Origin of the sequence: Achromobacter sp. ACM03, assembly GCF_014851665.1 — a bacterium.
Taxonomy (GTDB): Bacteria; Pseudomonadota; Gammaproteobacteria; order Burkholderiales; family Burkholderiaceae_B; genus Achromobacter; species Achromobacter aegrifaciens.
The window spans coordinates 280,352-395,694 of record NZ_JACVAD010000005.1 but is presented as its reverse complement, the minus strand read 5'-3'; the positions used below and the strand labels follow the sequence as shown (position 1 = coordinate 395,694).

The 115,343-nt window shown below is 66.4% G+C and carries 99 protein-coding genes and 4 tRNA genes (2 of these 103 running past the window's edge); 56 read left to right on the top strand and 47 right to left on the bottom strand.

Annotated elements, in window-relative coordinates; translation table 11 throughout:
• Positions 1 to 410 carry the beginning of a magnesium and cobalt transport protein CorA gene (locus tag IB257_RS23525; RefSeq protein ID WP_054453040.1) on the bottom strand. Its footprint begins 595 nt before the window's first position, so 410 of the gene's 1,005 nt are visible here — the first part of the coding sequence; the start codon lies at positions 408 to 410; its stop codon lies off the left edge, out of view.
• 65 nt (positions 411 to 475) lie between these two features.
• Positions 476 to 2,581, bottom strand: a complete 2,106-nt coding sequence (locus tag IB257_RS23520) for an ATP-dependent helicase (RefSeq protein ID WP_192330956.1) — start codon at positions 2,579 to 2,581, stop codon at positions 476 to 478.
• Between the two features lie 119 nt (positions 2,582 to 2,700).
• On the opposite strand from IB257_RS23520, the gene IB257_RS23515 reads away from it, so the two are divergent.
• Positions 2,701 to 3,597: a DUF72 domain-containing protein gene (locus IB257_RS23515; protein WP_054453679.1), complete on the top strand. Its 897-nt coding sequence runs from the start codon at positions 2,701 to 2,703 to the stop codon at positions 3,595 to 3,597.
• On the opposite strand, the gene IB257_RS23510 is transcribed toward IB257_RS23515, so the two are convergent.
• A complete protein-coding gene (locus tag IB257_RS23510; protein ID WP_367648240.1) occupies positions 3,583 to 5,094 on the bottom strand; it encodes a PLP-dependent aminotransferase family protein in 1,512 nt (503 codons plus the stop codon). The two genes, IB257_RS23515 and IB257_RS23510, sit on opposite strands and share 15 nt — an antisense overlap.
• Before the next feature lie 96 nt (positions 5,095 to 5,190).
• Here IB257_RS23510 and IB257_RS23505 point away from each other — a divergent pair, with 96 nt between their 5' ends.
• From IB257_RS23505 to IB257_RS23495, 3 genes are all read left to right on the top strand, one after another.
• Positions 5,191 to 6,456: a 4-aminobutyrate--2-oxoglutarate transaminase gene (locus IB257_RS23505; protein WP_054453043.1), complete on the top strand. Its 1,266-nt coding sequence runs from the start codon at positions 5,191 to 5,193 to the stop codon at positions 6,454 to 6,456.
• Between the two features lie 123 nt (positions 6,457 to 6,579).
• A complete protein-coding gene (locus IB257_RS23500; RefSeq protein ID WP_054453045.1) occupies positions 6,580 to 8,049 on the top strand; it encodes an NAD-dependent succinate-semialdehyde dehydrogenase in 1,470 nt (489 codons plus the stop codon).
• Between the two features lie 148 nt (positions 8,050 to 8,197).
• Positions 8,198 to 9,052 carry an inositol monophosphatase family protein gene (locus IB257_RS23495; RefSeq protein WP_054453047.1) on the top strand — a complete coding sequence of 285 codons (855 nt, stop codon included), beginning with the start codon at positions 8,198 to 8,200 and terminating at the stop codon, positions 9,050 to 9,052.
• Positions 9,053 to 9,213: 161 nt separating this feature from the next.
• Here the strand turns inward: IB257_RS23495 and IB257_RS23490 are convergent, their stop codons facing one another.
• The 7 genes from IB257_RS23490 to IB257_RS23460 all read right to left on the bottom strand — a co-directional run bounded on the left by IB257_RS23490 (position 9,214) and on the right by IB257_RS23460 (position 18,871).
• Complete coding sequence (locus IB257_RS23490) at positions 9,214 to 10,032, bottom strand: NAD-dependent protein deacetylase (RefSeq protein ID WP_119450025.1); 819 nt, start codon at positions 10,030 to 10,032, stop codon at positions 9,214 to 9,216.
• A gap of 92 nt (positions 10,033 to 10,124) precedes the next feature.
• Positions 10,125 to 11,072 carry a serine O-acetyltransferase EpsC gene (epsC, locus tag IB257_RS23485; protein ID WP_054453050.1) on the bottom strand — a complete coding sequence of 316 codons (948 nt, stop codon included), beginning with the start codon at positions 11,070 to 11,072 and terminating at the stop codon, positions 10,125 to 10,127.
• Between the two features lie 175 nt (positions 11,073 to 11,247).
• Positions 11,248 to 12,297, bottom strand: a complete 1,050-nt coding sequence (gene galE, locus IB257_RS23480) for a UDP-glucose 4-epimerase GalE (RefSeq protein WP_119450026.1) — start codon at positions 12,295 to 12,297, stop codon at positions 11,248 to 11,250.
• 8 nt (positions 12,298 to 12,305) lie between these two features.
• The gene (gene pgi / locus IB257_RS23475; protein WP_054453056.1) at positions 12,306 to 13,973 is read right to left on the bottom strand and encodes a glucose-6-phosphate isomerase; all 1,668 of its coding nucleotides are present in this window, start codon (positions 13,971 to 13,973) and stop codon (positions 12,306 to 12,308) included.
• Between the two features lie 13 nt (positions 13,974 to 13,986).
• On the bottom strand, positions 13,987 to 15,390 hold the full coding sequence (locus IB257_RS23470) for a phosphomannomutase/phosphoglucomutase (RefSeq protein WP_054453058.1): 1,404 nt from the start codon (positions 15,388 to 15,390) through the stop codon (positions 13,987 to 13,989).
• A gap of 20 nt (positions 15,391 to 15,410) precedes the next feature.
• Positions 15,411 to 17,672, bottom strand: coding sequence for a GNVR domain-containing protein (locus tag IB257_RS23465; protein WP_054453060.1), 2,262 nt, complete (start codon positions 17,670 to 17,672; stop codon positions 15,411 to 15,413).
• Between the two features lie 62 nt (positions 17,673 to 17,734).
• Positions 17,735 to 18,871, bottom strand: a complete 1,137-nt coding sequence (locus IB257_RS23460) for a polysaccharide biosynthesis/export family protein (protein WP_054453063.1) — start codon at positions 18,869 to 18,871, stop codon at positions 17,735 to 17,737.
• A gap of 242 nt (positions 18,872 to 19,113) precedes the next feature.
• Here IB257_RS23460 and IB257_RS23455 point away from each other — a divergent pair, with 242 nt between their 5' ends.
• The 13 genes from IB257_RS23455 to IB257_RS23395 are packed head-to-tail and all read left to right on the top strand — an operon-like array spanning position 19,114 to position 32,370.
• Positions 19,114 to 20,523, top strand: coding sequence for an undecaprenyl-phosphate glucose phosphotransferase (locus IB257_RS23455; protein ID WP_125471884.1), 1,410 nt, complete (start codon positions 19,114 to 19,116; stop codon positions 20,521 to 20,523).
• A gap of 46 nt (positions 20,524 to 20,569) precedes the next feature.
• On the top strand, positions 20,570 to 21,022 hold the full coding sequence (locus tag IB257_RS23450; protein WP_054453683.1) for a GDP-mannose mannosyl hydrolase: 453 nt from the start codon (positions 20,570 to 20,572) through the stop codon (positions 21,020 to 21,022).
• A gap of 5 nt (positions 21,023 to 21,027) precedes the next feature.
• The gene (locus IB257_RS23445; RefSeq protein WP_054453067.1) at positions 21,028 to 22,458 is read left to right on the top strand and encodes a mannose-1-phosphate guanylyltransferase/mannose-6-phosphate isomerase; all 1,431 of its coding nucleotides are present in this window, start codon (positions 21,028 to 21,030) and stop codon (positions 22,456 to 22,458) included.
• A 34-nt stretch (positions 22,459 to 22,492) separates the two neighbouring features.
• Positions 22,493 to 22,855 (top strand): VanZ family protein, encoded by a 363-nt coding sequence (locus IB257_RS23440; RefSeq protein ID WP_054453684.1) that lies wholly within the window; start codon positions 22,493 to 22,495, stop codon positions 22,853 to 22,855.
• Between the two features lie 10 nt (positions 22,856 to 22,865).
• The gene (gene gmd / locus IB257_RS23435; RefSeq protein WP_054453069.1) at positions 22,866 to 23,975 is read left to right on the top strand and encodes a GDP-mannose 4,6-dehydratase; all 1,110 of its coding nucleotides are present in this window, start codon (positions 22,866 to 22,868) and stop codon (positions 23,973 to 23,975) included.
• Positions 23,976 to 23,981: 6 nt separating this feature from the next.
• Positions 23,982 to 24,935 (top strand): GDP-L-fucose synthase, encoded by a 954-nt coding sequence (locus IB257_RS23430; protein WP_054453071.1) that lies wholly within the window; start codon positions 23,982 to 23,984, stop codon positions 24,933 to 24,935.
• Between the two features lie 38 nt (positions 24,936 to 24,973).
• Positions 24,974 to 26,290 (top strand): oligosaccharide flippase family protein, encoded by a 1,317-nt coding sequence (locus IB257_RS23425; RefSeq protein WP_119450029.1) that lies wholly within the window; start codon positions 24,974 to 24,976, stop codon positions 26,288 to 26,290.
• A 20-nt stretch (positions 26,291 to 26,310) separates the two neighbouring features.
• Complete coding sequence (locus IB257_RS23420) at positions 26,311 to 27,213, top strand: glycosyltransferase family 2 protein (RefSeq protein WP_054453076.1); 903 nt, start codon at positions 26,311 to 26,313, stop codon at positions 27,211 to 27,213.
• Between the two features lie 27 nt (positions 27,214 to 27,240).
• A complete protein-coding gene (locus IB257_RS23415) occupies positions 27,241 to 28,536 on the top strand; it encodes an O-antigen ligase family protein (protein WP_192492894.1) in 1,296 nt (431 codons plus the stop codon).
• Complete coding sequence (locus IB257_RS23410) at positions 28,529 to 29,659, top strand: glycosyltransferase (protein ID WP_175163884.1); 1,131 nt, start codon at positions 28,529 to 28,531, stop codon at positions 29,657 to 29,659. Before IB257_RS23415 ends, IB257_RS23410 begins: the two co-directional genes overlap by 8 nt.
• Positions 29,660 to 29,672: 13 nt before the next feature.
• Complete coding sequence (locus IB257_RS23405) at positions 29,673 to 30,560, top strand: glycosyltransferase family 2 protein (protein ID WP_054453084.1); 888 nt, start codon at positions 29,673 to 29,675, stop codon at positions 30,558 to 30,560.
• Positions 30,557 to 31,117 carry a putative colanic acid biosynthesis acetyltransferase gene (locus tag IB257_RS23400; protein WP_054453087.1) on the top strand — a complete coding sequence of 187 codons (561 nt, stop codon included), beginning with the start codon at positions 30,557 to 30,559 and terminating at the stop codon, positions 31,115 to 31,117. Before IB257_RS23405 ends, IB257_RS23400 begins: the two co-directional genes overlap by 4 nt.
• On the top strand, positions 31,114 to 32,370 hold the full coding sequence (locus IB257_RS23395) for a glycosyltransferase WbuB (RefSeq protein WP_192492893.1): 1,257 nt from the start codon (positions 31,114 to 31,116) through the stop codon (positions 32,368 to 32,370). Before IB257_RS23400 ends, IB257_RS23395 begins: the two co-directional genes overlap by 4 nt.
• A 151-nt stretch (positions 32,371 to 32,521) precedes the next feature.
• Here the strand turns inward: IB257_RS23395 and IB257_RS23390 are convergent, their stop codons facing one another.
• The 3 genes from IB257_RS23390 to IB257_RS23380 form a co-directional block, all read right to left on the bottom strand.
• A complete protein-coding gene (locus IB257_RS23390) occupies positions 32,522 to 33,187 on the bottom strand; it encodes a response regulator transcription factor (RefSeq protein WP_054453089.1) in 666 nt (221 codons plus the stop codon).
• 360 nt (positions 33,188 to 33,547) lie between these two features.
• The gene (locus IB257_RS23385; protein WP_054453091.1) at positions 33,548 to 34,300 is read right to left on the bottom strand and encodes a response regulator transcription factor; all 753 of its coding nucleotides are present in this window, start codon (positions 34,298 to 34,300) and stop codon (positions 33,548 to 33,550) included.
• A 564-nt stretch (positions 34,301 to 34,864) separates the two neighbouring features.
• Positions 34,865 to 36,469, bottom strand: coding sequence for a hypothetical protein (locus IB257_RS23380; RefSeq protein WP_054453093.1), 1,605 nt, complete (start codon positions 36,467 to 36,469; stop codon positions 34,865 to 34,867).
• A gap of 387 nt (positions 36,470 to 36,856) precedes the next feature.
• Here IB257_RS23380 and IB257_RS23375 point away from each other — a divergent pair, with 387 nt between their 5' ends.
• From IB257_RS23375 to IB257_RS23330, 10 genes are all read left to right on the top strand, one after another.
• Positions 36,857 to 37,522 carry a TetR/AcrR family transcriptional regulator gene (locus IB257_RS23375; RefSeq protein ID WP_119450031.1) on the top strand — a complete coding sequence of 222 codons (666 nt, stop codon included), beginning with the start codon at positions 36,857 to 36,859 and terminating at the stop codon, positions 37,520 to 37,522.
• Between the two features lie 47 nt (positions 37,523 to 37,569).
• Positions 37,570 to 39,918 (top strand): acyl-CoA dehydrogenase, encoded by a 2,349-nt coding sequence (locus tag IB257_RS23370; RefSeq protein WP_192492892.1) that lies wholly within the window; start codon positions 37,570 to 37,572, stop codon positions 39,916 to 39,918.
• Between the two features lie 14 nt (positions 39,919 to 39,932).
• Positions 39,933 to 41,228, top strand: a complete 1,296-nt coding sequence (locus tag IB257_RS23365; protein ID WP_119450033.1) for an acetyl-CoA C-acetyltransferase — start codon at positions 39,933 to 39,935, stop codon at positions 41,226 to 41,228.
• Entirely contained in the window at positions 41,225 to 43,183 is a 1,959-nt protein-coding gene (locus IB257_RS23360) for a 3-hydroxyacyl-CoA dehydrogenase NAD-binding domain-containing protein (protein WP_192353388.1), read from the top strand. The genes IB257_RS23365 and IB257_RS23360 overlap by 4 nt, the downstream gene beginning before the upstream one ends.
• Before the next feature lie 76 nt (positions 43,184 to 43,259).
• Positions 43,260 to 44,582, top strand: coding sequence for an OmpP1/FadL family transporter (locus tag IB257_RS23355; RefSeq protein ID WP_054453102.1), 1,323 nt, complete (start codon positions 43,260 to 43,262; stop codon positions 44,580 to 44,582).
• A gap of 62 nt (positions 44,583 to 44,644) precedes the next feature.
• The gene (locus IB257_RS23350; RefSeq protein WP_192492891.1) at positions 44,645 to 47,035 is read left to right on the top strand and encodes a 3-hydroxyacyl-CoA dehydrogenase/enoyl-CoA hydratase family protein; all 2,391 of its coding nucleotides are present in this window, start codon (positions 44,645 to 44,647) and stop codon (positions 47,033 to 47,035) included.
• 1 nt (position 47,036) lies between these two features.
• Positions 47,037 to 48,236 (top strand): acetyl-CoA C-acyltransferase, encoded by a 1,200-nt coding sequence (locus IB257_RS23345; RefSeq protein WP_192492890.1) that lies wholly within the window; start codon positions 47,037 to 47,039, stop codon positions 48,234 to 48,236.
• Positions 48,237 to 48,253: 17 nt separating this feature from the next.
• Positions 48,254 to 48,799, top strand: a complete 546-nt coding sequence (locus IB257_RS23340; RefSeq protein WP_054453108.1) for a PaaI family thioesterase — start codon at positions 48,254 to 48,256, stop codon at positions 48,797 to 48,799.
• Entirely contained in the window at positions 48,763 to 49,353 is a 591-nt protein-coding gene (locus tag IB257_RS23335; RefSeq protein ID WP_175181881.1) for a chalcone isomerase family protein, read from the top strand. The genes IB257_RS23340 and IB257_RS23335 overlap by 37 nt, the downstream gene beginning before the upstream one ends.
• A gap of 47 nt (positions 49,354 to 49,400) precedes the next feature.
• On the top strand, positions 49,401 to 51,098 hold the full coding sequence (locus IB257_RS23330) for an AMP-binding protein (RefSeq protein ID WP_119450037.1): 1,698 nt from the start codon (positions 49,401 to 49,403) through the stop codon (positions 51,096 to 51,098).
• 57 nt (positions 51,099 to 51,155) lie between these two features.
• On the opposite strand, the gene IB257_RS23325 is transcribed toward IB257_RS23330, so the two are convergent.
• Together IB257_RS23325 and IB257_RS23320 are read right to left on the bottom strand one after the other, a co-directional pair.
• A complete protein-coding gene (locus tag IB257_RS23325) occupies positions 51,156 to 52,724 on the bottom strand; it encodes a sulfatase-like hydrolase/transferase (RefSeq protein WP_192330943.1) in 1,569 nt (522 codons plus the stop codon).
• Positions 52,725 to 52,734: 10 nt separating this feature from the next.
• Positions 52,735 to 53,709, bottom strand: a complete 975-nt coding sequence (locus IB257_RS23320) for a Bug family tripartite tricarboxylate transporter substrate binding protein (protein ID WP_054453116.1) — start codon at positions 53,707 to 53,709, stop codon at positions 52,735 to 52,737.
• Positions 53,710 to 53,875: 166 nt separating this feature from the next.
• Here IB257_RS23320 and IB257_RS23315 point away from each other — a divergent pair, with 166 nt between their 5' ends.
• The 6 genes from IB257_RS23315 (at position 53,876) to IB257_RS23290 (ending at position 61,099) form a co-directional block, all read left to right on the top strand.
• The gene (locus IB257_RS23315) at positions 53,876 to 54,400 is read left to right on the top strand and encodes a MarR family winged helix-turn-helix transcriptional regulator (protein WP_054453118.1); all 525 of its coding nucleotides are present in this window, start codon (positions 53,876 to 53,878) and stop codon (positions 54,398 to 54,400) included.
• A 321-nt stretch (positions 54,401 to 54,721) separates the two neighbouring features.
• Complete coding sequence (locus IB257_RS23310; RefSeq protein WP_225589118.1) at positions 54,722 to 56,767, top strand: TonB-dependent siderophore receptor; 2,046 nt, start codon at positions 54,722 to 54,724, stop codon at positions 56,765 to 56,767.
• Positions 56,768 to 56,914: 147 nt separating this feature from the next.
• Positions 56,915 to 57,940 (top strand): 2-keto-3-deoxygluconate permease, encoded by a 1,026-nt coding sequence (locus IB257_RS23305; protein WP_082400881.1) that lies wholly within the window; start codon positions 56,915 to 56,917, stop codon positions 57,938 to 57,940.
• On the top strand, positions 57,937 to 59,154 hold the full coding sequence (gene dtnK, locus IB257_RS23300) for a D-threonate kinase (RefSeq protein ID WP_192492889.1): 1,218 nt from the start codon (positions 57,937 to 57,939) through the stop codon (positions 59,152 to 59,154). Before IB257_RS23305 ends, dtnK begins: the two co-directional genes overlap by 4 nt.
• Positions 59,151 to 60,203, top strand: a complete 1,053-nt coding sequence (gene pdxA / locus IB257_RS23295; RefSeq protein WP_054453127.1) for a 4-hydroxythreonine-4-phosphate dehydrogenase PdxA — start codon at positions 59,151 to 59,153, stop codon at positions 60,201 to 60,203. Before dtnK ends, pdxA begins: the two co-directional genes overlap by 4 nt.
• 5 nt (positions 60,204 to 60,208) lie before the next feature.
• Entirely contained in the window at positions 60,209 to 61,099 is an 891-nt protein-coding gene (locus tag IB257_RS23290; protein ID WP_175164297.1) for a GntR family transcriptional regulator, read from the top strand.
• 86 nt (positions 61,100 to 61,185) lie between these two features.
• Here IB257_RS23290 and IB257_RS23285 read toward each other — a convergent pair whose 3' ends face one another.
• On the bottom strand, positions 61,186 to 61,854 hold the full coding sequence (locus tag IB257_RS23285) for a FadR/GntR family transcriptional regulator (protein WP_054453132.1): 669 nt from the start codon (positions 61,852 to 61,854) through the stop codon (positions 61,186 to 61,188).
• A gap of 187 nt (positions 61,855 to 62,041) precedes the next feature.
• Here IB257_RS23285 and IB257_RS23280 point away from each other — a divergent pair, with 187 nt between their 5' ends.
• Positions 62,042 to 62,911, top strand: a complete 870-nt coding sequence (locus IB257_RS23280; protein ID WP_054453133.1) for a fumarylacetoacetate hydrolase family protein — start codon at positions 62,042 to 62,044, stop codon at positions 62,909 to 62,911.
• Between the two features lie 59 nt (positions 62,912 to 62,970).
• A complete protein-coding gene (locus tag IB257_RS23275; RefSeq protein ID WP_192492888.1) occupies positions 62,971 to 63,942 on the top strand; it encodes a tripartite tricarboxylate transporter substrate binding protein in 972 nt (323 codons plus the stop codon).
• Between the two features lie 31 nt (positions 63,943 to 63,973).
• On the opposite strand, the gene IB257_RS23270 is transcribed toward IB257_RS23275, so the two are convergent.
• The 5 genes from IB257_RS23270 to IB257_RS23250 are packed head-to-tail and all read right to left on the bottom strand — an operon-like array spanning position 63,974 to position 68,960.
• The gene (locus IB257_RS23270; RefSeq protein ID WP_192492887.1) at positions 63,974 to 65,470 is read right to left on the bottom strand and encodes a class I adenylate-forming enzyme family protein; all 1,497 of its coding nucleotides are present in this window, start codon (positions 65,468 to 65,470) and stop codon (positions 63,974 to 63,976) included.
• A gap of 9 nt (positions 65,471 to 65,479) precedes the next feature.
• The gene (locus IB257_RS23265) at positions 65,480 to 66,214 is read right to left on the bottom strand and encodes a CoA-transferase subunit beta (RefSeq protein WP_054453138.1); all 735 of its coding nucleotides are present in this window, start codon (positions 66,212 to 66,214) and stop codon (positions 65,480 to 65,482) included.
• The gene (locus IB257_RS23260; protein ID WP_054453140.1) at positions 66,207 to 67,040 is read right to left on the bottom strand and encodes a CoA transferase subunit A; all 834 of its coding nucleotides are present in this window, start codon (positions 67,038 to 67,040) and stop codon (positions 66,207 to 66,209) included. Before IB257_RS23260 ends, IB257_RS23265 begins: the two co-directional genes overlap by 8 nt.
• Before the next feature lie 31 nt (positions 67,041 to 67,071).
• Positions 67,072 to 67,794: an enoyl-CoA hydratase/isomerase family protein gene (locus tag IB257_RS23255; RefSeq protein WP_054453143.1), complete on the bottom strand. Its 723-nt coding sequence runs from the start codon at positions 67,792 to 67,794 to the stop codon at positions 67,072 to 67,074.
• Positions 67,791 to 68,960, bottom strand: coding sequence for a CaiB/BaiF CoA-transferase family protein (locus IB257_RS23250; RefSeq protein WP_175164074.1), 1,170 nt, complete (start codon positions 68,958 to 68,960; stop codon positions 67,791 to 67,793). The genes IB257_RS23255 and IB257_RS23250 overlap by 4 nt, the downstream gene beginning before the upstream one ends.
• A gap of 284 nt (positions 68,961 to 69,244) precedes the next feature.
• Between IB257_RS23250 and IB257_RS23245 the strand changes: the two genes are divergently transcribed.
• Together IB257_RS23245 and IB257_RS23240 are read left to right on the top strand one after the other, a co-directional pair.
• On the top strand, positions 69,245 to 70,213 hold the full coding sequence (locus tag IB257_RS23245) for a tripartite tricarboxylate transporter substrate binding protein (RefSeq protein WP_054453146.1): 969 nt from the start codon (positions 69,245 to 69,247) through the stop codon (positions 70,211 to 70,213).
• Positions 70,210 to 71,850: an FAD/NAD(P)-binding protein gene (locus IB257_RS23240; RefSeq protein ID WP_192492886.1), complete on the top strand. Its 1,641-nt coding sequence runs from the start codon at positions 70,210 to 70,212 to the stop codon at positions 71,848 to 71,850. Before IB257_RS23245 ends, IB257_RS23240 begins: the two co-directional genes overlap by 4 nt.
• On the opposite strand, the gene IB257_RS23235 is transcribed toward IB257_RS23240, so the two are convergent.
• The 3 genes from IB257_RS23235 to IB257_RS23225 form a co-directional block, all read right to left on the bottom strand.
• Positions 71,759 to 72,523, bottom strand: a complete 765-nt coding sequence (locus IB257_RS23235) for an IclR family transcriptional regulator (protein ID WP_082400883.1) — start codon at positions 72,521 to 72,523, stop codon at positions 71,759 to 71,761. The genes IB257_RS23240 and IB257_RS23235 overlap by 92 nt on opposite strands.
• 61 nt (positions 72,524 to 72,584) lie before the next feature.
• Positions 72,585 to 73,211 (bottom strand): cysteine dioxygenase, encoded by a 627-nt coding sequence (locus IB257_RS23230; RefSeq protein WP_119450048.1) that lies wholly within the window; start codon positions 73,209 to 73,211, stop codon positions 72,585 to 72,587.
• Between the two features lie 238 nt (positions 73,212 to 73,449).
• Entirely contained in the window at positions 73,450 to 74,061 is a 612-nt protein-coding gene (locus IB257_RS23225; RefSeq protein WP_192492885.1) for a hypothetical protein, read from the bottom strand.
• Positions 74,062 to 74,247: 186 nt separating this feature from the next.
• Between IB257_RS23225 and IB257_RS23220 the strand changes: the two genes are divergently transcribed.
• From IB257_RS23220 to IB257_RS23210, 3 genes are all read left to right on the top strand, one after another.
• The gene (locus IB257_RS23220; protein WP_192492884.1) at positions 74,248 to 74,850 is read left to right on the top strand and encodes a helix-turn-helix domain-containing protein; all 603 of its coding nucleotides are present in this window, start codon (positions 74,248 to 74,250) and stop codon (positions 74,848 to 74,850) included.
• Between the two features lie 122 nt (positions 74,851 to 74,972).
• Positions 74,973 to 75,200 (top strand): hypothetical protein, encoded by a 228-nt coding sequence (locus IB257_RS23215; RefSeq protein ID WP_054453154.1) that lies wholly within the window; start codon positions 74,973 to 74,975, stop codon positions 75,198 to 75,200.
• A 215-nt stretch (positions 75,201 to 75,415) separates the two neighbouring features.
• The gene (locus tag IB257_RS23210) at positions 75,416 to 75,646 is read left to right on the top strand and encodes a DUF3079 domain-containing protein (protein ID WP_054453156.1); all 231 of its coding nucleotides are present in this window, start codon (positions 75,416 to 75,418) and stop codon (positions 75,644 to 75,646) included.
• An 89-nt stretch (positions 75,647 to 75,735) separates the two neighbouring features.
• On the opposite strand, the gene IB257_RS23205 is transcribed toward IB257_RS23210, so the two are convergent.
• A tRNA-Arg gene (locus IB257_RS23205) sits at positions 75,736 to 75,812 on the bottom strand.
• 336 nt (positions 75,813 to 76,148) lie between these two features.
• Here IB257_RS23205 and IB257_RS23200 point away from each other — a divergent pair.
• The 3 genes from IB257_RS23200 to IB257_RS23190 all read left to right on the top strand — a co-directional run bounded on the left by IB257_RS23200 (position 76,149) and on the right by IB257_RS23190 (position 79,237).
• Positions 76,149 to 76,838 carry a DUF3313 domain-containing protein gene (locus IB257_RS23200; protein WP_054453158.1) on the top strand — a complete coding sequence of 230 codons (690 nt, stop codon included), beginning with the start codon at positions 76,149 to 76,151 and terminating at the stop codon, positions 76,836 to 76,838.
• 81 nt (positions 76,839 to 76,919) lie between these two features.
• On the top strand, positions 76,920 to 78,362 hold the full coding sequence (locus IB257_RS23195; RefSeq protein ID WP_192492883.1) for a DUF1254 domain-containing protein: 1,443 nt from the start codon (positions 76,920 to 76,922) through the stop codon (positions 78,360 to 78,362).
• Positions 78,363 to 78,460: 98 nt separating this feature from the next.
• Entirely contained in the window at positions 78,461 to 79,237 is a 777-nt protein-coding gene (locus tag IB257_RS23190) for a hypothetical protein (protein ID WP_054453162.1), read from the top strand.
• 80 nt (positions 79,238 to 79,317) lie between these two features.
• Here IB257_RS23190 and IB257_RS23185 read toward each other — a convergent pair.
• The 9 genes from IB257_RS23185 to cysS all read right to left on the bottom strand — a co-directional run bounded on the left by IB257_RS23185 (position 79,318) and on the right by cysS (position 86,701).
• Positions 79,318 to 79,394 (bottom strand) — tRNA-Arg (locus IB257_RS23185).
• A 90-nt stretch (positions 79,395 to 79,484) separates the two neighbouring features.
• Positions 79,485 to 79,561 (bottom strand) — tRNA-Arg (locus tag IB257_RS23180).
• A gap of 100 nt (positions 79,562 to 79,661) precedes the next feature.
• Positions 79,662 to 80,726, bottom strand: a complete 1,065-nt coding sequence (gene mnmH, locus IB257_RS23175) for a tRNA 2-selenouridine(34) synthase MnmH (protein WP_054453163.1) — start codon at positions 80,724 to 80,726, stop codon at positions 79,662 to 79,664.
• Between the two features lie 140 nt (positions 80,727 to 80,866).
• A tRNA-Ser gene (locus IB257_RS23170) sits at positions 80,867 to 80,959 on the bottom strand.
• Positions 80,960 to 81,046: 87 nt separating this feature from the next.
• Positions 81,047 to 82,312 (bottom strand): aspartate kinase, encoded by a 1,266-nt coding sequence (locus IB257_RS23165; RefSeq protein ID WP_054453165.1) that lies wholly within the window; start codon positions 82,310 to 82,312, stop codon positions 81,047 to 81,049.
• A gap of 141 nt (positions 82,313 to 82,453) precedes the next feature.
• Complete coding sequence (tilS, locus tag IB257_RS23160) at positions 82,454 to 83,428, bottom strand: tRNA lysidine(34) synthetase TilS (RefSeq protein ID WP_370540121.1); 975 nt, start codon at positions 83,426 to 83,428, stop codon at positions 82,454 to 82,456.
• A 151-nt stretch (positions 83,429 to 83,579) separates the two neighbouring features.
• Positions 83,580 to 84,545: an acetyl-CoA carboxylase carboxyltransferase subunit alpha gene (locus tag IB257_RS23155; RefSeq protein ID WP_042794478.1), complete on the bottom strand. Its 966-nt coding sequence runs from the start codon at positions 84,543 to 84,545 to the stop codon at positions 83,580 to 83,582.
• Between the two features lie 36 nt (positions 84,546 to 84,581).
• The gene (locus tag IB257_RS23150; protein WP_054453697.1) at positions 84,582 to 85,226 is read right to left on the bottom strand and encodes a DNA-3-methyladenine glycosylase; all 645 of its coding nucleotides are present in this window, start codon (positions 85,224 to 85,226) and stop codon (positions 84,582 to 84,584) included.
• Between the two features lie 20 nt (positions 85,227 to 85,246).
• A complete protein-coding gene (gene cysS, locus IB257_RS23145; protein ID WP_175164063.1) occupies positions 85,247 to 86,701 on the bottom strand; it encodes a cysteine--tRNA ligase in 1,455 nt (484 codons plus the stop codon).
• Between the two features lie 351 nt (positions 86,702 to 87,052).
• On the opposite strand from cysS, the gene IB257_RS23140 reads away from it, so the two are divergent.
• The 3 genes from IB257_RS23140 (at position 87,053) to IB257_RS23130 (ending at position 89,146) form a co-directional block, all read left to right on the top strand.
• Entirely contained in the window at positions 87,053 to 87,736 is a 684-nt protein-coding gene (locus tag IB257_RS23140; protein ID WP_054453172.1) for a tetratricopeptide repeat protein, read from the top strand.
• A gap of 134 nt (positions 87,737 to 87,870) precedes the next feature.
• Entirely contained in the window at positions 87,871 to 88,380 is a 510-nt protein-coding gene (locus IB257_RS23135) for a peptidylprolyl isomerase (protein ID WP_042794482.1), read from the top strand.
• Complete coding sequence (locus IB257_RS23130) at positions 88,373 to 89,146, top strand: UDP-2,3-diacylglucosamine diphosphatase (RefSeq protein WP_088141681.1); 774 nt, start codon at positions 88,373 to 88,375, stop codon at positions 89,144 to 89,146. The genes IB257_RS23135 and IB257_RS23130 overlap by 8 nt, the downstream gene beginning before the upstream one ends.
• 87 nt (positions 89,147 to 89,233) lie before the next feature.
• Here IB257_RS23130 and IB257_RS23125 read toward each other — a convergent pair whose 3' ends face one another.
• The 3 genes from IB257_RS23125 to azu form a co-directional block, all read right to left on the bottom strand.
• Positions 89,234 to 90,097: an undecaprenyl-diphosphate phosphatase gene (locus IB257_RS23125; protein ID WP_054453176.1), complete on the bottom strand. Its 864-nt coding sequence runs from the start codon at positions 90,095 to 90,097 to the stop codon at positions 89,234 to 89,236.
• Positions 90,098 to 90,115: 18 nt separating this feature from the next.
• Positions 90,116 to 91,699, bottom strand: coding sequence for a TerC family protein (locus IB257_RS23120; protein WP_054453178.1), 1,584 nt, complete (start codon positions 91,697 to 91,699; stop codon positions 90,116 to 90,118).
• A gap of 195 nt (positions 91,700 to 91,894) precedes the next feature.
• A complete protein-coding gene (gene azu / locus IB257_RS23115) occupies positions 91,895 to 92,344 on the bottom strand; it encodes an azurin (RefSeq protein WP_192492882.1) in 450 nt (149 codons plus the stop codon).
• A 282-nt stretch (positions 92,345 to 92,626) separates the two neighbouring features.
• Here azu and IB257_RS23110 point away from each other — a divergent pair, with 282 nt between their 5' ends.
• From IB257_RS23110 to IB257_RS23080, 7 genes are read left to right on the top strand one after another with little or no spacing between them, the layout of a single operon-like run.
• Positions 92,627 to 94,891, top strand: a complete 2,265-nt coding sequence (locus IB257_RS23110) for a NosR/NirI family protein (RefSeq protein WP_225589091.1) — start codon at positions 92,627 to 92,629, stop codon at positions 94,889 to 94,891.
• 54 nt (positions 94,892 to 94,945) lie between these two features.
• On the top strand, positions 94,946 to 96,862 hold the full coding sequence (gene nosZ, locus IB257_RS23105) for a TAT-dependent nitrous-oxide reductase (protein ID WP_192492881.1): 1,917 nt from the start codon (positions 94,946 to 94,948) through the stop codon (positions 96,860 to 96,862).
• Positions 96,863 to 96,891: 29 nt separating this feature from the next.
• Positions 96,892 to 98,163, top strand: a complete 1,272-nt coding sequence (locus IB257_RS23100) for a nitrous oxide reductase family maturation protein NosD (RefSeq protein ID WP_225589090.1) — start codon at positions 96,892 to 96,894, stop codon at positions 98,161 to 98,163.
• Positions 98,160 to 99,062: an ABC transporter ATP-binding protein gene (locus IB257_RS23095; RefSeq protein ID WP_054453189.1), complete on the top strand. Its 903-nt coding sequence runs from the start codon at positions 98,160 to 98,162 to the stop codon at positions 99,060 to 99,062. The genes IB257_RS23100 and IB257_RS23095 overlap by 4 nt, the downstream gene beginning before the upstream one ends.
• Complete coding sequence (locus tag IB257_RS23090; protein WP_192492880.1) at positions 99,059 to 99,889, top strand: ABC transporter permease; 831 nt, start codon at positions 99,059 to 99,061, stop codon at positions 99,887 to 99,889. Before IB257_RS23095 ends, IB257_RS23090 begins: the two co-directional genes overlap by 4 nt.
• On the top strand, positions 99,886 to 100,386 hold the full coding sequence (locus IB257_RS23085) for a nitrous oxide reductase accessory protein NosL (RefSeq protein ID WP_119450062.1): 501 nt from the start codon (positions 99,886 to 99,888) through the stop codon (positions 100,384 to 100,386). The genes IB257_RS23090 and IB257_RS23085 overlap by 4 nt, the downstream gene beginning before the upstream one ends.
• A gap of 25 nt (positions 100,387 to 100,411) precedes the next feature.
• Entirely contained in the window at positions 100,412 to 101,410 is a 999-nt protein-coding gene (locus IB257_RS23080) for an FAD:protein FMN transferase (protein WP_192492879.1), read from the top strand.
• A 67-nt stretch (positions 101,411 to 101,477) separates the two neighbouring features.
• Here IB257_RS23080 and IB257_RS23075 read toward each other — a convergent pair whose 3' ends face one another.
• Complete coding sequence (locus IB257_RS23075; RefSeq protein ID WP_054453195.1) at positions 101,478 to 102,263, bottom strand: inositol monophosphatase family protein; 786 nt, start codon at positions 102,261 to 102,263, stop codon at positions 101,478 to 101,480.
• Positions 102,264 to 102,393: 130 nt separating this feature from the next.
• Between IB257_RS23075 and IB257_RS23070 the strand changes: the two genes are divergently transcribed.
• On the top strand, positions 102,394 to 103,185 hold the full coding sequence (locus IB257_RS23070; protein ID WP_119450064.1) for an RNA methyltransferase: 792 nt from the start codon (positions 102,394 to 102,396) through the stop codon (positions 103,183 to 103,185).
• Between the two features lie 66 nt (positions 103,186 to 103,251).
• Here the strand turns inward: IB257_RS23070 and IB257_RS23065 are convergent, their stop codons facing one another.
• Complete coding sequence (locus tag IB257_RS23065) at positions 103,252 to 104,241, bottom strand: tripartite tricarboxylate transporter substrate binding protein (RefSeq protein WP_054453198.1); 990 nt, start codon at positions 104,239 to 104,241, stop codon at positions 103,252 to 103,254.
• Positions 104,242 to 104,400: 159 nt separating this feature from the next.
• Here IB257_RS23065 and IB257_RS23060 point away from each other — a divergent pair, with 159 nt between their 5' ends.
• Complete coding sequence (locus IB257_RS23060) at positions 104,401 to 105,162, top strand: IclR family transcriptional regulator (RefSeq protein WP_054453200.1); 762 nt, start codon at positions 104,401 to 104,403, stop codon at positions 105,160 to 105,162.
• Between the two features lie 75 nt (positions 105,163 to 105,237).
• On the opposite strand, the gene IB257_RS23055 is transcribed toward IB257_RS23060, so the two are convergent.
• From IB257_RS23055 to IB257_RS23020, 8 genes are all read right to left on the bottom strand, one after another.
• The gene (locus IB257_RS23055) at positions 105,238 to 106,071 is read right to left on the bottom strand and encodes a mechanosensitive ion channel family protein (RefSeq protein ID WP_054453202.1); all 834 of its coding nucleotides are present in this window, start codon (positions 106,069 to 106,071) and stop codon (positions 105,238 to 105,240) included.
• A gap of 151 nt (positions 106,072 to 106,222) precedes the next feature.
• Positions 106,223 to 107,338, bottom strand: coding sequence for a DUF1513 domain-containing protein (locus IB257_RS23050; protein WP_054453204.1), 1,116 nt, complete (start codon positions 107,336 to 107,338; stop codon positions 106,223 to 106,225).
• Positions 107,328 to 108,416 (bottom strand): imelysin family protein, encoded by a 1,089-nt coding sequence (locus IB257_RS23045; RefSeq protein WP_175181866.1) that lies wholly within the window; start codon positions 108,414 to 108,416, stop codon positions 107,328 to 107,330. The genes IB257_RS23050 and IB257_RS23045 overlap by 11 nt, the downstream gene beginning before the upstream one ends.
• Entirely contained in the window at positions 108,416 to 109,924 is a 1,509-nt protein-coding gene (locus IB257_RS23040; RefSeq protein ID WP_119450067.1) for a di-heme oxidoredictase family protein, read from the bottom strand. Before IB257_RS23040 ends, IB257_RS23045 begins: the two co-directional genes overlap by 1 nt.
• A complete protein-coding gene (locus IB257_RS23035) occupies positions 109,921 to 111,219 on the bottom strand; it encodes an imelysin family protein (protein WP_175161752.1) in 1,299 nt (432 codons plus the stop codon). The genes IB257_RS23040 and IB257_RS23035 overlap by 4 nt, the downstream gene beginning before the upstream one ends.
• Positions 111,220 to 111,408: 189 nt before the next feature.
• On the bottom strand, positions 111,409 to 112,728 hold the full coding sequence (locus IB257_RS23030) for an MFS transporter (RefSeq protein WP_054453211.1): 1,320 nt from the start codon (positions 112,726 to 112,728) through the stop codon (positions 111,409 to 111,411).
• A 45-nt stretch (positions 112,729 to 112,773) separates the two neighbouring features.
• Positions 112,774 to 113,445: a DUF4286 family protein gene (locus IB257_RS23025; RefSeq protein ID WP_192354997.1), complete on the bottom strand. Its 672-nt coding sequence runs from the start codon at positions 113,443 to 113,445 to the stop codon at positions 112,774 to 112,776.
• A 126-nt stretch (positions 113,446 to 113,571) separates the two neighbouring features.
• Positions 113,572 to 114,483 (bottom strand): LysR family transcriptional regulator, encoded by a 912-nt coding sequence (locus tag IB257_RS23020; RefSeq protein ID WP_054453214.1) that lies wholly within the window; start codon positions 114,481 to 114,483, stop codon positions 113,572 to 113,574.
• A 292-nt stretch (positions 114,484 to 114,775) separates the two neighbouring features.
• Between IB257_RS23020 and IB257_RS23015 the strand changes: the two genes are divergently transcribed.
• Positions 114,776 to 115,343, top strand: the 5' portion of a protein-coding gene (locus tag IB257_RS23015; RefSeq protein ID WP_054453217.1) for an ABC transporter substrate-binding protein. It continues 440 nt past the right edge of the window; the window shows 568 of its 1,008 coding nt (coding positions 1–568); the start codon lies at positions 114,776 to 114,778; the stop codon falls past the right edge of the window.

Below are 115,343 nucleotides of genomic sequence, written 5' to 3'. Positions count from 1 at the left end.
AGCCGTTCGCGCAAGGGGCTATGGCCGGCGGTGGCGCCGCGCCGCACCGTGACCAAAAAGCCATCGCCGATCAGGAACTGGGTCTCGCCGAAGATGGGGCGCTCGGCCTCGACCTCGACCGTGATGGCGACGATGAGGATCATGTTGCCGTAGTCGATGATCTTCGGCCGCCGGTGGGATTCCAGCATTTCTTCCTGGTTCTTGTCGCAGGCGCCGAGTTCGCTGGCGACCTTCGCCAGCACTTCCGGGCGCGGATTGCGCAGGCCGATCCACAGCATGCCGTGGTCCTGGCTGACGTACTGGGCGACTTCGTCGATGGGAACCTCGCGTTCCCGCCGTCCGTTCACATAGGCGATCGATGCGACGACCTCTCGTTTCGAGTCGTCGGCGGTATGTTCTTCAGTAGACATAAACACCCTTTTGCAATGCGATCCCTGCCGGACAGCTTATGCGTATCGGCCGATGATAGCCCAGCCTACGAGAACAGGTTCCGCACCCGCTTGGCCACGTCCACGCTGGGCGCTTGAGGCTCCTTCGGCGCGGCGCGCCCGGCGGGCAGGTCCGGCAGCTTGGGCAGGTGGTCGAACAGCGGCAGCATCGCATTGGTGATGTAGCGCGTGCGCGATCCATAGACGTGCCGGTCGCCCATGCCGGTCTGCTGGTGCACGTAGAAGCGCTGCGGCACGATGAGCTGCAGGCGTTCCTTGGCGCGTGTCATCGCCACATACAGCAGGCGGCGCTCTTCCTCGATTTCCTCGGCCGTGCCGGTGCTCATGTCCGACGGGATGCAGCCGTCCACCACGTTCAGGACATAGACCGCCTTCCATTCCTGTCCCTTGGCGGAATGGATGGTGGACAGGATCATGTAGTCCTCGTCGCGATGCGGCGCCCCGGACTCGTCGCTGGTGGCGTCCGGCGGATCCAGCGTCAGTTCGGTCAGGAAGCGTTCGCGCGAGCCGTAGCCCGCGGCGATGCGCACCAACTGGTCCAGGTCGGCGCGGCGCACGCGCGCATCGTCATACAAGCGTTCCAGCTGCGCGCCATACCAGCGCAGGGCCAGGTCCACGTCGGCGGGCCATTTCAGCGCGGGGTCGCACAAGGCCGCATACGTATCGGCGAAAGCGCCCCACTCTTCCTGCGCCGCCGCGCCCGGCTTGAATTCGCGCAGCGCGCGCAGCGGTTCGGCGGAGGCGGACATGGCGTCCATCAGCTTGCCCGCCGTGGCCGGGCCGATGCCGGGCAGCAACTGCGCCACGCGAAAGCCCGCCATGCGGCCGCGCGGATTCTCCGCCCAGCGCAATAGCGACAACAGGTCCTTCACGTGCGCGGCCTCCAGGAAGCGCAGCCCGCCGAACTTCACGAAGGGAATGTTGCGGCGGGTCAGTTCAAGTTCCAGCGCGGCGCTGTGGCTGGCGGTGCGGAACAGCGCCGCCTGCGACTTGAGCGTGGCCCCGCCTTCGCGCTGCGCCAGCACCTGGTCGGCCACCCAGCGCGCCTGGCCGGCTTCGTCGCTGACCGTCACCAGTTCGGGCAGCTGGGACGACTGGCGATCGGTCCACAGGTCCTTGGCGTAACGTTCCGTGGCCAGGCCGATCACGGCATTGGACGCGTTCAGGATGGGCTGGGTGGAACGGTAGTTGCGGTCCAGCGTGATGACCCTGGCCGGGTTGGGAAACTGGTTCGGAAAGTCCAGGATGTTGCGCACCGTGGCCGCGCGGAACGAATAGATGGATTGGGCATCGTCGCCCACCACCGTCAGGCCGCGGCCGTCGGGCTTCATCGCCAGCAGGATGGCGGATTGCAAGCGGTTGGTGTCCTGGTATTCGTCCACCAGTACGTGGTCGAAGCGCGCGCCCACGTCGGCCGCGATGCCGGGGTCGCCCATCATCTCGGCCCAGTACAGCAGCAGGTCGTCGTAGTCCAGCACCTGCTGGTCCTGCTTGGCCGCGACGTAGGCGCGGAACAGGTTCTTGAGTTCGTCTTCCCATTGGGCGCACCAGGGGAAGGAGGTCTTCAGCACGTCGGCCACCGGGGTCTGGCTGTTGACCACGCGCGAATAGATGGCGAGGCAGGTGCCCTTGAGCGGAAAGCGCGACTTGGTGGACGACAGGCCCAGTTCGTGGCGCACCATGCCCATCAGGTCCTCGGCATCGCCGCGGTCGTGGATGGTGAAGGCCTCGGACAGGCCGATGCGTTGCGCGCAATCGCGCAGCAGGCGCGCGCCGATGGCGTGGAAGGTGCCGGCCCAGGGCAGCGACGGCGCCTGCTGCGTGGCGCGCAGCCTCATCACCCGCTGCAGCACCGAGCCCACGCGCCGCTCCATTTCCAGCGCCGCGCGGCGCGAGAAGGTCAACAGCAGCATGCGCTGGGGATCGGCGCCGTTCAGGATCAGGTGCGCGACCCGGTGGGCCAGCGTATTGGTCTTGCCCGAGCCTGCCCCGGCGATCACCAGCAGGGGGCCGTCGTCTCCCGGCGCGCCGGCCACGCCGAATTCGGCGGCCTCGCGTTGGGCGGGATTGAGATCGGCCAGGGGATCGGGGCGTTCGGCGGACGGGTTGGACGTATCGGTTTGGTCGGACATGGGGCGGGGCCGCAGCAAGGCAGCCGCTGAAAACGGCGAGCCCGGACATTGCCGGGCTTCGGATGAACACTGTATATTTATACAGAATTTTTTCAATAAAGTCTGATTCGCCTGTGGCCATGCGCCTCTTGACCGGCACCGCCTCCTGGACCGATCCCACCCTGCTGGCCTGCGGCCGCTTCTACCCGCCCGAGGTCCGCAGCGCCGAAGCGCGGCTGCGCTTCTATGCCTCGCGCTTTCCCATGGCCGAGGTCGATTCCAGCTATTACGCCATGCCCACGGCCGAAAACGCCTACTTGTGGGCGCAGCGCACGCCGGACGATTTCGTCTTCAACATCAAGGCCTTCCGGCTGTTCACCGGCCATCAGACGCCGCTATCCGCGCTGCCCGCGGACATCCGGCGCGAACTGCCCGATTGGCCGGAACCCGTCATTTACCACGACCGCATGCCCGCCGACCTGCGCGATGAACTCTGGCGCCGCTACCAGCTTGCGCTGGAACCCTTGCGCATGACGGGCAAGCTGGGCGCGGTGCATTTCCAGTTCCCGCCCTGGATCCGGCGCGACGCGCGCGGCCGGGCGCGGGTGGCCGACTGCGCGCGTCGCATGGAAGAACACCTGGTGTCGGTGGAATTCCGCCACCGCAGCTGGTTCGAGTCGCCCTCCGCCACCACGGACACCCTGGCCTTCGAACGCGATCTCGGCGTGGTCCATACGGTGGTCGATAGCCCCCAAGGCTTCGACAACACCGTGCCCGCGGTCTGGGAGTGCACCCATCCGGAGCTGACGCTGCTGCGCCTGCACGGACGCAATACGGCCGCCTGGAACGTGTCCGGCGCCGCGTCCTCGGGCCGCTTCCAATACGAATACTCGGAACAGGAGCTGGCCGAACTGGCCGAGCGCTTCGCGCGGCTGGCGGCGCAAAGCGCCCAGGCGCACGCGGTGTTCAACACCAACTTCGAAGACCAGGGCATGCGCAACGCCGCGGCCTTCGCGGCGGCGCTAGCGCCCGCCTGACGCCGCCAGCGCGACGGACGCGCGCGCCACTTCGTTCAGGCTGTCCAGCAGCACCTCGAATTTGCGCGCAATGTCGTGCTCCGGCACGCAGGCATAGCCCAGCAGCAGGCCCGGCCGGCGGCCCTCGTCGTTGACGTAGTAGCGCGACAGCGCGCGCGTAAGCACGCCCTTGCTGCGCGCCACATCCACCACGCGCAGATCGTCCATGTCCTCGGGCAGCGTCAGCACCAGATGCAGCCCCGCCATGCTGGCGTCGCGATGCAGCCAATCCGGCCCCAGCCTGCGTTCAATCAGATTGACCAGCATGGCGCGGCGGCGTCCGTACAGCATGCGCATGCGGCGGATGTGGGCGGCGTAGTGGCCTTCCGAGATGAACGTGGCCAGGGCCGCGTGCGTCATCAGGTGGCCCTCGCGGTAGAGCTCGGCGTGCGCTGCCTGGAACGCGGCGGTCAGGGTCTTGGGCAGCACCAGGTAGCCCACGCGCAGGCCCGGATACAAGGTCTTGCTGAAGGTTCCCATGTAGATCACGGGCGCGTCGGGTTCCAAGCCCAACAGCGAAGCGATGGGCCGGCCGGAGAAGCGGAATTCGCTGTCGTAGTCGTCTTCGATGATCCAGCTGCCGCTTTGCCGCGCCACCGCCAGCAACTGGCGCCGGCGCGTCAGCGACATGACCGGCCCCAGCGGATACTGGTGCGAGGGCGTGACGAAGATGAAACGCGGCGGCGTGCCCACGGTCTCCGGCAGGCGCATGCCCTCCTCGTCCACCGGCAGGTGCACGGTGTGCAGGCCGTTGGCCTGCAGCACGGTGCGCGCGCCCCAGTAGCCAGGATCCTCGACCCAGGCGGTCTCGCCGGCTTCGCCCAGGATGCGGGTGGTCAGGTCGATGGCCTGGTGCGAACCTTCGGTGATGATGATCTGCTCGGGATCGCAATCGATCGAGCGCGTCAGCGCCAGATGCTGCGCCAGCGCCTCGCGCAGGGCCGGCAGCCCGCCGCCGTAGGCGTAGGTCAGCAGGTCGGGCGAGGGATTGCGCCACAGGGCGCTGAAAATGCGGCCGAACTTCTTGTGCGGGAATTCGGTCAGGTCGGGCACGCCGGGCATGAAGGCGCCCCATTGGTAGGGCGAGGCCGAGACGCCGTCGACGATGGCGGCGCCGCGCGGCGACAGCGCCGGGCGCGGCTGCGCGGGCGGCGGCTGGCGCTTGCGCCGGCCGCTGGCCAGGTAGGAATCCGGCACCGAGGCGTTGACGAAGGTGCCGTTGCCCTGGCGACTGCGGGTGTAGCCTTCAGCCAGCAGTTGGCTATAGACGTGGACCACGGTGTTGCGGGCGATGCCGAGCTCTGCCGCCAGGTCGCGCGAGGCGGGCAGGCGCGAGTCCGCAGCAATGGCTCCATCCAGGATGGCTTCCCGGATGCCGCGGTACAGCCGCTTGTTCATGGGCTCGCTGGAGCCGTCCGCCAGCCGCAGCTGCAGCAAGTCACCGACTATGGACCGCAATTGGTTCTACCCGATTTATAAAAGTGGTTCCCACAAATGGGGCCATCGTAGCATTAAATAAGGTTTTCCCGCCCCATCATGCTCGCAGAGGCTGAGATGAAGAATCAGGACCTGAATACCCGCCGTTCCCTGGCCACGCCCCGCGGCGTCGGCGTCATGTGCGACTTCTACGCGGTGCGCGCCGAAAACGCCACCCTGTGGGACGCCAATGGCAAGGAATATATCGATTTCGCAGGCGGCATCGCCGTCCTGAACACGGGCCACCTGCACCCGAAGATCAAGGCCGCGGTCTCCGCGCAGCTGGACAACTTCACGCACACGGCCTACCAGATCGTGCCGTACGAAGGCTATGTCTCGCTGGCCGAGCGCATCAACCGCCTCGCCCCCATCGACGGCCTGAAGAAGAGCGCCTTCTTCACCACCGGCGTCGAAGCCGTCGAAAACGCCATCAAGATCGCGCGCTCGGCCACCGGCCGCTCGGGCGTCATCGCCTTCTCGGGTTCGTTCCACGGCCGCACCATGCTGGGCATGGCGCTGACCGGCAAGGTCGCCCCGTACAAGCTGTCGTTCGGTCCGATGCCGGGCGACATCTATCACGTGCCCTTCCCCAACGCCACCCAGTCCATCACCGTGGCGGACTCGCTCAAGGGGCTGGACCTGCTGTTCAAGTGCGACATCGATCCCAAGCGCGTCGCGGCCATCATTCTGGAACCTGTCCAGGGCGAAGGCGGCTTCAACATCACCCCGCCGGAACTGATGACGGCGCTGCGCAAGATCTGCGACGAACACGGCATCCTGCTGATCGCCGACGAAGTCCAGACCGGCTTCGGCCGCACCGGCAAGCTGTTCGCCATGGAACACCACTCGGTCCAGGCCGACCTGATCACCATGGCCAAGAGCCTGGGCGGCGGCTTCCCGATCTCGGGCGTGGTCGGCCGCGCCGACGTCATGGACGCGCCTGCGGCCGGCGGCCTGGGCGGCACCTACGCCGGCAACCCGCTGGCGGTCGCCGCGGCGCATGCCGTGCTGGACGTGATCGCCGAGGAAAAGCTGTGCGAACGCGCCGTCACCCTGGGCGACAAGCTGCGCGCGCACCTGGAAGGCCTGCGCGCCAAGGTGCCGGGCATCGCCGACGTGCGCGGCCTGGGCTCCATGGTCGCCCTGGAACTGAACGATCCCGCCACCGGCAAGCCGGACGCGGAAGCGGTCAAGCGTGTGCAAGCCCGCGCCATCGAAAAGGGCCTGATTTTGCTAAGCTGCGGTGTGTACGGCAACGTCCTGCGCTTCCTGTACCCCTTGACCATCCCCGACGCCCAGTTCGATCGCGCGCTGGCCATCCTGTCCGAGGCGCTCGCCGCCTGACGCACAGGACCTGAACTACCGGTATTCCGGCGGGCAGGCACAAGTTTTGCGGGCGTAGCGGATCTGCCGCCACGCCCGCAAGCGTTTCCTGGCCCACCGCTTCCCTTCAAGGAGACTCCAACAATGACCGCACTGACCCATCCCCTGGCGCGCCCCGATCTGCTGCGCGACGCCTGCTACATCGACGGCAAGTGGGTAGCCGCCGGCAATGGCCCGTCCATCCCCGTGGACAATCCCTCCACCGGCAAGACCATCGTGTCCGTGCCCAAGCTGGGCCGCAAGGAAGCCGAACAAGCCATCGCCAGCGCCGAGGCCGCCCTGCCCGCCTGGAGCGCCAAGACCGGCAAGGAACGCGCCGCGATCCTGCTGAAGTGGGCCCAGCTCATGATGCAGAACCAGCAGGACCTGGCCGCCATCATGACGTCCGAACAGGGCAAGCCCGTGACCGAAGCCGCCGGCGAAATCGCCTATGCCGCCTCGTTCCTGGAGTGGTTCGGCGAAGAAGCCAAGCGCATCGACGGCGACATCCTGCAAAGCCCCAAGGCCGGCCAGCGCCTGATGGCGCTCAAGCAGCCCATCGGCGTCACCGCCGCCATCACGCCGTGGAACTTCCCGGCCGCCATGATCACCCGCAAGGTCGGCCCGGCCCTGGCCGCCGGCTGCACCATGGTGGTCAAGCCCGCGCAACAGACCCCGCTAACCGCGCTGGCGCTGGCCGTGCTGGCTGAAGAAGCCGGCGTGCCCGCTGGCGTGTTCCATGTCATCACCGGCAGCTCGCGCGAAATCGGCGCGGCCCTGTGCGAAAGCGACGTGGTGCGCAAGCTGAGCTTCACCGGCTCCACCGAAGTCGGCCGCACGCTGATGGAGCAGTGCGCGCCCACCATCAAGAAGCTGTCGCTGGAGCTGGGCGGCAACGCGCCCTTCATCGTGTTCGACGACGCCGACCTGGACCGCGCGGTCGACGGCATCCTGGCTTCCAAGTACCGCAATGCCGGCCAGACCTGCGTCTGCGCCAACCGCATCTACGTGCAGGCCGGCGTGTACGAAGAAATCGCCAAGCGCCTGGTCGCCAAGGTCGAAGCCATGAAGGTCGGCGACGGCTTCGCCGACGGCGTGACCCAGGGTCCGCTGATCGACAGCAGCGCCGTGGAAAAGGTACAGGAGCACATCGCCGACGCGACCGCGCACGGCGCCAAGGTCATCGCCGGCGGCAAGCCCCACGCGCTGGGCGGCACCTTCTTCGAACCGACCGTGGTGCGCGACGTGACCCAGTCGATGCGCTTCGCGACCGAGGAAACCTTCGGCCCGGTGGCCCCGCTGTTCCGCTTCGAAACCGAAGCGGAAGTCATCGGCATGGCCAACGACACCATCTTCGGCCTGGCCGCCTACTTCTTCACCCGCGACTACGCCCGCATCTGGCGCGTGTCCGAAGCGCTGGAGTACGGCATCGTCGGCATCAACACCGGCATCATCTCCAATGAAGTCGGCCCGTTCGGCGGCGTCAAGCAATCCGGCCTGGGCCGCGAAGGCTCGAAGTACGGCATCGAAGAGTACCTGGAGATCAAGTACCTCTGCGTGGACCTGGGCGCCTGACGGCCCCTTGCGCGCCGCGGCCCCCGCCCGCTTCTGCCGGCGGGGGCCGCGCGCATTTGGCGCGCGGGTTTCCGGGAGTCCGATATGTGGCATCCCGCCCCGCGTCCGGCATGGTAGATTTGCGCGTTCCCTGACCGAACGAGTCCGTATGAGCAGAACCTTCACCCGCGAGGACACTCGCCGGCTTGCCGCCATCCTGGCCGAAACCGCGCAGACGGAAGTCATGCCGCGCTTTCGCAATCTGCCGGAAGGCGCTGTGCGCGGCAAAAGCTCCGCCCGCGACCTCGTGACCGACGCGGACGAAGCCGCCGAACGCCTGATCGCCGCGCGCCTGGCCAAGCTGCATCCGGGCGCCGTGCTGATCGGCGAAGAGGCCTCGGCCCGCAATCCCGCGCTGCTGAACATGCTGGTTGACGCCGACCTGGCCTTCCTGATCGACCCAATCGACGGCACCCGCAACTACGTCGCGGGCCTGCCTCTCTTCGGCATGATGATCGCCGCCTGCCATCGCGGCGACGTGATCGCGGGCGTCATCTACGACCCGGTCAGCCGCGACAGCGCGCTCGCCGTGCGCGGCGAAGGCGCCTGGATGGAATATGAAAACGGCAAGCAGGCCCAGCTCGCGGTGGCCAGCCCCGCGCCGCCCGAAGACATGGACGGCCTGATCTCGACCGGCGCCCTGCCCGAGCCGATGCGTACCACCGTCAACAGCAACCTGTCGCGCCTGGGCAGCACCGCCTCGCTGCGTTGCGCCGCGCATGAGTACCGCATGCTGGCCGCCGGGCACTGCCACATCGCGTTCTACAACCAATTGACGGCCTGGGACCACGCAGCCGGCTGGCTGCTGCACCGCGAAGCCGGCGGCTACGCGGCCCACTTCGACGGTTCGCCCTACAAGCCCACGCATCGCACCGGCGGCCTGCTATATGCGCCGGACGCCGGCAGCTGGCACGCGGCCCGCAAGGCGCTAATGGGGGACATGGCGGACGCCCCCGAGACTTGACAAACGCTGCTCTAAAAAGGTCGAAAACTCGGGGTTATCCCTAGGAGTTATCCCCAGTTCCTGTGGACAACCCTATGGAAAGGTCTGTAACAGCCGAAAAAAACCTTTGCAGGGCAAGTACTTGCTTAGACCGGTCAAAAACCGGCCGGCCCCGGGGTGTGTTACAGCGCGTCCAGCGCCACGGCGCAAGGCAGTTCCACTTTCAGCGTCAGCATGCTGTCGGCGCGGGTGCGCCCCAGGTTGATGGCAGCTACCGGCATGCCGTTGCGCGACGCGGCGCTGACGAAGCGGTAGCCGGAATACACCATCAACGATGACCCCACCACCAGCACCGCGTCGGCGTTCATGAGGCCGGCGTTGGCGCGGTCCACGCGTTCGCGCGGCACGGTTTCACCAAAAAAGACCACGTCCGGCTTGACGATGCCGCGGCAGCGCGGACAGGGCGGCACCTGAAATTGCGCAAAGTCCTCGCCTTCCAGGTCGGCGTCGCCGTCAGGCGCATCCGTGGCATCCAGCAGCGTCCATTCCGGGTTGCCGTCCTGCAACGCCTCTTGCCATGCCTGGCGGCCGCCGCGCCAGTCGCAGGCCATGCAACGCACCTCGTCCAGCCGGCCGTGCAAGTCGACGACGTCGCGGCTGCCGGCGGCCTCGTGCAGGCCGTCGACGTTCTGCGTCACCAGCACCGAGACGCGGCCGCGCGATTCCAGCCGCGCCAGCGCCCGGTGCGAGGCATTGGGCTGCACATGGCCGAAACGGCGCCAGCCCACCATGCTGCGCGCCCAATAGCGCGCCCGCGCCAGTTCGCCGCCCATGAAGGTCTGCAGCGTCATGGGCGGCTTGCGCTTCCATTCGCCTTCGGTGTCGCGGTAGTCGGGGATGCCGGAATCGGTGCTGACGCCCGCCCCCGTCAGCACGAATAGCCGCGGGTGGCGGTCGACAAAGCCGCGCAGCGCGGCCAGATCAGAGACTCGTGTATCCATCCAGGCTCCTCAGGGCCGGCCGTTACGCGGGCGCGCATCGGCGCCCGCGCGAAAAGGCGGCCGCTGCGCGAAAGGCTGCGGCCTCAAGCTGCTCAGCCGCCCAGGCCGCAGTCGGGCATGTCGCTGACCAGGCTGGCCTGGGTCACGTTGCTGCCCGGCGGCACGCTGCGGGTCAGCCAGACGTTGCCGCCGATGGTCGAACCCTTGCCGATGGTGACGCGGCCGAGAATCGTCGCGCCAGCGTAGATCACCACGTCGTCCTCGATCAAGGGGTGACGCGCCAGGCCCTTCTTGAGTTCGCCGTTTTCACCCGGCGGGAAGCGCTTGGCGCCCAGCGTGACCATCTGATAGAGGCGCACGCGGTCGCCGATGATGGCGGTCTCGCCGATCACGACGCCGGTGCCGTGGTCGATGAAGAAGCTGCGGCCAATGGTCGCGCCCGGGTGGATGTCTATGCCCGTATCCGCATGCGCGATTTCCGCCACGATGCGCGCCAGCATCGGCGCGCCCAGGCGGTACAGCACATTGGCCAGACGGTGGTGGATCATCGCCGCCACGCCCGGATAGCACAGCAGGACCTCGTCCACATTGTGCGCGGCCGGGTCGCCCTGATAGGCGGCGGTCACGTCCAGGTCCAGCGCGGCGCGCACGCGCGGCAGCTCCGCGCCGAACTGGCGCACGATCTCGATGGCGCGCTGGCGCGCATCCGCGGGCTCGGTCTGTTCGGGCCGGCCCACGTACTGCAATTCAAGACAGACCTGGTGCAGCAGCGCGTCCAGCGCCGCGCCGATGGTATGGCCGACGTAGAAGTCCTCGACCTCTTCGCGCAGGTCGATGGGACCCAGGCGCATCGGGAACAGCGCGCCACAGAGATCCTTGACGATCTGGCGCAGGCTTTCCTGCGACGGGAATTCGCGCAGGCCGGCGTCTTCGCGCAGGCGGCCGCGGGGACCGCGCCAGGCCACGCGCGCTTCGCGCAGGCCGGACACGATGCTGTCCAGGTTCCAGTGGGCCGGCGCGCTGTAGGTCGGCCCGCTCATGACTGCAGCTCCTGCAGGAGGCCGGTAGAGGGATTGAATTCAAACATGGGGTGCGCCTCGTTGACGGTGCACGGCCGCGGCGGCCAGGCCGCCGGGCAATGCTGCTTCGCAATATTTCCGTCAACTGTAACCGCTCGCGCCGGTTTCGAGGAATCCATCCGATATGGCGCAGGGGTTATGTCCCTGTGCCGAGGTCGTAGCCCTGAGGGTTGCCCTGCTGCCAGCGCCAGCCGTCCGCGCACATCGCATCCACGTCATGCGTGCTATGCCAGCCGAACAAGGAAGCCGCCAGCGTGGGATCGGTCCACATCTTTTCGACGTCGCCGGGACGCCTGGCCTGCGCCTGCACGGGAATGCGGCAGCCGTTGACCCGTTCGAACGCATGCACCAGCTCCAGCACGCTGGTGCCCTGCCCGGTACCCAGGTTGACCGCCACGAATCCGGGATGGCGCTCCGAATAGGCCAGCGCCTGCACATGCCCCTGCGCCAGGTCCATTACGTGCAGATAGTCGCGCACGCCGGTGCCGTCGGCCGTCTCGTAGTCGTCGCCGAACACCCGCAGGAAAGGCTGGCGACCTACCGCCACCTGGGTGATGTACGGGAACAGGTTGTTCGGAATGTCGCGCGGACTTTCCCCGATCTGGCCGCTCGGATGCGCGCCGATGGGATTGAAGTAGCGCAACGTCACCGCGCTGAACGCGGGATCGGCCGTGCAGACATCGCGCAGCGCTTCCTCCACCATCAGCTTGGTGCGGCCGTAGGGGTTGGTTGGCGCCAGCGGATGCGCCTCGGTCAGCGGCAGGTAGCGGGGCTCGCCGTAGACTGTGGCCGAAGAACTGAACACCATGCGCGTCACGCCCGCCTCGCGCATGGCGCGCAGTAGCGTCACCGAGCCGCCGACGTTGTTGTCGTAGTACTTGAGCGGATCGGCAACCGACTCGCCCACCGCTTTGCTGCCGGCCAGATGCAGCACCGCCTGCACCGGCGCGCCGCGCGCTGCCGTCTCGGCCAGCACCGATTCGACCAGTCCAGGGCTGCGGATGTCCCCTTCCACCAGAGGAATCTCCACGCCGCAGAGGCGCTCGACGCGGCGCACGGCCTCGCGGCTGCCGTTGCTGAAGTTATCCAGCACCAGCGGCCGCTGGCCCGCCGCCAACATCGCGACCAGCGTGTGCGTGCCGATATAGCCGGCGCCGCCCGTCACCAACACATGCAGATCCGGCATGGTCTCCCTCACAGATGCGCCGCCACGCCCGGCACCCAGGCATGGCGCGGCCGCGGCGCCTGTGCATGGCTGCGGTAGCGGTCGATCCAGTACGAGGTGGACGCGTCGTGGCCCCAGTCCACCACGCCGGCCGACACCGGCACCGCCAGCTCGCGCTCGATGCCGGTGGCCAGGCGTTTGCCCAGTTCCACGCCCCACTGGTCGAAGGGATTGATGCCCCAGACCACGCTCTGCACGAACACCTTGTGCTCGTACAACGCCAGCAGCGCGCCCAGGCCGCGCGGATCCAGCTGGCGCAACACGATCAGGGTCGAAGGGCGCCCGCCCGGATGGACCATGTGCTGCGCCAGGCTCAGCGCACGCTCCTGGTCGTCGATGTGCGCCACGTCCATCAGCGCCTGCTCCAGGCATTTGCCGCGCAGCAACGCCTGGCGCTGCGCCAGGCAGTTGGCCAGCAGCATGCGGTGCGCATCGGGACTATCCGCATGGCCTTGCAGACTGGCGATGAAGTCCACCGGCGCGCCCTCTTCGCTTTGATGCAGCCACTGGAAGAAGGTGTGCTGGCCATCGGTGCCCGGCATGCCCCAGATGATGGGAGCCGTCGGCACGCCGACCGCCGCGCCGTCGCCCGCGACCCGTTTGCCCAGCGATTCCATTTCCAGCTGCTGCAAATAGGTGACCAGGTGCAGCAGCCGCGCGCTGTAGGCCGCGATGTTCAGCGAGTTGTGGCCCAGCACGCTGCAGTTGACCAGGCCCGCCAGCGCCAGCTGGATCGGCGCATTCGAGGCGAACGGTGCTTGCTGGAAATGCTGGTCCATGGCCTCGGCGCCCGCCCGCATGCCGATCAGCACGTCGGCGCCGACCGTCAGCGCGATCGACAGGCCGGCGACCGACCAGACCGAATAGCGCCCGCCCACCCAGTCGCACATCTTGAAGATCTGGCTGGACGGCACGCCCAGCGCGCGTGCCGCCGACACGTTGGCGGTGACCGCGGCCAGATGTTCCGACACGTCGGCCACGCCGCCCTGCTTGAGCCAGGCGATGGCCGCGCGCGCGTTGTGCAGCGTCTCGGCGGTGGTGAAGGACTTGGAAGACACCACCACCAGGCAGCGGCGCGGGTCCAGCCCGGCCACCGCATCATGGAACGCGTGTCCGTCGATGTTGGACACGAAGCGGATCTGACGGCGCTGCTGCGCCCCGCCAAACGCCTGGACCGCCAGGCGCGGCCCCCAATCGCTGCCGCCGATGCCGATATGCAGCACCGTGTTGAAATCGGCCGTCTGGTCCACCCGCCGCACGAAGTCCGTCATGCGCGAATGCTCGCAGACGGAGTCAGCGTCCTGGCCGTCAGGCTGTTCCCGCGTGCGCCCGGCGCGCAGCGCCGTATGCCATGCCGGTTTGCCTTCGGTCCAGTTGACCGGCTCGCCCGCGAACAATGCCTGGCGCGCATCCGCCACGCCGCGCGCCTGCAGCAGCGACATGGCCGCCGCTTCCAGCGCCGGCGACTGCCGTTGCATGCTCAGGTCCACGCAAAGACCCGCCGCCTCGATGACCTTCAGCGCCGCGCCGTCCAATTCCGCGCCGTGCGCGGCCTGCGCGAACGCCTGCCACTCCGGGCTGTCCGCCAGGCCCGAATTCGCCCTTAGCGCCTCAATCGCATACTTGGCCTTTCCCATCGCGTGATGCTCCTTAAAACGGTAAACGAACATGAGGGGCAATGCGTCGGAACGCGTTGCGGAAATCCTCCTCGATACGGGCCAATGCGGCCACGGTGTCCCCTTCAAAACGCAATACCACCGTCGGCGTGGTGTTGGACGGACGCGCCAGGCCGAAGCCGTCGGCGTAATCCACCCTGATGCCGTCCAGGTCGTTGATGGACTGCGCGCCGGGAAACTGTCCCTGCGCACGCAGCGCTTCCACCAGGTCGAACTGCTCGCCTTCGGCGGTTTCCAGCTTGATTTCGGGCGTAGCGCAGGACTGCGGCAGGCTTTCCAGCAGGGCCGAGGGATCCGGCGCGCCGGACAGGATCTCCAGCAGCCGGGCGGCGGCGTAGATGCCGTCGTCAAAGCCGTACCAGCGCTCCTTGAAAAAGATGTGGCCGCTCATCTCGCCGGCCAGCAGCGCGCCGGTCTCGCGCATCTTGGCCTTGATCAGCGAGTGCCCCGTCTTCCACATGGTGGCCTTGCCGCCCGCCTCGGTGATGGCGCGCGCCACGTGGCGGCTGCACTTGACGTCATAGAGGATCTCGGCGCCCGGATTGCGCGACAGCACGTCGCGCGCGAACAGGATCAGCTGGCGATCGGGCCAGATGATCTGCCCCGTCTTGGTCACCACGCCGAGCCGGTCGCCGTCGCCGTCGAACGCCAGGCCGACCTCGCAGTCGGAATAGCGCAGGCAATAGATCAGGTCCTGCAGGTTCTGCGGATCGGCCGGATCCGGGTGATGGCCCGGGAACGAGCCGTCGACCTCGCAGAACAGCTCGACCACTTCGCAGCCCAGGGCGCGGAACAGCGCCGGCGCCGCGGCGCCCGCCACGCCGTTGCCGCAATCGATGGCGATCTTCATCGGACGCGCCATGCGGATATCGCCCATCAGGCGCGCCGTGTAGCACGGCATGATCTGCATCTGCGTGCGTCCGCCCGAGGCGCTGGCCGATTCGATGGGCAGGCGCATCGCATCGCGCAGCGCGGTGATGCCTTCGCCATATAGCGAGGCGCCGTCCAGCACGATCTTGAAGCCGTTGTGCGCGGGCGGGTTGTGGCTGCCCGTGACCGCGATGCCCGCGCCCGTGTCCATCAGGCGCGTCGCGAAGTACACCATCGGCGTGGTCGCCATGCCGATGTCGATGACGTGCATGCCCGCCGAGCGCAGGCCCGCCTGCAAGGCGGCCGCCAGCTCGACGCTGCTCAGCCTGCCGTCCCTCCCCACCACGATGGACCGCGCTCCCTGTTCGCGGGCCTGGGTTCCCGCCGCCATCCCCAGGCTGTGCGCGAACCTCGCATCGATTTCTTCCGGCACCGTGCCGCGTATGTCATAAGCCTTGAAAACCGCATCCAGAATTTGCGGCGTGTCCCAGCCAAAAGTTCCGTGCATGCCAGTTTCTCCGGGTGGCGTTATTTAGGGCCGTTCTGTTTGAAATCGCCGTAATACGCCGCACGGGAGTAGCGGTAACTGCCGTACTTGGACCGGAAGCCGAAGCGTTCCGGCAGGAGCTTGAGGCCGTTGAAGAGCACGCCGTCCACCGGCGCGCCCGCCTGGATCAGGCGCTTGGCCGTCTCGCGGATCTCGCCCACGGTGTTCATGCCCGAACGCACCACCACCATCACCGCCGCCGCATGCGTTCCGACCACGGCCGCGTCCGGAGACGACAGCACGGGCGCCGTGTCCAGGATCACCATGTCGTACTGCGAGGCCAGTTCGCGCAGGGTTTCGCCGAACACCGGCGAGGCCAGCAACTCGGACGGGTCGAAGGTGACCGCGCCGGTGGCGATGAAGTCCACGCCCTCGGACACGCTGTGCTTGCGGACCTGGGTCAGCGGTATCGTGCCCGACAGCACTTCGAACAGGCCGTCTTCCTTGGGCACGCCAAAGTAGCGGTTGAGCTGGCCCTTGCGGAAGTCAGCGTCGATCAGCAGCACGCGCTTGCCCACGCCGCCCTGGATGAAGGCGAAGTTGGCCGACAGGAAGGACTTCCCCACGCCTGCCACGGGGCCGGTGAACATGACCATGTTGTTGGCCGACTGGCGCAGCGACGCCTGCAGCACGTTGCGGAACGACCTCAGGCTTTCGATGGGCGGCGCGTTGCCCTGGCTCTGCGCCAGCAGCGCAGGCACGCTGGCGTTCTTGCGCCGGCTGCGCCGCCACAGCTTGTCCTGCATGTCGCTATAGGGAATGGCGGCCAACACCGGCAGGCCGGTATGGCGTTCGACGTCGTCGGGTTCCGACAGTCCGCCGAACAGCGCATTGCGCACGAACGCGCACAGCATGCCGAAGATCAGGCCGAAGGCGGTCGCCACGCCGATGATGATGGCGGCCTTGGGACGCACCGGCTTGTCCGGCTGCACCGCCGAGTCCAGGATGCGCACGTTGCCCACCTTGCCGGCGCGGATCAGGCGCAGCTGCTGGGCGTTGTTGAGCAATGCCGTGTAGAGCTCGGTGTTGACGCGCACGTCGCGTACCAGGCGCACCACGTCCTGCTCCAGGTCAGGCAGCTGGCGGATGTTGTTGCCGATGCGGTTGACGTCCCCGGTCAGCCCGGCGATCTGGCGGTCCAGCGCCACGATGCTGGGGTGGGTTGGCGCGAAGCGGGTGATCATCTCCTGGCGCTTGGAGCGCAGTTCCATCACCTTGGTCTGCGCATCCACCGATTGCGCAAGGATCAGCTTGGCTTCTTCGCTCAGGTCGATGGTGCCGCGCTTGTTGCGCAGGGAGTTGTACTTGGTCTCGGCCGCGTCCAGCTCGCCCTTGAGCACCGGCAGCTGCTGTTCAAGGAATACCAGCGACTTCTCGGCCTGCGCCGACTTGCGATTTACGTTCTGCTGCACGTACTCCTGGCCGATCTGGTTGAGCACGGCAGTCGTCAGCGCGGGATCATTGCCTTCCAGCGTGACGCCGATCACCCCCGACGTGCGGCCGCGCTCGAAGATCCCCAGGCGCGCCTGCACATCCTCGATGGCTGCCAGGCGCGAGCTGCGCGACACCGTGAACTCGGTCCCGGGGCGTCCCGTCAGCGCGTCGATATGCACGTCCATCGCGCCGCCGCCAGGCAGCCGGAAATGCTCGGGCTTGCCCACGGTGCCGTTGAAGGTCGCGCCCGTGAACTTGTCGCTCAGCGTGTAGCGCCCTTCGCCCAGCGTGGTCACGCGAAAGGGCTTGCCCAGCCATTCGTTGGGCACGTCCAGCTGCGAGATCGCGATGGCTTCTCCGCCCCATGCATAACCGCCGCGCGGCAGGCTAGACGGATACGGCAGGCTTTCGTAGCGCTGCGCCAGCCATTCGCCGATCACGGGGAAATAGCGCGGCTTGGCCTGGATGTACAGCAGGAACTTGTCGACTGCGGGTCCAACCACCATGCGCGAACGCAGCACTTCCATTTCGCCCGAGGTCTCCGCCTTGGTATCGAACATGGAGGACACATCGCCGAGCAGGCTGCGGCTCTGCCCCTGCGGCATTTCCTCTTCCACCTGCACGATGATGTCGGCCGAGTACACCTTGGGCGTGATCATCACATAGGTAAGCGCCCCCAGTAATGCAAGCAGAGTGATCGCGATGATCATCCACCGGTTGGAGAAGATGGCGTCCACATGGGACGACAACGGAGTTTCCTGCTGGCGAGCCGGCACGGACGGCTCGAACGATTCGATGGGCAACGACATGCAGCTCTCCAAGAGAAGACGCCGCCGCGGTCGCGGCGTCCCCAGGCGTGGTTTAAGGCGGACTAATCTATGGACTTCACGGTCTGTACGGTCTGGGCGCTCGGGAACAGATTGCTGATGAAGCGGTTCCACCGCACCAGGGCCGCCGTATCCACGAACACCACGTCTTTGGGTTGCAACTCGAACTTCTCCGCCACCGCAAGAGTCTGCGGCGATCCGGCGTTCAGGTGGAACACCAGCGGCGTCGCTTGCTCAGTGCTGCGCACAACGAATATTTGAGACGGATTCGAGGTCAGCTGGTTCGGTCCTCCGGCCAAGCCCAGCGCCTCGGTCAACGACATGCGTCCGTCACGCATCACTGCCGCGGTGGGCAAGGTCACCTCGCCCATCACGAACACCTTGCTGTCATCGCGCGGCGTGACCCTGACGATGTCGCCGGACTTCAGCAGCACCTGGTTCAGGTCTTGGCCACGCTCGATCAGCGCAGGCACGTTCACGCGAGTACGGCGTCCGTCACGGATCACGTAGACTGCGCTGCGATCGCCCGTGGGCAGAATGCCTCCGGCCCTGTTGATCGCTTCCAACAGGGTCATCGGGATATCGTTGATCGCGATTGCGCCCGGCGTCTTCACTTCGCCATCGACGTAAACACGCTTGCTGCGATATCCCAGAACGCGTACGGTGATCTGCGGATCCTGGATGTACTTGCTCGAACTATTCACTATGAGATTGCGCGCCTGAAGTTCCGTCAACCCGGCCACTTTCAGCAATCCCGCATAGGGAAATTGGATATATCCAGTGGATGAAACCGTATAGCCCGGAATGCCCGAGGCGGTGTCTCCAATGGCTAGTTCCGTTACCCCAGTCCCGATGGCGTAGGTTTGCGTCGGAAGGACGAGTTCAGGGTGGTCCCACACTACGATCGAGAGGATGTCTCCGGGCCCGATCAGGTACGGCCCGGACTTGCCGTAGAGCTTGTCGACGCCTTCGTTGTCGAGCAATGCCTGGCGCGCGCGCTGGTCTTCAAGCACCAGCGACGGCGTGATTTCCTTGATTACAGCCTTGGAGTTCGGATCCAGCGGATCCGCAAGTTGATTGGCGTCAAAGGTCATACCGGGAGACAAGGCGCAAGCGCCCAGCGAGGACACGAGCGCGATAGCTGCTATGCCTCGGCTCAACGTTCCGAAAAATGTCGTCATGGCAAATCCACTTGTGAATGACTTCGTTGCTTGGAGTGAGCCCGATGCGTAACGGGTTGCGACATTCCACTCTCTTTTCCTAGCCCCGCACATTCGACGGATGTCCTAAGCCTTCTCCTACATCGTTTGGAGGTTTCGGGTGCCTTGCGCACTCAATAAGATTTTGTCGGTAGCCACAAGCTTTGCGGCGGTGCACTGTCTTTGCCTTTCGCACGGCGGCTCCCCACGAACAGGAGTGCGCGATGGACCCGTCCCAAACGGACACGTCGTCTAGATTCAGCGGAGCAAGCTATCTCTATCGCTTGCTCGATGCCGCGATCGTGATCGCCTGCGGCCTGACTGCCACCGGCTTGAAATTCTCGGACGATGCCTTGGCGGATCCTCCGCAGATCCATCTGTTCCTTGTGTATCTGTGCGGCCTGGGCGTGGTCGCCATATTCCCGGCCTTCCGCCTCTATGTATCCTGGCGCGGCCGCCTGCTGACCGACCTGGTCGTGCGCAGCCTGGCGGCCTGGGCGCTGGTGTTCGCGCTGGGCATCTGCATCAGTTTTCTCATGCACCAGACCGCGGCGATATCGCGCATATGGGCGGCTACGTGGTTCGGCATGTCGGCGCTGACGCTGGCCGGCTTACGCATTGCGGTCTACGCGATCCTGGGCGCGGCGCGCGACCGCGGGCTGGACCGCAAGCGCGTACTGCTGGTGGGCTTTGGCGCGCTGGGCCATGACCTGTGGCGCCGCGTCGAGCAATACCGCGGCGCGGGCTACGAAGTGGCGGGCATCTATGCCGAGCCCCATGAGAACCTGCCGCCGCAAGTCCGCCGCCTGCATGACCTGGACGAGCTGCATGGCTTCGTGCATGAGCACAACGTCCGCGAGATCTGGATCGTGCTGCCGATGGAAGCGGGCCAGGAACTGCGCGAAGTCCTCTATCACCTGCGCAACGACCTGGTGGATATCCGCTGGATTCCCGATGTCATGTCGATCCAGCTGCTGGGGCACCGCATCGGCGAATTCCTGGGTCTGCCGGCCATACAGCTCAACAGCCTGCCGGCCGCCGGCGTGCGAGGCTGGGCCAAGGAACTCTTCGACCGCGGCTTCGCCTTCTGCGCGCTGGTCGGGCTGTCGCCCGTGATGCTGACGGTGGCGATCCTGGTGAAGGCGACTTCGCGCGGCCCGGTGTTCTTCACCCAGCCTCGGCTGGGCGTGGACGGCAAGGTCTTCCATGTCTACAAGTTCCGCACCATGACAGTGCATCAGGAGCATGGCGTGGTCACCCAGGCCACGCGCAACGATGCCCGCGTCACGCGCATTGGCGGCTTCCTCAGGCGCACCAGCCTGGACGAACTGCCGCAGTTCCTGAATGTGCTGATGGGCGACATGTCGGTGGTGGGTCCGCGTCCGCACGCGCTGGAACACAACGAAATGTACAAGGACCTGGTGCAGCGCTACATGATGCGCCACCGCGTCAAGCCGGGCATCACGGGCTGGGCGCAGGTCAACGGCCTGCGCGGGCAGACGGACACGCTGCGCAAGATGAGCGACCGGGTCGAGTACGACATCTACTACATCCAGCACTGGACGTTCAGGATGGACCTGCAGATCATCGCCCGCACGGCGTTGTCGGGATGGACGGGCCGCAATGTCTACTAAACCCTTGGGATGGCCCGAGCAACGCAAGGCCGCGGCCCGCGACGGCTTGCTGGCGCAGGCGGAGTTCCGCCAGGCGGTAGAGATGTTGCCGCTGGTTTCCATCGACCTGCTGCTGCGCGATGCCGCGGGCCGCTACCTGACTGGCCTGCGGGCCAATCCCCCGGCCCAGGGCGCCTGGTTCGTGCCGGGCGGACGGATCCGCAAGAACGAGACCCTGCACGCCGCGCTGCGCCGCATCGCCCGCGACGAACTGGGCATCCCGGTCAGCGAGCTGGCCTGGACCCCGCGCGGCGTGTACGAACACTTCTATGGCACCAATTTTGCGGGTGAAGCCGGACGCTCCACCCACTACGTCGTCCTCGCCTATGAGGCCGAGCTTTCTTTGGACATTTCCAGCCTGCCCCAGGCCCAGCACCGCAGCTACCGCTGGCTGCCCGCGAAGGCCCTCGCCGCCGATCCCGGCGTGCACCCCTACACCCAGGCCTACTTCAAGGAGTGAGCGCCATGACCAATCCCCCTCCCCCGTACCGGGCAGTCATACTCTGCGGCGGTTCAGGCTCGCGCCTGTGGCCGCTGTCGCGCGAGCTGCTGCCCAAGCAGTTCATCCGTTTGACCGATGACCGCAGCCTGCTGCAGAACACCCTGCTGCGGCTGGGTTCGGCGGATGCGCAGGCCCGGCCCACCCTGGTCTGCAACGACGCGCACCGCTATATCGCGGCGGAGCAGGCGCTGGAGCTGGGCATCAAGGACGTGGAAGTGATCCTGGAGCCTTTCGCGCGCAACACGGCGCCGGCAATCGCCGCGGCCACCCTGCGCGCCATGCGCGACGGCGAGGACCCGGTCATGCTGATCATGCCGTCGGACCACGTGCTGGAAGACGGTGAGGTACTGCGCGCCGCCTTCGCCGAAGCCTACAAGGCCGCCTTGCAAGGCGCCCTGGTGACCTTCGGCATCACGCCCACCGCGCCGCTCAGCGGCTACGGCTACATCCAGGCGGACGAGCCCGGCGTCATGGCCCCCGCCCGCCGCGTGCGCCGCTTCGTTGAAAAGCCCTCGCCCGAGGTGGCGCAGCGCTTCATCGATGATGGCGGCTATTACTGGAACAGCGGCATGTTCGCCTTCCAGGCCTCGGTATTCCTGTCGGAAATGGCGCGCCTGGCGCCCAAGATGCTGGAACAGGTGCAGGCGGCGGTGGCCATCGGACATGGCGAGAATTCGCTTTTCCACCTGGACGGCCCGTCCTTCGAGGCCTGCCCCAGCGATTCCATGGACTACGCCATCATGGAGCGCACCGACAGCGCCGTGGTCATCCCGCTGGCCGCCTCGTGGAGCGATGTGGGCGCCTGGGACGCGGTCTGGGGTATCGCCCAGAAGACGGTGGAAGGCAACTCCACCACCGGCGACGTCATGGTGGAGGATTCGCGCAACTGCCTGATCCACTCCACCAGCCGGCTGGTGGCCTCGGTGGGCCTGGACGACATCGTCGTGATCGAAACCGCCGACGCCGTGCTGGTGGCGCACAAATCGCGCTCGCAGGACGTCAAGCGGCTGGTCGAGATCTTCAAGACGCAGCACCGCTCGGAACTGAACCATCACCGCGAAGTGCAGCGGCCCTGGGGATCCTACGACTCGGTCGGCCAGGGGCCGCGCTACCAGGTCAAGCGCATCACGGTGAAGCCCGGCGCGCGCCTGTCCTCACAGATGCACCATCACCGGGCCGAGCATTGGATCGTGGTTTCGGGCACGGCGCGCATCTACAACGGCGACAAGCAATACCTGCTGACCGAGAACCAGTCAACCTACATCCCGCTGGGCGAGATCCACAGCCTGGAGAACCCGGGAAAGATCCCGCTGGAAATCATCGAGGTGCAATCGGGCGCCTACCTGGGTGAAGACGACATCGTCAGATTCCAGGACATGTATGGCCGGGTCTGAAAAAGAGGTGCCCCCGCCCTTCTTCAGACCGGGCATGGCCCGGATCTGCCTGCCGCTTGCCGGGCTGTTCTTCGCCGTACTGGTAACGATAGGCAACCTGCCGGGCCTGGCCGCCGAGATGTCGGACGCCTTTGGGGACAAGCGTCTGCATCTTGCGGCTTACGCCTTCCTGACCACGTTGATCTATTTCTCGGTCAACCGGCGCCCGGCGCTGACGGCCTTGGTGGCGATTGCCATGCTGGGTGCGCTGGATGAAGCAATCCAGTCCCTTTTTCCCTATCGACAGGCTGAATTATTAGACCTTTTGGCCGATATCTCAGCGGCTGGTGCAACAGTAATCTCATTGCACATTGGTACCGCAGCCTTCGGCTCCTTTCGTGCAGTCACTAAGTCTTAAGGATACAACCATGCCAAAACGGGCACTGATTACCGGCGTTACTGGCCAAGACGGGGCCTATCTGGCGGAGTTTCTGCTGGCCAAGGGCTATGAGGTCCACGGCATCAAGCGGCGTGCTTCGCTGTTCAATACCGCCCGGATCGACCATCTGTACCAGGATCCGCATGACCAGCCCCGCAATTTCGTGCTGCACCACGGCGATATGACCGACTCTTGCAGCCTGATCCGCATCGTGCAGTCGGTGCAGCCCGACGAGATCTACAACCTGGCCGCCCAAAGCCATGTCGGCGTCTCGTTCGAGGAACCCGAATACACGGCCAACGCCGACGGCCTGGGCACCCTGCGTCTCCTGGAAGCCATCCGCATCCTGAAACTGGAGAACAAGGCCCGCTTCTACCAGGCCTCCACCTCCGAGCTGTATGGCCTGGTGCAAGAGACGCCGCAAAAGGAAACCACGCCGTTCTATCCGCGCAGCCCGTATGCGGCGGCCAAGCTGTACGCCTACTGGATCAGCGTGAATTACCGCGAAGCCTATGGCATGTATGCCTGCAACGGCATCCTGTTCAACCACGAATCGCCCAAGCGCGGCGAGACCTTCGTCACGCGCAAGATCACCCGCGGCCTGGCCCGCATCGTGCTCGGCCTGCAGGAATGCCTGTACCTGGGCAACCTGTCCGCCCTGCGCGACTGGGGCCACGCCCGCGACTACGTCGAAATGCAATGGCTGATGCTGCAGCAGGACACGCCCGAGGACTACGTCATCGCGACCGGCATGCAATACAGCGTGCGCGAGTTCATCAATACCGCCGCGCGCGAGCTGGGCATCCTGCTGGCGTGGGAGGGCGAAGGACTGGAAGAGACCGCCACCGTGCTGTTCTCGCCGGTCCATGACGTCAAGCCCGGCCAGGTCATCGTCCGAGTGGATCCGCGCTACTTCCGCCCGACGGAAGTGGAGACCCTGCTGGGCGATCCGACCAAGGCGCGCGAAAAGCTGGGGTGGTCGCCCCGCACCTCCTTCGCGCAACTGGTCAAGGAAATGGTCGAGAGCGATCTGCGCGACGCCCGGCGCGATGCGCTGGTCGAGCAGAACGGCTACGAAATCTACGCCTACAAGGAGTAGCACGACATGACGAACCTGGAGCAACGCGTCTTCGTCGCCGGCCACCGCGGCATGGTGGGCGCCGCGATCACCCGCGAGCTGCAACGCCGCGGGTACCGCAACGTGCTGACCCGCGGCCGGGAAGAGCTGGATCTGGAAAACCAGAATCAGGTCAACCGCTTCTTCTCGACCACGCCGGTCGACGTGGTGTACCTGGCCGCGGCCAAGGTGGGCGGGATCCTCGCCAACCAGACGCATCCGGTGGAGTTCCTGTACAAGAACCTGATGATCCAGTGCAACGTGATCCGCGCCGCGTATGCGGCCGGCGTGCGCAAGCTGCTGTTTCTGGGTTCGTCATGCATCTATCCGCGCGAAGCTCCTCAGCCGATCCGCGAGGACGCCTTGCTGACGGGGCCGCTGGAGGCGACCAACGAGCCCTACGCCATCGCCAAGATCGCGGGCCTGAAGCTGTGCGAGGCCTATCAGCGCGAATTCGGCGCGCGCTTCATCTGCGCCATGCCGACCAATCTGTATGGCCAGCATGACAACTACGACCTGCAAAGCAGCCACGTGCTGCCCGCGCTGATCCGCAAATTCCACGAAGGGCGGGAATCTGGCCAGGAAAGCGTGAGCATCTGGGGCACCGGCGCGCCGCTGCGGGAGTTCCTGTACGTGGACGACCTGGCCCAGGCCTGCGTCATGCTGATGGAGCATCCGCAGGCGGAAGGCATCTACAACATCGGCGCCGGGCAGGACATCTCGATCGCCGACCTGGCCAGGCTGGTGGCCCGCGTGGTCGGCTACGAGGGCAACATCGTCTACGACAGCAGCAAGCCCGACGGCACGCCGCGCAAGCTGATGGACTCGGCCCGCATGCAGGCGCTGGGCTGGAAACCGGAGATCTCACTGACGCATGGCATCACGCTGGCCTACGGGCACTTCCTGCGTGAACGCACCCAGCATGCGCTGCCCGTGGCCTGACGGCCTCGCCAGAACCCCTATGCCCACAGGCCCCAGCCATGTTCGGATTCCTGAGGAAACACATCGCCGGCAATGCCTCCTTCTGGGGGCTGGTGGAGTATGGCATCGGCCCCGTCGCGGCGCTGGTGGCCTTGCCCATCCTGTTCCGGCAGCTGGGAACGGTGGGCTTCGGCCAGTACTCGATGATCATCGCCCTGGCCGGCTTCGGCAATGCCGCCAACCTGGGCGCGGCGGTGACGGCGACCAAGCTGGTTTCCGAGCGCATGCACGAACCGGGCGGCGCCTATCGCGCAGCCGGCGTAAGCATGTCGCTGATCGGCTGCGCGCTGGGGGTCGTGACCCTGGCCGCAGTGCTGCTGTGGGGAGTGGTGGGCCTGGGCTGGCCGGCGGCCACCTTCGGCGGCGTGGCGGTGACGATGCTTGCCATGCCCGCGCTGGCCATCTACCTGACGCAGCAATATGACCAACTGTTTTCCGGATGCCTGAAAGGGCGTGAAGACTTCCGCGCCACGGCGCTGTGCGAGGTCTTCAGCCGCACCGGCACGATGGGGCTGGCTTGCGCCACGGCCTGGCTGACGGCCTCCCCCACCTGGACCGGCCTGGCGCAGGCGCTGGGACTCCTGATCGCGGGCAGCGTGAAGATGCGCGTATTCGCGCGCACCTATGGACGCGTCCTGGTGCGCCCGGTGCGCGACCGCGCCGCCATGATGGACGCCTTCCGTTTCTCCCGCTGGTCCTGGCTGAACAGCCTGAGCGCCCTGGCCTTCGGTTCGGTGGACAGGGTGCTGGTCGGCAGTCTCATGGGCCCGGCGGCGCTGGCCATCTACACGGTCGGCGTGCAGGTCGGCCAGATCATCCATACCGCGTCGGTCGCGATCTTCCAGAAGGCCATGCCGCGCGTCACCCGCCTGTCGGTTTCGCCGCCCTATCCGGGCGCCGTCGAACGCGAGATCCGCCGCATGATGCTGTGGAACCTGGCGCTGTCGGCCAGCGCCACGCTGGCGGTGCTGGCGGTCAGTCATCCGCTTCTGAACCTGCTGCTGGGGGACAACGTCGCCAGCGGCCATCTGGGCACCTTCCAGTTGCTGATCGTGGCCTCCGGGCTGCTGTCCTTGAACGCCGCAGCGCACTTTTCCCTGCTGGGCCTGGGCAATTCGCGCGCCGTCGCCATCCTGAACGGCCTGGGCGGCCTGGCGATGCTGTGCGTCATGGCGGGACTGGTACACGCGGCGGGGGAACACGCCGCGGCATGGGGCCGCATGGCCTACGCGGCGATCACGCTGGCCGGCGTGGCCCTCGCCATCCGTCAATCCCGCCCAGAATTTCCGGGCGCCTTGCCTGCGGCCACCCGTTAACTCATATGCTGAGGTCCTACATGCGCAAGCGTCATAACGAGTATTCACGTCAGCTCATCGACTTCGTCCGCGAGTTGCGGCCGCCGGCGCCGATTGCCGGCAGCCTGTTGCCGAAAGTGACCATCGTTACCCCCTCGTTCAACCAGGCCCGCTTCCTGGAGCGCACCATCCTGTCCGTGCTGAACCAGGGCTATCCGCGGCTGGAGTACATCATCATCGACGGCGGCTCCACCGACGGCAGCGTGGACATCATCCGCAAGTATGAGCGCTACCTGACGTACTGGGAGAGCACGCCCGACCGCGGCCAGTCGCATGCCATCAACAAGGGCTTCGAACGCGCCACCGGCGACTATGTGGGCTGGCAAAACTCCGACGACCTGTACTTCCCCGGCGCCTTGCGCAAGCTGGGCGCGGCCGCCTCCAAGGGACGCGCGCCCATCGTCAGCGGCAACCTGTTCGTGGCGGACGCCGACAACAAGATCTTCCGCAAGATCCATTACACGCCGGTCAACCGCGGCACGCTGACGGTGGTGAAGGCGTCCATCCCGAACCAGTCCGCGATCTTCCGCCGCGACCTGCTGCAGAAGTACGGGCTCCTGCAGGAGAGCATGCGCTACTGCATGGACCTGGAGCTGTGGAGCCGGCTGCTGCGCGAAGGCAAGAACCTGATCGTCCCGGACGCAATGGGCGTGTACACCGCCCATGACGAAACCAAGACGGCGCTGATGCAGGACGTGCTGCTCGAAGAGCGCGAGCAGATCGTCTCGCGCATCCGTCGCACGGAGCCGGGCCTGGGCAAGCTGTTCGAACTGTCGTGCCGGGCGTCCAAGGTGGCCGCCCACGCACGGCAGGGCGACCTGTCCTATCTGTTCGAAAAGCTGACCACCAGGATTTTCGGACGAGACGACTGGGCTTCGCACTAGCGCCTGTCCATACCGGGAAGAGCCACAATGACCACGCACCGCCGCTTATCGACCCTGCATCTGCTGGGCATGTTCGCCTTCACGGCGCTGGCCCTGAACGACGATCACTTCGTCCTGGGCGTCGGCAGCTTCAAGCTGTCGCCCTTCGATTTCCTGTTCGTCGCCATGCTGGTGGTCAAGATGCTGCGGCTCGCGGATCCCGCGGCCTATGCGCTGCCCCGCGGCATGCTGGGCATGCTGCTGGGTATCCAGTGCGTGTCGGTGATCTATCTGCTTCTGGTGTCGCTGCATCATCCCGGCATCGAGACCGGCGATGTCGCGCGGGACCTGCGCATCGTGTTCTATTTTCTGTGCACGCCCTTTCTTTGCTACAAGGACATCGACAGCCCGGCCGCCTACGCGGTGCTGCAGAAATACATCGTGGCGGCCTGCCTGGCCGTGGCCACGCTGATGTTGGCCGAACAGCTGCAAGGCTTCAGCGTGGCGAATCCGCTGCGCAACGTGCGGCTGGGCGTATGGGCCATTCCGTTCGGCGTGGTGTCTCTGCTGTACTTCCGGCGCACGCTCAACGTTTCCGGACCCAAGGCTTACGCGCTGACGGTCTATATGCTGCTGGCCCTGGTGTTCTCGCTGAACCGCAGCCAATACCTGCAGCTGGCGATCTCGGTCTTCATCGCCGTGCTGTTGGGCGCGGGTCCCGAGATCCGGCGCCGCGCGGTGCTGGTCTTTGCGCCGGCGGCAGTCGCCGGGGTGCTGGTCTTCGCCGCGATCGGCTACCTGGACGTGCTCACCAATCGCATCTTCAGCGTCGAGCGCCTGGACGAGGACTCCAGCTACGGCGCGCGCGTCCAGGAAATGCAGGGGCAAATGGACTTCTTCGCGGAGAGTCCGGTGTTCGGCAAGGGCGCGGGCTTTCGCAGCTGGGTCATGGGCGAGAACGGCTTCGAGCTGAGCACCTTCGCCCACAACTCCTGGGCCTTCTACCTGATGAAATTCGGGGTGGTCGGCACCATCATGATCATGCTTCCGCCCGCGCTCATTCTGCTGCTCACGCTGTTGCGACGATATGCGCATCCGGGCCTGGAGCTGCACCGGCGATACCTGCTTGCCACCGCGCCTATCTATATCTTCATCGACTCGCTTTCCGGCGGCCTGGCCTATGCGCCCAAGACCGCCTTCACCGGGTTCCTGCTGTGCTATTGCCTGTCGCTCATGCGCAATGCCCAGATCATGCCCGTGCCAGAACAAAGAACGACATCCGCCCCCAGCCACCGCCCGGACGTTGCGCGCCGGACGCCAACTAGAGTGATCCCACATGCCTGATGTCTTGTTTGTCGCGCCAGACCTGCACGGCGGCGTAGGAAGATGTGTCGCCTTCATCGTGGATGCCTTGCCGGAACAAGGGGTGGATTCCGCCTTGTTCCTGCTGCGTTCGCGCATCCGCGAGTATCCCGTATCCAATCCGAAGGTGACCCGGGCGCTCCCTGTCAACGAATCCCCGACCGCGCTGCGGCTGATGCTGCCCGTGGCCTTTTTCAAGCTGCTCATGCAGATCCGGCGCGACCAGCCCGCCATCGTCTGCTCGCACGGCCTCTTGTGCAACATGCTGGTCGTGGCGGCCAAGAAGCTGCTGCGCGGCAAGTTCGCCACCGTCGCCTTCGAACACAGCAGCCCGGCCATCCACTACGGAGCCTCGCGCATGCGGCGCCTGAAATGCTGGCTGGTCAGCCAGACCTACCGGCGCCACGATGCGGTGGTGGGCGTGTCGCGCGGCGTCAAGGAAGACCTGGTCAGCATGTTTCCGCCGCTGCGCGGCAAGGTCCACACCATCTACAACGGCGTGCCGCTGGAAAATGTGCGCGCACAGGGCGGCCGCGGCGGCGACGACCCCGCGCAGCCCGCCCCCTACCATGTGGTGGCCGTGGGCCGGCTCGAAGCAGTGAAGGATTACGCGACGCTGATCGACGCGGCCGCATTGCTGGATGACCCCGGCATCCGCTTCACCATCCTGGGCGAAGGATCCGAGCATGCCGCCCTGCAAAAACGCATCGATGAGCGCGGCTCGCGCAGCCCGGTCACCCTGGCGGGCCATATCGACAACCCGTTCCCGGTGATTGCGGGCGCCGGCGCATTCGCCCTGACCTCCCTGCGCGAGAGCTTCGGCAATGTGCTGGTGGAAGCGCTGTGCCTGGGCGTGCCAGTCATTTCCACCGACTGTCCCCATGGCCCGGCTGAAATCCTGGATTCCGGCCGCTACGGCCTGCTGGTTCCGGTGGGCGACGCCGCGGCCCTGGCCGAGGCGGTGCGCCGCCTGGCCTATGACGCGGAGATGCGTGAACGGTTTGCCGAGCAAGGCCCGGAACGCGCCGACGCCTTTTCCCTGGAACGGCACTGCCGCAACGTCATCGCCCTCTTCCGCCCGCTGATGCAGCGCGGCACGCCCTGAACAGGACAGCATCATGCAGAAGATACCGGTATCGGTCGTCGTCATGACGAAGAACGAGGAACGCAACATCAACAAGTGCCTGAAGGCGCTGGTCGAATTCGACGAAGTATTCGTGGTGGACTCCAACAGCACCGACGCGACCTGCGCGATGGCGACGGCGCTGGGCGCCAAGGTCTCGAACTTCCAGTGGAACGGCAAGTATCCCAAGAAGAAGCAGTGGTGCCTGGAACAGCTGCCGTTTTCGCACCCCGTGGTGCTGTACGTGGACGCGGACGAAGAGATGACGCCCGGCCTGGCCGCGGAAATACGCGAAGCCCTGCCGCGCTTCGCGGCGGGCGCGGGCGGCGCCTTCGTGCCGTTCGATTACGTCTTCTGCGGCAAGAAGCTGGAACACGGCCACCGCGTGTACAAGCTGGCCCTGTTGGCGCGCGACCGCTCGCGCTTCCTGGACTACGACGATCTCGACGTGGCGCATATGTGGGAGGTCGAAGGCCATTACCAGCCGCAGGTCGAAGGCGAAACCTTCGCCCTGCGCCAGCGCATGGTGCACAACGACCATGATTCGCTGTTCCACTACTTCGACAAGCACAACCGCTATTCCGATTGGGAAGCGAACCTGCGCACCAAGGGCCTGATGAACGATCCGCGCGAGGCCAACGTGGGCGCGCGCGCCCTGCTCAAGCGCATCTTCCAGGCCATGCCGTTCAAGGCGCCCATCTCGTTCCTGCATTCCTACGTGTTCCGCCTGGGCTTCCTGGACGGCAAGGCGGGCTACGACTACGCGGTGGCGCGCGCCATGTACTACTGGCAGATCCGCATCAAGACCGAAGAGATCCAGAAGGCGCGGCAGGCCAGCGCCGCCGCGGCGCGTGACGACGCCGTGGCGGGAGCCGCCAAATGAGCGCCCTGCAACAGCTCGACCGTTTTGCGCTGGCGCCCGGCCAGCGCGGCCGCTCCGCCCTGACGGTGCAGCTCTGGTGGACGGTGCAGGCGACGCTGTTCCGCTGGTCGCCGCAAGTTGCCTATGGCTTTCGCCGCTGGCTGCTGCGGTGCTTTGGCGCACGGGTCGGCCGCAAGGTGCTGATCCGGCCCACCGCCACCGTGACTTATCCATGGAAGGTCGAAATCGGCGACTACGCCTGGATTGGGGACGACGCGGTCATCTACAGCCTGGGTCCCATCCACATCGGCGCCCACGCCGTGGTGTCGCAGCGCAGCTACCTCTGCGCTGCAGACCACGATGCGGCGCAACCCGACTTTCCCTTGCGCGAACGCGCCGTGCGCATCGAGGACGGTGCGTGGGTGGCGACCGACGTGTTCATCGGCCCCGGCGTGACCGTCGGGCGTGAAGCCGTGATCGGCGCACGCAGCTCGGTGTTCCGCAACATGCCGCCCGCCATGGTGTGCCACGGCAACCCATGCCGTCCGATCCGCCCGCGCCAGGCTGGCCCGGCATGAAGATCCTCATCTACGGCATCAACTACGCGCCCGAACTCACCGGCATCGGCAAATACAGCGCCGAACTGGCCGAATGGCTGGCCGCGCGCGGCCACGAAGTCAGCGTGGTGACGGCCCCGCCCTACTATCCGCAGTGGCAGGTGCACGAAGGCTATCGCGCCAGCCGTTACCGCAAGGAAACCCTGCGCGGCGTCACCGTACGCCGCGCGCCGCTCTGGGTTCCCGGACGGCCGGGCGGCCTCAAGCGCCTGATCCACCTGGCCAGCTTCGCCCTGTCCAGCCTGCCCTCGCTGTTGCGCGCGGCCGCCGGGCGGCCGGACATCATCCTGGTGGTGGAGCCCGCGCTCTTCTGCGCGCCCGCCGCCTGGCTGGCGGCGCGGCTTTGCGGCGCCCGCGCCTGGCTGCACATCCAGGACTATGAAGTGGACGCCGCGTTCGAGCTGGGGCTGCTCAAGGGCGCCGGCCTGCGCGCCATGGTGCTCAGGGCCGAACGCTGGCTGATGCGCCGCTTCGACCGCGTGTCGACCATATCCAGGCGCATGCTGGACCTGGCGCGGGCCAAGGGCGTGGACCCGGGCCGCGCGGTGCTGCTGCCCAACTGGATCGATGTCGATGCGATTGCGCCGCGCGCCGGCGGCGGCAACTACCGCGCCGAACTGGGCATTCCGCACGACGCGATCGTTGCGCTTTATTCAGGCAACATGGGCGGCAAGCAGGGCCTGCAGACCCTGGCCGACGTGGCCCGCAGGCTCAGCCGCGAGACGCGCCTGTGGTTCGTCTTCTGCGGCCAGGGTCCTGAACGCGCGCCGCTGCAGCAGCAATGCGAGGGCCTGGCCCGCGTCGTCTTCCTGGACCTGCAGCCTGCCGAACGCCTGGGCGAATTGCTCAATACCGCCGACATCCATCTGCTGCCCCAACGCGCCGGCGCCGCCGACCTGGTGATGCCGTCCAAGCTGACTGGCATGCTGGCCAGCGGCCGGCCCGTGGTGTGCGGCGCCTCGCCCGGCACCGAGCTGGCCGGCGTGGTCGCGCGCTGCGGCCTGCTGACGCCGCCGGAAGACGGAGCGGCCATGGCCGAGGCGGTGCGCAAGCTCAGCTACAACGCGCAGATCCGCGAAACCCTGGGCGCCGCGGCGCGCCAGTATGCGCAGACGCATCTGCATGTGGACAGCGTGCTGGCTGCCGCGGAACAGGAATTCGAAGCGCTGATAGCGGCCAAGGGCAAGCATGCGGCCCGCGGCGCGGGCGTTTGAACGTCCGCACGGCGCCGCACAAGCCTGCCGCATCTGCTGCGCGCAGGCCGTCAACGTTGCGATGAGTTCAATTTTCTCTTGGCGGTTGGCGACGGGTTACGCGCACTCGAGACCGATGCTCTTGCATCAAGTCTCTCGCGCTTGACCCATCCTACGCGTCTGGGTCGTGCTTGGCGGGCGCTGCGCCGTTGCCGCTTCTGACCAGTCCCATCTGCACCGCGATGTAGGCTGCCTCGGCCTGGTTACGCGCGTTCAGCTTCCAGTACAGCGTGCGCGCGTGGCTCTTCACGGTGGCCACCGAGATGCCGACCTGCTGGCCGATCTCCCGCATGGTCTTGCCCTGCACCAGCAATTGCAGGATCTCTTCCTGCCGTTGGGTCAGCTCCCTCAGCTCCTGGGTTGGCGGATGCGAGGCGCCCTGAGGTCGGGCCGCGGGCTGCGGATAGCATTCGCCGCCCGCCATGACGAGGCTGACCGCCGCCGCCAGCGCATCGGGGCTGGAGGCCTTGGGCATGTAGCCCGCGACGCCTGCCCGCGCACACGCCGCCATGACGCCCGGGTCCAGCACCGAATAAAGCACCAGCACCAGCCGCGGCATGAAGAACGCCATCGATTGGGACAGAAGTCCGACGTCCTGCTCGGCCAGGCCGCTGCAACCCATCACCAGCAACTCCACCGGGCGGTTGATCGAACTGGACATGGTGAGCAATTGGGCTGGCGAGATGGCCAGAATGTCGTCGGTGTTCCGCGCACGCTCCAGCACATGCTGGATCGCGACACGGAGCAGAGCGTAGTCTTCGATCAGTACGGTTGTCATCCCGGGGGGAACCTTGTGACGCATGGCCCATACACGGTTCCCATGACGCTGGCGCATCATTGCTGCAACGGCAGGCTGCTGGCGTCACCGACCTCACGGGAATCTCGTCCGCGGCACGGAATCGCGATGGCGAGGCGGAGTTGTTCGCCTTCTCGATCCAGTCTTGCGGACACAACCCATGCTATCAGCGGCTACGTTCGCTGAATCTCGTTCAGGAGGATGATTGGTGGAGGAATGCAGCAGCACTGCGACCGCGGATACTGCTGTGTATGAATTAGCCATGATGGCTATGCGCGCTCCCGGCAGCAACGGAACGCCTTTGTTCCAGGCTGCCGGGCAGGCTGCGCAAACCAATCCCGGCTACCCCAGCTTGCGCCCATAAAGCTGCCCGGCATCCACATCCCTGCCGTTCGGTTCATGCCATTCCAAGGTCGCGCCACGCTGCAGCGCCGCGTATACGGCTTCGCCCTTGTTCTTCACATGCAAGCGCTGGTAAAGCGTGCACGCATGCGTTTTGGCCGTGGCCACCGATATGTTCAACATCCTGCTGACCGTCTTGATCGGATAGCCGCGCGCCAGCAACACCAGCACTTCGTATTGCCGCGGCGTGATCTGCAGCAGCTGCGCGCCGGCGCTGACGGGCATGGAACCCTTGCTGGCAGCGGCATCGTCGGCATCCCTGGCCGGCAAGGCGCAGACCGTTTGCGCGGGAGCCTGCAATGCCTGTTCGCTGGGGAAGCACTGCCCTCCCGCCATGACCAGGCGGATGGCCGCTTCAAGGATTTCCACCGATGCCGTCTTCATGAGGCAACCGTAGACGCTTGCCCCGGGCAACCCTTGTACCGGCATGGGCAGGGGCATGACGTCCGTCAGCAGCAGGATCCGCTTGGGCGTGAGCACGCGCTGGATTTCATGCAGCGCGCTCCACGCTTCGTCGGTATCCACCGGCAATCCATAGATCAACAGGTCGGCGCCCGCGTGCACGCCGTCCGCCTTGGAGATGTCAGCCAAACCCATCCCCTCGATTTCCCACACATCATCCAACTTGCTCAGAATCTGCCACAACCCCAACCGCAGGAGCGGATGGGCTTCAATCAGGACCATCTTGGCCATGGTGTCCTCCCGGTTTTTCGACGGGCCTAGAAGGGATCTTCGCTGTGCTGAAGACTATTTTTTTTCCAACCCTGCGATGCGAGTCCGCAATATTCCGGAATATCTAATGAAGCTGAACCGGAGCATTTGGGCTGGGAGACTTTGGTAGCCAACATAACGGATGGCATGGACCCATCTTATGGTTCGAAATTGTCAAAATCAAGACGTTTCGGCTCGATATAATCCGACAAAAACAGAAATCATTCGTTAGCCTTAATCATCATCGTAAATCTGGACGAGACGCGCATCTCATCCATTCCGGCGCTAGGGTTTTCACCAGGAATTCCCCATGAGGAGCTTGCGCTTTCCCTATGGAAGATGCAGGTCCGGCGCGGGTCGCAGGCTAAGGCAGGCCGCTGTTACAGGCGTAAAAAAGCCGCGCCGCGGCATCCGCCGGGCGCGGCCTGGAAGTTCCGGAATCAGGACAATAACTGTCTATATGTTTCCGCGGACACATCAAGCCCGTGCGTCTTTCTCGTAATCGAAATATAGGTAACATTTTTATTTTTGCGTTTCCGGCACGATTTACTCCATATAGGCGAAGTCAAATACCGTATGCCCGCCCTGATGATGCCAATGGTGCATCGAAGCATGACGTTTTCTCAGGAAGCTCGCGTAGTGGATTTCGCCGTCCGTTTCCACATAGGTGGACGGCGTTAGTTCCTCTATCCGGTTCAACGACACGCCCTTGCCGTAGTGGCAGAAGCCCTGGTACTGGGCGCAGCGGATCACCTCTCCGCCAGGCGACACAACGATTCCGGCGTTGCGGGCCCGCATCGGGTTGCGCACGATGGGGTTGCAGGCATGCGGCGTCCACTCGGTCGAGCGCGGCGAATCCGAAAAGAAAGCGAATAATTCGTCGCAATGGCTTTGACCGTCGGTCCGATCGATATTAGTTAATAACCACCAATATTCGCCGTGTTTGAAAATAATGGTATCGACGGCGGATATATTAGTCATCAAATTTACATCAAGCTCCCATTTGAGCGGAAAATCGGTGCATTTCCAGAGCTCTATACTGCGATTGCCGCAGGTCTCCGGCACCATGTAGGTGACGCCTTCGTGCTCGAATATATATGGGAATGACAGATGGTAGGGCAGGTTCAGGGCCGTACCCAGCAGGCGGAAAGCCCCGTCGGAGTAGGTCGCAACCGAGATCGTGCCCTTGCGCGAGGTAAAATCGTAATCCTCGAAAAATATATACGGCTTTTTATCCTGGGTATATACAAACGGATCCGCGAAGAATCTGCCCTTGGGCGGCTGCAATACCATGGCCTCGGATACCACCGCCTGCTGCCGGGCAGAAGGAAACATGCCTATCCGCCAGCGCACATTGCGTTTCATGACGCGCCGCACAATCAAATCCGACATTAACCAGGCCTGACGCGCAATATATGCGGCGCTATCCCACTCCACCGGATCCTCGCGCCGCAAGCCGCTCATGATCTGCATGCCCGGCGGCGCAACGCCTTGCTTGACGCGGGCCAGCGCCTGCAGCGCGTCGTACACCATGAAATTGCCCAGGCTGAACGCGCGCGCCTGATTCTTCAACCAGAACACTTCGGTGTTGAAACTGCGCTGGTCCAGCAATTCGTCCTGGTCCTCCCGCGGCCCCACGCGCCAGAGCTTCACCGTGGTGTGATCTTCACGCTGATAGACCTCCCAGAAGCCGGCATAGCGGCTGGTCGCCACCGCAATATCCGAATAACTCAGCTGCCATACGCCCAGCCGCGCCCAGCCCGCCATTTGTTCGCGGGTGGCCGGCGATGCGCCCAGCGTGATGACCAGGTCCAGGCCCAGCGCCGCAACCTGGCTTTGCACCTCGGCCGCGGGCATGCCAGGCGTCAACGACAGGACGGCAGCCGTATCCGATGACACGCTTTCCCGCATGTCGCGGCACGCAAGCGCCTGCCGCTGCTTTGCCGGCAGCAGCCGCGCTTCCAGGCGCGACAAGGCGCCAAACAACGCGCGCGCACCCAACCGGGGCGCTTTCTCGCCGCCCTCCTCACTCATCACCAGCAAAGCAGCGACTTCAAAATCCTGGCTATGCGTGAGCCAATCCACCATCTCATGCATCCAGCCGGGTTGCTCGTACCCGTCGACCAGCAGTCCCACTCTGTAGGTTTTCATTTCTCCTGCTCCTGTGCCAGGGCTTGTCGGCCTTCCGTCCGTTACGGCGAACGGACTAGGGCCTGTCATTGCGTATTCAGGGGCGCGACAGATTCAACTCCTCGCGCTGATACTGCGGGGTTTTGCGCCTCCCTTCCAGACCACATTCATCCTAGGTCGGCAGTCCGAGGACGAAAGGCTCAAGGTCATGCGCAAACACTAGGAAATCGTTACTCCCTCCGCATGAGTTTCGTCATCCCTCTGGTGGAGATTGGCGAGAATCCGGCCGGTCCTGAACGCGGGACTTGCGGCCCGCTAGTGGTAAACCCTATTGGGGATAGCCGAGGCTCGCGTCTCAGCCATCTCTCACGCATAATTGTTTTTAAACGAACGTTTGAATTCAACCTTATGCAAGAAATCAGACCTTCCCTCACCCGTGAATCCATCCTGGACACCGCCGAGGCCTTGTTTGCCCAACAAGGACACGATGGCACCTCGATGCGCCAGATCACCGCGGCCGCCGGCGTCAATCTGGCGTCGGTGAACTATCACTTCGGCTCCAAGGAGTCACTCGTGCAGGCGGTGCTCAAACGTCGCCTTGAAGTGCTGAACCGCGAGCGCTTGCGACTTTTGGATGAGCTGGAGGCGCAAGCCGAAGGCAGGCCCCTGAAGCCGTCGCAGATCGTGGACGCCTTTTTCGGCACGCTGCTGCGCCTGGCGGCCGATCCCGCGCAGGCCGGCAGCACCTTCCTGCCGCTGCTCGAACGCACCATGACGGATCCCTCCGACTTCATCCGCGCGCTGTTCGCGGAGGAGTACGCGGATGTGCTGGAGCGCTACCGCAACGCGCTGTTCGCAGCCCTGCCCGACGTGCCCCGCGCGGAAATCATGTGGCGCTTCCAGTTCATGCTGGGCGCCACCTCGTACGCCATCATCGGCACCGACCTGTTGCGCTCGGTCACGGGCTGGACCATCGACGACGCCGAACAACCGGATAACCCCAACCTGCTGCTGCCGCGCCTGATGAGCTTTCTGCTCGGCGGCCTGCGCTCGCCCCTGCCGCACGTGCCCTGAACGCCAAGCGCCCGCAGACGGAACAGAACCTCCACGGAGACAAGAAAATGAACGCAGTCATCTACGCTCTGGTCATCGTCGCGCTCCTGGCGGCGGTCTTGCTGGGCGTACGTCCGATCCGCCGCGCCCTTTTGTCGGCGCCGATCTTCAACCTGTACCGCAAGGTGCTGCCGCAGATGTCGGACACCGAGCGCGATGCGCTGGAGGCCGGTACGGTGTGGTGGGAAGGCGAACTGTTCCGCGGCCGGCCCGACTGGAGCCGCCTGCTGGCCTATCCCCGCCCGCGCCTGAACGATGACGAGCAGCGTTTCCTCGACGTCCAGGCCGAAGAGGCCTGCCGCATGGTCAACGACTGGCATGTCACGCAGGAAAGCCACGACCTGCCGGCCGAGGTCTGGAGCTACCTGAAGACCCAGGGCTTCCTGGGCATGATCATTCCCAAGGAATACGGCGGCCTGGGGTTCTCGGCCTATGCCCATTCCGAAATCGTGACCAAGCTGTCCACGCGCTCGTCGGCGCTGGCGGTTTCGGTCATGGTGCCCAACTCGCTCGGCCCCGCCGAACTGTTGCTGCACTACGGCACCGACGACCAGAAGAACCACTACCTGCCGCGCCTGGCGCGCGGCGAGGAAGTGCCCGCCTTCGCGTTGACCAGCCCCTGGGCCGGCTCCGACGCCGCCGCCATCCCCGACAGCGGCATCGTCTGCAAGGGCGAATGGCAGGGCCGCGAAGTGATAGGCATGAGGGTCACCTGGGACAAGCGCTACATCACGCTGGCGCCTGTGTGCACCCTGTTGGGCCTGGCGTTCCGCCTGTACGATCCCGACGGCCTGCTGGGCGGCGCGAAAGACCTCGGCATCACTTGCGCGCTGGTGCCGCACGACCATCCGGGCGTGGACACCGGCCGCCGCCATTTCCCGCTGAACGCCATGTTCATGAACGGCCCCACGCGCGGCGCGGACGTCTTCATGCCGCTGGATTTCATCATCGGCGGTCCCGCCATGGCCGGCCAGGGCTGGCGCATGCTGATGGAATGCCTGGCGGCGGGACGCTCGATCTCGCTGCCCTCCTCCAACACCGGCATGTCCAAGCTGACGACCCGGGCGGTGGGCGGCTATGCGCGCGTGCGCAGCCAGTTCCGCACGCCCGTCGGCAAGTTCGAAGGCGTGGAGGAAGCGCTGGCGCGCATCGGCGGCAACACCTACATGATGGACGCCGCGCGCAGCATGACGGCAGGCGCGGTGGACCTGGGCGAAAAGCCATCGGTGGTGTCCGCCATCGTCAAGTACCACGTGACCGAACGCGCGCGCCAGGTCGTCAACGACGGCATGGACGTCATCGGCGGCAAGGGCATCTGCCTGGGCCCGTCCAACTTCCTGGGCCGCGCCTACCAGCAGATTCCGATCGGCATCACGGTGGAAGGGGCCAACATCCTCACGCGCAGCCTGATCATCTTCGGCCAGGGCGCGATCCGCTGCCATCCCTACGTGCTGGCTGAAATGCAGGCCGCGCAATCGTCCGACCGCAAGCAGGGCCTGGACGATTTCGACCGCGCCTTCTGGGGCCACGTGGGCTTCGTCGCGAAGAACAAGCTGCGCGCGCTGGGCACGGCGCTCACGGGCGCGCGCTGGATCGGCGTCAACGCCGATGTCGCTCCCGAGATGAAGCGCTACTACCAGCTGCTCAGCCGCTACAGTGCCGCCTTCGCGCTGCTGGCGGACACCTCGATGCTGGTGCTGGGCGGCAGCCTCAAGCGCCGCGAGCGCCTGTCGGCGCGCCTGGGCGATGTGCTGTCGCAGATGTACCTGATCAGCGCCACGCTCAAGCGCTTCGAAGACGAAGGCCGCCAGGCGGCCGACGCGCCGCTGGCGCACTGGTCCATCCAGGACGCGCTGTACAAGCTGCAGGAAGCCGTCGAAGGCGTGCTGGACAACTACCCCAACCGTTTCGTGGCCTGGAGCCTGCGCCGCCTGGTCTTCCCCTGGGGCCGCACGCAAGCCCTGCCCTCGGACCAGTTGGGCCAGGACGTGGCGCGATTGCTGATCAATCCCAGCGCGACGCGCGACCGCCTGACCGCCGGCTGCCACCTGCCCGCGACCGAGGCCGAGCCGGTGGGCGCGATCGAGCTGGCGCTGGCCGCCACACTGGATGCCGAGCCCATCGAAGCCAAGATCCGCGAACTCGAAAAGCGCGGCGCGCTTGACGGCAATCCACAGGCCAACGTACGCGATATCGCCGATGCCGCCTTCGCCATCGGCGGCATCACCGCCGAAGAATATGCAGTGGTGAAACGCCGCAACCGCTTGCGCGACACGGTGGTGAAAGTGGATGATTTCCCCTTTGATTTGCGCGCCGCGGACCAGGGCAGCCCCGCCGCCGAACGCAGGGCCGCCTGAACAGGAGGAATCGGATGGCATTCAAACCGGTTTACGTCGTCGACGGCGCCCGCACGCCTTTCCTGAAGGCGCGCACCGGCCCGGGCCCCTTCTCCGCCGGCGATCTCGCCGTGCAGGCGGGACGCGCCCTGCTGCTGCGCCAGCCCTATGCGCCCACCGACCTGGACGAGGTCATCGTGGGTTGCGCCGCGCCTTCGCCCGACGAAGTGAACATCGGCCGCGTGATCGCGCTGCGCCTGGGCTGCGGCAACAAGGTGCCAGGCTGGACCGTCATGCGTAATTGCGCCTCGGGCATGCAAGCGCTGGATTCGGCGGTGGCCAACATCCAGTCCGGCCGTTCGGAGCTGGTGCTGGCCGGCGGCACGGATGCGCTGTCGCGCGCGCCGGTGCTGTATTCGGACGAGATGGTACGTTGGCTGGCCAGCTGGTATGCCGCGCGCGGCGCGGGCGCCAAGCTCGCGGCGCTGGGCCGTTTCCGTCTGCGCAATCTTGCGCCCGTCATCGGTCTGCTCAAGGGTCTGACCGACCCGGTGGTCGGCCTGTCCATGGGGCAGACTGCCGAGAACGTCGCGACCCGCTTCGGCATCGACCGCGCCGCGATGGACGCCTACGCGGCGCAGAGCCATGCGCGCGCGCGGGCGGCCCGCGCGGCCGGCGCCCTTGGCGAGATCTCGCCGCTGATCGACACGCAGGGCAAGCTGTATCCCGATGACGACGGCGTGCGCGACGACTCCACTCCCGAGAAGCTCGCCAAGCTCAAACCCGTCTTCGACAAGCCCTGGGGCAACATCACCGCGGGCAACAGCTCGCAAGTCACCGACGGCGCCGCCATGCTGGTCCTCGCTTCAGAGGAAGCGGTGCGCAAATGGAACCTGCGGCCGCTGGGCCGCATCCTCGACAGCCAATGGGCCGGCCTCGATCCCGCGCAGATGGGCCTGGGGCCGGTGCATGCGGCCACGCCCATCCTGCAGCGCCACGGGCTGGGCCTCAATGACCTGGACTTGTGGGAAATCAACGAGGCCTTCGCCGCCCAGGTGTTAGGCTGCCTGGCGGCCTGGCGCGACGATGCCTATTGCCAGGAACACTTCGGCACGCCGGCCTGGGGCGACCTCGACCCGGCCCGGCTCAACGTCGATGGCGGCGCGATCGCCATCGGGCATCCCGTGGGCGCTTCCGGCGCCCGCATCGTGCTGCACCTGCTGGCGGCCCTCAAGCGCCGCGGCGCCAGGCGCGGCATGGCGGCCATCTGCATCGGCGGCGGCCAAGGCGGCGCGATGCTGGTCGAAACCCTGGACGAGGACCGCTCATGACGACTATCGACACGCTTGCGCACTGGCGCCTGGAGCGCGATGCCGACGGCCTGGCGTGGCTGACCTTCGACCGCGCCGGCAGCGCGGTCAATGCCTTGTCCGCCGACACCATGAGCGAACTTGCGGTGGTGCTGGACGCGCTGGACGCGGCCCCGCCCGCGGGCCTGGTGATCCGGTCTGGCAAATCCACGGGCTTTGTCGTGGGCGCTGACGTCAATGAATTCGCCAGCCTGGACACGCCCGAGCAGGCACGCGCGCTGGTGGCGCGCGGATGGGACCTGTTCAACCGACTGGCCGCGGTGCGCTATCCCACGCTGGCCCTGATCCAGGGCCACTGCCTGGGCGGCGGGCTCGAACTCGCGCTGGCCTGCCGCTACCGCCTGGTGGCGGACCAGCCGGGCACGTCGCTCGCCTTGCCCGAAGTCATGCTCGGCATCTTTCCCGGCTGGGGCGGCATGCTGCGCCTGCCGCGGCTGATCGGCGCACCGGCCGCGCTGGACATGATGCTGACCGGCCGAGGCGCCGACGCGCGCCGCGCTGCGGCGCTGGGCCTGGCGGACGCGCGCGTGCCGCCCCGTCTGCTGCTGGCCGCCGCGCGCCAGACCGTGCTGTCGCGCAAGGCGCCACGCCGCGCGCGCGGCTTCGGCGCCTGGGCCAACCGCTGGCCGCTCAAGGCCATCGTCGCCAACCGCGCCCGCAAGCAGATCGCGGCCAAGGATCCCCTGGGCCACTATCCGGCCGCGCCCGCCATCGTCGAGATCTGGGAAAAGCATGGCGGCAACGCCTTGCAGGCGCCTGCGCTGATCGAGCGCATCATTTCCTCCGACACCGCCCGCAACCTGCTGCGGGTGTTCCGCCTGCAGGAACGGCTGAAGGCCAACGGCAAGCAGGCCGGCATTGCCCCCGCGCGCCACGTGCACGTGGTCGGCGCCGGCGTGATGGGCGGCGACATCGCGGCCTGGTGCGCGCTCAAGGGCATGACGGTCACCTTGCAGGACCAGGACATGGCGCGCATCGCGCCCGCCATCAAGCGCGCCGCCCAGCTGTTCTCGCGCCGCCTGAAGGATCCGCGACTCGCGCGCGCGGCGTTCGACCGCCTGGTGCCGGATCCCGCAGGCGGCGGCGTGCCGCTGGCCGACATCGTCATCGAAGCCATCAGCGAACAGCCCGAAGCCAAGCGCGCGCTCTACCGCGCCCTGGAGCCGCGCATGAAGGCCGATGCGCTGCTCGCCACCAACACCTCCAGCCTGTCGCTGGAGACCTTGCGCGCGGATCTGGCGCAGCCCCAACGGCTGGTTGGCATCCACTTCTTCAATCCCGTGGCCAAGATGCCGCTGGTGGAGGTCGTGCACGCCGACGGCGACTCGGACGAGGCGCAAGCCCGCGCCTGCGCCTTCGTCGGTCAGATCGACAAGCTGGCGCTGCCGGTCAAGAGCGCGCCGGGCTTCCTGGTCAACGCCGTGCTGGCGCCCTACATGCTGCAGGCCATGCGCAGCGTGGACGAGGGCCTGGCGCCCGAAGCCGTGGACGCGGCCATGGTCGCATTCGGCATGCCGATGGGGCCGCTGGAGCTGGCCGATACCGTGGGGTTGGATATTGCCCGTGCGGCGGGCGCGGAACTTGCTGGCGGCGCCGAGCCGCCGCGCTGCCTGGCCGAGCGCCTGGCGCGCGGCGACCTGGGCAAGAAAAGCGGCCGCGGCTTCTACGCCTGGCGCGACGGCAAACCGGTCAAGGGCGCCAGCCAGTCCGGCGCGCCCGCCGGATTGGCGCAGCGCCTGATACAACCGCTGATCGACGCCACGCGCCAGCGCGTGGATGCGGGCATCGTCGCCGACGCCGACCTGGCCGACGCGGGCGTGATTTTCGGAACGGGGTTCGCGCCATTCACGGGCGGTCCCTTGCATTACCAAAGCAGCAACGCGGTGCGGAGTATAAGACCGGCTGAGGCCGATTAGGACCTGTACAACCTAAACCGGAACGACAAGACCGGCAGTGCCATAGAGACATCATCCATCACGAGGAGGCAGTACCATGAGCAGACGTTCATTGTCCCTGAGCACCTTGTCGGCCCTCGTGGTCGGCCTGGGCGCATCCACGGCAACGCACTCGGCCGGCTTTCAGCTCCTGGAGCAGAACGCCAGCGGCCTGGGCAACGCCTATGCAGGCTCTGCGGCGAATCCGGAGAACGCCAGCATCATCTATTACAACCCGGCCGGCATGACCTACCTGCCCGGCTTCAATGTGTCCGGCGGCGTCAACCTGATCAAGCCGTCATTCAAGTTTTCAGACAACGGCGACAGCCGCAACCCCAGCATTCCCGGCCTGCCGGGCACCGGACTGGGCGGATCGCGCCCGACCGGCGGCAACGGCGGCGACGCGGGCAACCTCGGCGTGGTGCCCAATATGTACGCCTCCTGGCAGTTGAACGAGCAATGGTTCATCGGCCTGGGCGTGGGCGCCCCGTTCGGGCTCATGACCGAGTACGACGACGGCTGGGTGGGCCAGTACCACTCCAACAAGTTCGAGATCAAGACGATCAACGTCAACCCCTCGATCGCCTACAAGGTCAACGAAAAGTTCTCCATGGGTTTTGGCGTGAACTGGCAGCACATCGACGCCAATTACAAGAAGAAGACCGTGCTGCCGGTTCCCGGCATGCCGCTGGGCACGACCGGCGACGCCGACCTGAATCTCAAGGGCGATGCCTGGGGCTGGAACGTGGGCTTCATGCTGCAACCCACCGAAGACACCCGCATCGGCCTGTCCTACCGCTCGAAGATCAAGCACACCGCGAAGGGCGACACCGACATCACCAGCATCTATCCGCGCGGCAACTCGGTGTCGTTCGACGCCAAGGCCACCGTGTCCCTGCCCGACACCCTGATCCTGAGCGCGGCGCACCAGCTGAACGAACGCTGGGAACTGCTGGGCGACGTCTCGTGGACCGGCTGGAGCAGCATTCCCAATCTGAAGATCCGCAACTCGGGGCCGGGTGCGCGCGACGACGACCTGCCGCTGAACTTCCGCGACAGCTGGCGCGTCGCGCTGGGCGCCAACTACAAGTTCGCGCCCAACTGGAAGTGGAAGGTCGGCGTCGCCTTCGACCAATCGCCGGTGTACAAGGAAGCCGACCGTCCGACCTCGCTGCCGGACAACGACCGCTACTGGCTTTCGACCGGTATTCAGTGGCAGGCCACCAAGGACACCACGCTGGACGTGGGCTATACCTATCTCTACCTGCGCAAGACGGACATCGACACCACGTCCGGCAACCAGCTGACCAAGGGCCGCGTGGCGGGCACCTATGACAGCAATGCCCACATCCTGGGCATACAGCTGTCGTCCCGCTTCTAACCCGCCCCGGATGGCGGTCCGGCCCGGTCCGGCCCGCCATTCGTTTTTTTCAGGAGACTGCCTTGAGCAAGTTCGTCGTCAAACACGTCGCCGTCCTGGGGGCCGGCGTCATGGGTGCGCAGATCGCCGCCCATCTGGCCAATGCCGGCGTGCCCGTCACGCTGTTCGACCTGGCCGCCCCCGAAGGCGACCGCAACGGCACGGTCAAGAAAGCGATCGCCGGCTTGAAGAAGCTGGAGCCCGCACCCCTGGCCGGCGCGGCGCGCCTGGCGTACATCACGCCCGCCAACTACGACGACGACCTCGAACGCCTGCGCGGCTGCGACCTGGTCATCGAGGCCATCGCCGAGCGCATGGACTGGAAGACCGCGCTGTACGAGCGCATCGCGCCGCACGTGGCCCCGGGCGCCATCATCGCCTCCAATACATCGGGCCTGTCGATCGACGCGCTGGCCAACGCCCTGCCCGTGGGCCTGCGCGACCGCTTCTGCGGCATCCACTTCTTCAATCCGCCCCGCTACATGCGGCTGGTGGAAATCATCGCCACTTCGCACACCCAGCCCGCCGTGCTGGATCAGCTCGAAACCTGGCTGACCTCGACCCTGGGCAAGGGCGTGATCCGCGCGCTGGACACGCCCAACTTCGTTGCCAACCGCATCGGCGTGTTCTCGATCCTGGCAGCCATGCACCACACGGCCCGCCTGGGCCTGGCGTTCGATGAGGTCGACGCCCTGACCGGCCCGAAGATCGGCCGCCCCAAGAGCGCCACCTACCGCACGGCCGACGTGGTCGGCCTGGACACGCTGGCCCACGTGGTCGGCACCATGGAAAAGAATCTGCCGGACGACCCCTGGCACCGCTATTTCAAGCTGCCCGAGTGGCTCTCCGCGCTGATCGCCAAGGGCGCATTGGGGCAAAAGACCGGCGCCGGCGTCTACCGCAAGCAGGGCCGCGAAATCCAGGTGCTGGACCTGAAGGCGCAGGACTATGTGCCCAGCGCCGGCAAGTTGGCCGACGAAGTCGCCGCCCTGCTCAAGGAACGCGACCCGGGCAAGCGCTTCGCCGCGCTGCGCGCGAGCAGCCATCCCCAGGCCCAGTTCCTCTGGAGCCTGTTCCGCGACATCTTCCACTACAGCGCCGTGCAACTCGAACACGTGGCCGACAATGCGCGCGACCTGGACCTGGCCATGCGCTGGGGCTTCGGCTGGGCCCAAGGTCCGTTCGAAACCTGGCAGGCCGCCGGCTGGCAGGCCATCGCCGCCGCGGTGGCCGAGGACATCGCCGCCGGCCAGGCCATGAGCGACGCGCCGCTGCCGGCCTGGGCGCTGGAACCCGGCCGCAATGGCGTGCATGCGCCCGAAGGCTCCTACTCCGCGCGTACCGGCCAGCTGAGCCCGCGTTCGACGCTGCCGGTGTACCGCCGCCAGTTGTTCCCCGAGCGTGTGTACGGCGAAGGCGCCAGCGAGCGCGGCGTCACGATCTGGGAAAACGAAGGCGTGCGCCTGTGGAACCTGCCGCAGGTCGACGCCGGCGTGGCCATCCTCTCGGTCACCTCCAAGAACCACACCCTGGGCGCGGAAGTGCTCGACGGCATCCTGCAGGCGGTGGCGCGCGCCGAACGCGAATACGACGGGCTGGTCATCTGGCATGACGCGCCCTTCGCCGTGGGCGCCAACCTGCAGCAGGTCTCCGAGGCCTGCGCCGCCGGGCTATGGGACATGCTGGAGGCCACGGTTGAAAAGTTCCAGCGCGCCTCGCAGTCGTTCAAGTACGCGCAGATTCCCACCGTGGCGGCCGTGCAGGGCATGGCGTTGGGCGGCGGCTGCGAATTCCTGATGCACGCCTCGCACCGGGTGCTGGCGCTGGAAAGCTATATCGGGCTGGTCGAGGCCGGCGTCGGGCTGATTCCGGCCGGCGGCGGCAGCAAGGAATTCGCCGGCCGCGCCGCGGCGCTGGCCGCCAAGACAGCCACGCCGGGCGAGGTCTTCCCCTATCTGCAACCGGTGTTCCAGACCATCGCCACGGCGCAGGTCGCCAAGAGCGCGCTGGAAGCCATCGCCACGGGCTTCGCCCGCGAGCATGACATCGTCGTGTTCCATCCGGACGAGCTGCTGTACGTCGCCATCGGCCAGGCCCGCGCCGCGGCCGAGGCCGGCTACACGCCGCCGCCCCGCTTGCGCGACATTCCGGTCGCGGGCCGCAATGGCATCGCCAACTTTGAAATGGTGCTGGTCAACATGCGCGAAGGCGGCATGATCAGCGCGCACGACTACCGCGTGGCGCGCAGCGCCGCCGTGGCCCTGTGCGGCGGCGAGGTCGACACCGGCGCCAAGGTGGACGAGGAATGGCTGCTGGCCGTGGAGCGCAAGGAATTCGTGGCGCTGCTGCGCACGCCTGAAACCCAGGCCCGCATCCGCCACACTCTCGACACCGGCAAGCCCCTGAGGAACTGACATGAGCAAGCAGATTCAAGACGCCTACATCGTCGCCGCCACGCGCCTGCCGGTGGGCAAGCGCAACGGCGCCTACATCACCACCCGTCCCGACGACATGCTGGCCGCCGCGCTCAATGGCGCGCTGGCGCAGGTCCCGGGCCTGGATGCCGCGCGCATCGATGACGTCATTGCCGGCTGCGCCATGCCGGAAGCCGAACAAGGCATGAACGTGGCCCGCATCGGCCTGTTGCTCGCCGGCCTGCCGCAAAGCGTGGCCGGCGTCACCGTGAACCGCTTCTGCGCATCAGGCCTGCAGGCGGTGGCCGATGCCGCGGCGCGCATCCGCACCGGCGAGGCCGACATCATGATCGGCGCAGGCACCGAATCCATGAGCGCCATGCCGCAGATCATGGGCAACAAGGTGTCGATGAACCCCGCCATCTTCGAACACCAGGAAAACATCGGCATGGCCTTCGGCATGGGCCTGACCGGCGAGAAGGTCGCCGAACGCTGGAAGGTCTCGCGCGAGGACCAGGACGCCTTCGCCCTGGCCTCGCACCAGAAGGCCTGCGCGGCCATCGCCGCCGGCCACTTCCGCGCCGAGATCACGCCTTATGAAACGGTGTCGCGCCAGCCCGGCGACGCCAGCGGCACGGTGCGCGTCGCGCGCCGCCTGGTCGAGACGGACGAAGGTCCCCGCCCGGACAGCAGCGCCGAGGCGCTGGCCCGCTTGAAGCCGGTGTTCGCCGCGCGCGGCAGCGTCACCGCCGGCAACAGCTCGCAGATGTCCGACGGCGCCGCAGCCGTAATCCTGGTGTCCGACCGCATCCTGCGCGAATTCAATCTGAGCCCGCTGGCGCGCTTTGCCGGCTTCGCCGTGGCCGGCGTACCGCCCGAAGTCATGGGCATCGGCCCGGTCGCCGCGATCCCCAAGGTGCTGCAACGCGCCGGCATCGGCCAGGACGCGCTGGACTGGATCGAACTGAACGAGGCCTTCGCCGCCCAATCGCTGGCGGTGATCCGCGAGCTGAAGCTGGATCCGGCCAAGGTGAATCCGCTGGGCGGGGCAATCGCGCTAGGCCACCCGTTGGGCGCCACGGGCGCGATCCGCACGGTCACCCTGACCCACGGCCTGCGCCGCACCGGCGGCAAGTACGGCCTGGTGACCATGTGCATCGGCACCGGCATGGGCGCGGCCGGCCTGTTCGAGGCGATGTAGGCGGAGCGGCGCGGAACATGAAGCCCTATTGGTTCAAGAACCTGTCGCCGACCTGGCGGGCGCGCCTGATGCGGGTGGGCTTCAACCTGCATCCCGCGTTCCGCGCCACCGGCGGCAAAGTGGTGCATGTATCCGCGGATTTCCATCACATCCGCATCAAGCTGCCGCTGCTGCGGCGCACCCGCAATATCGTCGGCTCGATGTACGGCGGTTCGCTGTTCGCGGTGACCGACGGCGCCCACCCCACGATGCTGATGTCCGCGCTGGGCGCGGACCACATCGTGTGGGACAAGGCGGCCACCATACGCTTCCGCAAGCCGGCGTACGCCACGCTGTATGTGGACTTCCGGCTCCCGCCTGACGAAATCGCGGAAATCCGCGCAATCCTCGCGCGCGACCATGAAACCACCCGGACCTATACGGTGGAACTCAAGGACCGAGACGGCGTGGTCTACGCCGTCGTGGAACGCACGATCTATATCGCAGACAAGAAGTTCTACAAGCAGAAGAACACTGGAGGAGAATCATGCGTCGCATCCCCGGAGGGCGAATCGCCGCCCTGAGCCTCATGCTTGCCGCCTGCCTGGCCGGCGCCCCCGCGCAGGCCGCCGACGTCGAAGTCGCCGGCCTGCGCGTTCCGGACAGCCTGTCGGAAGGCGGCCGCGCGCTGGTGCTGAACGGCGCCGGCGTACGCACCAAGTTCGTCGTCAAGGTCTACGTGGCGGCGCTGTACGCCACCGCGAAAAGCGGCGATGCGGCTGCGCTGGTCAACAGCGACGAGCCGCGCCGCATGCGCCTCTTGCTGCTGCGCGACGTCGACAGCAAAAGCCTGGACGAAGCCCTGCAGGACGGATTGCGCGACAATACATCAGCGCAAGAGCTGGCCGAGCTGAAGGCGCCGGCCGCCCGCCTGTCCGCCCTGATGGCGGAAATCGGCGCGGTGCGCGAAGGCGACGTGGTCGACCTGGATTTCGACGCCCGCGGCGTCGCGGTCACCGATAACGGCAAGCCGCAAGGCCGCATCGACAGCCCCGCGTTCGCGCGCGCCCTGCTGAGGGTCTGGCTGGGCGACAAACCCGCGCAAGCCTCCCTGAAAAAAGCCCTGCTGGGCGGCTAGGGCCAAAGGCTCTCTTGCTGTACAGGCCACACACGGAAATCCGGCATATGGAACGAATCTGGCAGAAAAGCTACCCCGCGGGCGTGCCTGCGGACATCGAAATGGACGGCGTGACGACGCTGGTGTCGGTCGTGCGCGAAAGTTGCCGGCGCTACGCCGACAAGACCTCGTACATCAGCATGGGCAAGTCCCTCAGCTACGCCGAGCTCGACCGGCTGACGCGCGACTTCGCGGCCTGGCTGCACGCCAACGGCCTGGGCCGCGGCGACCGTGTCGCGCTCATGATGCCCAACCTGCTGCAATACCCCGTATGCCTGTTCGGCGCATTGCGCGCCGGCTGCGTGGTGGTCAACTGCAACCCGCTCTATACCCCGCATGAGCTGCAGCACCAATTGGCCGATTCGGGCGCCCGCGTCATCGTGGTCGCCGACAACTTTGCCGCTACCGTGCAGAAGGCCCTGGACGGCACCGCGATAGAACGCGTGGTGGTGACGTCCATCGGCGAGCTGCTGGGACCGCTCAAGGGACGCCTGGTGGACTTCGTGGTCCGCCGCGTCAAGCGCATGGTGCCCGCGTGGTCGCTGCCCGGCGCCATCCGGCTGGGCGATGCGCTGCGCGCCGGCGCCGCCGCGCCCTTCACGGAAGTGGAACTGGACCAGCGCGACCTGGCCTGCCTGCAATACACCGGCGGCACCACCGGCGTGGCCAAGGCGGCCATGCTCACCCACGGCAATCTGGTGGCCAATCTGAGCCAGGCCTATGCCTGGGTCCGGCCGCTGGTGACCGAAGGCGAGGAGTGCATCGTGACCGCCTTGCCGCTGTATCACATCTTCGCGCTGACCGCGAACTGCCTGACCTTCATGAAGATGGGCGCCAGCAATTTGCTCATCATCAACCCGCGCGACATTCCCGGGCTGGTCAAGGAAATGCGCAAGGTGCCGTTCTCGGCCTTCACGGGCGTGAACACGCTGTTCAACGCCCTGCTCAACAACCCGGATTTCGCGCGCCTGGATTTCTCGCGGCTGCGCCTGACGATGGGCGGCGGCATGGCGGTGCAGCGCTCGGTGGCCGACCGCTGGCGCGCCGTCACCGGCCGCTCGCTGGCGCAGGCCTATGGCCTGACCGAGACCTCGCCCGCGGTCACGATCAATCCGCTGGACGTGCAGGAGTTCACCGGTTCCATCGGCCTGCCCGTGCCATCCACCGACATTTCCATCCGCGACGATGCGGGCCAAGAACTGGGCGTGGGCGAGACCGGCGAAATCTGCGTGCGCGGTCCCCAGGTCACACAGGGCTACTGGCAACGGCCCGACGAAACCGCGCTGGTCCTGTATGCCGACGGGTTCCTGCGTACCGGCGACGTGGGTTACGTGGACGAAAAGGGCTATGTGTTCCTGGTGGACCGCAAGAAGGACATGATCCTGGTGTCCGGCTTCAACGTCTATCCCAACGAGGTCGAGGACGTGGCCGCGCTGCATCCCGGCGTGCGCGAAGTGGCGGCGGTGGGCGTGCCCGACGAGCGCTCAGGCGAAGCCGTGAAGCTGTATGTGATCCGCAAGGATCCGGCGTTGGACGCCGAGACCCTGATCGCGCATTGCCGCAAGCAGCTGACGGGCTACAAGGTGCCCCGCTACATCGAGTTCCGCGATGACCTGCCCCGCACCAACGTCGGCAAGATCCTGCGCCGCGAACTGAAACCGGCGGCGCAGGAAGCCGTGCAGGCGCAAGTCCGGCAGCCGGGTTAAGACTGGACAGCCGCCGGCTCGCGCCGAACGCGGGCCGGCGGCGGGGGCCAGCCCGGCCTACCACTGCCCGAAAAACACTCCGGCCCGCTTGTGGGCGTTGGTCGCCTTTTCCACGGCCTCGTCGCTGATGGTGGTACGGCGCTTGCCGCGCAGCATCCATTCCAGCAGCCGCTGGCGCAGCTCCAGGCGCGTTTGCGCATGCGCGCTGCTCGCGCCCAGGTCCTGGAACTCGTCCGGATCGGCATGCAGGTCGAAAAGTTGTTCACGCTCGTCCAGCCAGTACACGTAGCGCCAGCGGTCCGTGCGCACCGACCAGGCGCGGGCGTTCTGCGGCGTCTTGCCGCACAACAGGCGGGCCTGCCGGAAGCTGTAGTCCAGCTCCGAATACACGCAATCGCGCCAAGGAGTCGCGCCATCGCGGCCGTGCAGCAAGGTCTGCAATTCGCGGCCTTCCAGCCGATGGCCGGGTCCGGGCTTGCCCAGCGCGCGCAGCACCGTGGGCACCAGGTCCACGCTTTCCACCATGTCGTCCAACGCGCGGCCGCGCGTGGCGTCGGCCGCAGCCGACGGGTCCATGACAATGAAGGGCACGCGCTGCACGGTGTCGTAGAACAACTCCTTTTCGCCCAGCCAATGGTCGCCGAGAAAATCGCCATGGTCCGCGGTGAACACGATGAGCGTGTTCTTCATCAGGCCCGCGCCTTCCATGTAGTCGAACAGCCGGCCCAGATGGTCGTCCAGCTGCCGGATCAGGCCCTGGTAGGCGGGACGCACCACGCGCACGCATTCGTCGGTCGAAAAGCTGACGCTCTCTTCCTGCTGCCGGTAGGCCGCGACCACCGGATGCGCGTTCTCCAGTTCTTCATGGTTGCGCCGCACTGGCAGGCATTGGTCCGGGGTGTAGCGCTTGTGGTAGGGATCCGGCGCCATGTAGGGCCAATGCGGTTTCACGTAGCTCAGGTGCAGCACCCAGGGCTGGCTGCCGCGCCGTTTCATGAAGTCCAGCGCCTGGTCCGTCATGTAGGCGGTCTCGGAATGCGGCTCGGCCACGCGCGCCGGCAGGTGTGCATTGCGCATGTTCCACCCGCTGACCACCTGTCCCGCGGCGTCGACCGCGGCGATCACGTAATCGGTCCAGGGGTCCGCGCTGTCGTAGCCGTGGCGCCGCAGAAAGGCGGGATAGCCGCTTTCGTCGCCCGGCGTGTGGTGGCCGTCGTAGCGGTCCAGTTCGGTGAAACCGCCGCGGCCAAGCAGCGCGCCCAGCTCCGAGGAACCATCGATCGACAGCCGCTCCATGCCGGCCTTGTCGGGGATGATGTGAGTCTTGCCGGCCAGAGCCAGTTCGCGGCCCTGCCCCGCCAGGTATTCGCCCAGCGTGATCTCGTTGACCGACAACGGCACGCGGTTCCAGGTGGCACCGTGGCGCGAGGGATAGCGGCCGGTGTAGTAGCTCATGCGCGAAGGCCCGCACACGCCCGAGTTCACGAAGGCGCGGTCAAAGCGCACCCCGCGCGCGGCCAGCGCATCCAGGCTGGGCGTCTGCAGATAAGGATGGCCATAACAGCTCAGGTGGTCGGCCCGCAGTTGGTCGGCCATGATGAACAGCACGTTCTGCACATCGCTCATCGTCGTCCTCCTATTGCGTGGCCGTGAAGCCGGATGCACGCACCACGGGCTCCCACTGCTCGCGGTACGCAGTCAAGGCGTCGGCTGTGCCGCGCGCATCCAGCGATACCGGCTCCAGGTAGGCTGCGCGCACGGCCTCCTGCATGGCGGGCTCACGCAACACCGCCGCGATGTCCGCGCCCAGCCTGTCCGCCTTGGCCTGCGGCATCGCTGCCGGTGCGAAGAAGGCATTCCAGCCGTTTGCCGCAAGGTTCACCCCGCTTTCCTTGAAGGTGGGCACGTCCTTGAGTTCGGCATCGCGCGCCTCGCCGGACACGGCGAGGATGCGGATCTTGCCGGCGCGGTGCTGCGGCAGCAAGGTGTCCAGCGTGTCTATGCCCTGCGGCAGGATGCCGCCTATCAATTCGGAAATCAGCGGCGCCGATCCGCGGTATCCGACCACTTCCGGCTCCTGGCCCAGTTCGCGTCCCAGCATCAGCGCAAAGAAGTGCGGCAGGCTGCCGGTGGCCGGCACGCCGACGGCGAACTGCTTGGGGTTCGCCTTCAGCCACTGCCGCAGGCCAGCCAGGTCCTGGATCGGCGAATTCGCCGCCACCGCCATCGCAAATTTATAGCTGCTGACCAGCGACACGGGCTTGAAGTCGCGCTGCGCGTCGTAGCCCGGTTGGGCATAGACCAGCGGCGCCACCACCATCACGGCCGGGTTCGCGAGCATCAGCACGTTCTGGCCGGCCGGCGCCGTGTGCAGGGCCTGCGCCGCGATGCGGCCGCCCGCCCCCGTCTTGTTCTCGACCACCACGGGCACGCCTACCCGATCCTTGAGCCGGTCCGCGACCAGCCGCGCAATGCGGTCCGAACTGCCGCCTGGCGGATAACCCACCACCACCGTCAGCGTCCCGTCCAGCGGGGCCTGCTGCGCGCCGGCCAACGGTGCGGCCCCCGCAAGTATTGCCGCCGCGGCAGCGCCCGATATCCATTTACGCATGGTCAACTCCTGGAGACAGCGGCCCGCTGTCGATTATGGTTGTCACTGCCTGGCCGATACTCAAATAGGAAAATTGACTTTAGCAACGCCCGTATTTGTTGATCTAATCCAGGACTTCCCATAACGATATGCAGCGCGAACTGCAACACCACAAGGAGGAGACGCCATGCCGACCGATTCCGCGTCCGGGCAGCGCCAGCTTTCGGACATGCTGATGTACCGGCTATACCAGGCATGGTCGCAATCGAATCCCGTATTCCTGCGCCTGTGCGAAGGACGCTTCGGCATCACGCGGCGCGAATGGCGGGTGCTGGCCTGTGCCGTCGAGGGCGGCATCATGAGTTCGGCTGAACTGGCGGCCGCTGCAAAACTGGATCTGGCGCGCACCTCGCGCACCCTGGGCGCGCTATGCGAAAAAGGCTGGCTGCGCCGCCTGCACGACAGCGCCGACCGCCGCGTGGTGCGTGTGGAAGCCACGGCCGAAGGCAGCACCCTGTACGACGCCTTGCTGCCCGAAGTCTCGCACCTGAACGACCTGCTGGTGCAGGACCTGAGCGCCGACGAGGTCGCCTTGCTGCGCGACCTTCTGGGCCGCATCGAACAGCGCGGCCGTCGCATGGCCGAGGGCAATATCGTCTCGGAAAAAGCCAGCCGGCGCGACGGCGGCACCCGCCGGCCGCGCCACGCCTGAGCCGTTCTGTCGCGCCTCGCCAACAGGCGAGCGGCTCCCTCGCGCCTTTCCCAGACCTCGCCAAGCTACTGATAGGACGGCGTTTTTCGTCGTCCACCTTACCGCCCGGCAAGCTTTGCACGGCTTTTTTACATCTGCGGACCGCGGATTTTCTGACATCCTTGATCTATTAAATTAATAATAGTTATCGTTGTCATTTGCATCCAAAATCGGCCGAACTCAGGCCGAAGGGGAAATCCATTGAAACGCCACCCTGATCCCGCCGCCCGGCGCGCGCGGCCGCTGGTCCTGTTGCCTGCTGCCGCCGCGCTTGCCGCCAGCATGGGCGCCGCAGCGCAGGCCCAGCCCGCCGCATCCGGCGAACCCGCCACCATCCTGCCCGCCGTGCAGGTCACCGGCACCGGCGAAACCGCGACCAGTCCGGTAGAAGGCTACGTCGCCACGCGCAGCGCCACCGCGACCAAGACCGACACGCCCTTGTCCGAAACGCCGCAGGCCATCACCGTGATCCCGCGTGAACAGATCGTGGACCAGGGCGCGCAGAACATCCAGGACACCATGAACTACGCGGCCGGCGTGCGCCCCAACGCGTATGGCGTGGACAACCGCGCCGACTACGTGCGCGTCCGGGGCGTGGAGCCGGTGCAGTACCTGGACGGCCTGCGCCAGTACTTCAGTTTCAACAACCCGCGCACCGAGGTCTATGCGATGGAGCGCGTGGAAGTGCTGCGCGGCCCCGCCTCGATGCTGTACGGACAGGGCAGCACGGGCGGCATCGTCAACCTGGTCAGCAAGCGCCCTCTGGAGGAAACGCAGCGCGAGATCGGCGTGGTGCTGGGCAACCACAACCGCCGCGAAATCCAGGCCGACCTAACGGGTCCGGCCAGCGAGGATGGCCAATGGCTGTACCGCGTGATCGCCGTGGGACGCGACAGCGATACCCAGGTCCAATACGCGCCGGACGACCGCCTGATGCTGGCGCCGTCCCTGACCTGGCGCCCCAGCGCAGCCACTTCGCTGACGCTGCAGGCCACCTGGCAGAAGGATCGCGCGGGCACCACGCAATCCTTCCTGCCTTGGAGCGGCTCGGTGCAGGAAAATCCCAACGGCCGCATCCCGACCCGGCGTTTCGCCAGCGAACCGGGCTTCGACGCCTACGACACTGAGCAGTTCAGCGTCGGCTGGCTGTTCGAGCATCAGTTCAACGACACCTGGAAAGTGCGGCAGAACTTCCGCAATACGGTCAGCAGCGTCGACTACAAGACGCTCTATCCCAACGTCTACGGCGCGCGCCGCGGCGATTCCTACATCGATCCGGAACAAACCACCGTCGACCGCATTTTCTATGTCAACAAGCCGCGCATGCGCACGTTGCTGGCGGACCAGAACGTGGAAGGCAAGCTGAATTGGGGCCGCACGGAGCACACGGTGATCTTCGGCATGGATTATTCGCGCTACCGCGAGACCAGCCAGACGGCCAGCGGCGCGGGCTCGCCGCTGAACCTGTACCACCCCGTGTACGGCAACGTGCCCGAGTACGAACTGTCGGACAACCCCAAGATCAATCAGCAGCAGATCGGCTTCTACGCGCAGGACCAGATCAAATTCGACAAGAACTGGATTTTCCTGGCCGGCATCCGCCGCGACCGCGCCGACAGCACCACCGAAGGCCAGGACCGGGAAACCGACATGGCCACCACCAAGCGTTTCGGCCTCATGTATGCCGCTGACAACGGCTGGTCGCCCTACCTCAGCTACAGCGAATCGTTCACGCCCATCGCCGGCGCCGACTTCTACAACCAGCGCTGGAAGCCCATGCGCGGCAAACAGGTGGAGGCTGGCATCAAGTACATGCCGAAGGACGCCGACATCGAATTCACCGCGGCCGCCTATGACCTGCGCGAGAAGAATCGCCAGACCAACGACCCGGACAATCCCAACAACCAGATCCAGGCCGGCAAGACCCGTACCCGCGGCGTGGAGCTGGAACTGCGCGGCCGCGTCACCAAGGAACTGGACGTGATCGCCAACTATATCTACACCGACCTGGACCCGCAGCTTGAGGCCCAGCCCAAGCACATCGCCTCCATGTGGGGCAAGTACCGCTTCGCGCTGGCCGGCCAGCCCGGCTTCGCGGTGGGCGCGGGCGTGCGCTACCTGTCGGCGTTCCGCGACGGTGGCGCCCCGGAAACCCCGGCGGTCACGCTGTTCGACGCCATGCTCAGCTACGACAATGGTCCCTGGCGCTATGCGCTGAACGTGAACAACATCGCGGACCGCACTTATGAGGTGGTCTGCCTGGATCGCGGCGACTGCTTCTACGGCGCGCGCCGCACCGTCATGCTGAGCGGCGCCTACCGCTTCTGAAATCGGAACTGCCTCCGGGCCTGGGAACCTGTACGTACATGCTGTACGTACAGGCGTACACTACGGTTTTTCATTCCTGTTCAACCGTCTGACAGACGCGCGCTCGAACGTCTGCAACCCAGAAAAACCGTCCTGGAGACTCCGATAGTGTCGACCGAAACTTCCCGCTCGCCCTTTTTTGGCACGATGCAGAAAATCCCCGGTGGATTGATGCTGGTGCCGCTGATCCTGGGTTCCCTGATCGGCACCTTCGCTCCCGACGCCCTGGCGATCGGCGGGTTCACCACGGCACTGTTCAAGAACAGCGCCCTGCCCCTGATCGCGCTGCTGATCTTCGCCACCGGCACCCAGGTCAATGCGCGCACCGGCGGCCCCATCCTGGCCACCGCCGGCACCATCCTGCTGATGAAGACGCTGGTGCCCGCCACCCTCATCATCATCCTGGGCAGCTACGTCGGCCTGGACGGCGTGCTGGGCGTCTCCATCCTGGCGCTGCTGGCCGCCTTCGACAACAGCAACGGCGGCTTGTGGCTGGCCTATACCGGCCAGTACGGAGATGCCCGCGACCGCGGCGCCTATGTGGCCAGCGCGGTCAACGACGGCCCCTTCTTCAGCCTGCTGTTCCTGGGCGCCTCGGGCCTGGCCGACATCCCCATGATCGCCCTGGTGGCGGCGCTGGTGCCGTTCCTGCTGGGCGTGGTGGTCGGCAACCTGGACCCCAAGTGGCGCGACGTGCTCAAGCCCGTGCCCAACATCGTCATCCCGTTCTTCGCCTTCGCGCTGGGCACCGGCATCAACCTGGGCGCCGTGGTTTCCGGCGGCGTCAGCGGCCTGATCCTGGGCCTGATCATCAGCCCCATCACCGGCGGCCTGGTCTACCTGGGCTATCGCTACATCCTGCGCCGCGGCGGCAAGAGCGGCCTGGGCTTCGCAGCCGGCACCACCGCCGGCAACGCCATCGCGACCCCGGCCGTGGTGGCGGCCGCAGACCCCAACTTCCAGCAGTACGTGTCGACCGCCACCGCGCAGGTCGCCGCCTGCGTGCTGATCAGTTCGATCCTGGCGCCGATGCTGGCCTCGTACTTCCTCAAGCGCGCCGGCGAACTCAAATCCGAGGACGCCGACCCCACGGTCGCGCCCGCCCTGCGTGAAGCGCGCGGAGAGGCGCTTTGAATCCCGCCATCGCCATCGTCGCCGATGACCTGACCGGGTCCGGCGACACGGCGGTGCAGTTCGTGCGCGCCGGCTGGAACACCCATCTGTCCATCGGCGGCGCCGACGAGGCGCTGTCCGGTCCTGGCGCCGCCGGCGTGGAAGTGCTGGCGGTCACCACCAACAGCCGCCCCCTGTCGACCGCCGACGCGGCCGAAGTCGTCTGGCACAACGTGCGCCGCCTGCGCGCGGCCGGCGTCACACGCCTGTACAAGAAGGTGGATTCCACCTTGCGTGGCGCCTTCAAGGCCGAGATCGATGCGGCGCGCGAGGCCTGGGGTCCGGACACCATTGCGGTGATATGCCCGGCTTTCCCGGCCACCGGCCGCACCGTCGAACAAGGCGTGCTCTACGTCAATGGCAAGCCGGTCACCGAGACCTCGGCGGCCACCGATCCGGTCACCCCCGTGACCGAAAGCCATATCCCCACCCTGCTGGGCTGCGCCCATGTGGCGGCGCAGGCAGGCGACACGCCGCAAACGCTGGCGGCGCGCATCCGCGCGGCCGGCAACACCGTGGTGGTTGACGCCGCCACCGAAGCCGACCTGGAACGCCTGGCGCGCGCCATCGGCTTGCTGGGCGTGCACGCCCTGCCCGTGGGCGCGGGCGGCCTTGCCGTACCGCTGGCCCGCGTTTGGGCCGGCGCCGACCAGACCGCGCCGGTCGTGGTGGTGGTGACCTCGCAGCACAGCGCGGCACGCGCACAAGCCGCGGCTCTGCAAGCCTCGGGCGCCGACACCTGGACGCCCTCGCTGGCCCAATTGGCCGACGACGCAGCATGGCAGGCCTGGAGCCAGCCGCTGCTGCAGGCGCATGCCCGGTCGCCCGTGCAAGCCGGCACGGTGCTGCTGCTGGCGCCCGAAGGCCAGTTGGACGGCCTGGATTCCGAGACCGTCGCCGAACGCCTGGGCGGCCTGGCCGCGCAATTGATCGCCAGCGCGAACGCGGCCGGCGTGGTCGCCACCGGCGGCGACGGCGCGCGCAGCGTGCTGGTGGCGCTGGGCGCCCGCGGCATCGCGCTGGTGGATGAAGTGATGGGCGGCGTGCCTTTGGGCACGCTGACCGGAGGCACGGCCGCCGGCCTGCCCGTGGTGACCAAGGCCGGCGGCTTTGGCACCGAAGATGTACTGGTTCGCGCGGTGCGCGCGATCCGCGACAGGAGATTCAAGCGATGACACAACCCCAACCGGGCAAACTGCCCCTGCTGGCCGTAACCCTGGGCGACGTGGCGGGCATCGGGCCGGAAATCACGGCCAAGATGCTGATGGGCCATGACGAACTGCGCCAGAAGGCCCGCCTGCTCGTGGTCGGCGACGTCGACGTGATGGCCAACGCCGTGCGCGGCCTGGGCGGCGACCCCGCCATCGTGCGCAAGCTGGACCGCGCGGCCGACTGCGCCAACACGCCCGGCACGATCGAAGTGCTGCAGGCCGGCCCGTCGCTGGCGCATGTAAAGCTGGGCGAGATCAGCGCGGACGCGGGCGACGGCTCGGTGCGCTTTGTCACCACGGCCTGCGCCCTGGCGCGCGCCGGCGAGGTCGACGGCATCGTCACCGCCCCGCTGAACAAGGCGGCCATGCACGCCGCCGGCCACAAGTGGCCCGGCCACACCGAACTGCTGGCGCACGAGTTCGGCGTCAAGACCTTCTCGCTGGTGCTGTCGGCCGGCGACCTCTACATTTTCCACGCCACCACTCACGTGTCGCTGCGCCAGGCCATCGAAGACCTGACCCCTGCGCGCATGCGCGCAGTGCTGCGCCTGGCCGGCTCGTTCGCCAAGGCGCTGGGCCGCGGCGACCAGCCGGTGGCAGTCTCAGGCCTGAATCCGCATGCCGGCGAAAACGGCATCTTCGGCACCGAAGACGCCGACATCCTGGCGCCCGCGGTGGCCGAAGCCAATGCCGCCGGCATCCTGGCCGCAGGCCCGATTCCGGCCGACGCGCTGTTCCCGCAAGCCGTGCGCGGCAAGTGGAAGTTCGTGATCGCCTGTTACCACGACCAGGGCCACGCGCCCTTCAAGGCGGTCTACGGCGACGACGGCGTCAACATCACGGTGGGCCTGCCCGTCGTGCGCGTGTCCGTCGACCACGGCACCGCCTTCGACATTGCCGGCCGCGGCATCGCCCGCGAGGACAGCCTGATCCTGGCCGCCGAGCGCGCCGCGCATCTGGCCCCGGGCTGGACGCATGTGTGGGAAACTGCGCGGGCACAAACCGGAGGTTGATTCCCATGGCGCCCGCCACGCACGACGCATTGCCCGTACTTGATCGCTCCGGCGATATCCCGCTGCACGCCCAGGTGGCGACCCTGCTGCGCGGATACATCCGCACGAACAAGCTCGCGGCCGGCGCCGTGCTGCCCAGCGAGGCGGCGCTGTGCGAACGCTTCGGCGTGGCGCGCAGCGTGGTGCGCCAGGCGCTGGCGGCCCTGGCCACCGAAGGCCTGATCCAGCGCGAAACCGGGCGTCCCGCCAGCGTGGCCGCGCCCCAGGAACACCGCCGGCTGGTACAGCGCTCCACCGGCCTGTACGAGCAGTTCGCGCAGTCCGGCGTGGCCCTGCAGACCCGCGTGCTCGCGTTCGCGCGCGCCGAGCCGCCCGCCGACGTAGCCGCCTTCTTCGGCACCACGCAATTGCTGATGCTGGAGCGTCTACGCCATGTGGCCGACGCGCCGCTGGCCTACGTACGCACCTGGCTGCCCGCCGACGCGGTACCGGGCCTGCGCGCCGAAGATCTCGCCGACGCGTCCCTGCATGGCGTGCTGACGCGCCGCTTCGGCCTGCGTCCAGGCGCCGGGCGCAATCAGATCCGGGCGGTTGCCGCCGACCAGACGCTGGCGGAACTGCTGGGCACGCAAGCCGGCACGCCGTTGCTGATGCTGCAAGGCCAGGGCATGGACCAGCATGGCCGCCCCCTGGAATGGTTCACCACCTGGCACCGCGCCGAACAACTGGTGTTCGACGTGGACGTCAGCATGGGTCATGAAAGCGTGCAGCCCCGGTTGCAGACGCCCGACACGCCCGCGGAGCCCTCGCCCGAGGGCCACGATCCGCTGGCGCGCGCCCAGGCCCTGGTGGCCGAGCTTTCCGCCGAACTGGCCAGGCTGCGCGCGCAGCCCTGAGGCGCGCATCCCGCGCCGGCCGCTCTTGCCTGCGGCCAAGACCCGGCCGCGCCGCAGTCCCCTGCGGCCTGCGGACGCTGCGACCCCTAGCCCAGCAGGTTGTCCCTCACGTGCAGCAGATGCCGCCGCACGGCCTCCATGGCCCGTTCGGCGTCCCGGTCATGCAGCGCATCGACGATCTCGCGATGCTCGACCTGATAGGCCTGGCGCCGCTCGGGCGTCAGGCTCCTGCGCTTCAAGGCGCCCCAGGTCGCCTGCGAGCGCGCCGCCGTCATCAGGGCGAACACTTTTTCGATGAAGAGATTGTGCGTGGCCGTGGCCATCAATTCGTGCAATTTGGCGTCCCAGATCTCGAACGCTTCGAAGCTGTCGGCGGCCTCGGCCCGCGCGCAGGCGTCCTGCATGGCGGCGAAATCGGCCGGGCTGCCATGCTGCACTACCAAGGCCGCAATCGCCGGTTCCAGCACCAAGCGCGCCGCCATCAGTTCGGCCGGGCTGGTGGACAGCACTTCGGTGCGCAGCAGCCCTTCGGCCTGCGCCAGGACCGAGGGCGGATTGGCGTAGGTGCCGCTACCCACGCGCTGCGAAATCAAGCCTTCGACCTTCAAGTCGGCCAGGGTGCGGCGCACCGTTGAACGGCTGATGCCGAATTGTTCGCTCAGGGCGCGTTCCGTGGGCAGGCGATGGCCGGCGGGCCAGGCGCCGGATTGCAGATTTTCAATGATGACCGCGCGCAAGGCGGAAGCTTTGTCCATGGACCGTCCCAGAATGGCTAGCGGCCAGATGATACCAAAACAGACCAATACACGCCTAAAAACTATTAATCCTGTTAGGAAAATTGGTTTATTTGGTATATCCTTCTCCGCAATTGGGCCTGACTATTCACTCAATTGGTACTTTTTGGTATTAAGCACGGGCGGCCGGACCGCCCAGGGAGCAAGCATGAAGATTGCAGTATTCCGGATCAACGGTGAACGCCGCATCGGCGTGGTTTCCGACGACGGCGGCAGCGTGACCGCCCTGGACTTCCCGCGCGAACTCGCAGCGGCCGGCGCGCTGACCGCCGTGGAGTGGCTGGCCGAAGGCCGCGCCCTGCCGGGCAAGATCGGCTCGTCCTACGGTTGGGACCAGGTGGAACATGAAGCGCCGCTGCCGGCGCAGCGGCGCAACCTGTTCTGCGTGGGCCGCAACTACCACGCCCACGCCAAGGAACTGCGCGACTCGGTTTTCAAGGACAACGACGCCAATCCCGAATCCTGGCCCATCGTGTTCACCAAGGTGCCGCAGACCGTGGTCGGCCCCTGGGCCGACGTGCAACTGCCCGTGGGCGTGTCCGACAAGATCGACTACGAAGCCGAACTGGCGGTGGTCATCGGCAAGGGCGGTCGCAACATTTCCCGCGCCGAGGCCATGAGCCACGTGATCGGCTACACGGTGGTCAACGACGTTACCGCGCGCGACGTGCAGATGCGCCACCAGCAATGGGATCTGGGCAAGTCCTTCGACACCTTCTGCCCCATGGGCCCCTGGCTGGTGACGGCCGATGAGCTGGACGGCCAGAAGACCCGCGTGCGCTGCTGGGTCAACGGCGAACTGCGCCAGGACGGCAATACCGAGGACCTGATCTTCGACATCCCCACGCTGATCGAAACCTGCTCGCGCGGCATCACGCTGTATCCGGGCGACGTCATCGCCACCGGCACGCCGGCCGGCGTGGGCCAGGGCCTGAACCCGCCTCGGTTCCTCAAGCACGGCGACGTGGTGCGCGTGGAAATCGACGGCATCGGACATATCGAAAACCGCTTCGTCTGAGTACAAGCCCCGGAATGAACACGGGGCGGCTCGGCAGCAGGAAGCACAAGGAGTGAGACATGAATCTGCGTTGCTACCGGGCGGCCGCGGCCGCCTTGCTATGGCTGGGAGCCGCGAATGCGCTGGCTGCCGGCTACCCTGAACGCCCCGTGACCATGGTGGTGCCCTTCCCGCCCGGCGGCGTCGCCGACACGATCGCGCGGCCGCTGGCCCAGGCCATGGGCGACAGGCTGGGCCAGGCCGTGGTCATCGAAAACAAGGGCGGCGCGGGCGGCGCCATCGGCATCGGCCAGGCCGGGCGCGCCAAGCCCGACGGCTATACGCTGCTGATGAGCCTGTCGTCGATTTCCATCCTGCCCGCAGCCGACCGCCTGCTGGAACGCAAGCCGGCCTATCAGCTGGACCAGTTCGTGCCGATTGCGCGCATCACCGCCGATCCCACCGTGCTGGTGGTGCGCGCGGACGCGCCGTACAAGACGCTGCAGGAATTCGTCGACGCGGCGAAGAAGCAGTCCGGCAAGTTCAGCTACGGCTCTTCCGGCATCTACGGCACCATGCACGTGCCGATGGAAATGCTGCAGAGCGCGGCCGGCATCAAGATGATGCATGTGCCCTTCACCGGCGCCGGCCCCGCAGTGCAGGCGCTGGTAGGCGGCCAGGTCGATGCCCTGGCCACCGGGCCGTCCAGCGTCATGCAGCTGATCCAGGCGGGGCGCGTCAAGGCGCTGGCGCATTGGGGCGACGGCAAGCTCGACAGCCTGCCGGACGTACCGTCCTTCAAATCGCAGGGCTACGACATCAGCTTCGTGCAGTGGTCAGGCGTATTCGCCCTGGCCGGCACGCCGCCGGCCGTCGTCGACAAGCTGCGCCAAGCCGTCAAGGACGTCGCCAGCAATCCCGAAGTCCAGGCGCGCATCGCCGGCACTGGGAGCCCCGTGCAGTACCTGGACGCGCCCGCGTTCGACGCATACTGGAAGCAGGACACGGCCTCGCTGGAGACAGCGGTCAACCGGATCGGCAAGGTCGAATAGCGTAACGGGACGCCCGAGGCGTCCCTACGCTTCATGGACGCAGGCTGGCGGGCGCGAGCTGCCGCGCCAGCGCCTTGCGGTCGACCTTGCCCACCGCGTTCTCGGGCAGGCGCTCGATCCACAACACCTCGCGCGGCACGTAGATGCGGCCCAGGCGCGCCAGCACCTCGGCCTGTATGCCGGGCGCATCCGGCGCGGCCTCGCCCGCGCGCTGCACGAAGATCACGGGCACTTCGCCCAGGTCCTCGTCGGGCGCGCCCACCACGCAGCAGGCGGCCACGCCCGGCAGGCCCGTCACTACCCCCTCGATCAGCGCCGGCGATATGTTCTCGCCGCCGCGGATGATCACGTCCTTGATGCGGCCGGTGATGCTCAGGTAGCCCTGCTCGTCGAAACGCCCCAAGTCTCCAGTGCGCAACAGCTGCGGCGCGCCCGCGTCGGCGCTGTCCACGCCCACATAGCCCAGCATCAGGCTGTCGCCCGCGATGCAGATCTCGCCTTCGCCGCCCGGCGCGGCCTCGCTGCCATCCGGCAGGCGCAAGGTCACGCTCTGGCCGGCCAGCACCGTGCCCACCGACCCCACGCGGCGCGCGGCGGGCGGGTTCATGGTCGAGGTGCAGGTGGCCTCCGAGAGGCCGTAGGACACCACCAGCGGGCAGCCCAGGAAGGCTTCGATGCGCCGGTGCAGCGCTTCGGTGATGGGCGCCGAACCGCAGCGCGCGAAGCGCAACGCGGCCAGGCTTGCGGGGTCGAACTCCAGTTCCAGCATGCGCGCATACATGGTGGGCACGCCGGTGATGAGGGTGGGCCGGAACGCGCGCAGCAAGCCCGGCATGTCTTCGGCCCGGAAGCGCCCCGCCAGCGCCACGCTGGCGCCCGCCAGCAACGGCGCGAAGATCTGGTTGTTGAGCGCGTTGGTGTGATGCAGCGGCATCACGTGCAGGAGCCGGTCTGCCGGCGTCAAGCCCGTGTGCGCCAGCACCCCGCGCGCGTTGTTCGCCAGCCCGCGGTGGCTCAACAGCACGCCCTTGGGATTGCCGGTGCTGCCGGAAGTGAAAAGCAGCAGGCCCGCGTCGCCGGGCTCGGCCTCGCCGCTGCCCGTCCAATCCAGCGGGCCTTGCGCCACGGCGGCGGCGTCCAGCAGGTGTTGCGGCGCCAGGCCGCTGGCCCGGGCCGTGGCCGCGTTGGCCGCGTCGTGCAGCATCCAGCCCAGACCCACCGCCGCCACGCGCCTGGCGGTCTCGGCGTCCGACAGGCGCGGCTCCAGGGGACACGGGCAGGCGCCCGCCGCCATCACGCCCAGGATCGCCAGCACCTGCGCCTGCGACCGCTCCATCGCGATCGCCACCTGGCTGCCGCGCGCCACGCCGGCGGCGCGCAAGCCGCCCGCGATGCGCCCGACCTCGCGCTGCAAGCCCGCATACGTCAAGGCGCCGTCCGCGGTCACGATGGCTGGCCGCCCGGCCCATTGCGGCTGACTCCACAGGCGCGCGAACGCGGCCACCAGCGTGGCATCGGCGATCGTCATGGCAGTCTCCTAGCGCAGCGCGACGGCCGCGTCGCGTTCGAACTGCCCGTCGGGATCCAGCTCGCGCAAGGCGCGCGCCTCGGCTGCGCTGGGCAGCGCGGACGGCTCGGCGCCCGTCGCATCGAATTCGAACCCCGTGCGCTCGCGCACTTCAGACAGGCTGGATTCCGGGTGCCAGGACTGCAAGGCCAGCCGGCCGTCGCGCTTGACAAACACGGCGATCGGCGTGACCACGCCGTGGAAGCCGCCCCAGGAAGTCATGAAGTCCAGCTTCGGCACGAAGGTGCGCCGCGAGTGCTCGGTGCGCCAGGTGCAGGCGCGCCTGGCCGTGGGCAGCATCACCGCGCCGCCACCGCCGCCCGGCAGGCGCACCTTGGGCTCATGCCAGTCGCCGATGCAGGAGTTGTTGGCGCAGCCCGCGCCGTCGATCTGCGCCGCGCCCAGAAAGGTCAGATCCATACGGCCGCGCGTGCACAGGTCGTAGAAGTCTTCGTTGGAGAAGATCGACGCGGTGTGCTCGGCCAGCACCGGGTCGGAACTGGAGATCGGCACATGCGAGGGCCGCGGGTTCACGCCGCCGGCCACGTTGATGTAGACGAAGTCCCAATCGTAGGCGCGCTTGGCCAGCAGGCAGGCCAGCATGGGCATGGTGGAATTCACGCCGCTGAAGGTGATCTCGTCCGGCCGGATGAAACGCGCCAGATTGGTGACGATGTAGGAAAAACCCGACCATTGCTCAGCCATGCTGCACCTCCCGCGCTTCGGGCGCCGCAGCCATGTGCGCCTGCAGATCGCTGTGTTTGTCCATGTATGCCTCCACTGCCGGATAGTCGATGGCGTAGTCAGGCCAGCAGGATCCCGGCCATGCGCCCTGCGGCGCCACGGCATAGGCCTGCACCATGAAGAACGGCACCAGCGTGGATTCCGGATTGGCCTCGAACACCGCGCTGTCGACCACCTTCTCGGCCACCACCAGCACGCTGCCCGCGGCGCGCGACATGATGCGATCCCAATGCGCCGTGCCATGCACCCGCACATTGCCCAGCGCGTCCACCTCGGACGCATGGATCACGGCGAAGTCCGGCCGGATCGCCGGCACCACCCAGGTCTTCTGACCGCTGCCGTAGGGATCGTCCAGGCATTTCCAGCCATTGAGTTCGGGCAGGCCGCTGCCATGCAGGCCGCCGCAAGGCTGGAACGGCACGCCGAAGGCCGCCGCACGCAAGCCGGCCGTTAGGCTGGCGCACGCGTGTTCCTCAAGTTCGATTTCGCGCCGCTCCACCGCCTTGCGGTACCAGGGCGCCAGGCCGAAGTTCCCTTCCATGGCGACGATGCCGGCGCGCACGCGGCGCAGCGCGCCCGCGCGGCACAGGATGTCCACGTCGTAGCCTGGCGACTGCTTGACCAGTTCCAGGTCGCGCCGGCCCTGCCGGATCAGTTCGCGCACGAAGGCGAACGGTCCGCGGTGCAGGAAGCTGCCGCCCAAGGCGATCGACGCGCCGTTGGGCACCAACGCCGCCAGCTCCGCCAGCGTGCACTGCTTGTTCTTCTGATTGAAACCCGATGCCATGATGTCTCCTTCCCTGCGTGTTCTTCTTAGGTCAACGCGCCTGCAGATAAGCCGCCACCCGCTCCTTCAATCCCGGCAGGGCGGCTGAGCGCACCAGGCGGGCGAGATCGGTATCCGGCGTTTCAGAGGACAGCGCCGCATACAGCTGGACACGGCTGGCGCAGCTCAGCGCTGACGCCGCGTCCAGCGCCTCGCGTTCGACGGCATGCCAATCCTGAGCGTCGGAAAGTCGGCTGGCGAAGCCGTCGCGCAAGGCTTCTTCCGCGCTGAACGTGGCCGCCTGCTCCAGCACCGCGCGCGCCCGCTCGGCGCCGACCAGGGCCGCGTAACGGCGCGTGCCCAGCACCAGGCCGAACTTCAGCCCAGGCATGCGGAACGTGGCATCGGGCGCGCTGACGCGCCACTTGCAAGCGCCGAACAAGTCCACGCCCGCGCCGAAGTTGCGGCCATGCGCCAACCCCAGCGTCAGGCACGGCGAAGCCGCCAGCCGCTGCAGCAGCATCTCGATGCGCACGAAGCGCAGCAGCAGGTCGCCTTCGCTCTGCTCCTGCCAACCTCCGAAGTCGAAGCCCGCGCTGAAATTCCTGCCCTCGCCCTTCAAGACGATGAGCTGGGCGCCGCCTGCCTCGGCCTCGTCCAATGCGGCGATCAGCGCCTCCACCAGCGGCGCCGACAGCGCATTCATCTTGTCGGGCCGCGCCAGCGTCAACACATGCGCCGCGCCCTGTTTGTCGATGCGCAGGACCTCACTCATGCCGCCGTCTCCTTTCTGGCGGCGCGCAGCGCGCCCAGCACTTCATCGTTGTGTTCGCCCAAGGCCGGCGGCCGGCGGCGCAAGGCCGTGGTCTGGCCGTCAAAGCGCACCGGCAGGCCGAAGGTGCGCGTGCGCACGCCGTTGGGCAGGTCCACGGGCTGCACCCAACCCATGTGCTCGACCTGCGGATCCGCCAGCACCTCGGAATAGGTGTTGATGGGCGCACAAGGCACGCCCGCCGCACGGAAACGCGCCAGCCAGGTCTGCGCGTCCTCGGCTTCGAAGATCGCCTCGAGGATCTCGCGCAACGCCGTCTGGTTGCGCGCACGGGCGCTGGTGTCCGTAAAGCGCGGATCGGCCAGCAGGTCCTCGCGGCCTACCGTTGCGCAGACGCCCTTCCACAAGGCCTGGTTGCCCGCCGCCATGCCGAAGTAGCCGCCCTTGCAGCGGAATGCCTGATACGGCGCGTTGCGCGGATGGGCCGACCCCAGCTTGACCGGATCCTTGCCGCTGCCGAAGAACTCCGAGGTCTGCAAGGCCGCGATGCCCAAGGTGGCGCCCAGCATGGGCACGTCGATATGCGTGCCCTGCCCGCTGGCCTGGGCCGCGCGCAAGGCAGACGCGATGGCGAAGGCGCCGTACAGGCCGGCCGAAAAGTCCGCCACGGGCACGCCGCACTTCACGGGTTCGCCGCCCGCTTCGCCGGTCACGCTCATGATGCCGCTCATGGCCTGGATGGTCAGGTCGAAGCCGCCTTCCTGCGAACGGGGCCCCGACTGGCCGTAGGCCGAGATCGAGCAATAGACCAGTTTGGGATTGGCCTCGCGCAGCTGCGCATAGCCCAGGCCCAGGCGGTCCATCACGCCCGGCCGGTTGTTCTCGATCAGCACGTCGGCGGCCAGCGCCAGATCGCGCGCCAAGGCCAGGTCGCCGGGATCCTTCAGGTTCAAGGTCACCGAACGCTTGTTGCGATTGAGGGACGCGAAGTTTTCGCTGTAGCCGTCGGAAATGGGCGGCCAGCTGCGCAGCGTGTCGCCGCCTTCGGGGTTTTCGATCTTGATCACGTCGGCGCCCATGTCCGCCAACAACATGCCGCAAAAAGGCCCCGCCGCGACATTGCAAATCTCCAGCACCGTGATGCCGGCCAGCGCCGAACTGGGTGTCATGTCTGACCTCTCGTTATGAAAATTCAATATTTGGGACAAAGAAAACATTATAAGAGCTGACCTTCAAGACTGGCATCATCCAGCCCATCTCTGGCGCATGCTTGCGTATTTTGGCGTCAATCCTAGTGCATTCCCTAGGTGATGTGCTTAATTGTTGACCAGCATAGCACCGTGTGGAATTCTAAGTAAATCATTTATTGATACTTGAATCCTATATTTTAGGATTTTAAAAAAGGGCCGAGACGCTGCATAGGACGGCCCGCACCGACACCAAGGAGACTTCCATGAAAAAAATGTGGCGCATTGCCCTGACGGGCATGGTGCTGGCTTTGGCAGGCGGCGCGGCCGCGGCCGACAACTGGCCGACGAAACCCGTGCGCATGGTGGTCCCTTTCCCGCCCGGCGGCGCGACGGACGCGGCCGCGCGCATCTATGCGCAGCACCTGGGCGACTACCTGGGACAGAGCGTGGTGGTGGAAAACAAGGCGGGCGCGGGCGGAGAGATCGGCGCCGAGTACGTGGCCAAATCGCCCGCCGACGGCTACACCCTGCTGATGGGCGCCGTGGGCAGCCACGCAATCCATGCCGCCATGCCCGACAAGCCCGGCTACGACTTCGGCACCGCCTTCGTCGGCGTGTCGATGGCCACCAGCATGCCCATGGCCGTGGCGGTGAACAGCAGCAAGATTTCCGCGAAGAACGTGCAGGAGCTGATCGCCCTGGCCAAGAGCAAGCCCGGCACCATCACCTTTGGTTCGGCCGGCCCCGGCACGTCCCAGCACATGGCAGGCGAACTCTTCCAGGTCGTCACCGGCACCCGGCTCATGCACGTGCCGTATCGCGGCAGCGGCCCCGCCATCACCGACCTGCTGGGCGGGCAGATCGACATGGTGATCGAAACGCTGCCGGCGCTGCTGCCCCAGGTCGCGACCGGCAAGATCCGCCTGCTGGGCGTCACCACCGCCACGCGCGCCACGGCGCTGCCGGACCTGCCCACGCTCGCCGAGCAGGGCGTAAAGGACTACTCGGTCGCGACCACCTACGCGCTGCTGGCTCCCGCGGGCACGCCGCCCGCCGTGGTGGAGAAGCTCTCGGCCGGCATGCAGAAGGCGGCGGCCATGGCTTCCGTGCAGCAGGCCGCACAGAAGCTGGGCGCCGACGCCGTGGCCACCACGCCCGCCGATACCAGCCGCGTGCTCAAGCAGGAAGTCGCCCGCTGGGCCGACGTGGTGCGCTTGTCGGCGGCCAAATGACGGCGCCCGACACGACACCGCAAGCGGCGGACCTGGCCATCGTCGGCGGCGGCTCGGTGGCGGTCAGCTTCCTCTATCAATTCCTGCTTTCGCTGGAACCTGCCGCTGGACGAGCGCTGACGATCGCGCTGTTCGAGCCGCAGGCCGAACCGGGCGCGGGCGAGGCCTACCAGGAGGATCTGCCCAGCAACCTGCTCAACATTCCCGCCGGCAACATGTCGGCGCGGGCCGATCACAGGATGGATTTCGTGGACTGGCTGCGCGCCCAGGATCCCGCCTGGCTGCGCGCGCAGGGCGCGGACTCGATAGCGCCAGCGGACTTCCTGCCGCGCCCGCTGTTCGGCGCCTACATGCGCGCAGTCTACGGACGGGCTTGCGGGCTAGCCCGCGCGCTGGGCATCACGCTCACGCACGTGCGCGGCCGGGTCCGCCGCGTGGCGCCGCTGCCTGGCGGAGGCGTGGGGGTCGAAGCGGAACCGGGTTCGCCCTTCCTGGCGCGTTACGCCGTGCTGTGCAACGGCAACCTGCCTTCGCAGGCGTTTCCGGAATTACGCGATGCGCCCGGCTACTTCAACAGCCCCTACCCGGTCCAGGCGCTGACCCGCGGCATCGCCGCCGACGCGCCGGTCTGCATCATCGGCACCAGCCTGAGCGCCGTGGACGCCATCGCCGCCTTGCAACAGACGGCCCATCGCGGCCCCATCCTGTGCGTATCGCGCAATGGCCGCCTGCCTTCCGTGCGCAGCCCCAGCAACCGCGCGCCGGACACGCTGCAACAACTGAGCCCGGAGGGCGTTCCGCGCCTGGCCGCCAGGCATGGAGGCGCACTGTCGCTGGACATCATCGTCACCGCGCTCCAGGAAGAAGTCCTGGCGCTGGGCGGCAGCCTGGAAACCGCGGACGTGTTCGGCATGGAGGGCGAGGCCCACGTCGCACTGGACGAGGAGATACGTCGGTCCGGCCAGGCCCCGCGCCCGTGGCAGGCGGTGGCGGCCGCCACCAATGCCGCCGTCGACCTGATCTGGCATCTCCTGCCGCAAGCCGAGCGCAGCCGCTTCCAGTCGCAATGGCGTTCGCTGTGGATGGCGCGGCGCGCCACCTTTCCGATGCGCAACGCATTGAAGCTGCAAGCCCTGTTCCAGAACGGCCAGCTGCAGGTCTGTGGCGGTTATCTGGACAGCCGCCACGATAGCGTCAGCGGCCTGTTCCACACGCGCTTGCGCGACGCGACGGGTGCCGTCTGCACTCATGCCAGCCGCTATCTGATCAATGCCACCAGCTTCTCGGTGGACACGCCGCGCACGCAGGACCCGCTGGTGTCCGCGCTATTGCGCGAGGGCCATGCGCAGCCCGATCCCCATGGCGGCCTGGCGCTGGACTATGCCACGGGATGCCTCAAGAACGCCGCAGGCGGGATCGAGCCGGATATCTCGGTGTTGGGTAGCCTCGCGGGCGGCACGTACTTCTGGACTACGTCCATGGATGTCAATGCGCGGCTGGCCCGCGATCAGGCGCAGCGCATCAGCGCGGTGCTGGCGCGGCCCGCTACTGGTCCAGATAGCCCCGGCGATAGCCCATCCCCTGCGAGATGGACTGGGCACAGGCAGCCACGTCCGGCGCCAGCTGCTTCATCCTAGCGGCGCTCAGGCGGTCCAGCGGACCGGAGATGCCGATGGCGGCCACGGGCTGGTCCAGGCTGTTGAACAAGGTCACGGCCAGCCCGCCCACGCCTTCGCGCCATTCGCCGCGATTGACCGCATAGCCGGTGCGGGCGATCTTGCGCAGTTCGTCCTTCAAGAGCGGCATGGACACGATGGTCGACGGCGTATGACGCACGAGCTTGTCGGCGTAGCGCTCGACATAGCCTTCCGGCTGGTAGGCCAGCAACGCCTTGCCCGTGGCGACGGCATAGGCGGGCGCGCGTCCGCCCACCATCGAATAGGCGCGTATCGGCTGGGGGCTGTCGATCTTGTCGACGTAGACCACGTCGAAACCGTCGAGCACGGAAAGGTGCACGGTTTCGCCGGTCTGGTCGGCCAGCGTGCGCATGTAGGGCGCGGCCAGCTTGCGCACGTCCAGTTGGGCAAGCTGACGCGCCGCCAGCTCGAACAGCCGGACCGCGCCGCGATAGCCGCCGCCGTCATCGTCCTTGGTCACATAGCCCGCATGTATCAGCGTCTGCAAGGTGCGGTGCGTGTTGCTGCGAGTCAGTCCGACCCGGGCGGCCAGCGCATCGATGGTGCGCGGCGGATTGTCCACGTCGGTCACCGCCTCCAGCACCATCAGACCTTTGAGCAGCGTCTTGTCCATTTTTTGTTTTCCTAATATTTAGGACAAGAAAATAGCATGGGACGCCGCGCGCGAACAGACCCTAGCGTGCGCCCCCGGCAATGGCGGCCCGCACAGCTTCCGAGCGGTCCCACAGGTTCGGCAAGCTGGCCGACGAATACCCCGACACGAAAGGCTTGGCCTGCCCGGTCGCGGGGTCATACACATGGCGCGACACGGCGCCGATGTTGCCGCCGTAGAGATGCACGCTGATCGATACGCGGTCCGCGTGGGCATTGGAGACCCGGTGGATGTCGCCTTCGGCGGGCGACAGGCGTTCTATGTCGCCCGGCTGCAAAGTGGTCGCGGCGCCCGCAGGCGCGACGCTGCCGTCCTTGCCGCGGACATAGCGTTGATTGACCTCGGCCCCGCGCAGCATGCCCACATAGCCCCAGACCTCGTGATCATGCACCGGCGTGAACTGGCCCGGCCCCCACACGAAACTCACCAGCGAAAAGCGCTCCAGGGGATCGCAGTGCAGCAGATACTGCTGGTAGTACTGCGGATGGGGCGCGGTACAGGCCTCGGGCAGCCAATCATCGTGGCGCACCAGATCGGCGAACGCGGCCTGCAGCTCCGGCGTCTGTGCCAGGCCCGTGGGCGTGGCCAACCGGGTCGCGGCGGCGATGAAGCGGCGCAGCCTGTCCAGGCCGCCTTGAGATTCGGGCATTGCGTCTCTCCATGAATTCTGGAAATCCCAGATTGAAAAAATAGTATCCACGATTCAGGACAGACGCGCATGCTTGCCCCTGCCGCTACCCAGGTAATCGCGCTTGGCTATTCTTGACAGGCCCCGGGCCGCGCGAGCAGCGTATCGGACTGGCGGCAAGATTGAAAATGAAAAGCACGCATCTCGATATTCCTCCAGCGCCGCCGCGGCGCGCGTGCAGGCAGCGAGGGCTTCGGCGTCACCACTTGCAGCCCCGATCCGTAACGGTATCCGCCAACAGAAGCGGCAAGGCCAGCAAGCCCATGTCCGCATGGGCGTTCTTGCATGGCGGCCGCGCGCTCTTGGCGATGCCGCGCGCGAGCTCGGATTGTTCGACCGGCGCTTTGGGTCCGAGTCGCACGACGGGCTCGCCACGTGCGCGCGGCATGCCCGCCGCTTGCGCATCTTCGGGGCGCCAACCGAAATCGCGCGAAAGATCCGCAGCGCCCGACGGTGGCACGGGTGTCCTGTCCAGCCTCGGCGCGGATGGCGCGGGTGTCCTGCGCGCGCCGGATCGTTGCCCTGCAGCCACGGCCGGCGACGGCGTGTCGACGCGGGCAGGCTGAGCAGGCGCCGATCCGGACGCAGGCTCGTCCTTCGCCGGCTGTTCCTGTGGCAGGGGCGGCGACCGGGCGGGCAACAGATCCACGTAGAACGGCAATTCCGGCGCGCGCGCTGCGGGCTCTATCCGGTCGCGCCACCACAGCCCCGCCACCATCGCATGCAGCGCGCACGACGCCAGCACGGCCCACCACGCCGCCCTGCTCGCGCGCGGTCGCGCATCCACGATTCCAGCCGCGGCCAGAGACATCGGCAACACTCGGACAGTACGCCCAAAACCCCAGGCAACGCGGCGATGATAGCCTCGCGCGGCGTGAAGATTTGTGAAGATGTTGAGGGCTGATGTGGCGCACAATCATCCGCTCAAGTCAGGCGAGGGGAAACCCCAAATCCCACCACCCGCACCCCGGGATACAGTGGCGGGATAGGTTTGGCCGTGGAGATTATCATTCCGTTTTCCTGGAGACTTCCCGACGTATTCGTGCGCTCGCCAGACGGTGTCTTGCACCGCGTGGTGCGCCACGCCACGACCGCGGAAACCATCGCCCAACTCGAGAGCATGCCCAGCAACTATCACCTGGACTGCGAGTGCATGCTCGACAACGGTGAAGCCCTGCATTGGATCGGCGACAACCAGTATCGCCAATTGAACGGCGGCGCCATTTTCACCGCCGAAATCGCTACCACCACGCCTCGCGGCGATTCCCGCAAGAGCGCTGCCGCCAAGAGCAGCCTGCGCGACGCCCGCAGAAAATCCGCCCCGCGCAAAACACCCGCGCAGGGGCAGAGTCATTTACCATTAGCTGTCGTCAATCTAAAAACCGGCAACGACTGGAGCCTGATACGCGCCTGGCGTGAGCATCTCAAAATCAGCACCGCTGATATGGCTGCACGACTGGGGGTGGACCACTCCATCTATATCGAACTGGAACGGCCGCGCCCGCGGCCCAGGCAGGTTATCCTGGACCGCGTATCCGAAGCCCTGGGCGTCACTCCCGACCAGCTCGACGATTCATCGTTTGGAGGGCACCTTCATTAGCGCCTGATGCGGGAACATCAAGCTTCCCGCCCTGGCATACTGAAGTGCCTGAACGACTTTGGCGCCGTATATCCAATGGCCCGCGCATGGAGGTATCGCATATGCTCGGCACCGCAAGACGATTGACCGACGTCCTCGCCACCGCGCCGGACGGCACGCTCTACCGCATTGAACGATTCGTCTCAGACCCCGACGCGTATTCCGCGCTGGGCACCTCGCGCTTCGATCCGAAGACGCATTGCGTATGCCGCACCAGCACGGGCGAAAAAGTCGCGTGGCTGGGCGGACAGACCTACCAGCTGCTCAAGAGCGGCACATCCTTGACGGCGGTGGACCGACGACGCCATTAGGCGCATGAGACCGGCGCCGCGCCTCACCGGGCGGCGCTTTCTCCACCCCAATTCCCCAGAACCGCGGCCCGACGCGCAATACTGCGCGCATCGGGCCGCAGGCTCTGCGCTTGAGCCAGATCAAGGAATTTCGGGCGCGCCCGGCAGTACGCTGGACATATATCCGGAAAGATCGGCGCCGCCATCGCGGCGCCCTCCGTCAACAGGCATTTCGCATGGCCAAGAAGTTTCCCTTGCACCCGAAGCACCCCGAACGCATATGCTGGGGCTGCGACCGCTATTGCGCCACCGACTCGATGGCCTGCGGCAACGGGTCCGGCCGCACCATGCATCCCGCAGAGACCCTGGGAGACGATTGGTACACGGTTGGAGACTGGGGATTCGACGACGAAGATGACAAGGCCCGAGACCAGGTCCGGGCCGCGGAACCAGCCTCCACGCACTGAAGCGCAATCCGCGCCGCAAAACAAAAAGGCCTTCGATCGAAGATCAAAGGCCTTTCCGTTTTCTTTCCATTTCATCCAAGCAAGAAGCTTGGCGCGCCCGGCAGGATTCGAACCTACGACCCCCTGGTTCGTAGCCAGGTACTCTATCCAGCTGAGCTACGGGCGCTCCGAAAGAGGCGTGTTTATACCATGAAAAATTAAGGGTGCGCAAATCGGACAGGCCGAAGCCTGTGTCCGCGCCGCGTCCGAATCACGCGCCCGCGATTCGTGGCCCGCCTCGGCCGCGCGATTCCTTCCACAAAACGCGCACAAAGGGAATAGTTCAGAAAGCCCGGTTCACTCGTCCGCGTTGCGAAATTTCACGCTTGGAAAAATAATTGGTTTCCTGTGCATATAGGACAAAAAATGCGCCCACGAGCGGAGAAGCAGCTTTTGCACAGGACCTCTCGCCGACGCCTGCAGTCGGGGCTCTCCTGCCCCCCATCTGTCAGAAGGAACTTGCATGGACACCAAGAATTCCTCGGGCGCGTTCGTTCTGGGCCTCGCTGCCGCGATCCTGGCCACAGGCTGTTCCACCGCTCCAAAAACAACGGAGTCCGGCTTCCTGTCGGATTACTCGCTTCTGCACCAGATGCCCGCCCCCGACGGCGGAACCCGCCTGGTCTACCTGAATCCTGATTTCAACGCGTCTCGCTATGCCGCGGTGTGGCTTGATCCGATCGAGTACTACCCGGAGCCTCAGCCATCCGCGGACGTTTCCATGGAAACCCTCACGGAGATACGCATGGCGGTCAACGAGACGCTGCGGCGCAAGGTCGGCGAACAGGTGAGGCTGGTCGATCGCGCCGGGCCCGGCGTCGCCCGTATCCGCATCGCCATCACCGCGGTGGGAACCTCGGAGCAGGCGCTGCGAGCCTATCAATACATTCCCGTCGCGTTGGTAATGACCGAGGCCCGCGCCGCCATGGAAGGAGGCATGGCGCGCAACGCCAGCGTCGCCATCGAGTCGCGGGTCACGGACAGTATGTCGGATGAATTGCTGTATGCGTCCGTGCGGGGTGGCACGGGCGAAAAGGTCGCCAACGCCACCCAGGGCGCGGGCGGCGTCCGCCTGTCCAAACTGCAGCCGCTGATCGATGAATGGACCTCGGGCGCAGCCCGGGAAATCGGCAAGTACGTACGACAACGCTAGAGCAAGGCATCTCGCGGCACAGCTTGGCCTGTGCCGCGGCACTTCGTGATTTTCAACCCATGAGTCCGTTGGAGTGATCCTATGAAGCTAACGCGCCGCACATTGAATGCAGGTGGTCTTGCTCTGCTCGCAACCAGCGCCCTGGGCGCCGCCGCCCGGGCCGCCGATGGCCTGATCGCGGATCTGCCCGAAGGCGACGAGCAGTTCGGACTGGCGACCGATGTCTACATCTACGCCTATCCCCTGGTGACCATGGAGATGACCAGAAGAGTCATCACCAACGTTGCGGAGCCCAAGGGCACGCGAGCGCCGATGGGGAATCTCATCAAGCTGCGCCAGTATCCCGACGCCAAGTTCCGCGACGTGACCGCGCCGAACGCCGACACGCTGTACACCACTTCCTTCTTTGACGTCGGCGACGAACCCTGGGTCGTCAGCCTTCCCGACATGAATGGACGCTATGCCCTGTTTCCGATGCTGGACGGTTGGACGACGGTGTTCGATGTGCCTGGCAAGCGCACCACGGGCACGGGTGCGCAAACCTTCGTGGTCAGCGGCCCCGGATGGGAGGGCTCGATTCCGCAAGGCATGGTCCAGTACAAATCTCCCACCAGCATCGTGTGGCTGCTGGGCCGCATCTACTGCACCGGCACGCCGGAAGACTATGCGCAAGTGCACAAGCTGCAGGACGAAGTGAAGCTCTGTCCCTTGAGCGCATGGGGCAAGGACTGGACTCCGCCCGCGGGCAAGGTCGACCCTGCGATAGACATGAAGACCTCGGTGCGCGAACAGGTCAACAACATGGACGCGGTCGAGTACTTCAGCTTGTTTGCGCAGCTGCTCAAGCGCAATCCGCCCAGTGCCGCCGACGCGCCCATCGTCGCGAAGATGGCTTCGATAGGCATCGTGCCAGGACAGGACTTCGACAAGAGCAAGCTCGACCCCGACATTGCGAAGCGCGTTCCGCAGGTGGGCTTCGGACGCATCATGACGCACTTCAAGTCCAGCGGCGGCGACATCCAGGACGTGGATGGCTGGGGCTTCACGACCAAGACGGGCATATACGGCACCAACTACCTCCAACGGGCGCTGGTCACCGCGATCGGCCTGGGCGCCAACCGCCCCCAGGACGCCGTTTATCCCACGTCCCTGAAGTCAGACACCGGCGCCATCAAGCGCACCTACAACGGCTCGGAGAAGTACGTGCTGACCTTCAAGAAGGGGCTTACGCCGCCAGTGTCGGGCTTCTGGTCGCTGACGATGTATGACGCGCGCTACTTTTTCGTCGACAACCCGCTGAACCGCTACTCGATCAGCGCGCGCCAGCCCCTGAAGGCCAAGCCCGACGGCTCGATCGACCTGCTCATACAGCATGAATCGCCCGGACCGGACATGGAGTCGAACTGGCTGCCTGCGCCCAAGGGCCCATTCATCCTGATGATGCGTCTTTACTGGCCCAATGAAAGCAACCCGTCGATCATCGACGGCTCCTGGACCATCCCTCCCGTAAGACGGGTCACCTGATACCTGGGTTACGCCGCACCGGCCCCTGGCCGGTTTTGCGCTCACCGCAGGCGTGATGGATGCGATTCATCACGCCTGCCGTTTGGGGAGGGTTTGCAATGAAAAAGAAAATCATGGGCTGCCTGATCTGCGGGCTGCTGCAAGCCGGGACTGCGCTGGGCGCCGAAGCGGAGCCCGCTTCCGCAGCGGGTACCGTGCCTTCGAACGAATGGCAATTCTCGGTCACGCCCTACTTCTGGGCTGCCGGCCTCTCCGGCAAGGTATCCCATTCGCGCTCGCCCGTCATCGACATCCACTCGGACTTCGACGAGCTGTTCGATAACCTCGACTTCGGCGCGATGCTCATCGGCGAGGCGCGCAAAGGACGCTACAGCGTATTCGGCGACCTGATCTACACCAAGATCGGCACACAGGGAGATACGCCGCGCGGCATCCTGGCCTCCAGTGCGGACGTAAAGGCATCCACGTTCGCGGGACTGCTCGGCGTCGGCTATTCCTTGCTGGAAAATTCACCGCATCAGCTGGACGTCGTCGCAGGCCTGCGCGTCTGGTCGGTCGACACCGACATCACGCTCAAGGGCTCGCACCTGAACGGCAGAACGCGCAGCGACGGCGCCACCTGGGTCGACGGCCTGGTGGGCGTGCGCGGAAACTACATGCTGAGCTCAAAGTACTACATCACCGGCTGGGGCCTGATCGGCGCGGGCGGCGCAGAAGCGGATTGGGATGTCGGCCTGGGTCTCGGCTACAACTTCAGCAAGAATGTCTCGGCGGCGATAGGCTATCGCGCAGTGGGCGTGGACTACAGCAGCGGCGGCTTCAAGTTCGACGCCGTGCTGCAAGGGCCGATGGCGGGCCTGACAATCCGCTTCTAGATGGCGGCGCAAAACAAAAAGGCCTTCGATACGAGATCAAAGGCCTTCCCATTTTCTTTGCTGTATTGGCCAAGTGAACTTGGCGCGCCCGGCAGGATTCGAACCTACGACCCCCTGGTTCGTAGCCAGGTACTCTATCCAGCTGAGCTACGGGCGCTCCGGCAAAGAGGCAAAATTATATCAGAAAATCTTGCCGTTTTTACTGCGTTTGTTTTTACTGCGTTTTCTACTGCACTTACTTCAAACTTGGCGCGCCCGGCAGGATTCGAACCTACGACCCCCTGGTTCGTAGCCAGGTACTCTATCCAGCTGAGCTACGGGCGCATTCGCGTTTGAAAGCAAGCCTTGAATAATAGCGTTATTTCGTGAAGCGCGCAAGTTGGGCACCGATTTATCCGACCACGGCGCCCGCGATGAACCGCAGTCAGGCGGCGTCCGCCCTTGCATCCATTCTTGCCAGCAACGCCCTCGCCTGCTCCACCACGTCGCCGTCATTGGGCCTGAATTCCAAGCGCAGCGCCTGCGGCAATTGCGTGAAGTGCGCATGGCAACTGCGCGCATAGGCCGGATCGTAGTGCCGGTCTATGAGTTCCTGCGCCAGCTCGGCGCGCGCGCCGCTGTCGACCAAGGCCAGCCAGCCGTTCACGCGCTCGCGGCTGTGCAGGCCGATCATGCGCTGAAGCTGCGCCTTGAACGTTGCAGGGTCGTCGAACAGATGGGCGTAGTCCTGCTGCAGAAAGGCCGCGCGATCCTCGCGGCTGGAACGGACCTCGATGCAGGGGCTCGCATGCACCGCCTTCAATAGCGCGGCGGGCAGCGCGACCGCGCCGATCTTGCGGCTCTCCGCTTCGACGAACACCGGCCGCGACGCATCGAACGCCCGCAAGCTCTGAGCAAGCCGCGTGTCGAAACCCTTTTGCGAGGGCTGCGCAACACCGGCCCAGGCGCCCAGCAGCGACCCGCGATGCGCGGCCAGGCGCTCCAGGTCCAGCGTCTGCGCGCCGGCCTCTCCCAATGCATTCAACAAGCGCGTCTTGCCGCTGCCAGTGGGCCCGGCCAGCACGATGTAGCGCAAGCCCGCGGGCAGGCTTTCCAGCGCGTCCAGCGTGGCCTGCCGATAGGTCTTGTAGCCGCCGTCCAGCTGCCGCGCGCGCCACCCGATCATGTTGAACATCGTCGTCATGGAGCCGGAACGCGTGCCCCCGCGCCAGCAATAGATCAACGGGCGCCAACCCTGGCGCCGATCGGCAAAGGTCGTATCCAGATGCGCGGCAATATTGCGCGCCACCAGCGCCGCACCGACGCGCGAGGCCTCGAAGGGCGAGACCTGCTTGTACAGCGTGCCCACCACCACGCGCTCTTCATTGCTCAGCACCGGCGCGTTGATCGCGCCGGGAATATGGTCATCGGCGAATTCGAGCGGCGTGCGCACATCGATGACTTCATCGAAATCGTTCAGCCGGTCTAGCGTGGCAAGCAGGTGTTTCAAGGGATCTGCGCCTGGAAGGGAATCAGCGATTTTCTCATGCGGCGCAGACCCGCCGCGAGCCCATGAAAAAACCCGCAATCACTTGCGCGATTGCGGGTTTTTTATCTCCGGTGCTGACCGAAGCCAGATCGGAGAGAATCTGGCGGAGATGGTGGGATTCGAACCCACGATGCAGTTTTTAGCCACATACTCCCTTAGCAGGGGAGCCCCTTCAGCCTCTCGGGCACATCTCCGAAGAGAACGAGATTCTAGCACGACTTTTTTCACTCTTGCCCGCTATCGGGCACTCATTGCAAAAAAAATCGTGCCGGAGTCTTGAATCAGGCCTTTTCGGCAGGCGCCTGGTCCAGGCCGAAGGCCTTGTGCAGCGCGCGCACGCCCAATTCCATGTACTTGTCGTCGATGATCACCGAGGTCTTGATCTCGCTGGTGCTGATCATCTGGATGTTGATGCCTTCTTGCGAAAGCGTCTGGAACATCAGGCTGGCCACGCCCACGTGCGAGCGCATGCCGATGCCGACGATGGAAACCTTGGCGACCTTCTCGTCGGTGGACAGTTCACGCGCGCCCACGGCGGGGATGACTTCGCGCTTGAGCAGATCAACGGCGCGGGCGAATTCGTTGCGGTTGACCGTGAACGAGAAGTCGGTCGTGCCAGCCACGGACTGGTTCTGCACGATCATGTCGACGTCGATGTTGGCGGCGGCGACCGGGCCCAGGATCGAGAAGGCGATGCCGGGCTTGTCCGGAACGGCCAGCAAGGTGATTTTGGCTTCGTCGCGGCTGAAGGCGATGCCGGAGACAACGGCGGCTTCCATTTTTTCGTCTTCCTCAAAAGTAATCAGCGTGCCCGAGACCATTTCTTCTGCGAGCGGGATAAGCGGGTCGGTCAGCGAGGACAGGACCCGGACCGGCACACGGTATTTGCCGGCGAATTCAACCGAACGGATTTGCAGGACCTTGGAGCCCAGCGATGCCATTTCCAGCATTTCCTCGAAGGAAACGACGGCCATGCGGCGCGCTTCGGGCACCACGCGCGGATCGGTCGTGTAGACGCCGTCCACGTCGGTGTAGATCAGGCATTCGTCGGCCTTGATGGCGGCCGCCACGGCCACGGCCGAGGTGTCGGAACCGCCGCGGCCCAGCGTGGTGATGTGGCCTTCCGGGTCAACGCCCTGGAAGCCCGTAACGATGACCACGCGGCCGGCGTCCAGATCGGCGCGGATGCGCTCGTCGTCGATCGACGAGATGCGCGCCTTGGTGAACGACGAATCGGTGCGCACAGGCACTTGCCAACCGGCATAGCTGCGCGCCGGCACGCCTTCGGCCTGCAGCGCGATGGCCAGCAGGCCGCTGCTGGCCTGTTCGCCGGTGGCGGCGATCATGTCGAGCTCGCGGCTGTCGGGCTGCGGCGTAATCTCGCGCGCCAAGCCGAGCAGGCGATTGGTCTCGCCCGCCATCGCCGACGGAACAACGACAACCTGGTGGCCGGCAGCGTGCCACTTCGCGACGCGACGCGCCACGTTCTTGATGCGCTCGACCGAGCCCATCGAAGTACCGCCATATTTGTGAACGATCAGGGACATCTCGTACTCTGGCTGGGAACCCGCCGCAAAAGGTTGACGGGCAAAGCCGTATATTCTAGCGCGGCGGTAAAAATTTGCGCAGCTTGTGCAAAATTCTGTCCACAGCGCGATTATTTGGGGACATTGGCGGCGCTGATCCGCTTATTCCCGGGGTTCGACCCAGACCCTGCCCCGGTGGCAGCGGATGACGTGGCCAGCCTGTTCCACCCGCAACTGGCGGTCATGGCCCAGGCTGTGCAACCCGCGCAGCTGACGCAGCAGATCGCGCATCCTGGCGTCGGTCGGCATGCGGGCGCCATTGCGTTCCAGCCAATGGCGCAACACGTGCGCCTGCCGCGCCTCGGACAGCCCGCGCCACGCCTGCAGCGAAAAGCTGGCGCCGTCATCAGAAGGATCGAGCGCGGCGAAATCCTCCCGCGCCACCTCGTCCAAGATCTCCGCCGCCTCGCCCATGTGGCGCGCGTGGCGCGCGACGATGGCGCGCCATCCGGGCCAGCGGGCATCGAGCGCCGGCGCCAGCAGCTCGCGCAGGGCAGCCCGGGTGTAGTGCGGATCGGTATTGGTGGGGTCCTGCACCGGACTCCAGCCGCTGGCTTGCGCCACCTCGTCCGCCGCATGCAGGATCGCCTCGCGGCCGATTTCCAGCCAGGGTCGCAGGTAGACCAGCCCATCGCGCCGGGACAGCGGCGCCATGGCTGCCATGCCGACCAGCCCGGTGCCGCGCAGCAGACGCAGCAGGACGGTTTCGGCCTGGTCGTTGCGATGATGGGCCAACAGGATATGCGTCACGCCCTGCTCTCGCGCCAATTGCGCCAGTGCGGCGTAGCGGGCGTCGCGCGCGGCCGCCTCGATGCCCTTGCCCGCGGCCTGCGCCACCTCCACGCGCGCCACCGACAGCGGCAGCGCGAGCATGTCCGCCAGCGTGCGCGCATGCTGCGTCCATGCGTCGGCGGCGTCCTGCAAGCCGTGGTGCACATGGAACAACGCCAGATCCATGCCGAGTTCTCGCGCCACGGGAGCCGCGTGCACGGCCAGCATGGCCGAATCGGCGCCGCCGCTCAACGCCACGGCGATGCGCGCCGGACGCTCGGGCAAGGCCAGCAAGGCGCGGCGCAAGGCCGCGGCAAGCTCGGCCGACACGGGAAGGGAATGAACTACGCCCGCCGAGGCCCGATGCGGAGGATCGGACGCTGGGCGGGCGTTCATGGCGGGATGGCGCGTGGCGCTAGGCCGCGGCGCCGGCGGGGATGCCGGCGCGCTGCCTGCTTCAGGCGCGCACTTCCTGGTAGGCGCCGTAGGACAGCAGGCGCTGGACGCGCTGCTCCACGAGCTGCTCGGGCGTCATGCCCTGGAGCTGGCGCAGGGCATCGCCCAGCGCGCGGCGCAACAGGCGGGCCATGACGCGCGGGTCGCGATGGGCGCCGCCCACCGGTTCGTTGACCACGCGGTCCACCAGGCCCAGGTCCTTCAGGCGCGGCGCGATGATGGCCAGGGCCTCGGCGGCTTCGGGCGCCTTGTCGGCGCTGCGCCACAGGATCGAGGCGCAGCCTTCCGGAGAAATCACGGCGTAGGTCGCGTACTGCAGCATCAGCACGGCATTGCCCACGGCGATGGCCAGGGCGCCGCCCGAGCCGCCTTCGCCGATGATGGTGCAGATCACGGGGACCTTGAGCTCGGCCATGGCATAGAGGTTGTGGCCGATGGCTTCGGACTGGCCGCGCTCTTCGGCGCCGATGCCGGGATAGGCGCCCGGGGTGTCCACGAACGTGAACACGGGGATGCCGAATTTCTCGGCCAGGCGCATCAGCCGCAGGGCCTTGCGATAGCCTTCCGGACGCGGCATGCCGAAATTGCGCGCGGCGCGTTCCTTGGTGTCGCGTCCCTTCTGGTGGCCGATGACCATGCAGGGCGTGCCGTTGAAGCGCGCCAGGCCGCCCACGATGGACTGGTCGTCGGCGTACATGCGGTCGCCGTGCAGCTCATGGAAGTCGGTGAACATTTCGCGCACGTAGTCCAGCGTGTAGGGACGCTGGGGATGGCGGGCGACCAGGGCCGTCTGCCAGGGCGTGAGCTTGGCGTAGATTTCCTTGGCCAAGGTCTGGCTCTTCTGCTGCAGACGTCCGATCTCGTCGGAGATGTCTACGGCCGAATCGGCCTGCACGTAGCGCAGCTGCTCGATCTTGTTTTCAAGCTCGGCGAGCGGTTGTTCGAATTCCAGAAATGTATTGCGCATGTAGTGTGGTTCCGTAGATGGGCTGCCTGGCTTGCGTCAGTATTGGACCGGAGTCGGATCCAGACTGCGCCACAGATACCAGGTCGCCACGGTACGCCAGGGTTGCCACGCCAACGAGACTTCGCGAGCCTCGAAGCGAGAGACAGGCTCGCCGCTGAAATAGTGTAGCGAGATTGCCTTGAGCAACCCAGGATCATCCAGCGGCAGGACATCAGGCCGCTGCAGATTGAAAATCAAAAACATCTCCGCCGTCCAGCGGCCTATGCCGCGGATGGCGGTCAATTCGGAAATGACGGCTTCGTCGTCCATTGCCGCCCATTTCTCGGGATGGACCCGGCGTTCGCCGAAATGCACGGCCAGGTCCAGCACGTACTCGGCCTTGCGCTGCGACAGCCCCGCCGCGCGCAGGCCCTCCAGGCCGACGCGCAGCACGGCGACGGGCGTCGGGCGCTTGCCCACGGCCTCGATGAACTGGGTCCAGACGGTGTCGGCCGCCTTGCTGGACACCTGCTGCCCGATGATCGCCCGCGCCAGCGTCACGAAAGGCGTGCCGCGCGAAGTCAGCCAGACTTCGGGATGCTGGGGAATGATCTTTTTCAGGATGCGGTCGCGCCGCATCAGGTGGGCTACGGCGGCTTCCCAGTACTCGGGCTTGGGAATCTCGAGGTCGACGGTGGACATGGCGGGCGGGTCCTGCGGGTTCAAGCGCGACGCCATTGCGTCACGCCGCCCGGCTTGTCGTCGAGTTCAATACCGGCTTCGCGCAGTTCCGCACGGATGCGGTCGGCTTCGGCGAAGTTGCGGGCGGCCTTGGCGGCCGCGCGCGCGTCGATCAGGGACTGGATGGCCTCGGCGTCCAGCGCACGGCGCTCGCCCTGCTCCATGGCGGCCGCCGAATAGCGCGTGGGCGACTGGAAATAGGCCGCGGGATCCTGCTGCAGCAGGCCCAGCAGGGACGCCAGCGCCTTCAACTGGCCGGCGCTGCGCGCGCTCTTGTTGCGGTTGGCGTCGGAGGCCAGTTCGAACAAGGCCGCGACCGCGCCCGAGCTGTTGAAGTCGTCGTCCATGGCCGCCTTGAAGGCCTGGGCCTGCGGCTCGTTCCAGTCGATGCCCTGCGTGTCGGCGGGCACATTCTGAAGCGCCTGGTACAGGCGGTCGAGCGCGTTCTGCGCGTCGATCAGGTTGTCCGGCGTGTAGTTCTGCGAGCTGCGGTAATGGTTGCGCACGATGAAGAAACGCACCATCTCCGCTTCGCGCGGGTTGACGCGGTAGACGGCCTGATCGGCCGCCGGTTCTTCCTGGGCGATGGTCTGGCGGATGGTGCGGAAATTGCCCAGGGACTTGGACATCTTGTCCGAGTCGACCATGAGCGGGCCGCAGTGCATCCAGATGTTGGCCAGCGCGCCACCGAAAGCGCCCTCGGTCTGGGCGATCTCGTTTTCATGGTGCGGAAATTTCAGGTCCGGACCGCCGCCGTGAATGTCCAGCGGCAGGCCCAGCAGCGACTTGCTCATGGCCGAGCACTCGATGTGCCAGCCCGGACGGCCCAGGCCATACGGCGATTCCCACTTGGTGTCGGCAGGCTCGTCGGCCTTGGCGGACTTCCACAGCACGAAATCCAGCGGATCGCGCTTGGCCGAACCCACGGCCACGCGCTCGCCGGCGCGCAGGTCATCCAGCGTCTTGCCGGACAGCTTGCCGTAGCCGGGAAAGCCGCGCACGGCGTAGTTCACGTCGCCGTCGTCGGCCTGGTAGGCCAGGCCGTTCTGCTCGAGCTTGCCGATGATGTCCAGCATCTCGCCGACGTACTCGGTCGCGCGCGGTTCGCGGTCCGGCGTCTGGACGCCCAGCGCACGCTCGTCGGCGTGCATGGCGTCGATGTAGAAGTCGGTGACTTCGCCGATGCGGCGGCCGGTCTCGACGGCGCGGCGGATGATCTTGTCGTCGATGTCCGTGATATTGCGCACATAGTCGACCGCCAGTCCGCTGGCGCGCAGCCAGCGCTGCACGACGTCGAACGACACCAGCATGCGGGCGTGGCCCAGATGGCAGAAGTCATAGACGGTCATGCCACACACGTACATGCGCACCTGACCAGCCTGGGCCGGCTTGAACGGTTCTTTGGTACGCGACAACGTGTTGTAGATTTGCAGCATGGCGCTTATAGGCTTTATCTAAGTTTTCCGTGGCGGTTGCGGAAAGTTGCTGCCGAAGGAAAATACCTTCGGCGCGTGCCGCCGGGTCGGATTCCAATCCCGCCGATTTCGGTCCTGCGATTTCGGTCCCGCGGTTTCGATCCCGATCTCTGCCTCGGGCCATAATCCCACTGGCGCCGACCGCCCCGAACCCGCATTCCGAGCCCGCATTCCATCAACGATATCCCGGGGCTTCGTCCCCGATGTCGAGCCAAAACTCAACCGGGGCTAAAATGGCGGTCGTCAAGTATAGCAAGCGGCCCGGTCGCGCGCGTAAGCGTCGGCCTGCCAAGACTTTTAACGGATGCCCAAGTGACTATCAAGCCGCGCTTTCGCGTCGCCCTGCTCGCCCTGGCCCTTGCGGGCGCGCCGGTTGGAGCCTCTCTGGCCCAGTCGATGGCCGGCGGCGGGGGAACCAACCCCAACGCCAGCCGCACCACCCTGGACCCCATCCCGCCCGAGGGTGGCTGGGACAGTCTGGCCAAGCTGCTGGAAGCCGCCAAGCCCAGCGTCGACACCCGCCTGACGCCCTCGGCCTCGCAGATCACGACTTACATCGAGCGCCTGCTGAACCACGGCGACAACGAAGAAGCGCTTGCCATGATCGAAAAGCGCCAGGAACAGATCAAGGACCAGCGCGGCACCGACGTGCAACTGATGTTCCAGCACGCCCGCGCGCTGGCGGCCCTGAACCGCACCAACGAAGCCATCGACGTCTACACCGAGATGACCAACCGCTTTCCGGAGCTGCCGGAACCTTGGAACAACCTGGGGGCTCTATATGCAGGGCGCGGCGAACTCGACCGCGCACAGGACGCCCTGTCGATGGCCCTGCGCGCCGATCCCAACTATGCCGCCGCCCGCGCCAATATGGGCGATCTGCAGCTTCTGCAGGCCTTGAACACCTACAAGAAGGCCGCCCGCGATGGCGTGCCCGGCATGCAGGAAAAGGTCCGCGAAGTCGAAACCATGCTGAAGGATAAACACGGCAAATGATGTCCCGCTACTCCCCCCTACACCTGCTGCGCCTGACGGCGTGCTCGTTCGCGCTGGCTGCATTCGCCCCAGCGCTCGTCAGCGCCGCCCCCGCGGCCAATTCCTCCACCTCCACCTCTGAAGGCACAAAAGCCATGAGCACCAACCCCCGCGTCAAGCTCCAAACGAACCAAGGCGACATGGTCATCACCCTGGATGCCGCCAAGGCGCCCAAGACCGTCGAAAACTTCCTGACCTACGTCAAGGAAGGTTTCTACAACGGCACGGTGTTCCATCGCGTGATCGATGGCTTCATGATCCAGGGCGGCGGCTTTGAGCCCGGCATGAAGCAGAAGCAGACCCATGCCCCCATCGAAAACGAGGCCAACAACGGCCTGAAGAACGACAAGTACACCCTGGCCATGGCCCGCACTAGCGATCCGCACTCGGCCACGGCGCAGTTCTTCATCAACGTGTCCAACAACGACTTCCTGAACTTCACCGCGCCCACGCCCAACGGCTGGGGCTATGCCGTGTTCGGCACCGTGACCGAAGGCACGGACGTGGTCGACAAGATCAAGGGCGTGAAGACCGGCAACAAGGGCTTCCACCAGAACGTCCCGAACGAAGACGTGATCATCGAGAAGGCCGAAGTTCTTGAATAAGATCGCGCTGTCCGGCCCCATCTGGCTGGCATCCGACCTGCATCTGGGACCGGCCACGCCGGCCACCTCGGAGGCCTTTCTGGCCTTCCTGGAGGCCGCGCGGGAGGAAGCCGGCGCCCTGCTGCTGCCGGGCGACATCTTCGACGCCTGGATCGGCGACGACGTGATCCGCGCCGCGCCGCCGTGGCTCGCCACGGCGCTGACGGCGCTGCGCGACACCGCCAGCCGGATTCCGGTCTGGCTGGGCCGCGGCAACCGCGACTTCCTCATCGGGGAAGAACTGGCCCAGGCCCTGGGCGCCAAGCTGCTGCCCGAACCGGCGCTGCTGGAAACGGATTACGGGCAAATCCTGCTGACCCATGGCGACGAGTTCTGTACGGACGATGCCGCCTACCAGCAGTTCCGCAAGATGGTCCGCGATCCGCGCTGGCAGGCCGAATTCCTGGCCAAGACGATCCCCGAACGCCTGGCGATGGCGCAGCAGGCCCGCGGCGAAAGCCAGGCCGCCAACCAGATGAAGTCCATGGAGATCATGGACGTCAACGCCGCCGCCATTGAATCCGTCTTCCGCGAGACGGGCGTGCGCGTGCTGGTGCATGGCCACACCCATCGCCCCGCCCGCCACGTGTTGGAAGTGGACGGCAAGAAGCGCGAGCGCTGGGTCCTGCCCGACTGGGACTGCGACCACGTGTCGCCCGCCCGCGGCGGCTGGCTGGTCATCGACCAGGACGGCCTGCAGTTCTACGACCTGGAAACGGAAGCGTAGCCCTCGGGCGCACCGTGACGGAAAACAGCAAGGGCCGCGCAAGCGGCCCTTGTCATTGCTGCTGCCGGCGAACCGCCGGCCACGCCATCAGCGCGTGAAGATCCAGGCCGCGACGACGCCGCCGAAGATGATCCGGTACCAGGCGAATACGCGGTAGGTATGGTTGGCGACAAAGCGCAGCACCGCGCGCACCACCACCATCGCGCTCAGGAACGCGGCGATGAAGCCCACCGCGATGCCCGACAGGTCGTGCTGGGTGAGCACGCCGAAGTTCTTGTACATGTCGTACACGGCCGCCCCCAGCATCGTGGGCATGGCCAGGAAGAACGAGAACTCGGTGGCCGTCTTGCGCTGGATGCCGGCGATCATGCCGCCGATGATGGTGGCGCCCGAGCGCGAGGTGCCCGGGATCATGGCCAGGCATTGCGCCACGCCCACGCCGAGGGCCTGCTTCCAGGAGATCTGCTCCAGCGTGCGGGCCGTGGCGCGCTCATCCGAGGCGGTATCGTCGGCCGCGCCCGGCATGTCACCCGGCGTATGGTGCGTCTTGCGCTCCACGTACAGCATGATCAGGCCGCCCAGCACCAGGGTCACGACCACCACGGCCGGGTGATAGAAGATGCTCTTGATGGACTTGATGAAGATGGCGCCGACGACGGCGGCCGGCAGGAAGGCGATGATCAGGTTGCGGGTGAAAGCGACCTCGGTGGGCACCCCGGTCAGCGTGCCGCGGATCAGCGTCAGCAGGCGCGCGCGGAACACCCACATCACCGCCAGGATGGAGCCCAGCTGGATCACCACCTCGAATACCTTGCCCTGGCTGGATTCGAAATTGATCCAGTCGCCCACCAGGATAAGGTGGCCGGTGCTGGACACGGGAATGAATTCCGTCAGGCCCTCGATGATGCCCAGGACGAAAGCTTTGATCAGATATAGGGTGTTTTCGGTCACGATGACAGGTCGGTCCAGTTAGTCGTTGGCTAGGGATTCGTCGTCCGCAAGCATTTCCTGCGGCCGCTTCTCGACGCGCACCAGCGCGATGCGGCGGCCGTCCATTTCCAGGACTTCAAAGCGGAAATGCTCATGGTGGATCTCGTACTCGCAGACGTCGCCCGGCTTGGGCAGGTGCCCGAAGCGCGACAGCAGGTACCCCGCCAGGGTTGAAAAATCCTGGGCGTCATCGACCAGGCCCTCGGTTTCCAGCACCTGCTCGACATGGTGCAGATCAGCCGCGCCGTCGATTTTCCAGGTGTTCTCGCCGTCGGCGACGATGTCGGGAAGCTCATCTTCGTCGGGGAATTCGCCGGCGATCGCCTCGAACACGTCGATCGGCGTCACCAGGCCCTCGATGGCGCCGAACTCGTCGGCCACCAGCACCAGCTGGCCGCGCGAACGCTTGAGCGTGTCCATCAGGCGCAGGATGCCGATGGACTCGTGCACGATGATGGGGTCGCGCAGACGGTTGCGGCGCACCCTGCCCTCGGTGATCAGGTCGGCCACCAGATCCTTGGCGCGGCCGATGCCCAGCACCTCGTCCAGGGAACCCCGGCAAACGGGGAAAAAGCTGTGCGGCGCCTCGGTCAGCTGGCGGCGGATGGTTTCCGGGTCGTCGTCGATGTTGATCCACGACACGTCCGTGCGCGGCGTCATGATCGAACGGATCGACCGCTCGGCCAGGGTCAACACGCCGCTGACCATATTGCGCTCCTCGACCCCGAAAGCCGGGATGGCCGGGCCGTTCGCGCTGGGCAGGTCGGGTTCGTCGGCAGGCGGACGCTTGCCCAGCATGCGCAGCACTGCGGAAGCGGTACGTTCGCGCATCGGCCGGCGCGCATCCAGCTTGAGCAGGTTGCGGCGCGCCACCTGGTTGAGCGCCTCGATGGCGACCGAGAAGCCGATAGCCGCGTACAGGTAGCCCTTGGGCACCTTGAAGCCGAAGGCTTCAGCCAGCAGCGAAAAGCCGATCATGAGCAGGAAGCCCAGGCACAGCACCACCACCGTGGGGTGGGCGTTGACGAAGCGCGTCAGCGGCTTGGACGCCAGCAGCATGATGCCGATGGCGATGATCACGGCAATCATCATGATGGCCAGGTGGTCCACCATGCCGACCGCGGTGATGACCGAGTCCAGCGAGAACACCGCGTCCAGCACCACGATCTGCGTGACGATCACCCAGAAGCTCGCGTACACGCGCGGCCCCGATGAGCCGCCGTGCTGGGAGCCCTCCAGGCGCTCATGCAGTTCCATCGTGCCCTTGAACAGCAGGAACAGGCCGCCGATCATCAGGATCAGGTCGCGGCCCGAGAACGACAGCGGGCCGATGGAAAACAGGGGGGTGGTCAGCGTGACCAGCCATGACATGACCGACAAGAGGCCTAGACGCATGATGAGCGCCAGGCTCAGGCCCATGATGCGCGCGCGGTCGCGTTGCGCAGGGGGCAGCTTGTCCGCCAGGATGGCGATGAAAATCAGGTTATCGATCCCCAGGACGATCTCAAGGACGACCAGGGTAAGCAAGCCGACCCACGCAGTAGGGTCCAGCAGCCACTCCATCAGGAGCTCCAGAAGTTACACGACCGGTAATCGTACATGGAAAATCCGTGACACGCCGGTGACGAACCCCGTCCTTATGCCTGAGGCGCACGCGGTTTAGGCCTGTAGAACCAGGACATCCGGGGTCTGGCGCCATTGCCGGAGCGGACAAAAAAAAACCGGCTTGCAGCCGGCTTTCAGGTCCAGGACAGCCAATCAGTCGCTGAGCTTGAACGTGCCCTTCATCATGGCCCAGTGGCCCGGGAACGAGCAGAAGTAGGCATAGGCCTCGCCCGGGGTGAGCTTGGAAACGTCGAACGTAACCGAATCCGACTCGCCGCCGCCGATGACCTTGGTGTGGGCGATGACGCGGGTGTCTCCCGCCTTGACGTAATCCTGCGGCAGGCCGGCGTTCATGCCGTCGGTGGCCACGGCCGTCTTGTCGGCTTCCTTGGTCAGCACCCAGTTGTGGCCCATGGCGACCTTGGCCATTTTGCCGACGTGCTTGAGATGCACGGTGAATTGCTTGCAGCTTTTGTCGACAACCATTTCCTTCAGGTTGTACTGCATGGCGTCGTTGCTTTCTATGGTTGCTTCGCACTGAGCGGCCAACGCGGGCAGGCTGGCTGCGGACAGGGCGATGGCGAGGGTGGCTTTTGCCAGCATGGAGATTCTCCGTAAACGTTGGCGGCTCTTCCGACACGCGCGAGGCACATGCCTAGCGTCGCTGCCGCCACGCACAAGTCTATGGCGCAGCGCAAAGCGCGCTATTGACCGGCATCAATAGCGCCTCGTTCAACCTCTCCAAAACGGGGATATCCCCTACAAAACGCAGGGGCATTGCCTCCGCACGGTCCGCGCGCGTACGCCGATTGACAAACCGCAATACGACCGATGCCAAGCATTCTTAGGATGCCTGCAAACAAACACAATCAGCAGAGTACGAAAATGCAAGGCAGCACAGCGGCGGGGCGCGGGTTCAGTCGGTACAAGTGGTTCGTGCATGCAGTCTTTCTTTTCTTGCTGCTGCTGTGCTCGGGGGTCTTCAGCGCCGCTCAGGCCCAACGCCTGCCGGATTTCCTGGGTAGCATCCCCATCGGACAGATCTTCCCCGGCGCGGACCGCGCCGACCCGCCCGCCGGCAAGCCCATGGTTGCCAAGGTGTATGCGGGCGCGCGCCAATTGGGCGTGGTCTATCTGACGTCCGACGTCGTCAACACCCGCGGCTACTCCAGCAAGCCCATCGACGTGCTGGTCGGCCTGGCCAATGACAGACGCATCGTCGGCGCGCGCCTCGTGGAGCACCACGAGCCCATCGTGCTCATCGGCATTCCGCAGTCCAAGGTCGACCATTTCATCAGCGGCTACGTCGGGCTGAACTTCGTGGACTCCCCTCCCCGCCATGGCGCCCCGCCGCCCGTGGACATCATCAGCGGCGCGACCGTCACGCTGATGGTGATCGGCGACAGCATCACGCGCTCGGCCATCGCCGTGGCGCGCGCCCATGGCATCGACAAGACCGCCACGGTGGCGCCGTCGGCCGCGCCCGTTGCCGCCCGCGTCGTGGACGATGCGCGCGATGCCGTCCAGTCCTGGCAGGACCTGCTGGATGCCGGAGCGGTGCGCAATCTGCGGCTGAACCCCGAGGACGTGAACCAGGCCTTCCGCGCATCGGGCAGGAACGACGCCGCAGCCAATACAGAAGGCAGCACGGACGCGGACGGCTTCATCGACCTGTACGCCGCGCTGGTCAGCGTACCCGCGATCGGCCGCAGCCTGCTGGGCGACACGGAATGGCAGCGCCTGAAGGAAAGGCTCAAGCCCGGCCAGCAGGCCGTGCTGGTGGCCGGCAACGGCGCCTACTCGTTCAAGGGCTCGGGCTACGTGCGCGGCGGCATCTTCGACCGCATCGAGATCATCCAGGATGAAAGCAGCTTCCGCTTCCGCGATCGCAATCACCAGCGCCTGGCCGACGTGGCCGCGCAGGGCGCGCCCGCGTTCCGCGAGGTAGCCCTGTTCGTCGTGCCCGAGGACGCCGCGCTGGATCCGGTCGCGCCCTGGCGCCTGCAGCTGATGGTGCAACGCGTGCTCAGCGTCAGCGACAAGGCCTTCGTGACCTTCGACCTGAGCTATGAATTGCCTGCGGCCTATACCCGGCCGGTGGCGGGCGCGCAGGCATCCGCCGCGCCCCCGCCGACTGCCGATCAAGCCGCCCCGGCCCAGACTGCGCAGGAAGAAGACGCCGCGCCCGCGCTATGGAAACAGATCTGGCGCGGCAAGGCCGGCCAGGTCGCCGTGCTGACGGTGGCGCTGCTGGTGCTGGTGGGCGTCTTCTTCTTCCAGGACCAGCTCGCCAGCCGTCCGCTGCTGCACGACCGCCTGCGGCTGGCGTTCTTGGCGTTCGCACTGTTCTGGATCGGCTGGTACGGCCAGGCCCAGCTCTCGGTGGTCAACGTGCTGACTTTCTTTTCGGCCATGCGCAGCGACTTCCGCTGGGAATACTTCCTGATGGACCCGCTGGTGTTCATCCTGTGGTGCGCCACGGCCATCTCCATGGTCTTCTGGAACCGCGGCGCCTTCTGCGGCTGGTTATGCCCCTTCGGCGCGCTGCAAGAACTCAGCAACCGCGTCGCCCGCCGCCTGGGTGTGCGCCAGCTCAAGATCAGCCACGGCGTGAACCAGCGCCTGTCGACCCTGAAGTACGTGATCTTCCTGCTGCTGTTCGGCTTCTCCTTGTACGACCTGGCGCTGGCCGAACAGTTGTCCGAGGTCGAACCCTTCAAGACCGCGATCATCCTGCGCTTCATGCGCTACTGGCCGTTCGTCGCATTCGCCGTGGCGCTGCTGGCCGCCGGCCTGTTCGTGGAGCGCTTCTTCTGCCGCTATCTCTGTCCGCTGGGGGCCGCGCTGGCAATCCCTGCGCGGCTGCGCATCTTCAACTGGCTGCGCCGCTACCGCGACTGCGGCAATCCCTGTCAACGCTGCAATCTCGAATGTCCGGTACAGGCGATCGACCCCACCGGCGAGATCAATCCGAACGAGTGCATTCAATGCCTGCACTGCCAGATGCTCTACCACCACGAACAGAAGTGCCCACACCTGATCCAGAAGAAGGCCAAGCGGGAGCGCCGCCGCGCGCCCGCCGCCGAACCCGCCGAGCAGGTCATCGTCATGCACCGCGCGCCGAATCCGAATAGCGAACCTGGCGCCTGATCCCGCTTTCCGCACCGCGGCGCCCGGGGCGCCGTCCCTACCAAGGAGTTATCCATGTCAGACAAGAATCCCGACAAGGCCGGCCTCACCCGCCGCAGCTTCCTCGGCACCGCAGCCATCACGGGCGCCGCCGGCCTGGTGGCCGGGGCGCAGATCTCCACCGCCCACGGCAAGGATGCAAAGGGCGGCGCGAACGGCGTGCTGGGCCACGTCGCGCCCGGCGAGCTGGACGAATACTATGCCTTCAATTCCAGCGGCCAGTCGGGCGAGGTGCGCGTGCTGGGGCTGCCCTCCATGCGCGAACTGGTGCGCATCCCGGTCTTCAACCATTGCAGCGCCACCGGCTGGGGCCGCACCAATGAAAGCCGCAAGATCCTGACCGAAGGCCTCACGCCCGAAACCCGCGAGTACCTGAAGGACAAGGGCGGCGTCTTCATCAACGGCGACGCGCACCACCCGCACCTGTCCTTCACCGACCGCACCTACGACGGCCGCTATCTGTTCATCAACGACAAGGCCAACAACCGCGTCGCGCGCATCCGCCTGGATGTAATGAAGACGGACAAGATCACCGAGCTACCCAACGTCTCCGGCGTGCATGGCCTGCGGCCGCAGCGCTACCCGCGCACGGGCTACGTTTTCGCCAACGGCGAGCACATCATCCCGCTGCCCAACGACGGCAAGGTGACGGACGATCCCAAGAAGAACTTCTTCGCCATCTACACCGCCCTGGACGGCGACACCATGAAGGTCGCCTGGCAGGTGCTGGTCGACGGCAACCTGGACAACGGCGACGCCGACTACCAGGGCAAGTACTCGTTCTCCACCTGCTACAACTCGGAGAAGGGCGTCACGGTGGAAGAAGCCTCGGCCAACGAGCAGGACTGGGTCGTGGTGTTCAACATCAAGCGCATCGAGGAAGCCGTCAAGAATGGCGACTTCAAGATGATGGGCGGCGTGCCGGTCGTCGACGGACGCCACGGTTCCAAGTACACCCGCTACATCCCCGTGCCGAACTCGCCGCACGGCTGCAACGCTGCGCCCGACGGCATCCACCTGGTGCTCAACGGCAAGCTCTCGCCCACCGTCACGGTGTTGGACGTGCGCACGCTGGACGATCTGTTCGACGACAAGATCAAGCCGCGCGACTGCGTGGTGGCGGAGCCGCAGTTGGGCCTGGGGCCGCTGCACACGGCGTTCGACGGCCGCGGCAACGCCTACACCACGCTGTTCATCGACAGCCAGATGGTCAAGTGGAACATCGACAAGGCAAAGCGCGCCTACAAGGGCGAAAAGGTCGACCCGATCATCCAGAAGCTGGACGTGCACTATCAGCCCGGTCACAACCATTCGACCATGGGCGAGACCCGCGAGGCCGACGGCAAATGGCTGGTGTCGCTGAACAAGTTCTCGAAGGACCGTTTCCTTAACGTCGGCCCGCTCAAGCCCGAGAACGACCAGCTCATCGACATTTCCGGCGACGAGATGAAACTGGTGCATGACGGCCCCAGCTTCGCCGAGCCGCACGACATGTGCCTGGTGCACCGCTCCAAGGTCCATCCGGTAAGCGTCTGGAAGCGCGACGACCCAATGTGGGAAGACTCCCGCCAGATGGCCAAGAAGGACGGCGTTTCGCTGGACGATGCGGCCAAGGTCGTGCGCGACGGCAACAAGGTGCGCGTGTACATGATGGCGGTCGCGCCCATGTTCAGCATCAAGAAGTTCGAGGTCAACCAGGGCGACGAGGTCACCGTGGTGGTCACGAACATGGAAGTGATCGAGGACCTGACGCACGGCTTCACGCTCGAAGGCCATGGCATCGCCATGGAGATCGGGCCGCAGGCCACATCCTCGGTCACCTTCACGGCGGACCGGCCGGGCGTGTATTGGTACTACTGCCAGTGGTTTTGCCACGCCCTGCACATGGAGATGTCCGGCCAGATGGTCGTCCATCCCAAGAAGACCGCGTAGCGCAAATGAAGCTCGCCGCAATCCTTGGGATGAGCGCAAGCAGGACCGCCGGCGCCGCGCTGCTGGCGGCCGCCGGGCTGGCGCTGTCGGGCGCGGCGGCCGCGGCGACCGTGGAGATCGCCGCGGGCGCCGACCTGACGGCGGCGATCGCCTCTGCCGCGGCCGGCGACGTGCTGCGGCTGGCGCCCGGCTCCTACGCCGGCGGCATCGTCATCGACAAGCCCCTGACGCTGGAAGGCCCCCAGGACCGTTCGGCCGTCATCGCCGGCACGCGCCAGGGGCGCACCGTCTGGGTCACGGCCGCGGACGTGTCGCTGCGCAACCTGACCGTCACGCGTTCCGGCCTGAGCCTGTCCGACATGGACGCCGGCATCTTCCTGGACCGCGAGGCGCACCGCGCGCTGGTGGAGCGCAACGACGTCCTGGACAACCTGGTCGGCGTGCACGTCTGGGGGCCAGCCGACGCTACCGTCCGCGGCAACCGCATCGTGGGCAACAAGGAGCTGCGCGTGGCCGAGAGAGGCAACGGCGTGACGCTGTGGAACACGCCAGGCACGCGCGTGCTGGACAACGACATATCCGCCGGCCGCGATGGCATCTTCGTCAACACCAGCAAGCTCAACACGTTCAGCGGCAACCGCTTCCACGACCTGCGCTACGCGGTGCACTACATGTACACCAACGATAGCGAGATCAGCGGCAACGTATCCACTGGCACCGACATCGCCTACGCCATCATGTATTCGCACCGGCTGGTGGTGCGCGACAACGTCGCGCTGGACAGCCAGGAGCAGGGCCTGATGTTGAACTACGCCAACCATTCCACGATCGCCAACAACACGGTGGACCGCGCCGGGAAATGCGTGTTCATCTACAACGCCAACCGCAACACCTTCCTGGACAACCATTTCTCCAACTGCGACATCGGCGTGCATTTCACGGCCGGGTCCGAAGGCAACCGGATCTCGGGCAACGCCTTCATCAACAACCGCAACCAGGTGAAGTACGTGGGCACGCGCACACTGGACTGGTCGGTGGACGGGCGCGGCAATTACTGGAGCGACAACACCGCGTTCGACCTGGACGGCGACGGCATCGCCGACACCGCCTACCGGCCGAACGACGTGGTCGACCAGTTGCTGTGGCGCGCGCCGGCGGCCCGCATCCTGCTGAACAGCCCGTCGATTTCCATCGTGCGCTGGGCCCAGTCGCAGTTTCCCGCCATCCTGCCAGGCGGCGTGATCGACAGCGCCCCGCTGATGCAGCCTCCGCCCACCGCAAGCACCAAGGAATCCCCATGAGCACCGACCTGGTGGCGCTTACCGGCGTCAGCAAGCACTATGGCGCGCATCAGGCCATCGACGGCCTGGACCTGCAGCTGCGCGAAGGCGAATGCGTTGCGCTCGCCGGACACAATGGCGCCGGCAAGAGCACGATGATCAAGCTCATCCTGGGCCTGATACGTCCCACCCGCGGCCGCGTCGCGATCTTCGGCCAGGACGCGCACAGCCCCGCCGCGGCGCGCCTGCGCGGCCGGATCGGCTACCTGCCCGAGACCGTGGCGCTGCATCCCTCGATGACCGGCGAGGAAACCCTGGCGTTCTACGCCAGGCTCAAGCGCCAGCCGCTGTCGGGCAACGCCGCGCTGCTGGAGAAGGTCGGCATCGCCGGCGCCGCGCGCCGCCGCGTGGGCGGCTACTCCAAGGGCATGCGGCAGCGCCTGGCGCTGGCGCAGGCGCTGCTGGGCCAGCCCCGCGTGCTGCTGTTCGACGAGCCCACCACCGGCCTGGACCCCGCCTCGCGCCTGATGTTCTACGACATCGTCCACGAACTGCGCGCGGCCGGCGCCACGATACTGCTGAGCACGCACGCCCTGTCCGAACTGGCCGGCCATGCGGACCGCATCGTCGTGATGAAGGCCGGAAAAAAGATCGCCGACGGCGCGATGTCGGCGCTGCGGCGCTCCACCGGGCTGCCTATCCGCATCCGCCTGACCTTTGCCGATGCCAGCGCGCCGCCGCCCGGCGGCGATTGGCGCCGCATCGATGCCGGGCGCTTTGAACTGGCCTGCCCCGAGAGCGGCAAGGTCGAAGCGATCCGCGGCATCGGCGCACTGTCGTCGGCCATCGCCGACCTCGACATCCAGGTCCCGGGCCTGGACGACATCTATGCACATCTGCTTGAACGGGAAGACGTATGAACGCGGTATGCACCATCATCGGCAAGGAAATCCGCGACGGCCTGCGCAATCGCTGGGTGCTGGCGACCGCCCTGCTGCTGGCCGCGCTGGCGCTGGCGCTGGGCCTTTTGGGCAGCTCGCCCACGGGCACCGTCAAGGCCGAGCCGCTGACCGTCACGGTGGTCAGCCTGTCCAGCCTGTCGATCTTCCTGGTGCCGCTCATTGCCATGCTGCTGGCCTATGACGCCGTGGTCGGCGAGGTCGACCGGGGCACGATGGCGCTGCTGCTCAGCTACCCGGTTTCGCGCGGCCAGGTATTGATCGGCAAATTCATCGGCCACCTGGCCATCCTGGCGCTGGCCACGGGCGCGGGCTACGGTTCCGCCGGGCTGACGCTGCAATGGGCCTACGGCGGCCTGGACCCCAGCGCCTGGCAGCCGTTCGCCCTATTGATCGGCGCCAGCGTGCTGCTGGGCGCGAGCTTTCTCGCCATGGGCTACCTGATCAGTTCGCTGGTGCGCGAGCGCGCCACGGCCGCCGGCATCGCCGTCGGCGTCTGGCTGTTCTTCGTGGTGATCTACGACATGGCGCTGCTGGGCGTGCTGGCGGCCGACCAGGGCCGCCACGTCAGCCCCGGCCTGCTCAACGCGCTGCTGCTGCTCAACCCGTCCGACGTATACCGCCTGCTCAACCTGACGGGCTTCGAGAACATTTCGCTGTATGCCGGCATGGCGGGCGTGAGCGACCAGGCCAGCCTGCCGCTCGCCGCGCTGGTCGCGGCGCTGCTGCTGTGGATCGCCGTGCCGTTCCTGCTGGCGACCGCCGCTTTCAGGAACAAACCGCTATGAAATCCCTGCGACTCATGCTGGCCACCTCCATCGTGCTGCTGGCCGCGGGCTGCGGCAGCGGCGCCGCGCCCGAAACCGCGCCTCCGCCGCAGGCCGTGACGACGGAGTCCGTCGGCCATTACTGCGGCATGGCGCTGAGCGAACACAACGGTCCCAAGGGACAGATATTCGTCAAGGGGCAGGCCGCGCCCGTGTGGTTCTCCTCGATCAAGCAGGTCTTCGCCTACACCCTGCTGCCCGAAGAACCCAAGGGCATCAGCGCCATCTACGTCAACGACATGTCCACCGCGGGCGCGGGCGGCGCGCCGGACCCGGCGGCCTGGATCGACGCGCGGCAGGCGTACTACGTCATCGAAGGCCGCTACATCGGCGGCATGGGCGCCGAAGATGCCATCCCCTTCTCCCGCCGCGACCATGCGCAGGCTTTCGCCGATACCCACGGCGGCCGCGTCGTCACCTTTGCCGACGTGCCGGAAAGCTATGTCTTCGCCCAATAGCCCGCGCCTCTACAGACCTATCGCCATGAACCCTACCCGCCGCCGTTTCATCGGCATCGCCGCCGCAGCCAGCGCGCTGGCACTGGCCCCCGTCGCCGCGCGCCGCGCCGCCGCCTCGATTGCACCCATCACCTGGCAAGGCACGGCGCTGGGGGCCGATGCCGAGCTGCGTCTCTACCATCCCGACGCCGCAGCGGCCCAGCGCCTGATCGCGCAGTCCTTGCAGGAACTGCGGCGGCTGGAAGCCATCTTCAGCCTCTATCGCGACGACAGCGCGCTTTCGCGTTTGAACCGCCAGGGCTTCCTGGACAATCCGCCGGCCGACTTGCTGCGGCTCTTGAGCGAAAGCCGGCGCTACAGCGAATTGACCTCAGGCATGTTCGATCCCACCGTGCAGCCGCTGTGGCAGCTGTATGCCGAACACTTCTCGCAGCCCGGCGCCGCCGCCGACGGTCCGCCGGCCCAGGCCATCGCGCAGGCGCTATCGCGCGTGTCGCATGCCGACGTGATGCTGGACGACAGCCGCATCGAACTGCTGCGGCCCGGCATGGGCATCACGCTCAACGGCATCGCCCAGGGCTACATCACCGACCGTGTCACCGATCTGCTCAGGCGCGGCGGGCTGGAACGGGCGCTGGTAGACATGGGCGAAATACAGGGGCTGGACGGCAACGCTACGCCGCAGCCCTGGAAGGTCGGCATCGCCGACCCGCGCGACCCGGCGCGCCTGCTCGCAAGCGCCAGCATGACGAACCAGGCCCTGGCGACTTCCGGCGGCTATGGCACCGCCATCGACCCCGCGGGCCGGTACACGCATCTGTTCGATCCCCGCACCGGCCGCGCGCGGCCGCGATACCTGAGCGTGTCCGTCATGGCGCCGTCCGCGACCATGGCCGATGCCCTATCGACGGCTTTCTCGAACATGCCGCTGGAAACGACGCAGGCGGTGGTGCGGGAGCTGGGGCTGCGCGCGTGGTTTGTGGCGGAGGATGGGCAGTTGGTATTGCAGGGTCAGGCCGGCTGAGCCTGCGCCCGCGCATGAAAAAACCGGCCATGGCCGGTTTATTTCATTCTGGCGGAAGCGTTCCGCCTCAAGCCGCCGAAGGCGGATTCAGCGAGGACAGCATCTGCGTGAAGATCTTGGGGCTGGCGGCCAGCACGTTGCCGCTGTCCATCCAGCCTTGCTCGCCGTCGAAGTCGGCCACCAGGCCGCCGGCTTCCAGCACCATCAGGCTGCCTGCCGCCAGGTCCCAGGCCTTCAGGCCCACGCCGCAGAAGCCGTCCAGGCGGCCGCAGGCCACGTAGGCCAGGTCCAGCACGGTGGAGCCCAGGCGGCGCACGCCGGTGCTGCCTTCGGCCATCTGGCGGAAACGCGCGGAGCCTTGTTCCGGATCGCCGGAGTTGGGCCAGTGCGCGCCCAGCAGGGCCTCGTGGTAGCGGGTACGGCCCGAGACGCGCACGCGGCGGTCGTTCAGGAAGGTGCCGCTGCCACGGCTGGCCGTGAACAGTTCATTGCGGGTCGGGTCATAGATGACCGCCTGCGTGACCTGGCCGCGCTGCGTCAGCGCGATCGACACGGCGTAGTTGGGCAGGCCGTGGATGAAGTTGGTGGTGCCATCCAGGGGATCGATGATCCACTGGAATTCCGCCTGGTCGGGGCCTTGCAGGCCGAATTCCTCGCCCAGCACGGCGTGGTCCGGGTAAGCCGCGCGCAGCGTCTCGACGATCGACTCCTCGGCGGCGCGATCGACTTCCGTGACATAATCCCGCGGCCCCTTGCGAGCCACGCTGAGTCGTTCCAAATCCATGCTGGCACGGTTGATAATGGTGCCGGCACGCCGGGCCGCCTTGATGGCGATGTTGAGCATCGGGTGCATAAAATTCCGTACGAATGCGATGAGTTGGCTTGATGATAGGCCGCTTGCCGCCCCCCGGTCCGCCGTTCCCCGACAGGGGGAAATCGACCCAAAAAACCAGGAAGGCACTAAGCCAAACGTGCCATTTTAAATGACTCAAGCATTTTCACGTGTTCGCTTCGTTATGGTGAACCCCAGCCACCCCGGAAACGTGGGTTCGGCGGCCCGCGCCATCAAGACGATGGGCTTCTCCGAACTGGTTCTGGTCGAGCCTAAATTTCCAGATGTAACAAGCCAGCCGGAGGCCGTGGCGCTCGCCAGCGGCGCGCTGGACGTGCTGGAAAACGCCCGCATCTACGGGTCCCTGGAAGAAGCGCTGGCGCCGGTCACCATGGCTTTCGCGCTGACCGCGCGGGTACGCGACCTGGGCCCCCCGCCCTGCGACATCCGCCAGGCGGCCGAACTGGCCCGCGCCCACCTGGGCGAAACGGCCGAAGGCGTGGCCGCCGTGGTGCTGGGCACCGAACGCGCCGGGCTCACCAACGCCCAGATCGCGCTGTGCCACCGCATCTGCCATATCCCTGCCAATCCTGAGTACAGCTCGTTGAACGTGGCCCAGGCCCTGCAGCTGGCCGCCTGGGAGCTGCGCTACGCGCTGCTGGTGGACCAGGGCGCGGCGCTGCTGCCGGCCTCCACCGCGCAAGAGGCGCCGCGCGGCGCGGCGCCGGCTTCGGGCGAGGCAGTGCAGGCCTTCCTGGCGCACTGGGAAGAAGCGCTGGTCGGCGTGCAGTTCCTGGATCCTGCCCACCCCAAGAAGCTGATGCCGCGCATGCGGCACCTGTACTCCCGCCTTGCGCTGAGCCGCGACGAGGTGGACATGATGCGCGGGGTCTGCACCGCCATGCTGGCCACGGCGCGCCGCAACGGCGGGGCAAAAAAATAGGGGCGCAGGCTTACGCCTGTCCCCCAGCAAGGTTTGCCGGGCGGCTTGCCGCCCGGAAATCGAACATCAGTCCACCTTGGCGCCCGAGGCCTTGACCACGGGGGCCCAGCCTTCCACTTCCGACTTGATGAACTGGCCGAATTCGGCCGGCGTCGTCTTCACGCCCACGGCGCCCAGCTTCTCGAAGCTGAGCTGCACTTCGGGCTTGTCCAGGGCCTTGACCATGGCGGCGTTGAGCTTGTTGACGACTTCCGGCGGCGTGCCGGCGGGCGCGATCAGGCCGAACCACGAAGACACGTCGAAGTTGGCGAAACCGGATTCCTTCATGGTCGGCACGTCAGGCGCGCTCTTGGAGCGTTCGGTCGTGGTCACGGCCAGGGCGCGCAGCTTGCCCGACTGCACGTGGGGCCAGGCCGACGGCATGTTGTCGAACATGAACTGCACCTGGCCGCCGATCAGGTCGGTCACGGCCGGCGCGCTGCCCTTGTAGGGCACGTGCAGCACGTCGATGCCGGTCTGCATCTTGAAGAGTTCGCCCGCCATGTGGATGGACGTGCCGCTGCCGGACGAGGCGAACGCCAGCTTGCCGGGATTCTTCTTGGCGTAGTCCACCAGTTCCTGCACCGATTTCACGGGCACTGTCGGGTTCACCACCAGGATGTTCGGCACCTTGGCGCCCAGCGCCACCGGCGTGAAATCCTTGGTCAGGTCGAAATTGACGTTCTTGTACAGCGTCTGGTTGATGGCGCTGGTCACGGCCACGAACAGCAGCGTGTAGCCGTCGGGGTCTGCGCGCTTTACCTGGTCGGTGGCGATATTGCTGCCGGCGCCCGGCTTGTTCTCGACCACGAAGGACTGGCCGAGGCTTTCGGTCAGCTCCTTGGCCATGATGCGGGCGATCACGTCAGTGGTGCCGCCGGCGGAAAAACCGACCACGATGCGGACGGGCTTGTCGGGATAGGCGGCATGGGCCGAACCCATTGCGAATGCGCTTGCGGCGGTAGCCAGAAGGGTGGCGGCAATGCGCCGCAGTCCAGGCTTTTGACCTGTAGTCATAGAGTCTCCGTGCAGGTACTGTCCATTGAATGGACGATTTGAATTGTTCGATGCAGCATTCTGAGCTATACACATGCACTGCATCAAGGTAGAGTCCACAGCACGGACAGTGGTTTTCCCTTGAATATTCCGTAATAACCCGAGTTTTCAGAGATTTTCATGCAAGATAGCGACGCCGCGGCCGCGGGCCCACGCACATTGCGGCGCGGATTGGCCGTCCTGGCCGCCCTGCGGGACCAGGGCCCTGACGGCCTGAGCGTGACCGATATCGCCCGCCTCACGGGCATACAGCGTCCCACCATCTACCGCCTGCTGGCCGCCCTGCTGGATGCCGGGCTGGTGCTGGCCGTGACCGGCACCAAGAAGTACCGCGCCCAGTTGGCGGTGGACCCGGACACGCGCTCGCGCGACCCGCGCGTGCGCCAGTTGCTGCCCGTGCTGCGGCGCCTGGCCGATCGCACCGGCGACGCGGTATTCCTGGTAGTGCGCGAAGAGGACGACTCCATCAGCCTGCATCGCGAGATCGGCAGCTATCCGGTGCAGATCCTGGCCACCTACGCCGGCAAGCGCCAGCCGCTGGGGGTGGGATCGGGCGGCATGGCCTTGCTGGCCGCCCTGCCCGACGACGTTGCGCGCGGCATCGTCGAGCGCAACTCGGGCCGGCTGGACGAATACGGCGGCATGACGCCGCAGGAAATGTTCCGCCTGATCGAAAACACCCGCGCCCGCGGCTATTCCGTGGTGGGCAACCACGCGGTGCGCGGCGCACTGGGCGTGGGCTGCGCGCTGCTGGACGCGCAGGGCGCGCCTATCCTGGCGGTCAGCGTCACGGCCATCATCGACCGCATGCCGGCCCAGCGCCAGCGCGAAATCGCCGGTTGGATCAAGAACGAACTGGCGCGCCTGTCCATGCAGGCCTGAGGCCTGCTTGCCGCCGGCAAAAAAAAGGGGCGCCCAGCGGGGCGCCCATTGTCATTCCAGGGAAGGCCACCTGCTTCAGGCCGCGGCTCCCGGCTTGGCGTTCTGGATCTCGCGCATGGGGATCGGCGGCTGGAAGCCCGCGTCTTCCAGCGACTTGCGGATGTCCTGGTACAGGCCCCAGCGCAGGTCCCAGTACTTGGCCGACTCGGTCCATACCCGCACGTTCACGACCACGCCGTTCTCCTTGTAGTCGACCACCTTCACCAGCGGCTCGGGATCCTTCAGCGTTTCCGGGCGTGCGTCGACGATGGCGCGCAGCTTGGCCACCACCACTTCCAGGTTGTCGCCATAGCGCACCGGCACCGGGATATCCAGGCGGCGCGTCTTGTTGCGGCTGTAGTTGGTGATCGTGGCGTTCCACACCGTGCTGTTGGGCAAGGTCAGATGGATGCCGTCGACCTGGATCAGGCGCGTCAGGAAGAGGCCGACCTCTTCCACCGTGCCGTCCACGCCGGTGCTGAGCGCCACGTATTCGCCCGCGCGTATCGGGCGCAGGATCAACAGCATGATGCCGGCGGCGATGTTCTGCAGCGTGCCCTGCAAGGCCAGGCCCACGGCCAGGCCGGCTGCGCCCAGCACGGCGATCAGGCTGGCCGTCTGCACCCCGAAACGCGCCAGCACCGCAATCACGGTGAAGATGCGCACCGTCCAGACCACCGTGCTGTAGAACATGGGCACGATGGTCGGATCGATCTTCTTGGAGCGCGTCGCGGCGCGGCGGACCCAGCTGCCCAGCAGCGACGACACCCACCAGCCGATGATGAGGATCAGCAGCGCAACCGCCAGATTGAGGCCCAGGTCGACCAGCTTGGGAGCCCAGGCGTTAAATTCTTTCAAGGCTTCTTCCATGGATACTCCTGCGGAAAAGTTGAGGCCGCGCAGCGTCCCGGCAACGGACGCCTGGCGGCCTGAAAAAAGCAGCCGAAAACTTTATCAGATGGCGCTTGCGATAAGGGCCGCATCGCGGCCCCGTTGTGTCAAGCTTTGTAAGCACGCGGGTTCAGGCCCGCGCCGGAACTTTGCGGAAATGGTTGTCCCAGGAGACCTCGCGCGACGGCGCCAGCACGGGCTGCTCCTTGCCGGACGCGTCGGTGCGCAGCATCGCTCCCAGGCCGCTGCTCAGCAGGAAGCCGTCTCCGGCGGCCGGCGCCACGCCGCAGCCATCGGCCAGTTCGGTCGTGCCCAGGCAACGACCGCTGGCCGCGTCCCAGTAGATCACCTGCCCGCCCACCGGGCTGGATGTCGCGACCACGGCGCCCGCGGCATCCACCGCCACCGAACCGACATAATTGCGCATCTGGCGCAGCGCCTGCGTGGGTCCTTCGAACAGTTCCAGCTGCGCGCCGCGCCTGTGCCGTCCCACCAGCGCCGGCCGGTCGGAGGCCGGACCCATGTACTGGCAGCCAAACCAGACGCAGCCGTCGGCGGCCAGCGCCAGGTGGCGGATGGACAGGCGGTGCAAGGCGGGCTCCAGCTCCACTTTTTCCAGCAGCTCGCCGCTGGCCGCGTCGATGTAGGCCAGCGAGGGCCGCATCGTGTCCAGGTTGAGTTCCAGCTTGCCGTAGTCTGGATGCGTCAGGATGCCGCCGTTGGCGACGCACAGCGTCTTGCCGTCGGGCATCAACACGACTTCATGCGGACCGATGCCGCCGCTGTCGAATTCGCCGATACGGCGGTATGCGCCCCCGGGCGAGGCGTCGTACAGCCCCAGCACGCCCCGGCCCGCTTCAAAATCGTTTTCGGTGGCGGCCAGCAGCCGGCCGCCGTCCACGTAGGCGCCATGGCCGAAGAAGTGGCGTTCCTCGTGCATGGGCAAGGCCTGGGGCTCGCCGCCGCGCAGCGAGAAGGCCAGCGCGAAGAAGCCCGGCTGGCGGCCGAAGACGACCGCGCGTTCCCCCGCGGCATCGATGGCGAAGCTGTGTCCGCGCGCGGGCATCGGCACCACCAGCCGGTCATGCCCGGCGGCGTCCAGCAGCGCGGTTTCGTCGCGCCCGCCGCGTTTGCGCGCGCTCAGGTACAGGACTTCGCCGTCTTTGGGCGCAGCCGCCAACGCCGCCGCCGGAGCCAGGCCCAGCGCGGCCGCAAGCGACAGGAAGCGGCGCCGGTCAATCGCCATCGAGCGCATTGAATCCGATCGTGACGCCCAGGGCCGGCGCCAGATTCTCGTCGACGATGGCCTTGGCGTTCTTCAGGGTCAGCGCCGCCAGCGTCAGTTGCCTGCGCCCGTCCTCCTGAGCCAGGGCCTGCTCCAACGGCGTTGGCACATCCAGCAGCGTGCGCGCCGCGCTGGCCAGTTCACCGCGCACGGACTCGGCCATCCAGGCATCGCCCTTGGGCAGCGCATAGGCGCCCGCCTGGTAGAAGGCCTGCAGCCCTTCCAGGTTGGCCGCCAGCAGGCGCGTGGACAGCTGGCTGCGCCAGAATGCGGCGCGCTTGGGCCGCGCCGCTTCCGGCGTGTCGCCCAGCACCGGCAGGATCTTCACGTCGCGTGCGAACTGCAATCCCGTGGAAAGCGACTTCATGGCCTCGGCCGCGATTTCCTGCTGGTCGCGGTACAGGTCGTTGCCGGCCTTGGGTTGCGCAAACTGCCGGCCGAAATCGCCTTCGGCGCTCCAGGCCTGGGCTACATCGCGCGAGATCTGCCTGACGTTGGCGACCACCGCCCGGGCGTAATCGCAGGCGTAGGTGCCGACCTGCCCGCCATCCTGCCGCAGCAAGGCCGGCTCGCCGTACAACACGTATTCCAACGCGGGCAGGCCCTGCACGGCCACGCTGCGTCCCGCTAGTGCACCGGGCACGAGCAAGGCGCCGTCCTGGGCGGTGATCAGCGCCTGCACCTGCTTGGGCATGACGCCGCGCGTATCGGGCCAGAACGCCAGGCGCTCGTAGCGGTTGGCCTGCACCAGCGGGCCGAAGCGCAGGAACTCGATGCCGGACCACGCCAGGGCCAGATTTTCGAAAGCCTCTTTGACGCGCTTCGCGTCGGCTGCGCCGGGCTGCGCGCACCAGCCGCCCAGCGCGCCGTCCAGCGCCGACGCCGCGTCAACCATCCTGGCCACGGCGGGACGGGCGTAATCGCGCGCCAGGCGCTCGCCCAGGTCGGAGGGCGGCGCGGCCAGCGCGGCCGAGGGTGCGGCCAGGACCAGCGTCGCGGCCGCGGCGCGCTTGAACATCAGCTTTGCAAATCCGGCCATCACAGCGACTCCAGGAAACGAATGAGATCGGCGCGTTCTTCCGGCGTCATCGCCACCACGCGATCGCGCGCCGGCTTGGCCTCGCCGCCATGCCACAGCACGGCTTCCAGCAAGGTGCGCGCGCGTCCGTCATGCAGCCAGGTGGCATTGGGGTTCACGGTCTTGGTCAGGCCGATGCCCCACAGCGGCGGCGTGCGCCATTCGCGGCCATTGGCCAGCCCGTCCGATACGCCGTCGGCCAGATCGTCGCCCATGTCGTGCACCAGCATGTCGGTGTAAGGCCAGATCAGCTGGAAGCGATGCTCGGGCTGCTTGGCGTTGCGGCTGGTGACGTACTTGGGCACGTGGCAGGCGACGCAATTGGCTTCGTAAAACAGCTTCTTGCCGGCCAGCACCCGCGCATCGTCGGCGTCACGGCGCTGCGGCACGGCAAGGTTGGTGGAATAGATGGTGACGAAGTCCATCAGCTTGGCCGGAACTTCCTCGGGGCCGAAGCGCGGCTGCGCGCCGTGCGGCATGTCCAGGCACTGCTTCTGAGAAGGCGTGCAGTCGCCGGAATGCTGAGGGAACAGAGGCGTGGACAGCCCCATGTCGTTGGAGAAGGCGGCTGCGCTCTGCTGCTCGACCGTGGGTTGGCCGGCCTTCAGGTTGAAGCGGCCCAGCACGCGCGCGCCAGTGCGCGCGTCGGTGACCCAGTTGGCCTTGCCGACAATGCCGTCGCGCTTGTCCGCGCCCACGTTGGCCAGGATGTCGGCTTCGTGGATGGATTCCAGCAGGCCCAGGCCTATCATGGGCGGCGCCAGGCGCGGCGAGATCTGCGTGTCTGCACGCATCGGGCCATAGCCCAGGTTCTCGATGCGGTAGGCCGGCTTCATCAGCGTGACGGTTTCACCGCCGTTGAGCGCGACCGGGACCGGCTGGTATTCGATCTCCATGCGGCCTTCGGCGGGCAGGCCCGCGACCGCGAAGTTCTGCAGTTGCACGCCGTAAACGGGTTCGGGCAAGGCCGCGATCTCGCCCGGCGCGAGCTTGGGGTGGCCGCGGTCGGCGCCCTGCGGCACCGCCAGGCGCAGCAACAGCGCTACCGCATCGGTACGTTCCAAAGGATCGAAGCCCGGCACCGTGCCGCGTCCGTCCTTGGTGTGACAGGCCTGGCAGGAACGCGCATTGAAGAGCGGGCCCAGGCCATCGGACGCCTGCGTGGAAGCCGGCGCCGAGACCCAGTCCTTGCGGAACAGGCCGTTGCCGACCTGGAATTCCTGGCGCCCTTCGAAGCTCATGTTGGCCGACGGCTGCGAAAAGATGTCGGCGTTGATGAGTTTGTTGGTGGTGGCGGCCCCAGCCTGCATGGTCTCGAAGGTCTCGACCTTGGAGAAATCGCGCGTGGGCGCCGTGATGGCGGTCACGCGTTTCAGATCTTCGGGCGTGAGGTCGTCACGCCCGGTTGGAGCGGCGGCGGCGCCGGCATGGGCCGACGCCGCCAGTACGGCGGCTAAAACGAGTTTCACTTGAATACGGCGTCAGGTTTGTCCAGGCTGTCGGAACCTTCGATGGCAACCTTACCCAGGTCCAGCAGGGCGATCACGCGCTCCAGGCTGCGGGTCTGGTCGACCAGGCGGTCGATGGCGGCCTGGACCACGGCATTGCCTTCCTTGTTGCCGTCCGAAATCATCTGGTCGTAGGTTTCGACCGTTTCGGCGCGCGTCTTCATCGCCTGCATGGCGGCCACGGTGGCGTCCAGCTTGGCGCGAACCTCTGCATCCAGCTTGGGATCGCGGGCCTTCACCAGTTCCGACAGGCTGGCGCCCGAGACGGTCTTGCCGTCGATGCGGGTGTAGCTGCCCAGGTAGACGTTGCGGATGCCGATCTGGTCGTAATAGTGCGAGTTGTGCGTATTGTCCGAGAAGCAGTCATGCTCTTCTTCGGGGTCATGCAGCATCAGGCCCAGCTTCATGCGTTCGCCGGCCAGCTCGCCGTAGGACAGGCTGCCCAGCCCGGTCAGCATGGCGATCAGGCCGGCCTTCGGATCTTCTTCGACGGCCTTGCGCGCGGCGCCGTCCTTCTTCCAGTTGCCGACCATCTCTTCCAGATCCGTCACCAATAGATCGGTCACGGCCTTCAGGAACTGCACGCGGCGTTCGCAGTGGCCGCCCGTGCACTGCTTCGGATCGAAATCGGTGTACGGACGGTTGCCGGCATGGCGTTCCTGCGGCGTGCCCTTGCGGTCTGCCGGCGCGGGGCCGGTGCCGTTCAGGTCCTGGCCCCACAGCAGGAATTCGATGGCGTGGTAGCCCGTGGCCACGTTGGCTTCGTTGCCGTCGGCTTCATGCAGCACTTCGGACAGCAGCTGGGGCGTGATCTTGCTGACGTCGACGGTCTTGCCGCCCACCGAGATCTTGGAATTGGCGATGACGTTGACGGCGTAGTAGGCGTTCTCGTCGTTTTCCGTGCCGTAGGAGGCGTCGACGTAGTCGATCAGGCCTTCGTCCAGCGGCCATGCGTTCACACGGCCCTCCCAATCGTCGACGATGGGGTTGCCGAAGCGGTACGCCTCGGTCTGCTGGTACGGCACGCGCGCCGCAAGCCAGGCCTCGCGCGCGGCCTTCAGCGTTTCGGCGCTGGGCTTGGCGATCAGGGCGTCGATGGCGGTGCGCAGGGCTTTGGCGGAAGTCAGCGAGTCTTCGTAGCCGGCCAGCGCCAGATCCGAATACGTGGCGACCACGGCCTTGGGCTCGGCCGCAGCCTGGGCCGTCCCCCCGAACACCGCAGCGGCCAACACCGCTCCCAACAGCAACTTGCGCATCGACTCTCTCCCGTAACAGGAACGGATCCCGCCCCCACGGCGGCCCGCTCAACCTCGAATTTTGAGGATGAGAGTGTAAACAATTTTCGTTTGGTGTTCAGAATAAAGTCAGATACCTGACATTTCTTTGAACCACCAGGCGCCGTCCGGACTCCAGTCCGGGCGGCGCCAGGCCGGCCTAGATGCGCCTCAGCGTTGCAACGGAGATTTCGCCGTTTCCCTGGCAGCCAGCACCGCCACCGCCGTCACGATCAGCGCCGCCGCCACGTACAGCGATATGGCAAAGGTCGAGTTCCAGGACTTGAACAGGCTGGCGATGATCAGCGGCGCGAACCCGCCGCCGACGATGCCGGCCAGGGTGTAGGCCAGGGACGAACCCGCATAGCGCACACGGCCCGGAAACTGCTCGGTGATGAAGGCGGCCTGCGGGCCGTACATCAGCGCGTGGATCAGCAGGCCCACCACGACGGCAGCGCAGATGGCGATGGGATGCGCGGTGTCCATCAGCACGAAGAAGACGAAGGCCCAGATCATGCCCAGTACCGCGCCCGCCAGATACACCGGACGGCGGCCGATCTTGTCTGACAGATGCCCGCACAGCGGCACCGCTATCGCGTTGAGCGCGGCGCCCAGCATGGTCGCGGTAAGCGCCATGGGCCGCGACAGGTGCAGCACCGTGGTGACGTAGGTCAGCGTGAACACCACCACCAACGCATAAAGCACGTCGGAGCCGATGCGCGAGCCACCCGCGATCAGCAGCTGCCGCCAGTACTGGCCCAGCACTTCCTTGATGGGCGTGGCGGCGGTTTCGCGCTTCTGCTCCATTTCCAGGAACACGGGCGTTTCCTCCACCCCGCGGCGCAGCCACAGGCCGAACAGCACCAGCGCCACGCTGGAGACGAAGGGCACGCGCCAACCCCAGGCCTGGAAGTCCTCGGGACTCAGGAAGGCCGAGACCGCGGCGATGAAGCCCGTGCCTATCAGCGTGCCGCAGGACGGACCGATCTGCGTGAAGGAAGCGTTGCGCCCGCGCTGGTCCGGCTTGCCATGCTCCATCGACAGCAGCACCGCGCCAGCCCATTCGCCGCCCAGCGCCACGCCCTGTACAAAGCGCAAGGCCACCAGGGCCACCGGCGCCCACACGCCCCAGGACGCGTAGGTCGGCAACAACCCCATCAGGCCGGTGGACACGCCCATGATGACCAGGGTGGCGACCAGGACGAACTTGCGTCCCAGCCGATCACCCAGGTGGCCAAAGACGAAGCCGCCCAGGGGCCGCGACACGTAGCCCACGGCATAGGTGGAAAACGCCAGGATCGTGCCCGTCAGCGGGTCGAAGGACGGAAAGAAGATGGCGTTGAATACCAGCGCAGCCATCAGGTTGTAGATGGTGAAGTCGTACCACTCCAGCGTGGTGCCGACCGAGCTGGCCAGGGCCAGCCTGCGCATCTTGTTGGGCGCTGCCGCGGTCTTGACCGCCGCGGCGCCGTATAGCGTTTGTTCAGCCATGGGATTCCCCTTGAATCGGATGTTTGGTGACTGGCCGCAATGGGCTCAGCGCAGGTCGGCGGCTGTCAGCTTCCAGCCCAGTTCCAGCAGCCAGGCGCCCGCGGGATCGGTATCGAACGCGCTGCAAGCCCGGTCGCGCAGGACGCGAGCGGCGGCCGCGGAACTCGCTTCCGCCACGAACAGCGGCGCCAGCACGCGGTTTTCGGCGGACTCGCGCGGCAGCGGCGTGCTGAGCGCCGCGTCCGGCACCAGCAGGTAGGACTGCACGAAGCCGTCCGCCTGCGCCAGTTCGGCGCCCAGCGCCTGCGCCCGCGCCACCAGCGCTTCGCTGTCATTCGTCGCCGGCAGAGGCAGGACCGCGATCTCGCTGCCGGAGCCAAAGCCCGTCACGGCCCGCACGGCGCACACGCGGCGCATGGGGTCGCGCATGCGGTCCAGGTTGGTCACCGACCACTCGGTCTGGCGCTCGAACGCCTTGCGATAGTCCGCCGTGGTGAAGGCGGCCAGCGATTCGGTGCGATACAGGCCCAGATACTTGCGGCCGCCTGCGCGCGACAGGTAGCGCGCGCCCGACAGAAAGCCGGGGATGCGCACACGTTCTTCCACGTGTTCGCGGTCGTACCAGCGGTTGAAATCGGCTTCGTGGGCGGGGTCGGCGTCAGTGGCGACGAACAGCAGGCCGTGCGGCGGGAGAGTGGATTCGGTGCGCGTGCTCATGGGCGGAAGACAGGAAATTCCTTCGATTACGGAAGGCTCCATCTTCAGCCGGCCGGCTGCCCCGGGACAAACGAGTAATTCTTCTGCGCGGCAACAAAATTACTGAAAGACGCCCTAGGGATAACACTATTGCGCCGAACCCAATCGCGGCGCAGTGACCGACGACGTGAACTGGTCCGAAGCGCGGCTGGCGAGTTCAGCCACCAGGCGGATCGCGTCCGACCCGGCGCTTTCCAGATAACTCACCACCAGCAGCTGGGGCGGCACGGGGATGTCGCAGCGGATGATCTGCACCTCGCCTCGCGCCACATATTCATAGATGGGCGGCAGCGGCACCAGCGCCCGGCCGAAACCGCTGCGCACCAGCCGCGCCAGCGCGGAGATCGAGCTGACGCAGTGCACTTTGCCCTGCGGCATGCCGACTTCGCGGTACAGGGCCTTGAGCGCTTCGTGCGGCTGCGATCCCGGGCTCATGGTCAGCACCGGCTCGCTCAGCAGCTGCTGCGCGCTCAGAGCGTCCTCGTCGCCGGCCGGTCCGACCCAGCCCATCTCCATTGGCAGGCAGGCGGTGCTGATGATGCCGCTGTCGTTCAGCAGGTCCGTCTGCAGCGCGATATCGAGCGTGCCCTCGCGCAAGCCCCGGTGCAGCGCGCGCGTAGTTTCGGAGGTGAGCTGGACCTCGATGCCCGGGTAGGTGGAGCGCAGATTGGTCAGGAAGCCGATCAGCCAGGTGTGCACCACGGTCTCGATGGCGCCGATACGCACCAGGCCGAAGACCTCGTCGCCGCCCTTGCCCAGCGACAGGATCTGCTGGCGGATCTCCAGCAGTCGTTCGCCATAGTCCAGCAGCCGGGTGCCGGTGGCCGTCAGCCTGAGCTCCTTGGCGTCGCGCTCGAACAGGCGCGCGCCTATGTCCTCTTCGAGCGACGCGATGCGATTGGCCACGGCGGCCTGGGTAATGTGCAGACGGTCGCTCGCCGCCCGGAAACTGCCCAGGCGCGCCGACCACAGAAAGGCTTCGACAAAACGCGTATTCATCTCGGTATGACGCAGCCAGGGCGTCGCGCAAGGGTTCACGAACCCGGAGCAGCACGCTCCGATCCGCCCACATGCTACGCCATCGCGCGCAGCGCGACACAGGGCTGGTTATGTCCCCTTCAATGGTGCGCCGTGCACCAATGTGGTTCAGGCGAGGCACCAGCGCGAGGCCGGCCCGCCACGCTCCCTGGGCGCCTGCCGCCCCGGACGAAGTTGGCACGGCTCTTGCTTGATGCCTGGTATGCCAGCTTGTCTACAAGCGCCACTTTCCTTGCACACCAGGAGCTCCCTCATGATCTACCGCAACGCGCCCCATGCCTTCAACGCCACCCGCCGCCGGCTGATCCAGGGCGCCGCGCTGGGCGCCGCGACGTTGGCCGCGCCGGCGCTGACGCGCGCGCAGTCGGGACCCGTCATCCGCATCGGCTTCTGGCCCGTGGCGGCCGGCCTGCCGTTCTACGCGGCGCTGGAAAAGGGCTATTTCAAGGAGGCCGGGTTGAACGTCGAGCCGCTGAAATTCGCGGGCGCGCAGCAGGTCATGGAAGCCATGCTGGCCGGCCGCGCGGACGGCAGCGCCAACGGCACCGGCTCGGCCAACCTGGCCATCGGCGAGATCGCCTCGCCCGGCCTGTTCAAGATCTTTGCGTCCAATCCCAGCAACGCCAAGCACGTGCTGGACGAGTTCATCGTCGCGAAAGACAGTCCCATCAAATCCATCGCAGACCTCAAGGGGAAAAAGGTCGGATCTGGACCCGGCATCCAGAACGCCACGCTGGCCAAAGCAGTGCTGGAGCGCGCCGGCGCAACCGGGGCGACCGTGGTCGAGCTGGCGATAAGCCAGCACGTCGCCGCGGTCGCCG

Coding starts and splice junctions, on each gene's coding strand:
- IB257_RS23520 (WP_192330956.1), bottom strand. CDS start 2,581: ATGTCCGACCAAACCGATACGTCCAACCCGTCCGCCGAACGCCCCGAT.
- IB257_RS23515 (WP_054453679.1), top strand. CDS start 2,701: ATGCGCCTCTTGACCGGCACCGCCTCCTGGACCGATCCCACCCTGCTG.
- IB257_RS23505 (WP_054453043.1), top strand. CDS start 5,191: ATGAAGAATCAGGACCTGAATACCCGCCGTTCCCTGGCCACGCCCCGC.
- IB257_RS23500 (WP_054453045.1), top strand. CDS start 6,580: ATGACCGCACTGACCCATCCCCTGGCGCGCCCCGATCTGCTGCGCGAC.
- IB257_RS23495 (WP_054453047.1), top strand. CDS start 8,198: ATGAGCAGAACCTTCACCCGCGAGGACACTCGCCGGCTTGCCGCCATC.
- IB257_RS23490 (WP_119450025.1), bottom strand. CDS start 10,032: ATGGATACACGAGTCTCTGATCTGGCCGCGCTGCGCGGCTTTGTCGAC.
- epsC (WP_054453050.1), bottom strand. CDS start 11,072: ATGAGCGGGCCGACCTACAGCGCGCCGGCCCACTGGAACCTGGACAGC.
- galE (WP_119450026.1), bottom strand. CDS start 12,297: ATGCCGGATCTGCATGTGTTGGTGACGGGCGGCGCCGGCTATATCGGC.
- pgi (WP_054453056.1), bottom strand. CDS start 13,973: ATGGGAAAGGCCAAGTATGCGATTGAGGCGCTAAGGGCGAATTCGGGC.
- IB257_RS23470 (WP_054453058.1), bottom strand. CDS start 15,390: ATGCACGGAACTTTTGGCTGGGACACGCCGCAAATTCTGGATGCGGTT.
- IB257_RS23465 (WP_054453060.1), bottom strand. CDS start 17,672: ATGTCGTTGCCCATCGAATCGTTCGAGCCGTCCGTGCCGGCTCGCCAG.
- IB257_RS23460 (WP_054453063.1), bottom strand. CDS start 18,871: ATGACGACATTTTTCGGAACGTTGAGCCGAGGCATAGCAGCTATCGCG.
- IB257_RS23455 (WP_125471884.1), top strand. CDS start 19,114: ATGGACCCGTCCCAAACGGACACGTCGTCTAGATTCAGCGGAGCAAGC.
- IB257_RS23445 (WP_054453067.1), top strand. CDS start 21,028: ATGACCAATCCCCCTCCCCCGTACCGGGCAGTCATACTCTGCGGCGGT.
- IB257_RS23440 (WP_054453684.1), top strand. CDS start 22,493: ATGGCCCGGATCTGCCTGCCGCTTGCCGGGCTGTTCTTCGCCGTACTG.
- gmd (WP_054453069.1), top strand. CDS start 22,866: ATGCCAAAACGGGCACTGATTACCGGCGTTACTGGCCAAGACGGGGCC.
- IB257_RS23430 (WP_054453071.1), top strand. CDS start 23,982: ATGACGAACCTGGAGCAACGCGTCTTCGTCGCCGGCCACCGCGGCATG.
- IB257_RS23425 (WP_119450029.1), top strand. CDS start 24,974: ATGTTCGGATTCCTGAGGAAACACATCGCCGGCAATGCCTCCTTCTGG.
- IB257_RS23420 (WP_054453076.1), top strand. CDS start 26,311: ATGCGCAAGCGTCATAACGAGTATTCACGTCAGCTCATCGACTTCGTC.
- IB257_RS23415 (WP_192492894.1), top strand. CDS start 27,241: ATGACCACGCACCGCCGCTTATCGACCCTGCATCTGCTGGGCATGTTC.
- IB257_RS23410 (WP_175163884.1), top strand. CDS start 28,529: ATGCCTGATGTCTTGTTTGTCGCGCCAGACCTGCACGGCGGCGTAGGA.
- IB257_RS23405 (WP_054453084.1), top strand. CDS start 29,673: ATGCAGAAGATACCGGTATCGGTCGTCGTCATGACGAAGAACGAGGAA.
- IB257_RS23400 (WP_054453087.1), top strand. CDS start 30,557: ATGAGCGCCCTGCAACAGCTCGACCGTTTTGCGCTGGCGCCCGGCCAG.
- IB257_RS23395 (WP_192492893.1), top strand. CDS start 31,114: ATGAAGATCCTCATCTACGGCATCAACTACGCGCCCGAACTCACCGGC.
- IB257_RS23390 (WP_054453089.1), bottom strand. CDS start 33,187: ATGACAACCGTACTGATCGAAGACTACGCTCTGCTCCGTGTCGCGATC.
- IB257_RS23385 (WP_054453091.1), bottom strand. CDS start 34,300: ATGGCCAAGATGGTCCTGATTGAAGCCCATCCGCTCCTGCGGTTGGGG.
- IB257_RS23380 (WP_054453093.1), bottom strand. CDS start 36,469: ATGAAAACCTACAGAGTGGGACTGCTGGTCGACGGGTACGAGCAACCC.
- IB257_RS23375 (WP_119450031.1), top strand. CDS start 36,857: ATGCAAGAAATCAGACCTTCCCTCACCCGTGAATCCATCCTGGACACC.
- IB257_RS23370 (WP_192492892.1), top strand. CDS start 37,570: ATGAACGCAGTCATCTACGCTCTGGTCATCGTCGCGCTCCTGGCGGCG.
- IB257_RS23365 (WP_119450033.1), top strand. CDS start 39,933: ATGGCATTCAAACCGGTTTACGTCGTCGACGGCGCCCGCACGCCTTTC.
- IB257_RS23360 (WP_192353388.1), top strand. CDS start 41,225: ATGACGACTATCGACACGCTTGCGCACTGGCGCCTGGAGCGCGATGCC.
- IB257_RS23355 (WP_054453102.1), top strand. CDS start 43,260: ATGAGCAGACGTTCATTGTCCCTGAGCACCTTGTCGGCCCTCGTGGTC.
- IB257_RS23345 (WP_192492890.1), top strand. CDS start 47,037: ATGAGCAAGCAGATTCAAGACGCCTACATCGTCGCCGCCACGCGCCTG.
- IB257_RS23340 (WP_054453108.1), top strand. CDS start 48,254: ATGAAGCCCTATTGGTTCAAGAACCTGTCGCCGACCTGGCGGGCGCGC.
- IB257_RS23335 (WP_175181881.1), top strand. CDS start 48,763: ATGCGTCGCATCCCCGGAGGGCGAATCGCCGCCCTGAGCCTCATGCTT.
- IB257_RS23330 (WP_119450037.1), top strand. CDS start 49,401: ATGGAACGAATCTGGCAGAAAAGCTACCCCGCGGGCGTGCCTGCGGAC.
- IB257_RS23325 (WP_192330943.1), bottom strand. CDS start 52,724: ATGAGCGATGTGCAGAACGTGCTGTTCATCATGGCCGACCAACTGCGG.
- IB257_RS23320 (WP_054453116.1), bottom strand. CDS start 53,709: ATGCGTAAATGGATATCGGGCGCTGCCGCGGCGGCAATACTTGCGGGG.
- IB257_RS23315 (WP_054453118.1), top strand. CDS start 53,876: ATGCCGACCGATTCCGCGTCCGGGCAGCGCCAGCTTTCGGACATGCTG.
- IB257_RS23310 (WP_225589118.1), top strand. CDS start 54,722: ATGGGCGCCGCAGCGCAGGCCCAGCCCGCCGCATCCGGCGAACCCGCC.
- pdxA (WP_054453127.1), top strand. CDS start 59,151: ATGACACAACCCCAACCGGGCAAACTGCCCCTGCTGGCCGTAACCCTG.
- IB257_RS23290 (WP_175164297.1), top strand. CDS start 60,209: ATGGCGCCCGCCACGCACGACGCATTGCCCGTACTTGATCGCTCCGGC.
- IB257_RS23285 (WP_054453132.1), bottom strand. CDS start 61,854: ATGGACAAAGCTTCCGCCTTGCGCGCGGTCATCATTGAAAATCTGCAA.
- IB257_RS23280 (WP_054453133.1), top strand. CDS start 62,042: ATGAAGATTGCAGTATTCCGGATCAACGGTGAACGCCGCATCGGCGTG.
- IB257_RS23275 (WP_192492888.1), top strand. CDS start 62,971: ATGAATCTGCGTTGCTACCGGGCGGCCGCGGCCGCCTTGCTATGGCTG.
- IB257_RS23270 (WP_192492887.1), bottom strand. CDS start 65,470: ATGACGATCGCCGATGCCACGCTGGTGGCCGCGTTCGCGCGCCTGTGG.
- IB257_RS23265 (WP_054453138.1), bottom strand. CDS start 66,214: ATGGCTGAGCAATGGTCGGGTTTTTCCTACATCGTCACCAATCTGGCG.
- IB257_RS23260 (WP_054453140.1), bottom strand. CDS start 67,040: ATGGCATCGGGTTTCAATCAGAAGAACAAGCAGTGCACGCTGGCGGAG.
- IB257_RS23255 (WP_054453143.1), bottom strand. CDS start 67,794: ATGAGTGAGGTCCTGCGCATCGACAAACAGGGCGCGGCGCATGTGTTG.
- IB257_RS23250 (WP_175164074.1), bottom strand. CDS start 68,960: ATGACACCCAGTTCGGCGCTGGCCGGCATCACGGTGCTGGAGATTTGC.
- IB257_RS23245 (WP_054453146.1), top strand. CDS start 69,245: ATGAAAAAAATGTGGCGCATTGCCCTGACGGGCATGGTGCTGGCTTTG.
- IB257_RS23240 (WP_192492886.1), top strand. CDS start 70,210: ATGACGGCGCCCGACACGACACCGCAAGCGGCGGACCTGGCCATCGTC.
- IB257_RS23235 (WP_082400883.1), bottom strand. CDS start 72,523: ATGGACAAGACGCTGCTCAAAGGTCTGATGGTGCTGGAGGCGGTGACC.
- IB257_RS23230 (WP_119450048.1), bottom strand. CDS start 73,211: ATGCCCGAATCTCAAGGCGGCCTGGACAGGCTGCGCCGCTTCATCGCC.
- IB257_RS23225 (WP_192492885.1), bottom strand. CDS start 74,061: ATGTCTCTGGCCGCGGCTGGAATCGTGGATGCGCGACCGCGCGCGAGC.
- IB257_RS23210 (WP_054453156.1), top strand. CDS start 75,416: ATGGCCAAGAAGTTTCCCTTGCACCCGAAGCACCCCGAACGCATATGC.
- IB257_RS23200 (WP_054453158.1), top strand. CDS start 76,149: ATGGACACCAAGAATTCCTCGGGCGCGTTCGTTCTGGGCCTCGCTGCC.
- IB257_RS23195 (WP_192492883.1), top strand. CDS start 76,920: ATGAAGCTAACGCGCCGCACATTGAATGCAGGTGGTCTTGCTCTGCTC.
- IB257_RS23190 (WP_054453162.1), top strand. CDS start 78,461: ATGAAAAAGAAAATCATGGGCTGCCTGATCTGCGGGCTGCTGCAAGCC.
- IB257_RS23165 (WP_054453165.1), bottom strand. CDS start 82,312: ATGTCCCTGATCGTTCACAAATATGGCGGTACTTCGATGGGCTCGGTC.
- IB257_RS23155 (WP_042794478.1), bottom strand. CDS start 84,545: ATGCGCAATACATTTCTGGAATTCGAACAACCGCTCGCCGAGCTTGAA.
- IB257_RS23150 (WP_054453697.1), bottom strand. CDS start 85,226: ATGTCCACCGTCGACCTCGAGATTCCCAAGCCCGAGTACTGGGAAGCC.
- cysS (WP_175164063.1), bottom strand. CDS start 86,701: ATGCTGCAAATCTACAACACGTTGTCGCGTACCAAAGAACCGTTCAAG.
- IB257_RS23135 (WP_042794482.1), top strand. CDS start 87,871: ATGAGCACCAACCCCCGCGTCAAGCTCCAAACGAACCAAGGCGACATG.
- IB257_RS23120 (WP_054453178.1), bottom strand. CDS start 91,699: ATGGAGTGGCTGCTGGACCCTACTGCGTGGGTCGGCTTGCTTACCCTG.
- azu (WP_192492882.1), bottom strand. CDS start 92,344: ATGCTGGCAAAAGCCACCCTCGCCATCGCCCTGTCCGCAGCCAGCCTG.
- IB257_RS23110 (WP_225589091.1), top strand. CDS start 92,627: ATGCAAGGCAGCACAGCGGCGGGGCGCGGGTTCAGTCGGTACAAGTGG.
- nosZ (WP_192492881.1), top strand. CDS start 94,946: ATGTCAGACAAGAATCCCGACAAGGCCGGCCTCACCCGCCGCAGCTTC.
- IB257_RS23100 (WP_225589090.1), top strand. CDS start 96,892: ATGAGCGCAAGCAGGACCGCCGGCGCCGCGCTGCTGGCGGCCGCCGGG.
- IB257_RS23095 (WP_054453189.1), top strand. CDS start 98,160: ATGAGCACCGACCTGGTGGCGCTTACCGGCGTCAGCAAGCACTATGGC.
- IB257_RS23090 (WP_192492880.1), top strand. CDS start 99,059: ATGAACGCGGTATGCACCATCATCGGCAAGGAAATCCGCGACGGCCTG.
- IB257_RS23085 (WP_119450062.1), top strand. CDS start 99,886: ATGAAATCCCTGCGACTCATGCTGGCCACCTCCATCGTGCTGCTGGCC.
- IB257_RS23080 (WP_192492879.1), top strand. CDS start 100,412: ATGAACCCTACCCGCCGCCGTTTCATCGGCATCGCCGCCGCAGCCAGC.
- IB257_RS23075 (WP_054453195.1), bottom strand. CDS start 102,263: ATGCACCCGATGCTCAACATCGCCATCAAGGCGGCCCGGCGTGCCGGC.
- IB257_RS23070 (WP_119450064.1), top strand. CDS start 102,394: ATGACTCAAGCATTTTCACGTGTTCGCTTCGTTATGGTGAACCCCAGC.
- IB257_RS23065 (WP_054453198.1), bottom strand. CDS start 104,241: ATGACTACAGGTCAAAAGCCTGGACTGCGGCGCATTGCCGCCACCCTT.
- IB257_RS23060 (WP_054453200.1), top strand. CDS start 104,401: ATGCAAGATAGCGACGCCGCGGCCGCGGGCCCACGCACATTGCGGCGC.
- IB257_RS23055 (WP_054453202.1), bottom strand. CDS start 106,071: ATGGAAGAAGCCTTGAAAGAATTTAACGCCTGGGCTCCCAAGCTGGTC.
- IB257_RS23050 (WP_054453204.1), bottom strand. CDS start 107,338: ATGGCGATTGACCGGCGCCGCTTCCTGTCGCTTGCGGCCGCGCTGGGC.
- IB257_RS23045 (WP_175181866.1), bottom strand. CDS start 108,416: ATGGCCGGATTTGCAAAGCTGATGTTCAAGCGCGCCGCGGCCGCGACG.
- IB257_RS23035 (WP_175161752.1), bottom strand. CDS start 111,219: ATGCGCAAGTTGCTGTTGGGAGCGGTGTTGGCCGCTGCGGTGTTCGGG.
- IB257_RS23030 (WP_054453211.1), bottom strand. CDS start 112,728: ATGGCTGAACAAACGCTATACGGCGCCGCGGCGGTCAAGACCGCGGCA.
- IB257_RS23025 (WP_192354997.1), bottom strand. CDS start 113,445: ATGAGCACGCGCACCGAATCCACTCTCCCGCCGCACGGCCTGCTGTTC.
- IB257_RS23020 (WP_054453214.1), bottom strand. CDS start 114,483: ATGAATACGCGTTTTGTCGAAGCCTTTCTGTGGTCGGCGCGCCTGGGC.